Annotated in this window: 98 protein-coding genes, 2 tRNA genes and 1 riboswitch (1 of these 101 only partly in view); of the genes, 46 read left to right on the forward strand and 54 right to left on the reverse strand. The window is 72.0% G+C overall.

Annotated elements, in window-relative coordinates:
* From Q0967_RS15775 to Q0967_RS15785, 3 genes are all read right to left on the reverse strand, one after another.
* Nucleotides 1-1,094 (reverse strand): hypothetical protein (locus Q0967_RS15775; protein ID WP_299450943.1); only part of this gene is annotated, 1,094 nt, incomplete at its 3' end.
* The gene (locus Q0967_RS15780; protein ID WP_075957825.1) at nt 1,091-1,426 is read right to left on the reverse strand and encodes a helix-turn-helix transcriptional regulator; all 336 of its coding nucleotides are present in this window, start codon (nt 1,424-1,426) and stop codon (nt 1,091-1,093) included. The genes Q0967_RS15780 and Q0967_RS15775, both read right to left, overlap by 4 nt.
* Entirely contained in the window at nt 1,423-2,538 is a 1,116-nt protein-coding gene (locus Q0967_RS15785; protein ID WP_299450949.1) for a tyrosine-type recombinase/integrase, read from the reverse strand. The genes Q0967_RS15780 and Q0967_RS15785 overlap by 4 nt, the downstream gene beginning before the upstream one ends.
* Before the next feature lie 457 nt (nt 2,539-2,995).
* Here Q0967_RS15785 and Q0967_RS15790 point away from each other — a divergent pair, with 457 nt between their 5' ends.
* Nucleotides 2,996-3,325 (forward strand): hypothetical protein, encoded by a 330-nt coding sequence (locus Q0967_RS15790; protein WP_299450952.1) that lies wholly within the window; start codon nt 2,996-2,998, stop codon nt 3,323-3,325.
* A 289-nt stretch (nt 3,326-3,614) separates the two neighbouring features.
* Here the strand turns inward: Q0967_RS15790 and Q0967_RS15795 are convergent, their stop codons facing one another.
* The 7 genes from Q0967_RS15795 to Q0967_RS15825 form a co-directional block, all read right to left on the reverse strand.
* Complete coding sequence (locus Q0967_RS15795) at nt 3,615-5,021, reverse strand: IS1380 family transposase (RefSeq protein ID WP_299450955.1); 1,407 nt, start codon at nt 5,019-5,021, stop codon at nt 3,615-3,617.
* Nucleotides 5,022-5,121: 100 nt separating this feature from the next.
* A complete protein-coding gene (locus Q0967_RS15800) occupies nt 5,122-7,278 on the reverse strand; it encodes an SAM-dependent methyltransferase (protein ID WP_299450958.1) in 2,157 nt (718 codons plus the stop codon).
* Complete coding sequence (locus Q0967_RS15805) at nt 7,275-8,036, reverse strand: hypothetical protein (RefSeq protein ID WP_299450960.1); 762 nt, start codon at nt 8,034-8,036, stop codon at nt 7,275-7,277. The genes Q0967_RS15800 and Q0967_RS15805 overlap by 4 nt, the downstream gene beginning before the upstream one ends.
* A 404-nt stretch (nt 8,037-8,440) precedes the next feature.
* Entirely contained in the window at nt 8,441-9,196 is a 756-nt protein-coding gene (locus Q0967_RS15810) for a phospholipase D-like domain-containing protein (RefSeq protein ID WP_299450963.1), read from the reverse strand.
* A 19-nt stretch (nt 9,197-9,215) separates the two neighbouring features.
* The gene (locus tag Q0967_RS15815; RefSeq protein WP_299450965.1) at nt 9,216-11,036 is read right to left on the reverse strand and encodes a hypothetical protein; all 1,821 of its coding nucleotides are present in this window, start codon (nt 11,034-11,036) and stop codon (nt 9,216-9,218) included.
* Nucleotides 11,036-14,779, reverse strand: coding sequence for a helicase-related protein (locus tag Q0967_RS15820; RefSeq protein WP_299450968.1), 3,744 nt, complete (start codon nt 14,777-14,779; stop codon nt 11,036-11,038). Before Q0967_RS15820 ends, Q0967_RS15815 begins: the two co-directional genes overlap by 1 nt.
* A gap of 56 nt (nt 14,780-14,835) precedes the next feature.
* Nucleotides 14,836-17,268, reverse strand: coding sequence for a hypothetical protein (locus Q0967_RS15825; RefSeq protein ID WP_299450970.1), 2,433 nt, complete (start codon nt 17,266-17,268; stop codon nt 14,836-14,838).
* 108 nt (nt 17,269-17,376) lie between these two features.
* Between Q0967_RS15825 and Q0967_RS17455 the strand changes: the two genes are divergently transcribed.
* The 6 genes from Q0967_RS17455 (at nt 17,377) to Q0967_RS15850 (ending at nt 21,141) form a co-directional block, all read left to right on the forward strand.
* A complete protein-coding gene (locus Q0967_RS17455; RefSeq protein ID WP_367181627.1) occupies nt 17,377-18,030 on the forward strand; it encodes a zinc-ribbon domain-containing protein in 654 nt (217 codons plus the stop codon).
* 389 nt (nt 18,031-18,419) lie between these two features.
* Nucleotides 18,420-18,692 carry a hypothetical protein gene (locus Q0967_RS15830; protein ID WP_299450973.1) on the forward strand — a complete coding sequence of 91 codons (273 nt, stop codon included), beginning with the start codon at nt 18,420-18,422 and terminating at the stop codon, nt 18,690-18,692.
* Between the two features lie 215 nt (nt 18,693-18,907).
* Entirely contained in the window at nt 18,908-19,618 is a 711-nt protein-coding gene (locus Q0967_RS15835; RefSeq protein ID WP_299450976.1) for a hypothetical protein, read from the forward strand.
* Nucleotides 19,619-19,704: 86 nt separating this feature from the next.
* Nucleotides 19,705-19,860 (forward strand): hypothetical protein, encoded by a 156-nt coding sequence (locus Q0967_RS15840; RefSeq protein WP_299450979.1) that lies wholly within the window; start codon nt 19,705-19,707, stop codon nt 19,858-19,860.
* A gap of 97 nt (nt 19,861-19,957) precedes the next feature.
* On the forward strand, nt 19,958-20,557 hold the full coding sequence (locus Q0967_RS15845; RefSeq protein WP_299450982.1) for a hypothetical protein: 600 nt from the start codon (nt 19,958-19,960) through the stop codon (nt 20,555-20,557).
* Nucleotides 20,554-21,141, forward strand: coding sequence for a hypothetical protein (locus Q0967_RS15850; protein ID WP_299450985.1), 588 nt, complete (start codon nt 20,554-20,556; stop codon nt 21,139-21,141). The genes Q0967_RS15845 and Q0967_RS15850 overlap by 4 nt, the downstream gene beginning before the upstream one ends.
* Nucleotides 21,142-21,344: 203 nt before the next feature.
* Here the strand turns inward: Q0967_RS15850 and Q0967_RS15855 are convergent, their stop codons facing one another.
* Nucleotides 21,345-22,274, reverse strand: coding sequence for a hypothetical protein (locus Q0967_RS15855; RefSeq protein WP_299450987.1), 930 nt, complete (start codon nt 22,272-22,274; stop codon nt 21,345-21,347).
* Nucleotides 22,275-22,537: 263 nt separating this feature from the next.
* Between Q0967_RS15855 and Q0967_RS15860 the strand changes: the two genes are divergently transcribed.
* The 4 genes from Q0967_RS15860 to Q0967_RS15875 all read left to right on the forward strand — a co-directional run bounded on the left by Q0967_RS15860 (nt 22,538) and on the right by Q0967_RS15875 (nt 25,994).
* Nucleotides 22,538-22,879 (forward strand): hypothetical protein, encoded by a 342-nt coding sequence (locus Q0967_RS15860; RefSeq protein ID WP_299450990.1) that lies wholly within the window; start codon nt 22,538-22,540, stop codon nt 22,877-22,879.
* Nucleotides 22,876-24,345, forward strand: a complete 1,470-nt coding sequence (locus Q0967_RS15865; protein ID WP_299450993.1) for a hypothetical protein — start codon at nt 22,876-22,878, stop codon at nt 24,343-24,345. Before Q0967_RS15860 ends, Q0967_RS15865 begins: the two co-directional genes overlap by 4 nt.
* A gap of 337 nt (nt 24,346-24,682) precedes the next feature.
* Entirely contained in the window at nt 24,683-24,862 is a 180-nt protein-coding gene (locus Q0967_RS15870) for a helix-turn-helix domain-containing protein (RefSeq protein WP_299450996.1), read from the forward strand.
* Complete coding sequence (locus tag Q0967_RS15875) at nt 24,846-25,994, forward strand: site-specific integrase (protein WP_299450999.1); 1,149 nt, start codon at nt 24,846-24,848, stop codon at nt 25,992-25,994. Before Q0967_RS15870 ends, Q0967_RS15875 begins: the two co-directional genes overlap by 17 nt.
* A gap of 40 nt (nt 25,995-26,034) precedes the next feature.
* Here the strand turns inward: Q0967_RS15875 and Q0967_RS15880 are convergent.
* From Q0967_RS15880 to Q0967_RS15890, 3 genes are all read right to left on the reverse strand, one after another.
* A tRNA-Lys gene (locus Q0967_RS15880) sits at nt 26,035-26,107 on the reverse strand.
* Between the two features lie 82 nt (nt 26,108-26,189).
* The gene (locus Q0967_RS15885; RefSeq protein WP_298752432.1) at nt 26,190-26,795 is read right to left on the reverse strand and encodes a LiaF domain-containing protein; all 606 of its coding nucleotides are present in this window, start codon (nt 26,793-26,795) and stop codon (nt 26,190-26,192) included.
* Between the two features lie 22 nt (nt 26,796-26,817).
* The gene (locus tag Q0967_RS15890; protein WP_298752434.1) at nt 26,818-28,041 is read right to left on the reverse strand and encodes an endonuclease/exonuclease/phosphatase family protein; all 1,224 of its coding nucleotides are present in this window, start codon (nt 28,039-28,041) and stop codon (nt 26,818-26,820) included.
* A gap of 63 nt (nt 28,042-28,104) precedes the next feature.
* Here Q0967_RS15890 and Q0967_RS15895 point away from each other — a divergent pair, with 63 nt between their 5' ends.
* Together Q0967_RS15895 and Q0967_RS15900 are read left to right on the forward strand one after the other, a co-directional pair.
* A complete protein-coding gene (locus Q0967_RS15895; RefSeq protein WP_299451003.1) occupies nt 28,105-29,592 on the forward strand; it encodes a cytosine permease in 1,488 nt (495 codons plus the stop codon).
* Nucleotides 29,589-30,116: a cysteine hydrolase family protein gene (locus tag Q0967_RS15900; RefSeq protein WP_298752438.1), complete on the forward strand. Its 528-nt coding sequence runs from the start codon at nt 29,589-29,591 to the stop codon at nt 30,114-30,116. The genes Q0967_RS15895 and Q0967_RS15900 overlap by 4 nt, the downstream gene beginning before the upstream one ends.
* On the opposite strand, the gene Q0967_RS15905 is transcribed toward Q0967_RS15900, so the two are convergent.
* Both Q0967_RS15905 and Q0967_RS15910 read right to left on the reverse strand, forming a co-directional pair.
* Nucleotides 30,100-30,717, reverse strand: coding sequence for a hypothetical protein (locus Q0967_RS15905; RefSeq protein WP_299451005.1), 618 nt, complete (start codon nt 30,715-30,717; stop codon nt 30,100-30,102). The two genes, Q0967_RS15900 and Q0967_RS15905, sit on opposite strands and share 17 nt — an antisense overlap.
* A gap of 40 nt (nt 30,718-30,757) precedes the next feature.
* Complete coding sequence (locus Q0967_RS15910) at nt 30,758-31,195, reverse strand: pilus assembly protein CpaE (protein WP_299451008.1); 438 nt, start codon at nt 31,193-31,195, stop codon at nt 30,758-30,760.
* Between the two features lie 79 nt (nt 31,196-31,274).
* Here Q0967_RS15910 and Q0967_RS15915 point away from each other — a divergent pair, with 79 nt between their 5' ends.
* Nucleotides 31,275-33,899 (forward strand): RNA helicase, encoded by a 2,625-nt coding sequence (locus Q0967_RS15915; RefSeq protein WP_298890725.1) that lies wholly within the window; start codon nt 31,275-31,277, stop codon nt 33,897-33,899.
* Between the two features lie 97 nt (nt 33,900-33,996).
* Here Q0967_RS15915 and Q0967_RS15920 read toward each other — a convergent pair whose 3' ends face one another.
* From Q0967_RS15920 to metH, 8 genes are all read right to left on the reverse strand, one after another.
* Nucleotides 33,997-34,443 (reverse strand): SRPBCC domain-containing protein, encoded by a 447-nt coding sequence (locus Q0967_RS15920; protein WP_298890727.1) that lies wholly within the window; start codon nt 34,441-34,443, stop codon nt 33,997-33,999.
* The gene (locus tag Q0967_RS15925; RefSeq protein ID WP_298890729.1) at nt 34,440-35,924 is read right to left on the reverse strand and encodes a hypothetical protein; all 1,485 of its coding nucleotides are present in this window, start codon (nt 35,922-35,924) and stop codon (nt 34,440-34,442) included. Before Q0967_RS15925 ends, Q0967_RS15920 begins: the two co-directional genes overlap by 4 nt.
* Before the next feature lie 46 nt (nt 35,925-35,970).
* A complete protein-coding gene (locus tag Q0967_RS15930; protein WP_298890730.1) occupies nt 35,971-36,747 on the reverse strand; it encodes a methylenetetrahydrofolate reductase in 777 nt (258 codons plus the stop codon).
* Between the two features lie 76 nt (nt 36,748-36,823).
* A complete protein-coding gene (locus Q0967_RS15935) occupies nt 36,824-37,093 on the reverse strand; it encodes a hypothetical protein (protein ID WP_298890732.1) in 270 nt (89 codons plus the stop codon).
* A gap of 128 nt (nt 37,094-37,221) precedes the next feature.
* Nucleotides 37,222-38,160: a glycine betaine ABC transporter substrate-binding protein gene (locus tag Q0967_RS15940; protein WP_298890859.1), complete on the reverse strand. Its 939-nt coding sequence runs from the start codon at nt 38,158-38,160 to the stop codon at nt 37,222-37,224.
* Between the two features lie 67 nt (nt 38,161-38,227).
* Nucleotides 38,228-39,217, reverse strand: a complete 990-nt coding sequence (locus Q0967_RS15945; protein WP_298890734.1) for a proline/glycine betaine ABC transporter permease — start codon at nt 39,215-39,217, stop codon at nt 38,228-38,230.
* Nucleotides 39,214-40,461 carry a glycine betaine/L-proline ABC transporter ATP-binding protein gene (locus Q0967_RS15950; RefSeq protein WP_298890736.1) on the reverse strand — a complete coding sequence of 416 codons (1,248 nt, stop codon included), beginning with the start codon at nt 40,459-40,461 and terminating at the stop codon, nt 39,214-39,216. Before Q0967_RS15950 ends, Q0967_RS15945 begins: the two co-directional genes overlap by 4 nt.
* 186 nt (nt 40,462-40,647) lie before the next feature.
* Nucleotides 40,648-44,364, reverse strand: coding sequence for a methionine synthase (gene metH / locus Q0967_RS15955; RefSeq protein ID WP_298890738.1), 3,717 nt, complete (start codon nt 44,362-44,364; stop codon nt 40,648-40,650).
* Nucleotides 44,365-44,542: 178 nt separating this feature from the next.
* On the opposite strand from metH, the gene treY reads away from it, so the two are divergent.
* Genes treY through Q0967_RS15970 form a run of 3 tightly spaced genes read left to right on the forward strand, consistent with a single transcriptional unit; the run spans nt 44,543 to nt 49,556 of the window.
* Nucleotides 44,543-47,056, forward strand: coding sequence for a malto-oligosyltrehalose synthase (treY, locus tag Q0967_RS15960; protein WP_298890740.1), 2,514 nt, complete (start codon nt 44,543-44,545; stop codon nt 47,054-47,056).
* A complete protein-coding gene (treZ, locus tag Q0967_RS15965; protein ID WP_298890742.1) occupies nt 47,053-48,930 on the forward strand; it encodes a malto-oligosyltrehalose trehalohydrolase in 1,878 nt (625 codons plus the stop codon). Before treY ends, treZ begins: the two co-directional genes overlap by 4 nt.
* Entirely contained in the window at nt 48,927-49,556 is a 630-nt protein-coding gene (locus tag Q0967_RS15970) for a hypothetical protein (protein ID WP_298890744.1), read from the forward strand. Before treZ ends, Q0967_RS15970 begins: the two co-directional genes overlap by 4 nt.
* 389 nt (nt 49,557-49,945) lie before the next feature.
* Here Q0967_RS15970 and Q0967_RS15975 read toward each other — a convergent pair whose 3' ends face one another.
* The 3 genes from Q0967_RS15975 to Q0967_RS15985 are packed head-to-tail and all read right to left on the reverse strand — an operon-like array spanning nt 49,946 to nt 52,615.
* Complete coding sequence (locus Q0967_RS15975) at nt 49,946-50,896, reverse strand: NUDIX domain-containing protein (protein ID WP_299451016.1); 951 nt, start codon at nt 50,894-50,896, stop codon at nt 49,946-49,948.
* The gene (mshD, locus tag Q0967_RS15980) at nt 50,893-51,864 is read right to left on the reverse strand and encodes a mycothiol synthase (protein WP_299451018.1); all 972 of its coding nucleotides are present in this window, start codon (nt 51,862-51,864) and stop codon (nt 50,893-50,895) included. Before mshD ends, Q0967_RS15975 begins: the two co-directional genes overlap by 4 nt.
* Before the next feature lie 22 nt (nt 51,865-51,886).
* On the reverse strand, nt 51,887-52,615 hold the full coding sequence (locus tag Q0967_RS15985) for a response regulator transcription factor (RefSeq protein WP_298752472.1): 729 nt from the start codon (nt 52,613-52,615) through the stop codon (nt 51,887-51,889).
* A gap of 65 nt (nt 52,616-52,680) precedes the next feature.
* Here Q0967_RS15985 and Q0967_RS15990 point away from each other — a divergent pair, with 65 nt between their 5' ends.
* Entirely contained in the window at nt 52,681-53,484 is an 804-nt protein-coding gene (locus Q0967_RS15990; RefSeq protein WP_298752474.1) for a hypothetical protein, read from the forward strand.
* Between the two features lie 6 nt (nt 53,485-53,490).
* On the opposite strand, the gene Q0967_RS15995 is transcribed toward Q0967_RS15990, so the two are convergent.
* Together Q0967_RS15995 and Q0967_RS16000 are read right to left on the reverse strand one after the other, a co-directional pair.
* Nucleotides 53,491-53,985, reverse strand: a complete 495-nt coding sequence (locus tag Q0967_RS15995; protein ID WP_299451022.1) for an FABP family protein — start codon at nt 53,983-53,985, stop codon at nt 53,491-53,493.
* Between the two features lie 16 nt (nt 53,986-54,001).
* Complete coding sequence (locus Q0967_RS16000; RefSeq protein ID WP_299451024.1) at nt 54,002-55,231, reverse strand: LCP family protein; 1,230 nt, start codon at nt 55,229-55,231, stop codon at nt 54,002-54,004.
* 96 nt (nt 55,232-55,327) lie between these two features.
* On the opposite strand from Q0967_RS16000, the gene Q0967_RS16005 reads away from it, so the two are divergent.
* The 3 genes from Q0967_RS16005 to dtd all read left to right on the forward strand — a co-directional run bounded on the left by Q0967_RS16005 (nt 55,328) and on the right by dtd (nt 57,897).
* Nucleotides 55,328-56,344, forward strand: a complete 1,017-nt coding sequence (locus tag Q0967_RS16005; RefSeq protein ID WP_299451025.1) for a folate-binding protein YgfZ — start codon at nt 55,328-55,330, stop codon at nt 56,342-56,344.
* Between the two features lie 64 nt (nt 56,345-56,408).
* Nucleotides 56,409-57,422 (forward strand): asparaginase, encoded by a 1,014-nt coding sequence (locus tag Q0967_RS16010; RefSeq protein WP_299451028.1) that lies wholly within the window; start codon nt 56,409-56,411, stop codon nt 57,420-57,422.
* A 49-nt stretch (nt 57,423-57,471) separates the two neighbouring features.
* Nucleotides 57,472-57,897: a D-aminoacyl-tRNA deacylase gene (gene dtd / locus Q0967_RS16015; RefSeq protein WP_299451030.1), complete on the forward strand. Its 426-nt coding sequence runs from the start codon at nt 57,472-57,474 to the stop codon at nt 57,895-57,897.
* A gap of 129 nt (nt 57,898-58,026) precedes the next feature.
* Here the strand turns inward: dtd and Q0967_RS16020 are convergent, their stop codons facing one another.
* Complete coding sequence (locus Q0967_RS16020) at nt 58,027-58,356, reverse strand: DUF2516 family protein (RefSeq protein ID WP_298752487.1); 330 nt, start codon at nt 58,354-58,356, stop codon at nt 58,027-58,029.
* Nucleotides 58,357-58,464: 108 nt separating this feature from the next.
* Entirely contained in the window at nt 58,465-59,295 is an 831-nt protein-coding gene (locus Q0967_RS16025) for a class I SAM-dependent methyltransferase (RefSeq protein ID WP_299451150.1), read from the reverse strand.
* Between the two features lie 83 nt (nt 59,296-59,378).
* On the opposite strand from Q0967_RS16025, the gene mshA reads away from it, so the two are divergent.
* The 3 genes from mshA to Q0967_RS16040 are packed head-to-tail and all read left to right on the forward strand — an operon-like array spanning nt 59,379 to nt 61,958.
* Complete coding sequence (gene mshA / locus Q0967_RS16030) at nt 59,379-60,674, forward strand: D-inositol-3-phosphate glycosyltransferase (RefSeq protein WP_298752489.1); 1,296 nt, start codon at nt 59,379-59,381, stop codon at nt 60,672-60,674.
* A complete protein-coding gene (locus tag Q0967_RS16035) occupies nt 60,667-61,185 on the forward strand; it encodes a YbjN domain-containing protein (RefSeq protein WP_299451034.1) in 519 nt (172 codons plus the stop codon). The genes mshA and Q0967_RS16035 overlap by 8 nt, the downstream gene beginning before the upstream one ends.
* Before the next feature lie 17 nt (nt 61,186-61,202).
* Nucleotides 61,203-61,958 (forward strand): phosphoglyceromutase, encoded by a 756-nt coding sequence (locus Q0967_RS16040; protein ID WP_299451037.1) that lies wholly within the window; start codon nt 61,203-61,205, stop codon nt 61,956-61,958.
* Between the two features lie 60 nt (nt 61,959-62,018).
* Here Q0967_RS16040 and Q0967_RS16045 read toward each other — a convergent pair whose 3' ends face one another.
* On the reverse strand, nt 62,019-62,702 hold the full coding sequence (locus Q0967_RS16045) for a response regulator transcription factor (protein ID WP_299451040.1): 684 nt from the start codon (nt 62,700-62,702) through the stop codon (nt 62,019-62,021).
* The gene (locus Q0967_RS16050; RefSeq protein ID WP_299451043.1) at nt 62,699-63,961 is read right to left on the reverse strand and encodes a cell wall metabolism sensor histidine kinase WalK; all 1,263 of its coding nucleotides are present in this window, start codon (nt 63,959-63,961) and stop codon (nt 62,699-62,701) included. Before Q0967_RS16050 ends, Q0967_RS16045 begins: the two co-directional genes overlap by 4 nt.
* 199 nt (nt 63,962-64,160) lie before the next feature.
* On the opposite strand from Q0967_RS16050, the gene phoU reads away from it, so the two are divergent.
* The gene (phoU, locus tag Q0967_RS16055) at nt 64,161-64,859 is read left to right on the forward strand and encodes a phosphate signaling complex protein PhoU (RefSeq protein ID WP_299451045.1); all 699 of its coding nucleotides are present in this window, start codon (nt 64,161-64,163) and stop codon (nt 64,857-64,859) included.
* Between the two features lie 82 nt (nt 64,860-64,941).
* On the opposite strand, the gene Q0967_RS16060 is transcribed toward phoU, so the two are convergent.
* Nucleotides 64,942-65,487 carry a hypothetical protein gene (locus tag Q0967_RS16060; RefSeq protein WP_299451048.1) on the reverse strand — a complete coding sequence of 182 codons (546 nt, stop codon included), beginning with the start codon at nt 65,485-65,487 and terminating at the stop codon, nt 64,942-64,944.
* A gap of 335 nt (nt 65,488-65,822) precedes the next feature.
* On the opposite strand from Q0967_RS16060, the gene Q0967_RS16065 reads away from it, so the two are divergent.
* Genes Q0967_RS16065 through ispF form a run of 3 tightly spaced genes read left to right on the forward strand, consistent with a single transcriptional unit; the run spans nt 65,823 to nt 68,025 of the window.
* Nucleotides 65,823-66,305: a CarD family transcriptional regulator gene (locus Q0967_RS16065; RefSeq protein ID WP_058889990.1), complete on the forward strand. Its 483-nt coding sequence runs from the start codon at nt 65,823-65,825 to the stop codon at nt 66,303-66,305.
* Between the two features lie 2 nt (nt 66,306-66,307).
* Nucleotides 66,308-67,540 (forward strand): 2-C-methyl-D-erythritol 4-phosphate cytidylyltransferase, encoded by a 1,233-nt coding sequence (gene ispD, locus Q0967_RS16070; protein ID WP_299451051.1) that lies wholly within the window; start codon nt 66,308-66,310, stop codon nt 67,538-67,540.
* On the forward strand, nt 67,537-68,025 hold the full coding sequence (gene ispF, locus Q0967_RS16075) for a 2-C-methyl-D-erythritol 2,4-cyclodiphosphate synthase (protein ID WP_299451054.1): 489 nt from the start codon (nt 67,537-67,539) through the stop codon (nt 68,023-68,025). The genes ispD and ispF overlap by 4 nt, the downstream gene beginning before the upstream one ends.
* A 282-nt stretch (nt 68,026-68,307) precedes the next feature.
* Here ispF and Q0967_RS16080 read toward each other — a convergent pair whose 3' ends face one another.
* A complete protein-coding gene (locus tag Q0967_RS16080; RefSeq protein ID WP_299451057.1) occupies nt 68,308-69,273 on the reverse strand; it encodes a hypothetical protein in 966 nt (321 codons plus the stop codon).
* A gap of 285 nt (nt 69,274-69,558) precedes the next feature.
* Here Q0967_RS16080 and Q0967_RS16085 point away from each other — a divergent pair, with 285 nt between their 5' ends.
* Genes Q0967_RS16085 through Q0967_RS16105 form a run of 5 tightly spaced genes read left to right on the forward strand, consistent with a single transcriptional unit; the run spans nt 69,559 to nt 72,996 of the window.
* Nucleotides 69,559-70,695, forward strand: coding sequence for an S-(hydroxymethyl)mycothiol dehydrogenase (locus tag Q0967_RS16085; protein ID WP_299451059.1), 1,137 nt, complete (start codon nt 69,559-69,561; stop codon nt 70,693-70,695).
* Entirely contained in the window at nt 70,692-71,321 is a 630-nt protein-coding gene (locus tag Q0967_RS16090; RefSeq protein ID WP_299451062.1) for an MBL fold metallo-hydrolase, read from the forward strand. The genes Q0967_RS16085 and Q0967_RS16090 overlap by 4 nt, the downstream gene beginning before the upstream one ends.
* Before the next feature lie 25 nt (nt 71,322-71,346).
* Entirely contained in the window at nt 71,347-71,625 is a 279-nt protein-coding gene (locus tag Q0967_RS16095) for a hypothetical protein (protein ID WP_298752516.1), read from the forward strand.
* A 46-nt stretch (nt 71,626-71,671) separates the two neighbouring features.
* Nucleotides 71,672-72,499 (forward strand): YidC/Oxa1 family membrane protein insertase, encoded by an 828-nt coding sequence (locus tag Q0967_RS16100; RefSeq protein WP_299451065.1) that lies wholly within the window; start codon nt 71,672-71,674, stop codon nt 72,497-72,499.
* A gap of 20 nt (nt 72,500-72,519) precedes the next feature.
* Nucleotides 72,520-72,996: a hypothetical protein gene (locus Q0967_RS16105; protein WP_299451068.1), complete on the forward strand. Its 477-nt coding sequence runs from the start codon at nt 72,520-72,522 to the stop codon at nt 72,994-72,996.
* A 42-nt stretch (nt 72,997-73,038) separates the two neighbouring features.
* On the opposite strand, the gene Q0967_RS16110 is transcribed toward Q0967_RS16105, so the two are convergent.
* The gene (locus tag Q0967_RS16110) at nt 73,039-75,336 is read right to left on the reverse strand and encodes a TIM-barrel domain-containing protein (protein ID WP_299451071.1); all 2,298 of its coding nucleotides are present in this window, start codon (nt 75,334-75,336) and stop codon (nt 73,039-73,041) included.
* Nucleotides 75,337-75,440: 104 nt separating this feature from the next.
* A complete protein-coding gene (locus Q0967_RS16115; RefSeq protein WP_299451074.1) occupies nt 75,441-76,103 on the reverse strand; it encodes a GPP34 family phosphoprotein in 663 nt (220 codons plus the stop codon).
* Nucleotides 76,104-76,239: 136 nt separating this feature from the next.
* Here Q0967_RS16115 and cysS point away from each other — a divergent pair, with 136 nt between their 5' ends.
* The 3 genes from cysS (at nt 76,240) to Q0967_RS16130 (ending at nt 79,496) form a co-directional block, all read left to right on the forward strand.
* Nucleotides 76,240-77,709, forward strand: coding sequence for a cysteine--tRNA ligase (gene cysS, locus Q0967_RS16120; RefSeq protein ID WP_299451077.1), 1,470 nt, complete (start codon nt 76,240-76,242; stop codon nt 77,707-77,709).
* Between the two features lie 12 nt (nt 77,710-77,721).
* Nucleotides 77,722-78,699 (forward strand): 23S rRNA (guanosine(2251)-2'-O)-methyltransferase RlmB, encoded by a 978-nt coding sequence (gene rlmB, locus Q0967_RS16125; RefSeq protein WP_298752530.1) that lies wholly within the window; start codon nt 77,722-77,724, stop codon nt 78,697-78,699.
* 68 nt (nt 78,700-78,767) lie between these two features.
* Nucleotides 78,768-79,496: a Pr6Pr family membrane protein gene (locus tag Q0967_RS16130; RefSeq protein ID WP_299451081.1), complete on the forward strand. Its 729-nt coding sequence runs from the start codon at nt 78,768-78,770 to the stop codon at nt 79,494-79,496.
* A 61-nt stretch (nt 79,497-79,557) separates the two neighbouring features.
* Here the strand turns inward: Q0967_RS16130 and Q0967_RS16135 are convergent, their stop codons facing one another.
* From Q0967_RS16135 to Q0967_RS16145, 3 genes are all read right to left on the reverse strand, one after another.
* Nucleotides 79,558-80,805, reverse strand: a complete 1,248-nt coding sequence (locus Q0967_RS16135; RefSeq protein ID WP_299451084.1) for a DUF4032 domain-containing protein — start codon at nt 80,803-80,805, stop codon at nt 79,558-79,560.
* A gap of 211 nt (nt 80,806-81,016) precedes the next feature.
* Complete coding sequence (locus tag Q0967_RS16140; RefSeq protein ID WP_299451087.1) at nt 81,017-82,048, reverse strand: type IV toxin-antitoxin system AbiEi family antitoxin domain-containing protein; 1,032 nt, start codon at nt 82,046-82,048, stop codon at nt 81,017-81,019.
* 316 nt (nt 82,049-82,364) lie between these two features.
* Complete coding sequence (locus Q0967_RS16145; RefSeq protein WP_299451090.1) at nt 82,365-83,447, reverse strand: ABC transporter ATP-binding protein; 1,083 nt, start codon at nt 83,445-83,447, stop codon at nt 82,365-82,367.
* 323 nt (nt 83,448-83,770) lie between these two features.
* Between Q0967_RS16145 and Q0967_RS16150 the strand changes: the two genes are divergently transcribed.
* From Q0967_RS16150 to Q0967_RS16170, 5 genes are all read left to right on the forward strand, one after another.
* Nucleotides 83,771-85,117, forward strand: a complete 1,347-nt coding sequence (locus Q0967_RS16150; RefSeq protein ID WP_299451093.1) for a maltose ABC transporter substrate-binding protein — start codon at nt 83,771-83,773, stop codon at nt 85,115-85,117.
* A gap of 132 nt (nt 85,118-85,249) precedes the next feature.
* Entirely contained in the window at nt 85,250-86,884 is a 1,635-nt protein-coding gene (locus tag Q0967_RS16155) for an ABC transporter permease subunit (protein ID WP_299451096.1), read from the forward strand.
* Between the two features lies 1 nt (nt 86,885).
* Nucleotides 86,886-87,860 (forward strand): sugar ABC transporter permease, encoded by a 975-nt coding sequence (locus Q0967_RS16160; protein WP_299451098.1) that lies wholly within the window; start codon nt 86,886-86,888, stop codon nt 87,858-87,860.
* Nucleotides 87,857-89,830, forward strand: a complete 1,974-nt coding sequence (locus Q0967_RS16165; protein ID WP_299451100.1) for a glycoside hydrolase family 13 protein — start codon at nt 87,857-87,859, stop codon at nt 89,828-89,830. The genes Q0967_RS16160 and Q0967_RS16165 overlap by 4 nt, the downstream gene beginning before the upstream one ends.
* Before the next feature lie 17 nt (nt 89,831-89,847).
* Complete coding sequence (locus Q0967_RS16170; RefSeq protein WP_299451152.1) at nt 89,848-90,897, forward strand: LacI family DNA-binding transcriptional regulator; 1,050 nt, start codon at nt 89,848-89,850, stop codon at nt 90,895-90,897.
* A 94-nt stretch (nt 90,898-90,991) separates the two neighbouring features.
* On the opposite strand, the gene otsB is transcribed toward Q0967_RS16170, so the two are convergent.
* Both otsB and Q0967_RS16180 read right to left on the reverse strand, forming a co-directional pair.
* Complete coding sequence (gene otsB / locus Q0967_RS16175; RefSeq protein WP_299451103.1) at nt 90,992-91,858, reverse strand: trehalose-phosphatase; 867 nt, start codon at nt 91,856-91,858, stop codon at nt 90,992-90,994.
* Nucleotides 91,855-93,321: a trehalose-6-phosphate synthase gene (locus Q0967_RS16180; protein WP_299451106.1), complete on the reverse strand. Its 1,467-nt coding sequence runs from the start codon at nt 93,319-93,321 to the stop codon at nt 91,855-91,857. The genes otsB and Q0967_RS16180 overlap by 4 nt, the downstream gene beginning before the upstream one ends.
* 203 nt (nt 93,322-93,524) lie before the next feature.
* Between Q0967_RS16180 and Q0967_RS16185 the strand changes: the two genes are divergently transcribed.
* The 3 genes from Q0967_RS16185 (at nt 93,525) to Q0967_RS16195 (ending at nt 96,796) form a co-directional block, all read left to right on the forward strand.
* Nucleotides 93,525-95,540 carry a serine/threonine-protein kinase gene (locus Q0967_RS16185; RefSeq protein ID WP_299451109.1) on the forward strand — a complete coding sequence of 672 codons (2,016 nt, stop codon included), beginning with the start codon at nt 93,525-93,527 and terminating at the stop codon, nt 95,538-95,540.
* A 162-nt stretch (nt 95,541-95,702) separates the two neighbouring features.
* Nucleotides 95,703-96,680: a transglycosylase family protein gene (locus Q0967_RS16190; RefSeq protein ID WP_299451112.1), complete on the forward strand. Its 978-nt coding sequence runs from the start codon at nt 95,703-95,705 to the stop codon at nt 96,678-96,680.
* Between the two features lie 43 nt (nt 96,681-96,723).
* Nucleotides 96,724-96,796, forward strand: a tRNA-Thr gene (locus tag Q0967_RS16195).
* Nucleotides 96,797-97,110: 314 nt separating this feature from the next.
* Here the strand turns inward: Q0967_RS16195 and Q0967_RS16200 are convergent.
* Nucleotides 97,111-97,707, reverse strand: coding sequence for a DUF305 domain-containing protein (locus tag Q0967_RS16200; RefSeq protein WP_298752559.1), 597 nt, complete (start codon nt 97,705-97,707; stop codon nt 97,111-97,113).
* Nucleotides 97,708-98,617: 910 nt separating this feature from the next.
* Nucleotides 98,618-98,767: riboswitch (cyclic di-AMP (ydaO/yuaA leader) on the forward strand.
* Between Q0967_RS16200 and Q0967_RS16205 the strand changes: the two genes are divergently transcribed.
* A complete protein-coding gene (locus Q0967_RS16205) occupies nt 98,766-99,617 on the forward strand; it encodes a C40 family peptidase (RefSeq protein WP_299451117.1) in 852 nt (283 codons plus the stop codon). (Overlaps the previous riboswitch by 2 nt.)
* 287 nt (nt 99,618-99,904) lie before the next feature.
* On the opposite strand, the gene Q0967_RS16210 is transcribed toward Q0967_RS16205, so the two are convergent.
* The 9 genes from Q0967_RS16210 to Q0967_RS16250 all read right to left on the reverse strand — a co-directional run bounded on the left by Q0967_RS16210 (nt 99,905) and on the right by Q0967_RS16250 (nt 108,720).
* Nucleotides 99,905-101,305 (reverse strand): NADH-quinone oxidoreductase subunit N, encoded by a 1,401-nt coding sequence (locus Q0967_RS16210; RefSeq protein WP_298752599.1) that lies wholly within the window; start codon nt 101,303-101,305, stop codon nt 99,905-99,907.
* 15 nt (nt 101,306-101,320) lie between these two features.
* Nucleotides 101,321-102,817 (reverse strand): NuoM family protein, encoded by a 1,497-nt coding sequence (locus Q0967_RS16215; protein WP_298752561.1) that lies wholly within the window; start codon nt 102,815-102,817, stop codon nt 101,321-101,323.
* The gene (locus Q0967_RS16220; RefSeq protein ID WP_298752563.1) at nt 102,814-104,751 is read right to left on the reverse strand and encodes a proton-conducting transporter membrane subunit; all 1,938 of its coding nucleotides are present in this window, start codon (nt 104,749-104,751) and stop codon (nt 102,814-102,816) included. Before Q0967_RS16220 ends, Q0967_RS16215 begins: the two co-directional genes overlap by 4 nt.
* A complete protein-coding gene (locus Q0967_RS16225) occupies nt 104,748-105,050 on the reverse strand; it encodes an NADH-quinone oxidoreductase subunit K (protein WP_130012026.1) in 303 nt (100 codons plus the stop codon). The genes Q0967_RS16220 and Q0967_RS16225 overlap by 4 nt, the downstream gene beginning before the upstream one ends.
* On the reverse strand, nt 105,047-105,625 hold the full coding sequence (locus tag Q0967_RS16230; protein ID WP_238148805.1) for an NADH-quinone oxidoreductase subunit J: 579 nt from the start codon (nt 105,623-105,625) through the stop codon (nt 105,047-105,049). The genes Q0967_RS16225 and Q0967_RS16230 overlap by 4 nt, the downstream gene beginning before the upstream one ends.
* Nucleotides 105,613-106,590 (reverse strand): complex I subunit 1 family protein, encoded by a 978-nt coding sequence (locus tag Q0967_RS16235; RefSeq protein WP_298752571.1) that lies wholly within the window; start codon nt 106,588-106,590, stop codon nt 105,613-105,615. The genes Q0967_RS16230 and Q0967_RS16235 overlap by 13 nt, the downstream gene beginning before the upstream one ends.
* Nucleotides 106,583-107,677, reverse strand: coding sequence for a hypothetical protein (locus Q0967_RS16240; RefSeq protein ID WP_298752573.1), 1,095 nt, complete (start codon nt 107,675-107,677; stop codon nt 106,583-106,585). Before Q0967_RS16240 ends, Q0967_RS16235 begins: the two co-directional genes overlap by 8 nt.
* Before the next feature lie 77 nt (nt 107,678-107,754).
* Entirely contained in the window at nt 107,755-108,099 is a 345-nt protein-coding gene (locus Q0967_RS16245; RefSeq protein WP_298752576.1) for an NADH-quinone oxidoreductase subunit A, read from the reverse strand.
* 270 nt (nt 108,100-108,369) lie between these two features.
* Nucleotides 108,370-108,720: a heavy-metal-associated domain-containing protein gene (locus Q0967_RS16250; protein ID WP_298752578.1), complete on the reverse strand. Its 351-nt coding sequence runs from the start codon at nt 108,718-108,720 to the stop codon at nt 108,370-108,372.
* 148 nt (nt 108,721-108,868) lie between these two features.
* On the opposite strand from Q0967_RS16250, the gene Q0967_RS16255 reads away from it, so the two are divergent.
* A complete protein-coding gene (locus Q0967_RS16255; protein ID WP_298752580.1) occupies nt 108,869-109,786 on the forward strand; it encodes a F510_1955 family glycosylhydrolase in 918 nt (305 codons plus the stop codon).
* 599 nt (nt 109,787-110,385) lie between these two features.
* Here the strand turns inward: Q0967_RS16255 and Q0967_RS16260 are convergent.
* Together Q0967_RS16260 and Q0967_RS16265 are read right to left on the reverse strand one after the other, a co-directional pair.
* Nucleotides 110,386-113,148 (reverse strand): multicopper oxidase domain-containing protein, encoded by a 2,763-nt coding sequence (locus Q0967_RS16260; protein ID WP_299451126.1) that lies wholly within the window; start codon nt 113,146-113,148, stop codon nt 110,386-110,388.
* A protein-coding gene (locus tag Q0967_RS16265) for a hypothetical protein (protein ID WP_298752907.1) crosses the window boundary here: on the reverse strand, nt 113,136-113,703 show its 3' end. It continues 602 nt past the right edge of the window; the window shows 568 of its 1,170 coding nt (coding positions 603-1,170); its start codon lies off the right edge, out of view; its stop codon occupies nt 113,136-113,138. Before Q0967_RS16265 ends, Q0967_RS16260 begins: the two co-directional genes overlap by 13 nt.

Here is a 113,703-nt window from a genome sequence, read left to right on the forward strand (position 1 = left end):
CCGACGGCGTCAACGGTGATCTGGTCGGCGCGCATGCGACAAACCCGGGCCAGGGGTTGGGCGTAGAGCAGGACGAACAGGCCGGCGACGCGGGCGTAGAGGCGGATCGTGTCGTCGTGCAGGAGCAGCTGGACGTGCGACCACCTGTCCTCGTCGGAGAGGGTGACGGCGGGCTGCGTGGTGGGGCGGGTGGCCACGGACAGATCCCCTCCGAGGCCGGTGCGGGCACACCAGGCCAGGAACGGTCGCAGCGCGAGGGCGCGGGCGCGGTGCTGCTGCGCGTACCGGTCCAGGTCGTCCTGGTCGATGTCGGTCAGGTCGGTGCCGTCCTTGGTGAGCCAGTCCATGAAGCGGGCGGTGACGACGATGGTGGCCCGCGCGGCGGAGATCGCGCCGTGGGTGAGGGTCCCGTGCTGCTCCTGGCGGCGCAGCCTGCTCAGCACCTGCCAGCGGGCGAACCGGGCCAGGACCTCGGACTGCCCGGCCGGCAGGGTGCCCAGCAGCTCCGCCAGCCACGGGCTGACCCGCTCGAGCTCGGCGTGGAAGGGCGGCAGGACCCCCAGGGCGGTGAGCAGGTCGCGCAGGTAGCTGTTCGTCCTGCTCGCGGGCATGGCCTCGAAGGTCGCGTGGGAGATGTCGAGCTCGCCGCGGGCCATCGCGCCCAGGGTGGCCGGGCCGGTGGAGCGGGTGAACCAGTACAGGGTGGACTGGGGTCGTGGGCCCGAGATCAGGGCTTCGTACACCGGCCGCAGTCGCGGGTTGATGCCGCCATCGGGGCCGGACAGCAGCGCGGTGGCCTTCTCCTTCGGGGCGCAGTGCCCGCACAGCCGGCCCCACGGGGAGTCCTCCCGTCCGCAGGCGGTGCAGGCGTAGACGGCCTCGTTGCCGGTGCAGGCCGCGCACGCCGGCCGGCGCCGGTCGTCGTAGAAGGCCAGCACCCTGATGTTCGCGCAACCGGGGCAGGGCTGGGCTGTCCGGGCGAAGCGCAGGGTGCAGCGCTGGCAGACCGCCTTCTCCAGGACGACCCGGGTGCATCGGTCGTGGCGCCCGCAGTGCGCGCAGTCCTGGCGCGGCAGCTGCGGGCGCGGGCTCACCGGTCCTCGGGCGGGCGGCGGACCCGGGCCCGGATCGGACGCAGGTCACCGATGCCCGGTCCGCCCTCCCCGGTACCGGTCTTGGAGGCTTGCTCCTGCACGACGGTAGGGACCAGCAGGTCGTTCGGTTCGCAGTCCAGGATGTCGCACAGGGCCGCCAGGACCTCCATGTTCAGCCGTTGCGGGGTCCGGGCCACCAGCCGGTAGACGTGCTCACGGGACAGGTGGACCCCGCGCTCGGCCAGCAGCGGGACGAGCTCGGAGGTCTGGTACATGCCGTGGGTGGCCATCACCTGGCGCAGGTTCCACCCCATCACGGTGCGGACGGTCATCCCTGGTCCTCCTCATCGGTGGGTGCGTAGACGCGCTCCAGCGCGGCCTTGAGCGTCTTGTCCTTGAAGTCGTTGCTGACCGAGGCGTAGATCGCGGTGGTCGAGGCGTAGGCGTGCCCGACCTGCTCCTGGACGAACCGTTCGGGATAGCCGAACTCGACCAGGTGAGTCACGTAGGAGTGGCGCAGGCAGTGCAGCGACAGCACCGGGTCCAGGCCCGCCTGGTTGCGGACCGCCGCGAAGCGGGCGTCGAAGTGGCGCAGCGAGACCCGCGAGAGCCGCTCGGTCACCCACAGGGCCGGGTGGCCAGGCACGCCGAACAGCGGCCTTGCCTGCTCGACCCACTGGCGCATCCCCTCGATGGCCCAGTCGAACTCCGGCACCGCCAGGACCGTGCGGCGGCGCGGGGTTCCACCGCGGACAGCCTTGCCGTAGCGGACGTGGACCGAGCCGTAGGTGCCCCACCGGGTCACGTGCGGGTTGGGTCGCAGGTCGGCCACGTCCAGTCGGCACAGCTCGTTGCGGCGCAGGCCGAACGCGTAGGCGGTCTTGAAGACCTGCGCGTCACGCAGCGCGCTCAACGCTCCCTTGCGGCCCGAGGACGCGGCGCGTTCGACCTGGGCGTCCAGGTGGTCGAAGAGATCCTGCAGCTCGGCGTACGTCAACGGTCGCCGTGCCGGACGGCCCTCGTACTCGTTCAGATGTGCCACCGTGTTCCACTCGTGGCACACCTGTGAGGGCACCGAGCCGAACCGGTCGCGACACTGCCGGGGCCACTCGTACCGCGCGTCGGTGAGGTAATCGCAGAACATCCGCAGTCCCAGGTGGTACCCGCGGATCGTCGAGGGTGACCGCCGACCGTCCCCGCTGGCCAGGGAGACGGTGAAGTCCTCCACGTCCCCAGGACCCCAGGACCACGGGTAGGACTCGGCGAACTCGGTGAACCGACGGACCAACCGGACCCGGTCGCTGATGGTCTTCTCGCCCAGCAGCCGGGACCGCTGCTGACGACCCCAGCCGGTCAGCATCGCCTCGAAGACGGCGCTCTCCTCGTTCAGATGAGCCACCCCGGCGACCAGGACCAGCCCCGCCGAGCCCGGTATGCCGACCATCAGGACCGCCGATCCGTCGTTGCCTCAGAAGTCATAGTGTTGCTTCTGACGTTACACCTAGTTAGGCGTCCCTGGTCAACGGGCCCGCGGGGGCCGTCGAAGTCCCTACTAATCCGCAGACCACCCAACGGGTGTGACTTCTGACGCGATAATGCTCGCTTCCCCCGGGAATGCCAGAGGTGTGTGGGACATGAGCGGTGCGGTTATGGCCGGGCTTAGCGTGGTTCTCGGTCATGCTCAGGGTGCGTTCCGCTCGGGCTTGGTGTCGGAGTCGGTGCGGGTGAGGCTCGGAGCTGCTGGTCTGAGGGTGATTGGTCGGGTGTGAGTCCCTGGGTAGTGGTGGTCCGCTTTAGGTGGTGTCCGGAGGATCTTTGGAGATCGAGGAAGGCGCATTGTTATGCAGAAGCAGACGGTGAGGCAACTGGCGCGGGCGCGGGCTCGGGAGGCTCGGTCGAAGGTGGTCCAGGAACAGGCCAAGCGGGAGCGGCGGCTGGCGAAATGGGGTGAGGCGGTGGCCGTGGCCCTGGCTGAGCGGGACGCGGTGGTCAGCGACTGCGAGCAGCGAGCAGGGCGGGCGCTGCGATCGTTGATCGAGGAGGAGGGGCTGAGCACGCAGGAGGCGTTGGTCTGGTGCGGGGGTGGCACGCTGGCGGGACGGGAGGTCTACCGGCTCATTCGGGGCGTCGCCGACCAGGACGAGGGCGGCACCAGCGGCGAGGACCGGGGTGAGGAGTCACGCGAGGGTGCACCGGCCTCGGCGGGGCCGGCTGAGAGCATGTCGAGGTGAGGGTGGCGGTTGTCGGAGACCGTGCCTGCGCTAACTCCTCCCACTCGGCATCGGGCGCGCGCACGCTGGCGATGGCCAGGGTTGCGGGTCGACCTCGTAGAGGTTGCCGGAGTCGATCAGCTCCAGCCGGCGCCGCTAAGCCTCGATCCACCGATGAACTGGTGAGACTGGCTGCGTAGACGGCCCGGAGGACGACGGAGGCTTTGGTGTCGGTGAGGGCAGGTGGGAGCTGCCGGTCTGCTCGGCTTTTCCACTGGGGTTCCTGCTGGTAGGGACTGAGGGCTGGTGCTCAGGTCGGTGCGGGCGCCGGGTTGGGCAGGAGGGCGGCGTAGAGCGCCGTCCACGCGTCCTGCCATGGCCAGTCGCGGGGCAAGTGCAGGTGCAGTCGTCGGGCGGAGGAGGCGATGCGGGCGGGCAGGTTGATCAGCTTGCGCCGGATCGTCGGGGTCGTGGCCCTGGCCAGCTGGGTGCTGCCGGTGAGGGTGGCCGCGGCGCGGGTGAGGTTGAAGGCCATGGTCGCGGCGATGAGCCAGATGGCGTTGGCGGTGAACGTGCCCGAGGGCAGGTGCGCCAGGGCGGAGGCTTTCAGGTCGGCGTGCACGTTCTCGATGATCGCGTGACCCCGGTGGACCTGGTCGGCGGCCACGGTGCCTCGTTCGGTGACCGGGGTGGTGGTGAAGAAGGCGTGGAAGCGGAAGGTGTCGAACAGGGAAGCCTGCCCGTCCTTGGCCTTGTGGTTCAGGTCGGGGATGCGGCGCACCACCAGCCGGCCGGTGACCTGCTGGGCCTTCTTGGCCGAGGTGAACGCGGTGTAGGGCACCTCGGCGACTTCTGCCCGGGAGACCCAGGTCTTGGTGGTCTCGTCGTAGATCGCGTCGGTGTACCTGATCGTGGTCCAGGCGTCGTCGTCGATGCTGGCGATGGCACGTTTGACCGCGGGGTCCAGCCGGACGGTGATCGAGACCTGCGCCCCGGCCTTGATGGCGGCGCCCACCAAGGTGGCGGAGTAGAACGCGGAGTCGGCCCGCAGCAGCACGGGTCGTGCGGCCAGGTGGCTGCGCCGGACCAGCGCCAGGGCGTCGGTCGCGAGCCGGACCGCTCCGCGGGAGGAGCCGACGCAGCCCTTGCGCAGGCGTTGGGCGGCGATGACCGGGGCGGCTTGGTCGGTGGTCACGGTGGCCAGCAGCGCGTTCAGGCCTCGGACCCCGGTGTACCCGAACCCGGCGCCCTGCTTGGCGTAGCCGTGGACCTCCACGATGGTGTCGTCCATATCGAGCAGTACCGTCCCGGTGTCGCCGGCCTTGCCGAGCAACCCGCTCTGTTCGGCCATGGCCAGGGTGAAGCGGGAGGCGACCGCGTCGCCCTGGCGGACGTGTCCGAAGGTGAAGGCGCGCAGGAACGAACCGAGCGTGGAGGGAGCGTAGGGCCGGTCGAAGACCTTGCCCATCGCGCCGTGGCGCAACAGCCCCAAGTCCTCGATACTGTCCGCGCCGGCGGCCATCCCGGCCACCAGGGCGGCCAGTTTCGCCCCGGCGTTGGCGCCCTTGTCGGTCGGCAGACTCAGGTGCTCATCACCCAGGGCGCGCAGACCGGCTTCTTCGGCCAGCGCCATGACCGGGACCAGCCCAGCGGCCGACACCAGGTTGGGGTCATCGAACGTCGCGGAGGCCACGGGCAGGGTATGAGAGAGTTGCATCTACGAGATGCCCTTCCGGGTTGGGTGATATGTGCTCTAGACAAGTCGTATCTTCCCAAGTCAGAGGGGCATTCTCACTTCCCCACGCCGTCTTTAGCCCTCACCCCATCGGTGGATCCAGGCTAAGAAGCCCTGCCTGCCACGCAGCAGGTCCGAGATTCGGGCTCGCGCTTACATACTGGTTGTGCAGCGTGGCGATTGCCTGAGTTGCTACCTCGTCCACGTTCGCGGTGACGACGTCGTCCAGCTGTGCTCCGGTGGACGCCAGGTAGGCCAGCAGAGAGCCGCGCACGACGGACCTGACATCTCCTGCACCGACGTCGACTCCAGCCCCGCGGAGCCCCGACAGCTCCCTCAGGGCTGTCGCGAGCGCCTCTTCAAGGGACCCGTTTGGATTGGTCGCGCCGTCAACGACACGGCGGCAGACAACGACGCTATCCAGGTTCGACGGCTCGCGAGACCCCGCCTTGACGATGCTCGTCGTCATCTCGCCCTTGACGGGCTGGACGGCCGTCACAACGAGGCCCGAGCGGCGCAGCGACTCGACGACCTGCACCCACCCGCTAATCCGAGCTTGGTGAAATGTAAAGGCCAGCAGCCCGCCCGGCTTCAGCACTCTTGCGCACTCCGTCCAGACGGCTTCGATCGCTTTGCCGAACTCGTCAGGATCCGCGTTCTGGACTTCGCCCGCCCGCCGTGTAGTCGTGCTTTGGTCGTACCCGGCGTACGGGTGGATGGCCTGGAGCCAGGCGTGGAAGAAGTCGGCGAGCTCCGCATAGTGGACGTTGTCCATGTATGGCGGGTCGGTGACGATCAGATCGACCGACCCGTCGGGAAGGTCGGTGTCCGCCGAATTCTTGGTCCCGACATACGCGGTCTGTCCCGTGGTAGAGACGAACGCTTCCCAAGAGTCGACGATGGTTGCCGACAGAGGCTTCGACAGCCCGGTGACACGGCTAATTCCCACTCCGTCGACCACCAGGTCGGCGGGCTTCGTCTTATACTCGTGTGCCCGCTCCAGTCTGCTCTTGTAGAGCGTCGAGAACGCTCCGGACGACTGCGACGTCCCCCACGGGTGAGCCTCGAGCGGCGTACGCTCCGGCTTAAGGATGTGGTGGCTGAACATGTGCCGGACTGCCCCGGTGCCCTCGCCCTTGAACGACGTGAAAAGGTTGTTAAACTCGAGGGTTCCTGAAAACAGGGCACTGAGCGCCTCGCGCTCCGCCGGCGGGCCAGGCAGGTCCCGGATCGCAGTGGCGATCAGGGAAAGCGAAACGAGTTGACGCGCATTGAAGAAGTCGCGCCATTGGCGGAAGTTCCACTTCAGCGCCTGGTCGGTGTTGTTGCCGCGTGCGAGCTCGCCGCGCGGCAGCACCGCACTATCAGGAAGATCCTCTAACAGGTCGACGCACTCGGCATACAGCGCGCGGTCCCAGTCGGTGATCGCCTCGTAGACCTTCGAGCCGTCCGGGTTCGCGATCATCTTGGCGTACATCTCGTATTCGGGTCGCGCTTCATCTAGAGCCGACATCGTCTTGAAGCTGTGGCCCCGCGGGCAGTTGGCCACCTGCCCGCGGGCGGCACCGGCTGGAGTGACCGTGTGCCCGTTCGCGCACGTTTCTATGTCGAAGTCGTACCGGCTCTCCTTCACGGCCAGGCACTGCGGGCAAACGATCTGTGCCTTGGGTACCCGCTTCGGGTAGGCGTTCTTTGAGAAGACGGGCGAGTCGAACAGGCGCACGGGCTCGGAGCAGTGGGGGCACGCGACCGTCGCGACCCAGAAGTAGTACAGGACAGTGCGCCCGTCCTCCGTCCGGTGAAGTCGATCCACGTCCTCGCGGCAACTGTTCTCGACGGCTCTATACGCAGCGGTCAGGTCCCGCAGATTCCAGGGCTGCATGGCCTGACGCTGGACCAGCGTCGCCACGGGGTTGATGTCGAAACAGACGGGTCGGCCACCGAGCTTCAGCACCTCGACGCCGGTGACCCCGGAGCCGGAGAAGGGGTCGAGCACCACCACGCCGGTTAGGTCGAGACGCGACATGTACGCCTCCATTGCGTCGGCGTCCTCCGCGGTCACTGCAGAGGTGATGATCCCGCGAAAGACGGTGCCGAGTCGTTTGGCCCACCATTTGTGGGTGCTCGTCGCTGGCCGATGGACCTCCTTGCGCCACGACTCCTTCGTGCCGACCGCGCTGAGCATTGCGGCGGGAAAGGCCGATTCCAGACTGGATGGCGCCGGTACGATAGACGTCATGACCGACGCTCGTTCATGGATACCGTCTTGGAGTCGCCCGTCCCGCGCGACCGGTATGCCCGGAACTTGTGGACCGTCCCGGCATTGGGGTTCGGTTCCTTGTGCGTCAGCATCTCGTTCGTCTGTAGGTTGAACTCGTAGGAGACGAGCACTTCATCGACCTCTACCCGGTTGAGCTCGCCTACTTGGACGAGGCGGTCTGACTGGATCACGTGGTCGGCCGGGACGACAAGCGTGGCGAGCCCAGCAGTACCCGAAGCCAGTGCGAATGGGGTCGGCACGACATACATCTTGCGATCGCGGACCAGGATGTCGCCGTACGAGCCGAAGCCGCGGAACGACTTGTTCTTGTGAACGTACTGAGTGTTGGCGTTGAGGAAGCTCCCGTGGCAGATCACGAGGTCGACGACCGGGTATTCGTAGACGTCGCGCTGAGATTTCGGGTAACGGCCGAAGACGTAGAACACCTCACGTCCGCCGTGGTTGCCTGTGGGTACCTGGGAGTTAGAGTCGTAGTCGGCCTCGCGACCGGGGAACTCGAGGCCCTTGACCTCGTAACCCTCGGGATGGTTGATCAGTCGGAAGTCCGGGTAAGTGTTGCGTCCAGGATCGTCGTAGTTCAGCGCGCAGGCTTCGATGCGGGCCTGGACCCAGTTCTGAAAGTGATACTCCTTGTCGCTAGCCGAGACGCGTTTGATCAGGTCGCCGTCTGCTCGCGCACGCTCACACTCCAGGAACACCTGCTCGATTGCACCCACTGTCCACCCTTTGCTAATACGATCCGTCACAGGCTCGTCAAGGAGCGCCCGCTGGGTGTCAGGGTATCGAGGTCCTGCGACAGGGGAGAGAACCAGGTCGGCGCGGCGGGCCGCGGACTGGTGATCGGCCGGGGGTGCCTTTGAGCACCCTGGCTGCTGGTTGGTCTCAGCGTGTCGAGCCGGACCAGCACCTCCTCGGATCGGTCAACGGCGCGGCGCGGACCGCCTGTGAGCAAATGAGGGTGCACCGCGACCCACCCTGTAGCCCCGCTGGGCCAACGCTCCGGCTGGTCCTACCTCACTTCGCTGATCGGGCTGCGGGGCTCAGCGGCCGCTGGGTCGTTCTCGTGGACGCCGGAGCGGACCGGCGGGTGCCGCCATGGGCGCCCTAATCCCAGTTCCTCCTACACCGGGTCAGCGTCGAACATGCCGGCCTGCTCGAGTTGCCGTAGTAGGTCAAGCAGCGACGCGGCTTGGGTGGGCGCGAGCGCCACCCCCATCTCCAGGTGTTCGCTCAGTCCCAACGAAGTCAGGTTCGCGGTGCCGAAGTAGCCGGTGGCTCCGTCGGCGACGACAAACTTGGCATGCATCAGGCTGGGCAGGCCCGCGCTCCACCAGCGCGCGCTGACCGACCCATGTGCGCGTGCCTCCTTCAGCATCTCTTCGATGACGTCACGGTGTCCTGACTCGCTGCGATGGAGGTAGAAGGTGACTGGCACCTGGCGGATGTGGAGTGCTGGCAGCACCACTGGCTTGAGGAGATCCCACCCCCCTGCGTTCCAGAACGGCCCGCCGATGTGCAGGGTTCGGTCGGCGCGAGCGATGACGTCGTTGACTAGCAGGTCGAGACGTTGGCGGGGTTGCACGAGATGTTCCACGCTTCGGGGAACGGTGAAGACCAACTCGCGGTCGGGTGCGGGTGCTCGCTTTGGATGCGGCGCGGCGTCGAGGACGTCGATCAGGATCACGAGCTTGGCGGCCCGGACCCGGTTTCCCGTGCCGTCGGTGCGGAGGAGTCCCGCGTCGAGCGCCGCGGTGGTGAGGACCAGCGCCGGATCTCCCCGGACCCCAAGAGCAGTCAGGCAGCCCTGTCCCTGCGCGCCAAGGGTCTCAGCCCACGTCATCGCCTCGAGTGGGCTGCCGGCCATCTGCTGGAGCATGACGGCAAGGTCGACAAGCTCACGCACGTGCCGCCCCGGACCTCGATGTCTCCAGCACCCCGCAGTAGCGCAGGTAGTCATAGACGATCGCCCGGCTCAGGTCATCGTTGAAGTGTTCGCACCCGAAGGTGAGGTACACGCACCGTTCGCAGGCCCGCATCTCCTGCTGGTAGCAGATCGGGTCGTTCTCGCACTGGATGCTGCGGTCGACCACGCCGCGGAGCCAGCTGAGTGCCCGATTGTTCAGCAGCGTCCACAGAGAGCCGAGAGTGAAGTCCTTGAGGGTGTTCGCATACACGGCGAAGGTCAGGGTCTCTGGAACCAGCCACTCGGCAAGGCTTGACTCCGAGAACCCGACCTGGCCGTCATCGAGCCCGCGCAGGAGAAGGTGGCTGAGGGTGTGCACAAGCGTCTTAACGGTCTGCGCCGGCACTGGGTGCGCCTCTTCATTCGCGAAGATCTCGAGGAGCATCCGGCGCGCGCGGTCCTCGTCGCCCGGGACGGCGTCGGTCTCACCGCGCCCGTGCAGAAAGGTCAGCACCTCCTGAGCTGAGAGCGTGATCAGCAGCGCTTCGGTGCGGCTGCTGAGCGCGTAAACGGGGTACTTGCCGTCATGCTGCTTGCCGTGTCGGAAGCCGCGGATCGCTGCCTCGTCGGGGCCGTGCTTCTCGCGGGTGTATCCGAAGGCGACCTTGGCCACCGGGAAGTCCCACGTGACAGCGACCTCACAAATGCCCATTGCAGTGGCGAGCGCGTCGGCGGAGCCCAGCGCAGCGGCCCGTACAGCGTCGTGGGCCGAATCCGCCTGGGCCTTTTGGTGGGCGAGAGTCACGCGTGGCACCTCGGTGGTGTCGTACACCGCCGCACGCTCGTAGAAGGGGCGCCGCTCCGCTACGACGTCGAGCACCTGGGGTGACAGGTCTCCGAGGGCGGCCACACCGCTCTCCACCGGGCCGTTCTTAACCCGGAGGGTCTTGATGTCGGACTCCTCCAGCCCCATTGCCCGGTAGGCGCGCTCCTTGATGGCCCATTCCTCGGCGCTCATCCGCTTGCCGTCGAGTCCCGTATCGACCTCACGCATGCCGTCCTGCAGCGTCGGGATCAGGTCGAGGAAGTGTGCGACCGCGACCTGGCTGCGTGCCGGGTGCCGTTGGTAGGTCTGGAACACCGACGAGTCGATGTTTATCAGGTCCACGTAGTGCGCGCGGTAGGGGCGGGAGTCGTCGAGGGTATGTGCTCGCATGCGCACCACACCATCGCGTCCGGCCCAGCTCCCGCAGTTGCACGGGGACATGTTGGTCCGGGAGACGACTCCGCCGTTGCAGCCAGGCCCGTGGCAGCGCCAGGTGGCGGTTAGGAAGCTTCCCGTGTTGTCGAAGAACAGGTCGTCGTATCCGTGGGTGCTGCACTTCGGTACGTGGATAGCGCCGATCTGCCCGCAGTTGTGGGCGTTGTAGAAGCGGAGCTGCTGCATTTGACCGCCGCAGTAACGGCAGCGGGGGGATTTGGCGAGGTCTCCGGCGGTTCTGAAGCTGCGGACGCGGGCGCAGCTGCGCCGGCTGCACTCCAAGACGAGTGGGAACAGCTCCCAGCGGACTTGGTCGGGTCGCACGATGCGGTACTCCCGGGTCACGCCATCGCGGGGGAGTGGCAGCTCGTGCCGGTTCTCCTCCGACCACTGTTCGAGGTAGGTCGCGATGGCGTCGTAGATGACTGCTTCGTTGAGTCCGGTGAGTCTGTCGCCGTCAACGGTGACGACGCGGCCGTAAACGCGGTCCTCGTGTCGGAACACCGAACCGGGCAGGTAGCCCCACAGGATCTGGCTCTTGCTGCGCAGCATCAGCGCGACTCCTTCGTGAGGTCCGGGCGTGGGGCAGCGCTGTTTGTGGAGCCGGGCGGCGAAGGATGCGCACGCTCCTCTTCGTCGACGAGCTGGCCGGTTAGTCGTAGGAATGCCTCGCGGCTGTGAATCCAGGTGGCGAACTCGCCAGGCTCGTCGATGTCGCGGAAGTTCGCCAGCGGCTGGTTGTGGAATAGTGCTGTCGTCAGCTTCTCGCGTGCGGGGATGCTAAGGGCCTTAGATTCGGTGTCGTCCCACCGTGCCAGCGCGCGCGTGGCCAGCTCGGCCTCCATGCCGGCGTCGTTGACTCCCGTGACCGGGGTGGCGTAGCACCGCTGGAGTCGGTCGCGCAGCCGCTGGTCGATCGCGCCTCGGTTGGTGTTCCACCAGCGTTGGAAGTGCTTGGCTTGGCGGACGCCCTCCACCGGAGCGTGGAGGCCGTCCTCGCGGGCGAGGTCGTGCAGCAGTGCCAACGCGATGCCGGGCAGCGTGCGGTCCGCGACGAAGAACGCGTACTTGTTCACCGGCACCGGTGTGACCATCTGGTCGAGGAAGGTGTGGTAGCTCGGGAAGTTGCTGAACAGGGACCGTTCCCGGCGCGAGAACGTGTCGTAGACGGTGACGACCAGCCCCGCGTGGGTGCGTCCCGACCTGGCGGTTACCTGGATGTAGTCCGCGGCTGTGGTGGGCATGCCGGCCATCACCAGCATGTTCAGCCTGTCCAGGTCGACGCCGTGGCTTACCACGGAGGTGCCGACCAGCGCCCGGAGCCTGGACCCACGGTCAGTACTGAGCGTGTCGTCCTGGACGCGGCCGATGGCCGCCGCCAGTTCGGGGATCGGAACCTGGCCAGTGAGCACGACTTGGTCCAACGGTCCGTGCCCCTCGTTGTCAAGGGCGTCGGAAAGCAGCCCCAGCTCCTCGTCGAGTTTAGCTCCGTGCGCCTTGCTGTTCACGTATCCAAGAGCGACTTCGTAGTTGAACAGCAGGTCTGCGACGTCTTCCCTGCTGGGCGGCTGCTCCCAGAGACCCGGGGCGATGCCGAGGTCGCCGAGAGGGTCGGCAGAGTCCTCGAGTTCGGTGATCGCTCGAAGCAGCTCCGCATGGATGATGGCCGCGACGTCGTCCTTCCGCCGGTAGTGGGGCAGGACCCCGACGAACGTGCGCCGCACGTCAGGTGTGGTCTGGATGTAGAAGCTGCGGCTCCGTTCGAAGCCGCGCGAGGGGAACGCTCGGGGGATGCGTCCGTAGACCTGGCGCAGCTGGTCCTCGAACTGTTCGATGGTGGCGCTGGCCGCCAGCACCTTCGACGGGAGGCCCGACGGGCCGCCGCGCTGCAGCTCGGCGATGAGGCCCTCGTAGTGGCCGCTGAAGGCGCCAAGCTCTTCCTTGAGCAGATGCATCTCGTCTTGGACCGTCAGGGCAGGCACCGGATCCTTGACAGGGGGAACCGCCAGGTAGTGGGTTCCCCGCTTCGGGGGTGGGCACTGCTCCGGCCCCACCGCGCAGGTGCCGGCCGTGGGGACGCTGAAGTACCCGTGCTCCGAGCACCGAAAGCGGGGGCCACGGCTGAACGCGGTGAACTCGGGGAACCAGCTGTAGCCGGTCAGCTTGTCCACCGTGGAGATCACGATGCTCGGCAACGCGCGGTAGACCTCCTCGTCGGTGATGTGCAGTGGCAGGTCGCGGCCGCAGCCGCTGGCCCGGCACCGGTGCACCACCCGCACTCCGGGCTCGTCGTAGTCGAGTTCGACCTGCTCCTGGCCGCAGTACGGGCACTTGGTGACGATGCGGTCGTCCTCGTGGGTTGTGGCGAACTCGCCTGCGCGGGCCAGCCGCACCTCTGGTTCACGGCCGCGCCACCACGCCGACGGGTAATCTCCCAGCCGGTTCGGGGTTCCGCCGCTGCCGACCAGGTAGCCCAGCGCGAAGGGGTCAGCGTCCGGGTCCGCGATGTGCTTCTCGCCTCGCAGGTCCTCAGCCACGACGAGCACGCGCAGCATCCGGAACACCTGCTGGACCGAAAGCATCCGCAGAGGGAAGCGAAGCCAAGTGGTGACTCCGGCGTTCTTGCCGCGGAGCCGGTCGTAGAACAAGGCGGTGACAATGAGCCCGAGGTACGCCTCGGTCTTGCCACCGCCTGCCGGGAACCAGAGGACGTCGACATGGTCGAGTTCGCGCCGGTACTCGGGGTCGTCCTTCTCCCTGGCGACGAGCGCGGGGAGGTGGGTGACGATGTAGACCAGCTGGAACAGCCGCCAGGTGGAGAACGGTTTCCCCGCGTTGGCGCGCGCGAAGGTTTCGTTCGCCAGCTGAAATGCCTGGGCGAGTCGGGGGTCCTCGCGTAGCGCTCGTCGACCGAGCTTGAATCGGCGGAACTCGTCGCAGAACTGGGCGAGGTCTCGAGCGGCTTCGGCGTGGTGGGGCTGCCCCACCGCGGCGGCGACGAATCGCTCGAACTCGCCTTCGTAGTCCTCCATCGCCACCTGGATGCTGGACAGGATGGCGCTGGGGTCTGCGGCCAGCTGGTCCCATCGAGGAGCGGCGACATGGTCGTCGCGTGGCTCGATGACGGACTGAATGTGAGTGGGCAGGGTCTCGGTCCGCACGCCGTCGTTCGGCGTAGCGACCGCGACGCAGCCGGTACCGTGCCCGATCACGTCGGCTAGGTCAGCGAGTTGGTAGTCGTCGGGTGCCAGATCGAACCGTTGGGGCAGGATCGGAGTGGCCGCCGTGGGGTGGACCGTGAACTGGCAGTCGTAGGCCGTCAGGTCTTGCTGTTGCCGACCCTCGATGCGTGTCATGTTGCGCAGTGCCACGGTGACGAGGTACTCGTCGGCGCCCAAAGGTTGCGCAAACGCGGTGAGCTCCAGGTCGAGGTAGGAAGTCGGCTTCCAGTCCCTATCGAGGACCTCCTCGATGGCCGCCTGGAAGGCCGCTTCGTCAGCGAGTGCGGTGCGCGGGAGCTCGTTGCGCTTCGTACGAAGCGGCCGCATCGCGAGGGGGCTGGCGTAGTGCGAATCGACGACCTCGCGCACCAACTGGTCCATCTGGCTCTCCAACTCCACGACCGCACCGTCGAGGGGGACCTGGATTCGGGCCGAGGGAACCTTGACGTCCTGGCGGCGCCAGGCACCCAGAAGACGGGTCTTTCGTTCACGCTTCGGACGCTTGGTGGCGGGGGCGGCTCCGTCTTCACCGCCGGTCGGCTCGGTTGATGGTGGGTCGCCGCTCGGCGGGTCTGCGGCTGAGGTCGCTGCCTCCGATGACGTGTTGGAGCCCGAAATTGCGGTGTCGACCCCGGTGTCGGTCGTGGCGTCAGGTCCAGCCGTGAGGTCGGTCTCGGCGGCACCGAGGTAGGTGCGCTGCTCGTCTAGGGTGGCGATTTCCTCGAGGTACAGGGCGAAGGCCAGGTCGATGTCGAGCTCGATGGCCTCTCTTCCCGCCGCGCGCACCCGGAAGTTGAGTCCGAGTGCGGGGACGTCGCCGGTCTGGGCCGCGTCCTGTTCGGCGGTTTCACCGCCGCTCTCGGGGCCAGCCTCTTCCGCCGCGGTGTCTCCATTCTTCGCGACCGGCGGGGGCTGAACCCAGATGGGCTCCAGCACTCCGAGCAGTACGTTCGCGCGCGGCTCCCACGGCGGGCTGTGCCGGATGTCGGTGCGGTCGGCTAGTCGTAGGGCCAGCCGATCGATGAGCCAGTCGACGACACCCGCCTCGCGGCGGTTGCTAATGGACGCGTTCATGGGGGCGGACGGTGCGCGTCGTGCGGCTCCAAGCAACGAAGATCTCCTCAGGTTGTTCAGCACTCGATGGGGAGCAGCTTGCGCAGTTGGCTGGCCGGCACGCTGCGTGGTCCGCCGACGGAACGGATCTGGCGCAGCTCGAACTCCTCGAGCACCTCTGCAGGGTCGATGCCACCACACAGCTGCGACAATTTCCGCAGGTTCTCGCCAGATCGGCCGGTTGCCACCTCCGCGATGGCCCCGGAGAGGACGCGACCGAGGTCACGGTGCAGTCGGCGCAGCTCTGTCGCGATGACGCCGATGCGTTCCCAGGTGCGGTCCAGGGTGAGGTCGTCACGTTTCGTCAGCCACGCGACGCGTCGGATGTCGTAGACGTCGTCCGGTGCGATCACCCGCCCCTCGGCCCAATTCTTGCAGGTCTGTGCGGCTTGGACTTCGCTGCCCCGGGTGCGGAGTGCTCGGGCGACGGCCTCCCACGATCCGCACTGGTCGTAGAGCGCCCAGGTCGCCTTGCGGAACCGCTGCAGCACCATGGTCACGGCGGCCACGTCCGCGTCGCGGTGCGCGGCTTGGAGCAGTCGGCCGTACAGCTCCTCACGTGTCTCCCCGCGTGGGATGAGCAGTGTCGTTCCCGCGGTCAGCCCGGACACGGGGGCCGAGCTGTACCTGCTACCGACCAGGACCTCGGCGGTGCCGTCGGCCGGAAGCCAGTACTGGGTGTCCCCTGGTTCCAAGGTGAGTGGCCTGGCGAGCGCCGAGCGCGCCCCGGCGGGCGTCCGGGCATCGGTGCCAGGGTCCTCCTCGCCCCGGTCGACCTTGTCGAGGGCGGAGGTGAAGGCCGCGAACATGCGCTCCAGGTCGAACGCGGGCAGCGGCGTCACCTCGTCGTCCTCGCCACGGTTATCGACTGTGACGGGCCCGTAGACGGTCCGCGGTCCCGGTACATGGGGGCTGGGTGGGCAGTCGAGATTCAGCTCCGCGGCCGCCTCCTTGAGTGTCGCCTGCCACTCGGTGTCGAGGCCGAGCAGCACCCGGTCGGCCCAGTGCTTTTCGTCTGGGTCGACCACGAGCACGTGCTCTGTACCTTCCCCGCCGAGCAGACAGGCGCGCCGCCACGGTGGGGGAACTCCGAGATGGATCTCGACGGTGGGCTGCACCGCCCATGGCAACCGCTCGCTGTACGAGGCCACCCTCAACGTCGGAGCGTGAGTGTCGCTGCTCAGGAGCGACTCCAGTCCCGGCTCGACCTCGAGAAGGTCATGGGTGAGCGCCCGGGCAGCGGATCTGGTCTGTGTTCTCACGACCAGCAGGCGACCGGGTCGGTGCGCCCGCGCCCAGGCAAGCACCGCGCGGAGCATCTCGAACCGGGGGTTGTACTCCTCCAGCAAGTCAGCGAACCCGAGCACGTCGCGCCGCAGGTCCGGCCACAGTGTCTCTCTGAACCCGCTCCACTCCTTGGGGAGGTCGCCGTCCCGGCGGTCCTGGAGGGTTCGTCGCAGGGTCGTGGTGCTGACCCCGCGAAGCTCTTGGGCGGCATGAAGATCTGCGGTGGCAAGGCTGCTCCAAGTGCCTGTGAGGACATTCACCAGTTGCACCGCTTCGGCGACCCGGGGTGGGAACGGGAGGTGGGTGCGTCGCGCGGCGGCGATGCCGCTCAGGCAGCGGCGCCGCAGCCGGGTGAGCGCCGGTGCCAGGTATTCCGCAAGCGCGACGGGGCGGCGAGGTATGCACAGCAGAGCGTTCGTCGAGAGCGGGCCACCGTCTGGTGGGCGGCCGAGCTCCTGACCAACGTCGTGTCGCAGCCCTGGGGTCCAGCCCCAGCGTAGCCATCGATCGGGATTGTCTAGGGCCGCCGGCCAGGGTTCGCCGATCGTGCTGAGCACCAGGACGCGACGGGCATGGTGCTGAGCGGCCCAGGTGAGTGCGGCGTCGAGGGTGTCGGGATTACGGAAGCTGGTGCGATCTATGATGACCAGCCCGGGGCGGACCTGGGGAAGCGTTGGCCAGCCGAGCGAGGTGTTGAGGTAGAGCAGTCCGTCACCCCAAGCGCGGGCGGGGCTGATCGTGCCGCGAAGATCAGTCACCGTGCCGTCGGCACGGACGCGTTGGGCTCGCAGAGCTGTTGACAGGTTCTCCGCCCCGATCTTCAGGCGTCGAAGCCGGTCGGTGAGGTTCACGTTCAGTCCCACGACCAATAGTGGCCCGTCGAACCCCTGGCCGTGGAACTGGCCGCGTAGCCGCGCTCCCAGGCGGTTGAGCTGCAGCAGCGCACCAAGCGCCACGGCAACGTCGTGACGTCCCTGCGGCAGCGCCAGGACAACGTCTCGCTCGGTCTGCGCCAGGACGTAGCGGATCAGGTTCAGCGTCGCTTCATCGAGGGGACCGAGGTCTACCGATGCGCCACCGTCAGTAAACCGGAGGCGTCGTAGGCGCTCCAACAGGTCCGCGGGGTCAGGGACCGCGGGCACCAGAGCGTCCAGATATGGCACCTGAGCCCCCTGTCGCCGTCGATTCCACGTGTTGGTTCACAATAGTGACGGTCCCCGACACTCCGGCGACATCAGGGTGGTTCCCTCGGCGAAAGCCTTGAGTGCGGCGTGCCACCAGAGGGCTCGAGCTGCGGATGCCCACGGTTGTCCACGGCGGACTGCCAGCAGTCCCCTGCTAGACTCGGCAAGCCCGCTGGTCTTGCGACGTTGAATGGAACCTGCCGCGCGCCGCCGACGCACCTAGTACGCACCCATTCCAAGACCATGGTGGTCTGGCGCTGCCCTGACTGCGGCCATGAGTGGCGGAGTCGGATCGCCACTCGGGTGGCGAAACATACCGGCTGTCCCAGCTGCACCGCCGCCGCGCGCCGGGTCCGCCGTCGCGGTCGACGCAGTAACCCGCGACCAAGTTGGCGCAGCAGCCGGGGCCACAGGATGGCAGGTAGCACAAGCGTTCGATACCTTGAAGTCATGGCGGGTGGCATGTACGGGCGGCGCGGTTCAGGGGTTCCCCTGCGAGACCGCGGATCCGACATACCCCCGTCCCACGCTGCTCTGTCGCTCCCCTCCGTCCCGCCGGCGCGTTCACGGACACGGCATGCGTGGGCACGTCTGCGGCCGGGTGCTGCGGAGGTCGAAGCACTGGTGATCAGCTGGCAGAACACCCATGAGGGGTGGGCGGCCTGGGTGGTGTGTGCGGTCGAGGAGGACCAGGTGGTGACTGTGCGTCTGCCTGCTTCGCAGCTGCGTCCGGCCATCTGAGGGAACGCCTCTGCTTCGAGTGAGTCCCTGAGCCCGCCTGCGCCGCTTGAGGGGGTAGGGAGTCTGGCCCGTTGCCGGACGCCCCTGATCCAGGAGGTGGCCATGATCTGCGAGCCGTGCCGGCCTGTTCATTCGCCGGGCGGACTGCGTCGACTCCAAGGCCGGGCGGGAATACCCCTGGCGGCACTGCGTCTGCCAGCACCGCCGCCGCCTCCAGGTGGGCGTCCGCGACGTGGTCGAGGACGAGCCGGAGGGAGCGTCCGCGGATGAGTGAGGGTCAGAATCTCAGGCTCGGTCAGGATGACCGGGCCGAAGGGTGGGGTCGGTCCTTGCATGCCCTGGCCGAGTCCCGACGCGTCCTGGTAGGGGCGCGTGAAGGGGTCCAGGCGATGCAGGACGAGCTCGCTCGCGCGTCCCGGCTGCTGGAGGACGTCGACTGGGCGCAGCGCGGCGGCCAGTGGCCCCCGGCCCAGGACCGGCGGGCCTTGCTGCGCGCCTTCGCCGACCAGTGCGAGACCGCGGCCGCCCAAGGCGAGGACACACAGAAACGGCTAGCTTCCGCGCAACGGTTTCTCACCGCAGGGCGACAGGGGGCCGAGGCGATCGACCCAAGGACCGAGCAGGAGCAGGAGGACCCTCGGCGCAGCCAGCCTGCCGTGTAGAGTCCCGGCTCGACACGGCCGTCGGGTGTGGAGCCCGGCTCCACCGGGGTGTCCGGGTCCGCGGCGAAGCCGATGGCGGTCACGAGGTCGTCGGCCGGGAGGACCACCTCGCCGTCCGGACCCTCGAAGACGACCGCCTCGAGGCTCTCGGTACCCTGGATGTCGAGGGGGGACAGTCCGAACCACCACTCGATGCGGACACGCTCCTGCCGCGGGTGCACATCGGCGAGGGAGCGGACGGCCTCGACGCGAGCATCCTTGCCGTCCGCAGGGAGCGCTTCGACACCGTGCACGATGTGTCGCACACCCCGCAGGGTCGCCAGCTCCCGCACCATCACGGGGTCGAACCTGGCCGAGGCGGGGTCACTGCGACCTACCAGGTGCAGCGTGCGGACGCTGCCGCACAGTCGCTCCCGGGCCTCGTCGGCCACGTCGCTGTCCTCGAGGTCGTCGGGGTGCCGAGCCAGCATGCGTGCGACATCCATGGCCACGTTGCCGTGGCCCACGACCACCACGGTGGGGCCGAGACGGGGGGCCTCGTCGTCGGCACCTCGCCGTCGCCGTACGTCGAGCAGGCGCGTCTCCGGCATGTCGCGACGGGCCTGCACAGGTCGCTGGAGGAGGCACGGGTTGAGCTGGAACGCACCCAGGCTGCACTACTCCGGTCAGCTGCCGCAGCGCGTGAATCCGCCCCGACCAGCGGGGCGGTCGAGACCGTTCACACCGACCTGCTGAACCGCACGCTGCGCGCGGCGTCCACGGAAGGACACCGAGTTGATGACGTGGTCTCCCGGGTCTCGAGCCAGACCCAGCACCGTCTGGGGGCGATAGATCCCGTGGGACAGGCAGCACGCGAACGGATAAGGGCCCACCGGGACCTGCCGGGTGGTGGAGCCGGCCCACCCGCGCCAGGGGTCGATCGGTGAGAGGTGAGACCCAGGGGCCTCCTCGGCCGCTTTGGTAAGTAGGCGGGTTCACGTAAGAGCCCGGCGCGAGAGAAGGGACAACTGCCATGACACAACCGAGCACCTATGGGCTCGTCACCGCCGCCGAGGAGCTGCGCGAGGCCCAGGCGGCCACCGACAGGGTCGGCGACCTGCTGGACCAGGCCACCGCGCAGCTCGATGACCTCTTGGCCGACCCGGAGGTGACCGGTTCCCATGAGTGAGATCACCACAGACACCAGGAGTGACCTCGCCGACACCCGCTGGATCCTGGCTGAGACCCACTGTGCCCTGCAGGATGCCCGCCAGCAGCATTTGCAGATGGGCAAGAGCATGAATGATGCACGGTCCTGGCTGTCCCTGGTCGAGGGGGTCCAGCAGGACCGGGTCAAGAGCATGGACCGTGAGAGCCAGGGTGAGGCACTTCGCTCGTTCGCGGGCGCCTGCGAGGAGGCCGGCGAGGCCGGCCTGGGTGTGGACCGTCGGATCTCACGCGCGGTGGCCAACCTGAAGGCCGCGGTGGTGATGGTCGACGGTCTGCACCAGGGAAACACCCGCGAGCAGATCGATACTGGCCGGCTGCGTCGCCAGCTCATCTCGCTGCAGGAAGACCTGGAGACGACCCGACCGGTGATCCAGCGCGCCAGCGAACGGCTGGGGGCCGAAGCAGACCGCGCCCGCCAGTCTCTGCCGCGCCCCGGCCGGGACCGGACCGGGCCCGATCCCACCTTGGTCTCCGGTTCTCTCCTGGCCGCCTACTCAGACGGTCGGTACGTCGACCAGGAGCTCGACCGCGCGCAGGGCGTGGCCATCCAGGCGTCGCGGGACGTCGACGTCATTGCGCAGGCAGCCCGGGAACGGATGCGCACCCACCGAGAACTCTCCCGCGAGTCCACCCCCGGGCCATCGATGCAGCGATGACCGGCATGCCCCTCGTAGCCTCCCCGATTGCAGGGTCTCCACCTGACGGCCTGGTTGAACGACTGGAGGAGCGACTGAACGGTCTGCACGTTGCGGTGTCGACCTGCCAGGACGAGCTGGAACGCTGGGGAGCGCATGCCGTGCGGGAGCAGGTGGCCGCCCAGGTGGTCGTCGACCAGGCCGGCCTGTTGCGGCACCAGGTGCGCGACGCAGCCTCGGACGCCGCCTGGCTGCTGGCCCGGGTGCGCAATCTCGAACGGCGTCCCGGGGTCGCGCGGATCGCCATCTCTCCGGTGACGCTGGCCGTGGCAACAGCGGCGTCCTCGCTGCACGCGACGGTTCATGCGATGAGCCCGGCGTCCTCAGGCCTGTGCCGCGGTGAGCAGTTTATGGCGACGGTGGACACCTCCCTGGGCGCGTCACGTCGCTTCCTGCGCGTCGCCTGCAGCGCCCTCCTGGACGCGACACGACTCCTGCGCACCACCCAGCCAGGGGAGGGCGGTCCCGCTTCGACCGGTGACCACCGACCACACCTGCGCCTGGTGCCTGACACCGGCGCAAGCATCGAAGGAGATCCACGATGAAGACTCCCTCGACGGACCACCGCTCGGCTCACGCCGCAAGAGCCGCGCTGGAGGCCCAGCGTGCCGCGCGGATGCAGGACACCGCACGCGCCGAGACCTCGAGAACGCCCGGCGGCTCCAGGAGGCGCAGGCGCGCCAGAAACAGGAAGAGCTGGTCAGGGGGAGCGCCGGCCGAGAACGGCGTGACGCAGGGAACAACACTCTCAGCGGCCCGTCGTACTGAGCACGGCACTCGTCACCGGCGGACCGTCCCCGACGACCGGGGGCCCGGGCTGCAGCTGCGGATGCCGCAGCCGCACCGCGCGGTCCCGGGTGTTGTCGTCGGTGAAGGTCGCCGTCAGCAGGTCGGCGTAGACCCCGGCCAGGTCAGCCTGCAGGAGGTAGTGGTCACCGACCTGGGCGCGGGCGCGGTCCCAGGACCGGATGGACCACCAGGTGGCGAGCACCACAGCCATGACGACGGTCGAGACGTACATGGCAGGGTCCTCGGTGGCTCCCAGCCAGATCCCCACGCCGGCGTTGATGACCAGGCACGCCAGCATCACCCGGTGGCTCAGGAAGGCCGCAGCGACGCCCCACATGATGGCGATCCAGGTGATCCAGACCGTCCACGGGGCCAGCAGGACCATGATGGCTGGGTCGTGACGGGTCAGCCCGGAGCGCATCACCCCGACCTCGTGCGTGATGACCGCCGCCGCCTGTTGTGGTCGCAGCTGCCCTGACCAGAGCGCGTCGATCAAACCCCTGCTCACCACCACGGTGCGCCGACCGAGCGCGGTGACGCCCACCTGCTGGCCCGGACCGACCAGCAGCTCGAGCCGCTGCGGGGGGATGCCGTGTCGCAGCAGGATCTGGGCCACCGGCGCCAACGTGTGCCGCTGGTGGAGCCGGGGTGCGCGTGCGCGCAGGACGAGGCGGGCCAGCCATCTCTCGCCGGGCCCGGTGTCGGCGGCCGCGGCCACCAGGAGCAGGACCACCAGCGTCAGGGCCGCGGGACCGTACCGCCCCAGCTGGCGGACGGAGTCGTACCAGCCCAGCGCCAGCTCACCGACGACCAACCACATCGGGGCACTCATGAGCATCGGCACGACCAGTGCGCGCGCCCGTGCCCGCCGCGCTCTGCCCAGTGTCATCGCGCCACCTCCCAAGTGACCCACTGCCGCTTTACCGCCAGCTGATTTCGAATCGGTGAGTCCCAGGCCTTTGGTCCCCCGCTTTAGGGGGCATGAACAGCAGCCTGCACGTCGACACCGACAAGCCGCAGGACTTGTCCACAGGCCGGCCCTTCCGGCCTCTCCTCCCCAGATGGGGCAGTACTGGGCTCGACCCCGTCCCTGAACGCGTAGCCATGAACCGGACGCCGTCCGGAACGGTACAACCGAAGGAGATCGACCACATGAGCGACACGACACCCGACGCCGCCCGGGTCCTGGTGCACATGCACCAGCTGCTGTGGCAGGCAGGCACCGAGGCCGATCGGCGGGCCCACCAGAGCCGCGACCTGGACACGGTGGCGCTGGCGAACAACCTGACGTATGCCCGGGACCAGGTGTTCCACCTGGTCCCGGAGTCTTACCGAGATGCGCTCCTGGACCGGCCAGGCGCCGCCGGAGCCGATCCCGTCGAACTGGCCCGTCGTGCCGAGGAGCTGAGCCGGACAGCACCGGTCCACCACTTTCCCCCCGGCATCGTGTCGGTCGTCGACCTCCTCATCGAGACGGTGGGGGAGTTCTCATGAACCGGCGACGCCAGCCCACGATCTACCCGCCCAGCGCCGGAGAGCTGATGGACCGCGCCAACGTCCTGGCCCGCGACCTGCTGTACGAGGCACCCCACCGTGACGGTCGCGCGATGCTCCGGGCCTGGGGCGAGGTCGTCGAAGGGGCCAGCGAGCTGTGGCACCAGCTCCCGCAACGCTCGGACCTGCCCGGCAGCGGCAGGCAGGTCATCGACCAGCTCGAGCGATCGGCCAGAACGCTGCACCGCTCGGCCGGTGGTGGGATCGACGTCGACCCCACCCTGCAGGAGATCGGCCAGATGTTCACCGAGGCTGCATGCCTGATCACCTGCAGCGGCGTCACCGAGCGCCGCGAGCCGAACCGGTGGACCGATGCCCAGCTGCGCGACTCCTTCGCCGCGCGCGTCAACATCATGCACACCCTCTACGTCGCTTCCCACGCCGTCTCCGTAGCCCTTGCCAAGACCGCGGCGGAGGAGAAGGGCGACCCCCGTCTGCGGGTGCACCGGGTCACCGCTGAGGAACTACGCCACCAGGTCCTCAGCATCGAACAGATCACCCACTCCTACATCAACGGCCACTACCCGCAGGCGTTTCACGGAAGGCACCGCGAGCCGCCGGACGACACCAGGATCCCCGGCGCCATCGCCAGCTGGGACGTCCAGGCCCAACGTGCGCTGACCCGAGAACCGACGACCCACGCGCTGACGCGGGTGGCTGGGGCAGCGTTCAGCGCATCTGTGCACGTGCACGCGCTGTGGCGGGCAGTCGTCCAGACCGGCCACGTAGCCCCCCGGACGTTCGACAACGAGATCAGTCCCGCGCTGGAAACCATGATCGAGAAGTGGGGCGAGGCACATACGTACTTCCAGCAGCTCACCCACCCGCACGACTCGAGCCCTCTCGCGCTGAGCAAGGCAGGGTGGGAACTGGTGGACGCCATGCGAGAGGTCACCGCGACTAGGCGCATGCCCGCCTCGGTCGAGGACATCCGGGAACGTGTGGACGGTGAATCTCTGGTGAGATCGCTGCACCGGTTCCACGCCACCATGGCCGGTGTGGCAGGGGTTTTTCACGAGGCCGCGCGCAAGGCGCCCCTGCTGGTCGACGCCAGGGCGGCCAACGACATCGCACGAACGGCCTCCGAGGACAACGGTAGAGGGGTCCCACCGCCACAAGAGGCAACCGTTGCCCCGCGCGACGTCCTCCACAAACGAGCCATCCCGATCCCAGAAGGCATTCGGGGCCCTGCCGAGGAAGCCGGCGGCCAGGCAGCCCTGGCGACGCGAGTAGCGCTGCGCTCCACCCTGGCAGCCAGCGACGGCAAGCTGGTTGCCATGAGCATCCCCTCCAGCTGGACGCGCGCGGTCGGGACCGCCGGCCGGCTGTCCAGCAGCCAGAGGCATGAACGCCTCGAGGCGGCCGGAGGCACGGTGCATGCCATCAACAGTCAGGTGACCCGGTGACGGATGAGGGTACATGAAGGCGGTGCCCCGACCTGTGGACAGCCGGCCCAAGCAGTGCCGGGACAGTCGATGATCAGTCAGGTGTATCTGTCCCCCCTTCCCGCGGCAGGACGACGGTGGGTAGCCCAAGCAGAACCGATTTGTCACCACCTGAGTCCCAGGCGCTGGTTCATCCGCTTTAGGGGGTAGGAGGCACAAGACGTGTCTGCCGGAGAGCACGAGGGAAGTGATGACTGTGACTATTCAGCAGAGGTCGTGGTGGAACCCGCGGGGCCTTGCTGGCGCGCAACGGAACGGCGTAGCAGGGGCGGAGGAAGGACTGATCGCACCCGCGGAGATGATGTTTCTCACTGTCCAAGAGGTTGCCGACCTGCTTCGCGTCAGCCCCGGGACGGTCAGGGCGTGGGCAGCCAAGGGCGAGGGGCCGCCCTCGATCCGCTTCGGCAAGCAGATCCGGTACCGGCCTGAGAAGGTCGAGGAGTGGGTGCAGGAGCAGGAGCGTGCCCGTCGTGCTTGACCGGCGAACCTCTCCACGCACTGGTCAGGTCACGTGGAGGGTTCGGTGGTGGGAGTCGACGCCCGGTGGAGGCCGAAAACAGCGGAGCCGATCGTTCAAGAGCCGTGCGGCGGCGCTGGAGTTCCAGCACCAACGTGAACGAAAGCTGCGCCTGGGCGTCGAACACTCAGCCGGTCGCGTGCCGGTGTCCGAGGTCGCTGAGCGCTTTCTCTCTGGGCTTGTGGGCACCGTGGAATCCCGCACCGTGCAGGGGTATGCCCAGCACTGGCGCACTCACCTTGCCCCCGCGTTCGGCGCACGACCTCTCGAGCAGGTCACGTCTCCCATGGTCCAGGACTTCGTGTCGGCGCTGGCGCGCGAGCGGTCGCCAGCTACGACGAGACATGCGCACAGGGTGCTCAGCCTGATCTTGGATCAGGCGGTCGCCGAGCGGCGAATCGCTGTGAACCCTGCGCACGGCGTGCGCCTGCCCAGCCTGCCTCAGTCACGCGGAGACCATGTGCTCACCGTCAACCAGGTCGAAGAGCTGGCCGGTGCTGTGCTGCACCACGGAACCCTCGTCCGCCTCGCCGCGTACTGCGGACTGCGATGGGGTGAGGTCGCTGCGCTCCAGGTCGGTGACGTGGACCTCAGCTCACGTCGGCTTAGGGTCCAACGCGCCCAGGTTGAGGTCTCGGGGCGCGTTGAGGTCAAGCCGCCCAAGTCTCGGTATGGGCGCCGGCGCGTCCCGATCCCATTGCGCCTGCTTGACGACATGCGCGACGTGGTCGCAGGTCGTGCCGCAAGCGAACTGCTGTTCACCTCACCCGATGGTGGCCGGCTGCGGGCGTCCAACTGGAAGCGGTGGGTCGCGTGGTCGCAGGCCGTTGAGTCGGTCGGTGTGGACATCCGGTTTCACGACCTCCGGCACACTTGCGCAAGCCTCCTGATCCAGGCCGGCGCGACACCGGTGGAGGTGCAGCGCATCCTGGGGCACAGCACGCCGGCGACGACGCTCAACCTCTATACCCATCTCCTGCCGGACGCCCTCGACGGCGCGGCCGCACGGCTCGATGATTACCTGGGTGCGGAAGCTGTGGTGGCCAAGCTGGTGGCCAAGCCCCCGACTACGTTGCAAGACGGAGCACCATGAAAACCGGGTTGTGGCGCTGTGACCAGCAGTTATGCGGGAGTGGGCCCCGTGGGACTCGAACCCACAACCTACGGATTAAAAGTCCGCAGCTCTGCCAATTGAGCTAGAGGCCCGCAGCCGGTGAGAGGACCGGCCGCGACGTCCCAGGCTAGCCCCCGCTGCCTGCCTCCGGGGCCGGCCGCCCCGACGGGCGGCTCACCACAGCTTGTGCCACCACTTCGGCTCCTTCTCGCCAGGGTCGAGCGAGATGATCTCCACGCTGCTGAAGGCGCCGCTGTGGGCGATGGTGAGCCGCCAGCGACCGGGGTCCGAGACCCCCTCGTAGTCGCCGCTGAGGCTGCTGAACAGCGCGCTCCCACCCTGCACGTCGACCCCCACCCCCCGCGGGACGATGACCTTGCAGCTGGAGAAGATGTCGTTGAGGCGCAGCTCCACGACGCCCGAGGTGACCACCGCCTCGCGCAGGTCCAGCACCGTCTCCGAGAAGCCGCCGGACACGGTGAGGACCTCGGGGACCTGCCAGCGCCCGATGCGGTGGGTCGAGCTGAAGAAGCTCGTGATGCGAGCCGGGGCGGGGGCCGGCGGGTCGGCAGGACGCCGTGCCAGCCCGGCCTGCTCGGAGGGGACGCCCGGTCGCCAGTCGGGGGAGTCCTCGGCGGCCGGTCCGCCGACGATCGTCACCGGGCGGTCGACGTCGTCCCCGGTGCCCGTGACGGGCGGCCCCGGCAGGGGCGGCACCCGCTCGTCACCCTCGGTGTGGTGCGGGTCCCTGGCCCCTCGCCCGTCTGCTCCGTCCGTCATGCCCCCACCGTAACCGGCCCGCTCAGCGCCGATGCGGCAGCCGGACGTCGGTCCAGACCAGGCGGTGGTCGCTGGTGGGGAACGGGAAGGTGCCGACGAGGTCGTAGAGCGGGTCGTCGCTGGTCGGCCAGAAGACGCCGGCGTCCCGCACCGGGAGGGACCTGCTGGGCAGGACGTAGTCGACGCGCAGGTTGCCCGGCTCGGGGTCGTCGTTGAAGTCGGCGGTGTCGTAGGCAGGGTCGCCGACGTGGGAGTCGTTGGCCCCGCCCTGCACCTCGGCCGCCTCGACCGCGCCCTCGCTGTCGGGCACCACCTGGGCCCCCACGCGAGGGTGGTCGAGCAGCTGGTTGATGGCGCCGTCGCGGGAGTCGCCGTCGACGGGGTCGGCGTTGTAGTCGCCGGCGATGACGAAGCGCGCACCCGGACGCAGGCCGCCGGTGCGACCGCGGTCGTCGTAGATGTAGCGCGAGTGCTGCGGGCCCGCGACGTAGTCGGCCCAGAAGCGGATCTCGTCGTGGTTGCGGCGTCCGTTGCGGTCCTCCGGGCCGTCGAACGTCGGGGGAGTGGGGTGCGCCGCGAGCAGGTGGACCGTCCTGCCACCGACCCGGATCGGCACGTCCCAGTGCGACTTGCTCGACAGCCGCAGCGGCCGACGCTCCTGCGCGTCGTAGAACCCGCTCGGGATGAGGTTGCCCGGCATGTCGGTCCAGCGGAAGCGCTGGAAGGTGCGGACGGCGTGCGTCTCGATCGGGAAGCGGGAGTAGACGACCATGCCGTACTGGCCGGGGAACTCACCGAAGCCGTAGGCGTCGTCCGGCCCACCGAGCTCGCCGTCGTCGTTGAGGTCGAACCCGCTGGGGACCCCGGTGTTGGACGGGGCGACGTAGGCGTAGGGGTAGTCGATCGGGTCCGCGCCGTCCTGGCCGACCGCGAGGTAGTTGTCGCGGAAGAGGTCGACGTTGTCCCGGTCGTAGTCGAACTCGTTGACGAGCACCACGTCCGGGGCGGCGCGCTGGATCGTCTCGGCCACGTTGCGGGCCTGCTGGTCCTCCCCGGTGGAGAGGTCGGCGGTGAGCTGGCCCTCGCTCGCGCGGTTGAGGGAGGCGTTGAAGGTGGCGAAGCGCACGTCGAGCTCGACCGGGCGGTCCGGGCCGCGGGACGGCGCCGCGACCGCGGGGGTCGTCAGGGCGGCACCGACCAGGGCCGCCACCACCAGGGTGGAGAGGGAGCCCGTGCGCGTCGTCATACCTCTTACGGTAGGGGGTGGCACCGACACACCGCCAGCCCGTCGCTGTGGGACAGTAGGCGCATGAGCCAGACCTCCCCGGCCGCGGCGCCGCGGCTCAGCGAGACAGAGCGGCGCCTGGTCGAGACCAACGGCATCGAGATCATCGCCGAGGCCGAGCGGACGGCCAGCCCGCACGACCTCTTCTGGCCCTGGTTCGCCGCCAACATCTCGGTCTTCGGGATCAGCTACGCGAGCTACGTCTTCGGCTTCGGGATCAGCTTCGCCCAGGCCGTCCTCGTCACGGTGCTGGGGGTCGTCGCCTCCTTCCTGGCCTGCGGCATCATCGCCATCGCCGGCAAGCGCGGGTCGGCACCCACCATGGTCCTCTCGCGGGCCGCCTTCGGGGTCAACGGGCAGAAGGTGCCCGGGGTCTTCTCCTGGCTGATCTCGATGGGCTGGGAGACGTTCCTGGCCATCATGGCCGTGCTGGCGACCGCCACCGTGTTCACCCAGCTGGGGTGGGGAGGGGGCGCCCTCACCTCGGTGCTCGCGTGCGCGGTGATCGCCGCGCTCATCGTCGGTGCCTCCGTCGCGGGCTACCACACGATCATGCGGATGCAGTCGGTCCTGACCTGGCTGACCGGCGCCGCCACCATCGCCTACATCCTCATGACGCTGGACCGCATCGACCTCGCCGCCGTCACCTCGCGCGAGGCCGGCCCGGTCGAGGCGGTCATCGGGGCCCTGGTGCTGCTCATGACGGGGTTCGGGCTGGGGTGGATCAACATCGCCGCCGACTGGTCGCGCTACCAGCGTCGGGACGCCAGCGGTGGCGCCATCGTGCTGTGGAACACCCTCGGTGGTGCCCTGGCGCCGACCCTGCTCGTCCTCTACGGCCTGCTGCTCATCGGGTCGCAGCCCGAGCTCGAGGAGGGCATCGTCAACGACCCGATCGGCACCCTCGCGACGATCCTGCCGATCTGGTTCCTCGTGCCGTTCCTGCTGGCCGCCGTCCTCGCCCTCGTCAGCGGGGCGGTCCTCGGCATCTACTCCTCCGGGCTGACGCTGCTCTCCCTGGGCATCGACATCCCCCGTCCCGCCGCCGCACTCATCGACGGCACCATCCTCACGCTGGGCACCATCTGGGTCGTCTTCTTCGCGCAGAGCTTCCTCGCGCCCTTCCAGAGCTTCCTCATCACCCTGGGCGTGCCGATCGCCGCCTGGGCCGGGATCCTCATGGCCGACGTCGCGCTGCGGCGCCGGGACTACGACGAGCAGGCGCTGTTCAATCCCCGCGGTCGCTACGGCGACTGGAACTGGACCGCCGTCGGCATCATGGTCCTCGCCGCCGTCGTGGGCTGGGGGCTGGTCATCAACACCTTCGCCGACGCCGCCGCGTGGAACAACTGGCAGGGCTACCTGCTCGGTCCGCTCGGCCTGGGCGGCAAGGAGGGCACCTGGGCGTGGGCCAACCTCGGCGTGCTCGTGGCGCTCGCCATCGGGTTCGTCGGCTGGCTGGTCCTCGGCCGCGCCATCGTGCGCCGCCAGGAGTCCGAGGAGCGGGTATGACGTCGCAGCCCTGGTTGGTCGTGGTCGACGCCCAGCGGATCTTCGCCGACCCGTCCTCGGAGTGGTGTGCCCCGCGGTTCGCCGAGACGCTCGCGCCGATCCGCTCACTGGTGGACGAGCACGCCGACCGGGTGGTCCAGACCCGCTGGGTGCCTCCGCACGTCCGGCACGGCTCCTGGGTCGCCTACCTCGAGCGCTTCCCCTTCGCCGACCGTGAGCAGCACGACCCCGTCTTCGACCTGGTCGAGGAGATCGCCGAGCTGCGGCTGCCGCACACCGTCACCGAGCCGACCTTCGGCAAGTGGGGCGAGCGGCTGCACGACGTCGTCGGCGCCGACGCGCACCTCGTGCTGGCCGGTGTCGCCACCGACTGCTGCGTGCTCTCGACCGCCCTGGCCGCCGCCGACGCCGGCTGCACCGTCGAGGTGGCGGCGAGCGCCTGTGCCGGGTCCAGCGACGAGGCGCACGAGCGGGCGCTCGCGGCGATGGAGCTCTACGCCCCGCAGGTCACCATCCGCCGCTGACCCGAGGTGCCGGCAGCTGCCGGTGCAGGGCCAGGGCGCGCAGCGCCGAGGCCGCGCCGACCAGCGCGAGCACGACGAGGGCCGGGGTCCGCAGGTCGTCCACCTCCTGGAGGGGTACGCCACGCGCGAGGCGGACCACCTGCCAGGCCGTGACGAGACCGGCCAGGGTCAGCAGCGCCCGCAGCGTCGTCGCCACGGTCAGCCAGATCCACCGGAGCGGGCCGAGCAGCCACCCCCGACGCAGGTGGAGGGCCACCCGCCGACGGACCACGGCGACCGCCCACGCCAGCAGCCAGAGCGGGGTGAGCACCCCGATCCCCAGCAGCCCCGCCGCCCACCACCGCCGCGCCGCGGCATCGACCCAGTCCTGCGGCAGCCGGTCGACGATGCCCTCGGACCAGGCCGGCACGGCCGCGACCACGTCGTCGAGGGCGACGACGGACCCCACGGCCAGGAGGGCCGGCAGCAGCCACAGCAGACCGCAGCCGGAGCGCTCCGCACGCTCCCTGGTGGCGGCGTCCTCCGCGGCCTCCCGCTGCTGCCGCAGGTACTCGTAGTGGGCCCGGTCGGTGTGGAAGAACTCGGTCTCGTCCGGCGGCATGCCTCAGGCTAGTAGCCGCTGGACGACCACGTCCACGGTCTCAGTGCCGCGTGCCCAGCACCGCCAGGGTGGCCAGCCCGTAGGCTTCCTCGGCGTCCCGGTGGGCGAAGGTCGTGGGCGAGCCCTCGACCAGCGCGACCACGGCATACTCGATCCCCCCGTGGTCGTCGTTGCCCTCGTCGTCGCTGCGGCGCAGCCCCAGCCCGACGAAGTCGTGACCCAGCACCGCCCGCAGCTGGTCCTCCCGGGGGAGCCAGGTGGTGTCGTCCAGCGCCACCGAGTCCAGGGCCCACTCGGCGACCCCGTTGAAGCCGATCACCGAGCCGCCCACGAACTCGTGCACCTCCACGGTCATGTCGGCGAGGTAGAAGACGTCGTGCGTCATCCCGGAGCGGTCCACGACGAAGCGGTCCCCGGCGAGGGGCGACCAGATGAGGCCGGCCTCGTGCAGCCGGCGGGCGAGATCGACGCTGAGCATCTGCCCATCGTGCCCCACGCCACCGGGGCGACGCGCGGCGAGGCGGGCCCTCGGGCGCCCATCACCGACAATGGAGGAGATGGCCACCGACCAGACCCTGACCGACCGGCTCCCGTCCACGGGAGAGGGTGGCGGCACCCCCGACGCCGACACGATCTTCGACACCTTCGCCGCCTGGGCGGCCGACCGCGGCACGACGCTCTACCCCCACCAGGAGGAGGCGCTGCTGCACCTGCTCGAGGGCAGCAACGTCGTCCTCGCCACACCGACCGGCAGCGGCAAGTCGCTCGTCGCGACGGCGGCCTGCTTCCTCGCGCTGGCCCGCGACGAGGTCGCCTTCCTCACCGCGCCGATCAAGGCCCTGGTCAGCGAGAAGTTCTTCGACGCCTGCCGGACCTTCGGCGCGGAGAACGTCGGCATGCTCACCGGCGACGCAGCCGTCAACGCCGACGCCCCGATCGTCGTCTGCACCGCCGAGGTGCTGGCCAACATCGCCCTGCGCGAGGGGGAGGGCGCCGACATCGGGGTCGTCGTCATGGACGAGTTCCACTACTACGGCGACGGCCAGCGCGGCTGGGCCTGGCAGGTGCCGCTGCTCACGCTGCCGCAGGCGCAGTTCGTCCTCATGTCGGCCACGTTGGGCGACACGAGCCGGTTCAGCGAGGACCTCACCCGGCGCACCGGACGGCATACCGCCCTCGTCGCCGGCGCCGAGCGGCCGGTCCCGCTGCACTTCGCGGAGTCCCTCGCCATGACCCCGCTGCCGGACACGATCACCGAGCTGCTGGAGGAGCGCCAGGCGCCGATCTACGTCGTCCACTTCACCCAGCGGGAGGCGTTGGAGCGCGCGCAGTCGCTGCTGTCGGTGCCCAAGCTCGTCGACGCGGCCGAGAAGGAGGCGATCCGCACCCGGATCGGCGCGTTCCGGTTCACCGCGGGCTTCGGACGCACCCTGTCCCAGCTCGTCCGGCACGGCATCGGGGTGCACCACGCCGGGATGCTGCCGCGCTACCGCCGGCTCGTGGAGCAGCTCGCCCAGGACGGGCTGCTCAAGGTCATCTGCGGCACCGACACCCTCGGGGTCGGCATCAACGTGCCCATCCGCACCGTCCTCTTCACCGGGCTCGCCAAGTTCGACGGCTCCCGGCAGCGGGTCCTGCGTGTCCGGGAGTTCCACCAGATCGCCGGTCGAGCCGGGCGCCCCGGTTTCGACACCTCGGGGTATGTCGTGGTGCAGGCCCCCGAGCACACGATCGAGAACGCGCGCGCGCTGACCAAGGCCGGGGACGACCCGAAGAAGCAGAGACGCGTGCAGCGCAAGAAGCCGCCCGAGGGCTTCGTCTCCTGGAGCGAGCAGACCTACGCCAAGCTCGTCGGCGCCGAGCCGGAGTCGTTGCAGTCGAAACTGAGGGTCGACCACGCGGTCATCCTCAACACGGTCGCCCGCCGCGGAGACCCGGTCACCCACCTGACCCGGCTCCTGCGGGACAACCACGAGACCCCGGCGGCACAGAACCGGCTGGCCCGGCAGGCGGTGAGCCTGGGACGCTCCCTGCTGGACACGGAGGTGCTGGTGCGCCTGGACCCCCCGGGCGACGGGGGCCGCACCATCGACCTCGGGCCGGGCGTGGCGGAGAACTTCGCCCTCAACCAGCCGCTCGCGCCGTTCGCGCTGGCCGCGCTGGACCTCTTCGACCCGGAGGCCCCCACCTACCCGCTCGACGTGGTCTCGGTCGTCGAGGCGGTGCTCGACGACCCCATGCCCGTCCTGCTCGCCCAGCGCTACCGGGCCCGCGGGGAGGCGGTGGCGCGGATGAAGGCCGACGGGGTGGACTACGACGAGCGGATGGCCCAGCTGGAGGAGGTCAGCTGGCCGCAGCCGCTGGCCGAGCTGCTGCAGGCCACGCTGTCGACCTACCGACAGTCCCACCCCTGGGTGCGCGAGGACGCGCTGTCGCCCAAGGCGGTGGTCCGGGACATGTGGGAGCGGGCGATGAGCTTCACCGAGTTCGTCGGCTACTACCAGCTCGCCCGCTCCGAGGGCGTGGTGCTGCGCTACCTGACCGATGCCTACCGCACGCTGCGCCAGACGGTCCCGGAGTCGGCCTACACCGAGCAGCTGCACGACCTCGTCCACTGGCTCGGTGAGACGATCCGGCAGACCGACTCCTCGCTGCTGGAGGAGTGGGAGGCGCTGACCGACCCGGACCGGGTCGCGGAGGCGGCCCGGCAGGCCGCCGCCGGGGCGCCGCCGCCCCCGGCGCGGCCCATCACCGGCAACGAGCGCGCCTTCCGGGTCATGGTGCGCAACGCCATGTGGCGTCGGGTGGAGCTGGTCGCCGACGACGCCTGGGAGGCGCTGGGCGACCTCGAGGCCCAGGTGGCGGCCCTGCCCGAGCCGGCGATCGAGCCGCTCCTCACGCGGCAGGACTGGGACGAAGGGGTCGGGGCGTTCTACGACGAGCACGACCAGGTGGTCCTCGACGCCGACGCCCGCGGCCCCCAGCACCTGCGGGTCGAGCCGGTGCCACCGGCCCAGGCGCGGATCGGCGACGGCACCGCCCAGCGGGTCTGGCGGGTGACCCAGACCGTCACCGACCCCGACGGCGACCTGGACTGGGTGATCGAGGCCGAGTGCGACCTGGACGCCAGCGATGCCGTCGGCGAGCCGGTCCTGCTGGCGACGAGCTTCCGCCGGCTCTGAGGAGCGCGCCGAACTCGCCGGCGTCGCCCGCGCCGCGGGAGGCGGCTCAACGTGACGGGCGGCTCAACGTGACGGGTCGCGCAACCCGACGGATGGCTCAGTGCGACGGCCGGCCGACCGTCGCCGCCAGGGCGGTGAGCGCACCGATCCAGCCGTCGCGCATGGAGGTGTCCGCGTCGGCCTGGGCGATCTCGTGGGTCAGCACGACGAGGGTGCCGTGCGAGTGCCCGGTGAGCGTGATCGTCACCAGGTCGTCCTCGGCCTGACCCTCCCCGGTCTCCCACCGCCACGCCAGCTGGACCAGCGAGGGCGGCTCCAGCCGGGTGAAGTGCCCCGCGGCACCGAGCGAGGCGACCTGCGAGCTGACCGCGAAGCGACCGCCCTCGGTCGCGTCCACGGTGTGCCGGGTGTCCGGCAGACCGGGCCACCACCAGGTGGCGAGGACCTGCGGGTCCGTCCACGCGGCATACAGGGTCTGCGGGTCGGCGTCGACGTCCTGCGCGACGACGATCCTGGGGCCGGGGTAGCTGCGCGGCTGCGTCATCGGTCGTCTCCTCGGTCACCGGTCAGGTCCTGGTCGGTGCCGGGCTCCGGCTCCAGGCCCAGGACGGCCCGGATCGTCGGCACGCACTCCACCGTAGTGGCCCGGCGCCGGCCGTCACCCGGCAGCGGGTCCCAGTAGCGCAGGTGGTCGTGCAGCGGCAGCAGGCGGTGCCACCAGGGGTGGTGCCGACCCGTGTGGTGCACCGCCACGTCGCGGATGCCGGTGCCCAGGACCCCGCGCAGCGGCCCGCCCACCGGGTCGCCGAACGCGAGCCACCGCGCCGGGAAGTAGAGGTTGGTCCACCGGGTCGGCCCGAAGGGGGCGCCGTGGTTGCCGACGAGGACCGTCCGCTCGAGGTCGCCCCGACGCAGCACCGCGGGGTAGAAGGACGCCGAGCGCTCGTCGGCGTCCGCGGACGGGGCCAGCGAGGGCATCGGCGGGCACATGGGCAGCTCGAGGTCGTCCTGCCGGCGCTGCAGCGAGGAGGCCCGGGTGTCGAGCAGGAGGCGGCCGTGCGCCAGCGGCGACCCCAGGGTGAGGAAGTCGGTGACGAGCCAGGGCACGCCGCGCTCCCGGCACTCCCGCCAGAGCCGGCGCTGCACGTGCTGGAACACCTCGACCTCCCCGGCCTCCAGGCCCAGCGGGTCGCTGTAGTCGTGCACCAGGCGCTCGGCCTCCGGCTGCGGGCCGGCCTTCTCGAAGGTGGGGTGACGTGCCTCGTCCCAGAAGAGCCGCAGGATGTCGTAGCCGATGACCGAGCCGAGGGAGTGGCCCACCACGGCGATCTCGTCGTAGACGCCGGAGGTGTGCAGCCGCCGCATGAGCTCCAGCCCCTCGGTGCGGATGTCGGTGCGGGCGGCGACCCCCGACGGGTCGGGCGTGAGGTAGCGCTCGGCGTCCGCCAGGCGCCGGGTGAGCAACGGACGCACCGCCGCCTGCGCCCCGGCCAGCCCGGCGGCCACCCAGAAGGGCGGCTGGGTGAGCCAGGCCCGCACCCCCTCGCGGGAGACCATGACGACGGCGATGAGCGCCGCCACCGCGACCGTGAGCAGCAGCCCGAGGGTCAGCACGTTGAGAGCGGGGGCGGCGGGGCCGCCGGCCCACCCGGACCGTCGGCGCAGCAGCCGGCCCAGCCAGGCCAGGACCTGAGGCGCGCTCGACGTCGGCGCGTGGTGGGCCCAGTAGAGCTCGTAGAGGTCGGTCGGGGCGCGGCGGGAGGAGCGCCCGTAGAGGGCCATGCGGCGCAGCTCGAGGTTGTCGCTGAGCCGGTCCGGCTTGCTCCAGGCCGCGCGGCCCACGCCCAGACCGTCGAGGAAACCCCGCAGGGTGCCCGTCGGCTCCTGCTCGCCGATCCCGTGGATGAGGACGACCGCGCGGCGGACCCTCCCGTCGCCCTCCCCGGCGACCGGCCGGGTGGGCTCCCCGAGCCGGGCGTCGGCGGCGAGCGGGTCACCGGAGCGTGTCCCCCACCTCGTCGTCATCCGGGCACTCTCGCAGCGGGGTACGACAGACCCGGGCCGCCGCAGGTCAGGCCTCGTCCAGGACACCGCCGAGGTAGTCCAGCAGCGGGGCGCGCACCGGCATGAGGTAGGCGTGGTGGCCGCGGTCGCGGGCGAAGTCGACGACGCGCCGGGCGAAGTCGCGCTGCCAGCCGATCGAGGTGTCGAAGCCACGGGGGAAGACCACCCGGTTGCGGCGGCGCCAGTAGCCCATCGCCCCGTCCGTCGTCACCGACGTCGCGCCCCACCACACGGGCAGGTCGGAGGGAAGGACCGAGGCCCACGCCGCCATGAGGTGCACGTCGAAGAACGGCTGGGTGAAGATGCCGCTGGCGCCGGCCGCGAGCTTGCGGTCGAGGTAGCGCATCTCGGTGGTCATCGCCTGCCGGTAGGGGTCCAGGCCGGCGTAGATCGTCACCCCGGGCAGCTCGCTGCGCAGCCGCCGGATGACGTCGACGGCGTCCACCGGGTAGGTCGCGGAGTGGAAGTAGTCGGCGTCGTCGCCGGACACCACGAGCAGCTCACCGGTGCGCCGCGCCTCCTGCGCCATGGGGAGCTCGGCGTCGGGGTCCACGTCCGCGGCCCGGATGTGCGGGATCGTCCGGTATGCCGTGCCGTCGCCCCGGGTGGTCGACTCCCGGGCGACCTGGGTTGCCGCCCAGCTGCGCAGGTCGAACTTCACCAGGTCGGGGATGTTGACCGTGTCCACGGTCGTGAGGTGCTCACGGACCTGCAGCATCTCGCCGCGGACCGACTCGGCGCTGCGCGGGACGAGCTCGACGGAGATGCGGGACGTGGTGGACATGGTGGCCCAGTCTTCCAAGCGGTCGTGCGGGTCGGGAAATCGCCGCCGACGCCGCACCACCTACGGCGGCCGGGGATCAGCTCCGCAGGATGTCCAGCACCTCGTCGATCTTGGTCTCGACCCCGGTCAGCCGTGTCTCCACGGCATCCATGGTGGTCTCGACCCCGGTCAGGCGTGTCTGCACGGCATCCATCTTGGTACCGAGGTCGGCGATGTCGGTCCCGAGCTCGTCGAGGCGGTGGGTGTGCCGCTTCTGCGTGCCCTGGATGTCGAAGAGCATGGTGTAGATCTCGGAGACGTCGTTGTCGAGCTGGCGCACCTTGCGTTCGATGTTCATCGCCGTCATGACCGCCACCCTACGCCGTGCCGCGAGGCGCGGACAGGCTGAGCATCCATCTGTGGACGACGCCTTCTCGACAGACCGAGGGCCCCGCGGCAGGTGCGCCGCGGGGCCCTCGGATCGTGCGGTGGGGCTCAGCCCTCTTCGGTGACCATGGTGTCGAAGGCGTCGGGGTACTCCTCCAGGAAGGCGTCGATGGCCTCGGTCTCCTGGCCCTCGCCGTACTCGTTGACGACCATGTCCTCGAGCGCGCCGTACTCCTCGTCGTCCAGCTGGATGCCGGCGATGAGCTCGGCGGCCTCCGGGAACTCCTCGGCGAAGCCCTGCGTGCCGAGGAAGTGCAGCGCCTCGGCCTCGCCGAGCGCCCCCTCCGGGTCCTCGAGGGTCTTGATGTCGAAGGCGCTGTTGGCCCAGAAGGGCTGCCACAGCGTGACGACGATGTCCTCCTCGGCGTCGATGGCGCTCTCCAGCTCGGTGAGCATGGCGGAGGTCGAGGAGGTGACCAGCTCGTAGTCGCCCTCCAGCTCGTAGGTCGGCATGACCGAGTCCTGCGTGGCGGCGGTGAGACCCGCGCCCGGCTCGATCCCGATGATCTGCCCGTTGAACATGTCGGCATTGCCGGTGAGCTCGGAGATGGACTCGATCTCGGTGTAGGTCGGCACCGCGAAGGTCAGCTTCGCGTTGTCGTAGTAGGCGCCGAGGTCCTCGATGCGGTCGCCGTACTCCTCCATGTACTGGGCGTGGGTCACCTCGGGCCACGCCGAGGGGTACATGTCGACGTCGCCCTCGGCCAGCCCGGTGTAGAGCAGGGCGGCCTCGGTGAGCTCCTCCATCTCGACCTCGTAGCCGAGCTTGGTGAGCTGGTCCTCCAGGAGGTAGGCGGTGGACAGCCCGTCCGTCCAGGACGGGATGAAGCCCATGGTGATGGTGCCCTCGGCACCACCGGCCGCCGGCTCACCCGAGTCACCGTCACCGGTGTCGCCGCCGGAGTCCCCACCGCCGCAGGCGGCGAGGGTCAGGCTGGTGGCCAGGGCGGCCCCGGCCAGGGTCATCGTGCGGTTGCGTCGAAGCATCATTTCTGGTGGTTTCCCTTCGTATGGTGCGAGCGCCCGTCAGGCGCTCCGTTCGGTTCGGTCGATGTCACGGCCCGACCTGAGCGAGTCCGCGACCCTTGTCGGCGCCGCCCTCGACCCGCTCGTCGGCCTCGTCCTGCGCCGTGTCGCTGTCCGAGGCGTCGCCGCCGCCGTTGGACCGGCGGCGGAGCATGCTCAGCCCCGAGTGCGGGTAGTCGCCGGGTCGGCCCAGCGCGGCGGTCACCCGGTCGAGGTAGATGGCGATGATGACCACGGACAGGCCCGCCTCGATGCCCTGCGGCCCGTTGAGCGTCGAGATGGAGGCCACGACCTCCTTGCCCAGCCCGTCGGCTCCGGCGATGCCGGCGATGACGGCCATGGACAGCGACAGCATGATGACCTGGTTGACGCCGGCCATGATGGTCGGCGTGGCCAGGGGAAGCTGGATCCCGCGCAGGATCTGGCCCGGGGTGGCGCCGAAGGCCTGGCCCGCCTCGACGGTCTCCGAGTCCACCCCGCGGATGCCGAGCTCGGTGAGCCGGACCCCCGGAGGGAGGGCGAAGATGACCGTGGCGAAGATGCCGGGCACCACGCCGATGCCGAAGAACACCACGGCCGGGATGAGGTAGACGAAGGCCGGCATCGTCTGCATGAAGTCCAGCACCGGCCGGACGACGGCGCTGACCTGGTCGTTGCGCGCGGCGAGGATGCCGATCGGGACGGCGATGAGGATCGCCACCAACGTGGCGATGAGGACAAGCGCGAGGGTCTGCATCGCGGTCACCCACTGGTCCATCGCGATGACGAGCAGGAAGGTGATGACCGTGCCGAGGGCCAGCTCCCACGAACGGACCAGCATCCCGAGCAGGGCGAACACCACGACCAGGATCAGGGCCGGCACGGTCACCAGGGCGTCGGTCAGCGTGGTGACCAGGAAGTCCAGGACGGTCGACACGAAGTCGAGCAGCCACTCGAAGTTGTCGTTGATCCACTCGAGCACACTGTCCCCCCACTCGCCGACGGGGATCCGGGGGACGATCGAGTCGTTCTCGTTCATGCGACACCTCCGGTCGGCTGCAGCTGGGCGTCGGGGGTCGTGGCCGGCTGGCCGCCGTCCTCGTCCGCCGCGGGCGGGCTGGAGCGCAGCGCGGCGAGCAGGGTGACGCGAGGGATGACGCCCGCGACCTTGTCCTGCTCGTCCAGCACGATCAGGAGGGCGTGCTCGGTGGCGTGCCCGAAGAGGTCGACCAGGTGGTCCCCGGCACGGACGACGCCGACCTGCTCGGCAGGCACCACCCGCAACTCCCCGCCGTCCCGGACGGCGGTCGCCACGTCGCGTTCGCGGACGAGGCCCGCCAGCGTGCGGTCCCGGCGGACCACGGGAAGGATCGTGGTCTGGTGCTCGCGCATGAGCTTGTGCGCGGTCTGCGGACCCTGCTCGGTCCCGAGGACGGCCACCGGCGGCTCCATGATGTTGGCGGCCGTGAGCACCCGGGTGCGGTCGACGTCCTGGACGAACTCCGCGACGTAGTTGTTCACCGGGTTGTTGAGGATCTCCTCGGCGCTGCCGATCTGCTCGATGCGTCCGTCACGCATCATCGCGATCCGGTCGCCGAGACGCATGGCCTCGTTGAGGTCGTGGGTGATGAACAGGATCGTCTTGCCCAGCTCGTGCTGCAGCTCGATGAGCTGGTCCTGCATGTCCCGCCGGATGAGCGGGTCCAGGGCGCTGAAGGCCTCGTCCATGAGCATGATGTCGGTGCCGGAGGCCAGCGCCCGGGCCAGCCCGACGCGCTGGCGCATCCCGCCGGAGAGCTCGCCGGGCAGCGACCCGCCCCAGCCGCCGAGGCCGACCATGTCCAGCGCCCGGTCGGCCTTCTTCTCGCGCTCGGACCGGCTGACCCCGCTGATCTCCAGGGCGTAGGCGGCGTTCTCCCCGACCGTGCGGTGGGGCAGCAGCGCGAAGTGCTGGAAGACCATGCTGACCTTGTCGCGGCGGACCCGGCGCAGCTTCTCGCCGGTGAGCCGGGTGATGTCGTCGCCGTCGATCGACACCGTGCCAGCGGTCGGCTCGAGCAGCCCGTTGACCATGCGGATGAGGGTGGACTTGCCCGAGCCGGACAGGCCCATGACGACGAAGATCTCCCCCTCCTTGACGTCGAAGGAGGCGTCGATGACGGCAGGGGTCAACCCCTGCTGACGCAGGTCGGCGCGGGTGGCGCCGCTCTCGAGGGCGTCGACGCCGCGTTGCGGGCGGCGGCCGAAGACCTTGTAGAGCTTCTCGGCGGAGATGGAGGCCACGGGACTCCTGTGATCGGGGGCACACGGGTCCCAAGAAAGTAGCAACGTCAGATCCTCCACCGCAGGTCCAGAGGGGGTTCAGCGCCGCTTCGTGACAGGAACGTTACGTAGACAACGGTCAGGTCACGATGCGCGCGGAGCGGGAATGAGGTACAAGGCGCCGCCGTGAACAGCCTGTCCGACCGCTCAGTGGAGCAGCGGTCCCAGCCAGCGCTCCGCGGTGACGACGTCCCAGCCCTTGCGCCGTGCGTAGTCCTCGACCTGGTCGCTGCCGATCCGCCCGACGGAGAAGTAGCGCGACTCCGGGTGGCCCACGATGAGCCCGGAGACCGCGCTGTTCGGGCTCATCGCCCCGTGCTCGGTCAGCGTCATCCCGGCCTGCTCTTGCGCGTCCAGCAGCGACCACAGGGTGAACTTCTCGGTGTGGTCCGGCTGGGCGGGGTAGCCCGGTGCGGGGCGGATGCCGTCGTAGCGCTCCTTGATGAGGTCGTGCGGCGCGAGGTCCTCGTCGGGTGCGTAGCCCCACAGCTCGGTGCGCACCTCCCGGTGCACCCACTCGGCGAACGCCTCGGCGAGCCGGTCGGCCAGGACCTGCACCATGATCGCGCCGTAGTCGTCGTGCTCCTGCTCGCGCAGCCGCGCCGCGAGCGTGTCCGCCCCGTGGATCGACACCGCGAACGCCCCCACGTGGTCGCCCACGGGCGCCACGAAGTCGGCGAGCGCGGCATACCCGCCCTGGCGCCGCTCCTTCTGCTGCCGGAGGGTATGCAGCACCACCGTCGAGCTCCCCGCCGCGCCTGGTCCTGTGTCGAGCACGATGTCGTCGCCGTCGGCGGACCGCCGGGCGGGCCACAGACCGACGACGCCCCGGGGGGTGAACAGGCCCTCGTCGAGGACCCGGTCCAGCCAGCGCTGCCCGTCCTCCCAGGTCGCCCGGGCCTGCGCGCCGACCTTGGGGTCCTCGAGGATGCGGGGGTAGGACCCGCGCAGCTCCCAGGCGGTGAAGAACGGCGTCCAGTCCACGATCTCCACCAGCTCGGCCAGCGTCGGCTCGACCACCCGGGTGCCGAGCAGCCGAGGGGCCACCGGCACCGGGTCGGCCACCGCCCGGGTGCTGGCCCGGGCCTCCTCCAGCGGCACCAGCCGCACGTCCTTGGCGCCGTGCCGCTCGCGCAGCTCGGCGTAGGACCCGGCCACCCGGTCGCGCAGCTTCTCCTCGTGGTGGATGGCGTCCGCGACGACCCCCACCGCCCGGGAGGCGTCGACGACGTGCACGACCGTCCCCTCGTAGGCCGGGTCGATCTTCACCGCGGTGTGGGCGGGGGAGGTCGTGGCCCCCCCGATGAGCAACGGGGTGGTGAGGCCGCGGCGCTGCATCTCGGTGGCCAGCGAGACCATCTCGTCCAGGCTGGGCGTGATGAGCCCGGAGACCCCGATGACCTCGGCGCCGAGCTCGTCGGCGGTGGCCAGGATCTTCTCCGCGGGGACCATGACCCCGAGGTCGGTGACCTCGTAGCCGTTGCACCCCAGCACCACGCCGACGATGTTCTTGCCGATGTCGTGCACGTCGCCCTTGACCGTGGCCATGACGACCCGGCCCTTGCTGTGCCCACCGGTCTCCGCGGCCGCCGCCTCGAGGTAGGGGGTGAGGTGGGCCACCGCCTTCTTCATCACCCGGGCCGACTTCACCACCTGCGGGAGGAACATCTTGCCGGCGCCGAAGAGGTCGCCGACGACGTCCATCCCGGCCATGAGCGGGCCCTCGATGACCGCGAGCGCGCTGCCGAGCTCTTGGTAGGCCTCCTCGGCGTCCTCCACGGCATACGTGTCGACGCCCTGCACGAGCGCGTGCCGCAGTCGCTCGGCGACCGGCGCGTCGCGCCACGCCAGCTTGGCCGCGGCGGCGGCCGAGCGCTCACCCGGCGCGGCCCCCTCGCTCTCGGCCTTGATCCGCTCGGCCAGCTCGATGAGCCGCTCGGTGGCGTCCTCGCGGCGGGCGAGGACGACATCCTCCACCACGTCCCGCAGCTCGGGGTCGAGGTCGGCGTAGACCCCCAGCATCCCGGCGTTGACGATGCCCATGTCGAGCCCGGCCCCGATGGCGTGGAAGAGGAAGACCGAGTGCATGGCCTCGCGGACGACGTTGTTGCCCCGGAAGGAGAACGACACGTTGGAGACGCCCCCGGAGACCAGGGCGCCGGGCAGGTTCTCCTTGATCCACCGGGTCGCCTCGATGAAGTCCAGGGCGTAGCGGTCGTGCTCGCTCATGCCGGTGGCGACGGTGAGGATGTTGGGGTCGAAGATGACGTCGTGCGCCGGGAAGGGGTCGGCCAGCGCCGCGCTGGGTGTCGTCAGCAGGTCGTAGGCGCGGCGGCAGACCTCGATGCGGCGCTGGTAGGTGTCGGCCTGACCGGTCTCGTCGAAGGCCATGACGACGACGGCCGCGCCGTAGCGCCGCACCACGGCCGCCCGGCGCAGGAACTCGGCCTCGCCGTCCTTGAGCGAGAGGCTGTTGACGACGCCCTTGCCCTGGATGCACCGCAGCCCGGCCTCCAGCACCTCCCAGCGCGAGGAGTCGATCATCACCGGCACCCGGGCGACGTCCGGCTCCCCGGCCAGCAGGTTGAGGAAGTGGGTCATCGTCTCCGGCCCGTCGAGCATGCCCTCGTCGACGTTGACGTCGACGATCTGGGCGCCGGCCTCGACCTGCTGCCGGGCGATGGCGACGGCGGCGTCCCAGTCGCCCTCCCGGACGGCCCTCGCGAACTTCGGGCTGCCGGTGAGGTTGGTCCGCTCGCCGACGTTGACGAAGTTCACGTCCGGGGTGAGGGTGAACGCCTCCAGCCCGGAGGTCCGCAGGTATGCCGTGGGCTCGGGCGCGCGGCGCGGCTCGACCCCGTCGACCGCCTCGGCGATGGCCCGGATGTGCTCGGGCGTGGTGCCGCAGCAGCCGCCGACGATGTTGACCAGGCCCTCCCGGGCCATGTCGCCGAGGACCTCGGCCATCTCCTGCGGGGTGTCGTCGTAGCCCCCGAAGGCGTTCGGCAGCCCGGCGTTGGGGTGCACCGAGGTCAGGGCCACGCTCGCGCCCCCGAGCTCGCGCAGGTGCGGGCGCATCTCCTCCGCGCCGAGAGCGCAGTTGAGGCCGACCGAGGCCAGGTCGACGTGCTCGGTGGAGACCGCGAAGGCCTCCGGGGTCTGGCCGGACAGGGTGCGCCCGGAGGCGTCGGTGATGGTGCCGGACAGCATGACCGGGACCCGGGCGTGACCCACCGACTCCCGGGCGTCGAGCACGTCACCCACCGCGTGCAGGGCCGCCTTGGCGTTGAGGGTGTCGAAGACCGTCTCGACCATGAGCACGTCCGCGCCGCCCTCGAGCAACCCGTCGACCTGCTCGGCGTAGGCCTCGCGCAGCTGGTCGTACGTGATCGCCCGGAACTCGGGGCGTTCCACGTCGGGGGACAGGGAGGCGGTCCGGTTGGTCGGGCCGAGCGTCCCGACCACCCACCGGGGCTGGCCGGTCTCGGCCTCCACCTCGTCGGCGACCGCGCGGGCGACCCGGGCGGAGGCGACGTTCATCGCGTGCGCGAGGTGGCCCGCGTCGTAGTCGGCCTGCGCGATGGTGGTCGAGGTGAAGGTGTTGGTCGTCAGCAGGTCGGCACCCGCCTCGAGGTAGGACCGGTGCACCTGGGCGAGGACGTCGGGCCGGGTCAGCGCCAGCAGGTCGAAGTTGCCCCGGAGGGTGACCTCGCGCAGCGGCTCCCACGCGGGGTCCTGCGCCGGCCCGTGGAAGTCCTCCTCCTCCAGGCCCTGCTGCTGCAGCAGCGTGCCGTAGCCACCGTCCAGCACGAGGATGCGCTCGCGCGCGAGGGCGCGCAGGTCGGGGCGGGGGAGGGCAGACACCCTGAAGATTCTACGGTCGGGCCCTCCGGCTCACCCATTCCCGGCGTACGGACCCCCGCTCGCCGACGGCGACCACCCGGCGCCGCAGGACGTGCGGGCCGACCGACGACGCACCGCATACCGTGCGGTGCCCGCACGAGCGGTCACCCGCGCGGCCGGGTGAGACACTGAGGACGTCATGACAGCTTCCACGTCGCGTCCCCTGACCGCCACCTACCGCCTCCAGCTGCACGCCGGCTTCACCTGCGCCGACGCCCGGCAGGTGCTGCCCTACCTGCACGCGCTGGGGGTCAGCCACGTCTACCTCTCCCCGGTGCTCACGGCCGTCCCGGGCTCCGAGCACGGGTATGACGTGCTGGACCACACCGAGGTCAACCCCGAGATCGGTGGTCGGCCCGGTCTCGAGGCGCTCGCCGACGCCGCGCACGACCTGGGCCTGGGGGTGGTCGTGGACGTCGTCCCCAACCACATGGCGCTCGTCGCCCCGCTGTGGCGCAACCTTCCGGTCTGGGAGGTGCTGCGCGACGGGCCGACCGCCGCGCGGGCCGCCTGGTTCGACGTCGACTGGGACCACCTCGGTGGCCGGTTCGGCCTTCCCGTCCTCGGCGAGGACCTCGACGCGGTGCTCGCCCGCGGCGAGATCACCCTGGACACCGGTCGTGACGACGAGGGCCCGGCCGCCGGCCAGCCGGTCGCCCGCTACTTCGAGCACGTGCTGCCGCTCGCGCCGGGCACCGAGCAGCTGGCGCACGAGCACCCCGAGGGCCCGGGCTCCGCAGCCGCGGTGCGCTCCGTGCTGGACGCCCAGCGCTGGCTGCTCTCGTCCTGGCTCGACGCCGCCGACGTGCTGAACTACCGCCGCTTCTTCGAGGTCGACGGGCTCATCGGCGTCCGGGTCGAGCAGCCCGACGTCTTCGCCGACACCCACGAGCTGCTCCTCGACCTGCACCGCCGCGGCGTCGTCGACGGCTTCCGCATCGACCACCCGGACGGGCTGGCCGACCCCACGTCATACCTGCGGATGCTCAACGACGCCGTCCAGGAGGGCACGCCGATCTGGGTCGAGAAGATCCTCGAGGGGGACGAGCGGCTGCCGGAGGTGTGGGCCTGCGCGGGCACGACCGGCTACGACGCCAACGCGGCGCTGTCCGCCGCCCTCGTCGACCCCACGACCACCGACGTCGTCAGCGCCACGTGGGCGCAGACCGGGGGTGAGCCCGACCTGCACGTGGAGGTCGAGCGCTGCAAGCGGCTCGCTGCCACCGAGCTGCTGCGCCCCGAGGTCGCCCGGCTCATGCGGCGGGCGGTGCAGGCACTGCCGCGGCACGACGAGGACCGGCTGCGCGACGCGCTGGTCGAGCTGCTGGTCTCGGTGCACGTCTACCGCGCCTACGTCCGGCCCGGGGCCGCCCCGACCGAGGCCGACGAGGCGCTGGTCCAGCCCCTGCTGGACGGTCAGGAGCGCGCCCGCGCGGCCCGGCCCGAGCTAAGCGCGGAGATCGACGCGCTCACCGACGTCCTCGCCGACCCGCAGGGGTGCGCCACCGACCCCGCGGCCGCGGCCGACCTGTGCGTGCGCTTCCAGCAGACCACCGGCCCGGTCATGGCCAAGGGCATCGAGGACACCGCGTTCTACCGCTGGCACCGCCTCGTCGCGCTCAACGAGGTGGGCGCCGACCCGGCCGTCGGTCTCGACCCCGCGCACGGCGTGGCCACCCTGCACGCCTGGGCCCGCCACCAGGCCGGGCACTGGCCCGCCGGCATGACCACCCTGTCCACCCACGACACCAAGCGCAGCGAGGACGTCCGCGCCCGGATCCTGGCCGTCTCCGGCGACGGCGAGTCGTGGCAGGCCGTCTCCCGGCTCGCGCTCGAGGCCGCGGCCCGCCACGGGGTGGACGGGGAGACCGCACACCTGATCTGGCAGACCCTGGTGGGGGCCGGCCGGGTCGACACCGAGCGGCTGGACGCCTACCTCACCAAGGCGGTGCGCGAGGCCAAGGTGCGCTCGACGTGGACCGAGCCGGACGAGGACTACGAGGGCCGGGTGCTCGCGCTCGCCCACGAGATGCTCGGCGAGGGGGAGGGCGAGGGCAAGGGCGAGGTCTCCGAGGCGATCGCGGCCGCCGTCCGCGACAACGCGCCGACGATCCGCACCCTGACGCTGGCGCAGAAGATCCTGCAGCTCACCCTCCCCGGGATCCCGGACACCTACCAGGGCTCCGGCGTGGTGGACCTGTCCCTCGTCGACCCCGACAACCGACGGCCGGTCGACTACGACGAGCGCATCGACCGGCTGCAGCGCCTGGACGCCACGGGGTGGACGGGCGACCTGTCCGACGAGGTGCTCTGGGTGACCTCGCGGGTGCTGCGCCTGCGGTCCTGGCTCCCGCAGGCCTACGGCCCCGGGGCCGACTACGCCCCCGTCGACGCGGGCGAGCACGTGCTCGGCTTCCTGCGTGGCGGGGTGGCGGCGACCCTCACCATCCGGGCGCCCCGCGCGCTGGGTGCGGCCGGCGGTCTCGGGGGACAGCGCATACCCCTGCCGCCAGACCTCTGGGTCGACGCGCTCACCGGCGCGGAGCACCCGGTCGGCGAGGACGCGGACGGCCCGCTCGCGGCCGACGTCTTCGCCCAGGGCCCGGTCGCGCTGCTGGTGCGGGCCGCCGACCTGCGGGAGGGTGGCCGATGAGCGCGGAGCAGGTGCGCCTGTGGGCGCCCGACGCCGAGCAGGTCGAGCTGGTGCTCGGTGCCGACGGGGGCACGCGGGTGCCCATGGCGGCGTCCGGGTCGAGTGGTGGTGCCGGCACCGCGTCGGGAGACGGCTGGTGGTCGGTCACCGCCGACGTCGCCGCGCACGGTGGGCGCTACGCCTTCGCCGTCGACGACGGCGACCCGGTGCCCGACCCCCGCTCCCGGCACCAGCCGGACGGGGTCCACGCCGCCAGCGCGCTCGTCGACACCGGCGCCTTCCCCTGGACCGACCAGGGCTGGGGCGGGGTGCCCATGGAGCGCGCGGCCGTCTACGAGCTGCACGTGGGGACCTTCACCGAGGCGGGCACCTTCGACGCCGCCGCCGAGCGGCTCGGCCACCTCGTCGAGCTGGGGGTGAGCGTCGTGGAGCTCATGCCCGTGGCCGCCTTCCCCGGTCGGCACGGGTGGGGCTACGACGGCGTCGCGCTGTATGCCGTGCACGACGCCTACGGCGGGCCGCAGGGGCTGGCCCGTTTCGTCGACGCCGCCCACGCCGCCGGGCTCGCCGTGTGGCTGGACGTCGTCTACAACCACCTGGGCCCCAGCGGCAACTACCTGCGGCAGACCGGGCCCTACTTCACCGACCGGCACCACACCCCCTGGGGCGAGGCGGTCAACCTCGACGGGCCGGGCAGCGACGGGGTCAGGGCCTACCTGCTGGACAACGCCCGGATGTGGCTGGAGGACTACCACCTCGACGGGCTCCGGCTCGACGCCGTGCACGCGCTGCACGACGAGCGGGCCGTGCACCTCCTGGAGGAGCTCGCCGAGCTGGCCGACGCCCTCACCGCGCGCACCGGGGTGCCGCGCTCGCTGGTCGCCGAGTCCGACCGCAACGACCCCGCGACCGTCTCGCGACGCGGGCCGGGTGGTGCCGGAGGTCTCGGGCTGCACGGGCAGTGGGCCGACGACGTGCACCACGCGCTGCACGTCCTCCTCTCGGGGGAGTCCCAGGGCTACTACGGCGACTTCGCCGACCCGGGGGCCGTCCCCCAGGTGCTGGGTCGCACGCCCTTCTTCCACGACGGCACCCTCTCGACCTTCCGGGGGCGGGTGCACGGGCGCCCGGTCGACCTCGAGGTCACCGAACCCTGGCGCTTCGTCGCCTCGCTGCAGACCCACGACCAGGTCGGCAACCGGGCGGTCGGGGACCGGCTGCACCACGGCATACCGGCCGGTCGGCACGCGGTCGGGGCGGCACTGCTGCTCACCGCGCCCTGGACGCCGATGCTCTTCATGGGCGAGGAGTGGGGCGCCTCGACGCCGTGGCAGTACTTCACCGACCACGAGGAGGAGTGGCTCGCGCAGTCGATCCGGGAGGGCCGGCAGGCGGAGTTCGCCGAGCACGGCTGGGCCGGGGAGGTGCCCGACCCGCAGGACACCGGGACGGTGGCGGCCTCGACCCTGCGCTGGTCCGAGGTGGGTGAGGGGGAGCACGCCGAGGTGCTGGCGTTCTACCGCGCCCTGCTGCACTGGCGGCGGGACACCGCGCCGCAGGTGCGCGGGACCGTCGGCGAGGTGGCCCGGCAGCCGGACGGCACCGGTGGGGAGGTCCTCACGGTCGTGCGTCCCGGGGTCGCGGTCGTGGCCCGGCTGGGCGGTGAGGGCGAGATCCCCGTGCCGCTGCCGGCCGGTGACGACGGCGCACCGGTGAGGGCCGACCTCGTCGCGGCCTTCCCGGCCGAGGTCGGCGAACGGCTGCGGGGGGTCGTGGGCGGCCCGGACGGTGGTCGGGGCGGCACGCAGGACGACGAGGAGGCTGCCGGAGAGCTCCGGCTCGGCCCGGACAGCGTGGTGGTGGTGCGGCGATGAGCGAGGACGCGCCGCGTCGCCGGTTCCACCGGCCCACGCTGCGGCCGCCGGACCGGCTCGAGGACGCCTCCGAGCAGGTCGACCCGCTCGAGGTCGCCGAGGCGGCCCACCGCAGCGCCGAGCTGGTGGTCGGCCGGGGCCGCGCCGAGTCGGCCCGGGACAGCGAGCTGACCTCCCGACTGGTGGGGCTGGTCGGTGAGGTGGGGCTGGCCACGGTCGCCCAGCTGTGGTCGGACCGGCCGGCCCGCAGCCTGCCCGGGGCCCTGTGGCGGATCTACCTGCTGCACGAGTGGGTGCTGCGCCAGCCCGAGGAGGTCGGGCGCCGGTTCGTCGCCGGGTCCGGGCACACGGAGGTCTACCACGCGATCGCCGGGGTCGCCGAGCCCCCCGACCCGGACGCGCTGCGCCGCCTCACCGAGCAGATCCTCGGGGGCGTCTTCACCGGCGACCTCGCGATCGCCCTCGAGCGCGCCAGCGCCTTCTGCCACGTCATGGCGGTGGGGCTCGCCGACCCGGGGGACGACGGCATACCGTCCGAGCAGGTGACCCGGGCCGCGCGCCTGCGCGACACCGCCGACGACCTCGCCGCCTGCGCCGGCCTCTGGCGCCTGGGCGACCTGCACTGACCGCGAGGATTCCGCGCGCAGTCCCCGGCCCGCAAGGGCGCGACTGCACCGGGTATGTCGTGGAATCGCCCCGGGCGGCGACCTATCCGCTGCAGTCGCGCACCACCGGACGCGGGATCGGGCACGAGACGTCGTGACGAACCCGAGGGGCGTCCTCCGCACCTCCCGGTGCAGGTTTGGGGGAACCTCGGGCAGAGGCGTACCGTGGTCTGCGCGTGCCGGGCCGCGGCAGCCCCGGGCTCCAACACACGCCGCTTCGAGCGGCCACGCGCCGAGAGGCGCTCCCGGCCCGGCACGCACACTCTCCCCCTCCGGCCCCCCGGTCAGCTCCGCCGTCTGCCGCGAGCCCGGCGTCCCGCTACCGCGAGGGCCGGCGGGTCGGGGGCGGCTCAGCGGGGCCGGTACCTCGTCGCCGCGAGGACCTGGGCCGCCGTCCCGGAGCCGGTCATGGTGCAGGCCAGGACCTCGCCCTTGTCCATCGTCACTTCCGTGAGGCGCCGCAGGGCGCGCACCTCGGACCGCTCCATGCCCGCGGCGGTCCGCTCGAGCAGCGCGCGCACGAGGTCGGGAAGCAGCGGACCGTGGGTGCACAGCGCGGTCGAGACGCCCCCCTCGAACACCCTCCCCAGGTGCTTGCCCAGCTTGCGGGGGTCGCTCTCGAAGCCCTCCTCCGACAGCCCCTTCCTCGTCGTGACGCCCAGCCCGGCCGACCGCGCGAACGGCGCGAGGGTGTCGGTGCAGCGCACCGAGGGGCTGCTGAGCAGCCGCTCCGGACCGTATGCCGTCAGCAGGTCCGCGAGCCGGTGCGCCGAGCGGCGCCGCCCGGGTCCGGTGAGGGGCCGCAGCGGGTCCGGGCCGGACCAGTCGCCCCGGGCGACGGCCATGGCGTGGCGCACCACGAGGAAGGTCCACGTCGGGAGCCGCTGCGACTCGTGCAGGTCGACCACGGCCGCCAGCTGCTCCCGGTCCCGGTCGTAGCTCAGGCGGCGACCGGCCAGCGCCGGCGAGAGCCAGCGCACCTCGTCGACCTCGTGCTCCAGGGCCCCCTTCCCGCCGACGACCTCGCCCACCCAGTAGTGCACGAGCTTGTCGGAGCCACCGGACAACCGGTAGCGCGAGACCGGCAGCGGGGCCCCCAGCCGCACCCGCAGCCCGGTCTCCTCCCACGTCTCGCGCACGGCCGCGACCGGGTAGTCCTCCCCGCGCTCCAGCTTGCCCTTGGGCCAGGACCAGTCGTCGTAGCGCGGCCGGTGCACGAGGGCGACCTGCAGCCCTCCCTTGCGGACACGCACCGGCAGCACCCCGCCGGCGCGCACGACCGGCGGACCGGCGCCGCTCATGCCTCCGCGTCCCCCGCGGCATACATGACGTCGACCGCGGAGCGCTCGAAGCCGAGGCGCTGGTAGGTCGCGATCGCCGGTGCGTTGTCCCCGTCGACGTAGAGCGTGGCCTCCTGCACGCCGCAGGCGCGCAGGTGCTGCAGCCCCAGCAGCGTCACCGCGGTCCCGAGCCCCCGGCCCTGGTAGTCGGGGTCCACCCCGACGACGTAGACCTCGCCCGTCTCGGGGTGGTCGGTCTCGACCTTGGTCCAGTGGAAGGCCGCCATCCGGGCGCGGCCGTCGGGGTCGACCTCGGTGGTGTCCTCCACGACGAGGAAGCCCGAGGGGTCGAACCACGGCTCGTGCTGGCGGTCCTGCAGGTCCGCCAGGGTCGTGCGGCCCTGCTCGGCGTGGTCGGCGAAGGCTCGCGCGTTGATCGCGAGCCAGGCCTCGTCGTCGGCGCCGACCCGGTAGGCCCGCACGGCGAAGCCCTCGGGCAGCTCCACGTGATCGGGCAGGTCGGCCCACTCGCCGGCCAGCGGCCGGGCCATCTGCCAGAGCTCGCGGACGACCCGCAGCCCGCGGGAGGCGTAGAGCGTGCGCGCGTCCTGCAGGTCCCCGTGGCTCCACAGCCGCACCTGCGGCCAGCGCCGCAGCACGTGGTCTAGGAGGGCCCCGCCGACGCCGCGGCGTCGGTGCTCGGGGTCGACGACGAGCTCGGCGGACGGTGCCTCCGGGTCGCTGGTGTCGACGTGGCCGTAGCCGACGACCGGCCCCTGCGCGCCGTCCCGCACCACGAGGTGCACCCCCGTCTCGTGGCTGGCGCTGCTCTCCGGCAGCCGGCGTGCCTGCAGCACGGTCTGCTCGGACAGCGGTCTGACGCCGTCGTGGCCCGAGGCCCGCACGGCCAGGGCCAGCACGTCGCCCGACACGCGGCCGGGCAGTGCGGGGAGCTCGTCGATGTCGGGCTGGGGGCGATCTCCAGGCATGGGGGTCAGTCTGGCACGCAGATCAGCGCTCGGTGGTGCGCGCCCCGGTGAAGCGGTAGCCGACGCCGCGGATGGTCCCGATGAGCGACTCCCGCTCCGGCCCGAGCTTGGCCCGCAGGCGGCGGATGTGGACGTCCACGGTCCGCGTGCCGCCGTAGTAGTCCCCGCCCCAGACCTGCTGGAGCAGGATGTCGCGGGTGACCACCCGGCCCGGGTGCTGCACGAGGTAGCGCAGCAGCTCGAACTCCTTGAACGTCAGGTCCAGCGCCCGGCCCCCGGCCCGCACCGTCCAGCTCGCCTCGTCCACGACGACGTCCGCGACCCGGATGGTCTCCGGCTCCTCCGCGCCCCCCGCCCCGTTGACCGGGTCGGGCGCCGGACCGGCGTCGCGCGGCCCGCGGCCCAGGGCCAGCCGCAGCCGCGCGGACAGCTCGGCCGGGCTCGCGGTGGCGATGACCAGGTCGTCCATCGGCCACTGGTCGTCGAGGACCGCGAGGGCGCCCTCGCCGACGACGGCGAGCACCGGCACCCCCAGACCCAGGGCGGACAGCGAGCGCAGCACCCCGCGGGCCTGCACCAGGTCGGCGGTCGCGTCCACGAGCACGAGGTCCGGGTCGCCCCGGCTGACGAGGGTGCCGACGTCCATCCCCAGGACCGAGACCCGGTGCGGCAGCAGGGCCAGACCGGGCAGCACGAGCGCCGCCGAGGTGTCCTCGGCGGGGCGCGGGGTGAGCAGGACCAGGTCGGCCACGGACCCAGGATAAGGAGTCACCCCGCCTGCGGGCTCCACCAGGACGGGTGCGGCAAGATGGAGGTATGCCGTACCCCACCTCGAGCGCGCGGGTCGCCGATGCCCCCACGCCAGCACTGGTGGGGGCGCTGGCGGTGGTGGTGTGCGCCGTGGCGGGCCTGCTGGCCGTGTCGGCGGTCGCCGCGCCCTGGCTGCTGTCGGTGACCCTCGCGGCGTGCGCCGTGGTGGTCGCCTGGGGCTGGTCGGGCACCCTCGGGCTGCCCTCGCCGCGGGGCACCGCCGCGGTGCTCCTCATCGGAGGGCTCGCGCTGGTGGTCTCGGTGGGGGTCCGCCAGGAGGAGCCCTGGCTGGAATGGGTCCCGGCGGCCCTGGCGCTGGCGATGATCACCGCCTTCCTGCACCAGATCCTGCGTCGGGACGGCCGGCCCCGGGTGGTGCAGTCGGTCAGCGCCGTGGTGCTCGGGCTGGCCCTGGTGGCATGCGGGATCCTCATGGTCCCCGCGAGCCACACGGCGGGGGGCATCGGGCTCCTGCTGGGGGCCCTGGCCGCGTCCGCGGCCTCGTCGGTGACGGACCTGGCGGTCCGCTGGCGGGCGCTGGCCGGGTGGCTGCTGGCGCTGGCCATGGCCGGGGGTGCTGCCGCCTCGCTCGGCGTCGCGCTCTCGCTCGGGGCGCCGTGGGAGACCTGGGTGCTGCTCGGGGTGGCGGCCGGGGCGGTGAGCCACGCCCTGCGGGCCGTGCTGGTGGGGCTGCCCACGCTGGTGCACTCACGCCCCCGCCTGGTGACGGGCGTCCTGTCGGTGCTCGTCGTGGGCGTCACGCCCTACCTCGTGGGCCTGGCGTTCCTGCCCTCGTCCTTCCCCGGCTGAGCGTCCTCAGACCCGCCGGAGCTCGGCGGACATGTAGGACTGCATCTCGTGCCCGTGCGCGGCCATGTCCATGACCCACATGAGGTTGCTGTTGACGTAGCCGTAGAGCCGCTGCGCCGCGGCATACTCCGGGGAGCTGGGGCTGCGCACGATGCTGTCGGTGGCGACCTCGACCTTGGCCTGGCCGGTCTTGCCGTAGTACATCTCGACGACGCCGGTCGGGTGGGCGAGGAGCAGCTCGACGTCGCCGTCCGGCTGCGGTCGCCAGTAGCCGCTCTCGACGGCGAAGATCTCCTCCTTCTCGCCCTGCTCGTCGAGCAGCCAGGTCCGGGAGGTCCAGTGCAGGAACGGGCGACCGTCGTGGGTCACCTCGACCTCCTGGCCGAAGTTGCGGGACGTCATCGTCGGGTAGCCGACGACCCCCGCCCCGGCCCAGGTGCCGAGCAGCCAGGCGAGGGGGGCGTTGTCCGGGTGCATGGTCGGGTCGAGTTCGATGGGCACCCCACCATGGTAGGGACTAGCCGCCGAAGCCCGAGCGCGGGGACACCGGGTCGGTGTAGTCCTCCATGGTGTCGTTCTTCAGGTGCTCGGAGAGGACCTGCATCTGCTCGTCGGCCATGACGACGATGGAGCCGGCCACCGGGTGGTCGGCGATGCCGCTCCACGGCGCGGTCTCGAAGTGGATGTCGTCGCCGCGCACGCCGCGCATGGCGAACCCCAGGTCGCGCATGTCGCCCACCTGCAGGTCCGCGTCCACCGTGAGGTTCGTCGTCGCCGCGTCGACGAACCGGGAGAGCCGGGCCGGGTTGGTCAGCGTCTCCCGGGAGAGCGCCTCGGTCATGATCCCCTGGATGAAGGCCTGCTGACGCTGCCCGCGGGAGATGTCGCCCTGGGACAGGGCATACCGCTCCCGGACGAACTCCAGCCCGGTCGCGCCGTCCATGTGCATGACGCCCTCGGGGAAGCCGGGGGAGGCCTCGGCGACGTTGACGTCGACCCCGCCGATGGCGTCGGTCATCGCGCGGAAGCTCTCGAAGTTGACGATGACGACGTGGTCGATCGGCACGTCGATGAGCGGCTGCAGGGTCTGGACGAGCAGCGGGGCCCCGCCGTAGGAGTAGGCCGCGTTGATCTTGGAGGAGCCACCGGTGCCGGCGATCGGCACGAAGAGGTCGCGCGGGAAGTGGATGAGGTCGACCCGGTCGCGCTCGTCGTTGACGTGCATGAGCACGATGACGTCCGAGCGGCCGCGCTCCACGGACAGGTCGCGGCTGTCCGAGCCGATGATGAGGAAGTTCATGGCCTCCCCGGCCTCCGCGGGCCGCTCGGGGCTGGTGGCGACGAACTCGCTGGTCGGCACCTCGATCTCCTCGCCGTCCTCGCCCACGATGGGGGCGGCGGCGTCCTCCTCGGACTGCTCCTCGCCGGTCCCGCCGTCCGGTCCGACCGTCCCGTCCAGGTCGACCGACCCGTCGTCCTCGGCCTCGGCCTCGTCCTCACCGGGCCGGGTGGAGCCGAACCGGTCCGGGGAGATGGTCACGACCGAGTTGTCGTCGGCGTTGAGGTCCTCCCGCTCGATGTTGCCCTCGACGGTCCGCTGGAGGAAGAACGCGTAGCCGCCCAGGGCGAGGACCCCCACGAGCGCCAGCAGGCCCACCCCGACGACGAGGGCACGCACCGGGTGGCGTGATCCGCGGTCGCGGGTGGGCTGGTCCTCGCGGTGGCGGGAGGTGTCGTGAGCCGGCATGGGCCGGATTGTATGCCTGCAGCCTGCATGTTCTCCGTGACGACGGGCGCGTACCGTGGTGGTGGTGACCGGCCCGGACGTCAGGAGGAGGAGACGATGAGCGTGCTGCTGGAGCGGCAGGGGGCCGTGGACGGCACCGGGGTCGACGCGGGGGTGGCCGCGCACTACGGCAACCCGCACCGTGAGCAACGGCTGCTCGCCGAGGGGCTGGCCGTCGTCGACCTCTCCCACCGCGGCGTGGTCACGGTCACCGGTGCGGACCGGTTGAGCTGGCTGCACTCGCTGACGACCCAGCAGCTGGTCGACCTGCCCGCCCGGCGCTCGGCCGAGACGCTCGTCCTCTCGCCCAAGGGGCACGTCGAGCACGCGCTGCACGTCGTCGACGACGGCACGACCACGTGGATCACCACCGAGCCGGGCGCGGCCGCGGCGGTGGCGGGCTGGCTGGACTCGATGCGGTTCATGCTGCGGGTGGAGGTCGCCGACGTCAGCGCGGCGTACGCCGTGCTCGGCGAGCCGGTCGCCCGCGAGTCGGTCGACGGCGAGCCGGTCGCCTGGGTGGACCCGTGGCCGGGGCCGGTCGGCGACACGTTCTGCTACGGCCCCGAGGGGGAGGAGCACCCGGGCCACGGCCGCGCCTGGCGCGAGCTCCTCGTGCCCCGCTCCGAGCTCGCGGCGGCGGTGGGCGACCGGCCGCTCGCCGGCACCTGGGCGGCGGAGGCGCTGCGGGTCGCCGCCTGGCGGCCCCGGGCCGGCGTGGACACCGACCACCGCACCATCCCGCACGAGCTGGACTGGCTGCGCACGGCCGTCCACCTGCACAAGGGCTGCTACCGGGGCCAGGAGACGGTCGCCCGGGTGAAGAACCTCGGACGCCCGCCCCGGCGGGTCGTCTTCCTGCACCTCGACGGCTCGGGGCACGTCATCCCCGAGGCGGGGACCGAGCTGACGCCGCTGGAGGGGGGTCGTGCGGTCGGCCGGCTCACCACGGTGGCGCGGCACGCCGAGGACGGACCGATCGCGCTGGCGCTGGTCAAGCGCAACCTCGACCCCGGTATGACGCTGCTCGCCGACGGCGCGTCCGCCGCGCAGACGGTGGTCGTCGCCGGCTGAGCGAGGGCATACCCGGGCCTCCCGGGGTGCCGGGGCTCCGGGGACGGCTGGCAGGATCGGGCGCATGGCAGCCCACCCCCCGCAGACCTCCGACTCACCCCTGGCGTCCGCGCCGGTCGTCGCCGAGGTGGTGCGCAACGGCTTCGTCGAGTCCGTGCACCACGGCGTCGTCGCGCTGACCGGCCCGGACGGCTCGCCGGAGCTCGCCCTCGGGCCCGTCGACGCGCCGATCCTGCCGCGGTCCTCGCTCAAGCCCCTGCAGGCGGTCGCCATGCTGCGCGCGGGCGCCGTGCTGGAGGGGGAGCTGCTCGCGCTCGCCTGCGCCAGCCACTCGGGGGAGGAGCGACACCTCGAGGGGGCCCGGCGGATCCTCGCCTCCGTGGGTCTGGACGAGTCGGCGCTGCGCAACACGCCCGAGCTGCCGTTCGACGAGGACGAGCGGCGGCGCTGGGTGCGGGAGGGGAGTCCCGCGACCTCGCTGGCGCAGAACTGCTCGGGCAAGCACAGCGGCATGCTGGCGGCCTGCGTGGCGGCGGGCTGGGACACCGGCAGCTACCTCGACCCCGAGCACCCGCTGCAGCGGCTCGTCGTCGAGGTGGTGGAGGAGCTCACCGGCGAGCCCGTCGCGGTCTCGACGGTGGACGGGTGCGGGGCGCCCGCGCTCGGCGTGTCCTCCACCGGGCTGGCCCGGGCCTTCGGGCGGATCGCCGCGGCGGACGCCTCGACCGAGGAGGGGCGGGTCGCGGAGGCGATCCGGCGCCACCCGGAGTTCCTCGGCGGCACCGGTCGCGACGTGACCGAGCTCATCGCGGCGGTGCCCGGCCTCATCGCCAAGGACGGCGCGGAGTCGGTCTACGCCGTGGGGCTGGCGGACGGTCGCGGCCTGTCCGTCAAGATCACCGACGGCGGGGAGCGGGCTCGGGTGGTCGTCGCGACCGCCGCCCTGCGCCGGGCGGGGGCGCACGAGCTGGGTCCTGAGGCGGCGGACGTGATGGACGCCCTCGACGCGCGGGCGGTGGTGCGCGGGCACGGAGAGCGGGTCGGCGCGGTGCGCGCCGTGCTGCCCGAGGCGCGCTGATGCGGGCACGGGCGGTGTCCCCCGGGCACGGCCGGCCGGGGGCGGGCTAGTGCGGGCGGTGCTGCAGCGGGTCACCCGGGCTGCGGTGAGGGTCGAGGGCGAGGTGGTCGGGGAGATCACCCGTCCGGGTCTCGTGGCGCTGGTGGCCGCCACCCACGACGACGGCCCGGCCGACGTGGCGACGATGGCGCGCAAGATCGCCGAGCTGCGGATCCTGCGCGAGGAGCGGTCGGTGCTCGAGACCGGGGCGCCGGTGCTGGTGGTCAGCCAGTTCACCCTCTACGGCAGCACCCGCAAGGGCCGACGTCCCTCCTGGGGCGACGCGGCGCCGGGGGCGGTGGCCGAGCCCCTGGTCGAGGCCGTCGTGGCGGCGCTGCGGGAACGGGGCGTCGAGGTCGCCACCGGCCGCTTCGGCGCGATGATGGAGGTCGAGCTCGTCAACGACGGCCCGTTCACCCTGCTCGTCGACACCTGACCGCTCGAGCCAGGGCCCGTCACCGTCACCACCGCACAGGACGCGTGCTCAGGCCGCACCGGACGCGTGCTCAGACCGCACCGGACGCGTGCTCAGACCGCACCGGGCATACCCCCGACCCGGGGGGGGTCACCAGGGGCCGTAGGGACCCATGTGGCTGGACGCCCCGCCGTGCCCCTGGACCGACTTCACGGCCGGGCGGACGTCCGCGAGGTAGACCGCGGCGGCGACCACGGCGATGACGTTGAAGATCGAGAACGGGCTGAACATGAAGATGAAGCCGATGAGCGCCGCGCCGCCGGTGAGGAGCAGCCAGAACTGCTTGGTCCGCTTGCCCGCGGCGGCGAACGCGTCGGCCCGGGTGCGGGCGCAGTCGATGAGCGCCCACAGCATCATCCCGAAGACCGCGACGCCCACGACGACCTGCAGCAGGTTCTGTGCCTCGTAGATGGCTGGCATGCAACCACCCTACGCCGCCTGGCTGGACGCAGCCTGTCGGCGGCGGGCGACGTCCGGTGTATGCCTGGCACGCGTCCGGTGTATGCCTGGCACGCGTCCGGTGTATGCCTACCGCGCGTCCGGTGCGGGGGTGGAGGTCGTCGAGGTGGGGGCGACGGCGGGCCAGGCGACGGTGAGCTCACCGAGGCGCCACCGGGCGACGCCGCCGCTCACCGGCCAGCCGTCCCCGCGCAGGGCGCGGGCGGTGGCCACGAACCGCTGGCGGGCGCCGTAGCTCGCCATCGGCGCCGACCTCGCCCATGCGGACTCCAGCGCCCCGAGGAAGGCGTGCACGGGCTCGCCCGGGACGTTGCGGTGGATGAGCACCTTGGGCAGCCGCTCGGCGACGACCGAGGGCGACTCCAGCCCCGCCAGACGCAGCGACAGGGTGAGGGACAGCGGCTCCGGCCCCCCGTCCGGACCACGACGGACGTCCACCCAGCTCGCCAGCCGGCCCAGCTCGTCGCAGGTGCCCTCCACGAGCGCGCCACCCGGGGCCAGCCTCTGCGTCACCCGGGTCCAGGCCGGCGCCACCTCGTCCTCGGCATACTGGCGCAGCACGTTGAACGCCCGCACCACCGTCGGTCGCGCGTCCGCCCCCAGCGCCCCCGGCAGCGGCACCTCGAAGCCGCCGAGCGCGAAGTCCACCCCAGGCGGGTCCGCCAGCGGGCGACCCCGCTCGACCCGTACGGGGTCGATCTCCACCCCGACCAGCCGGACGTCCTGGCGCACCCGGCGCAGCCGGTCGGCCAGCTCCAGCACGGTGACCGGCGAGGCGCCGAAGCCCAGGTCGACCACCACGGGCGGCTCCGGCGCCGCCCGCAGGAGGCCGCCCAGCGCGTACCCCATCCAGCGGTCCACCTTGCGCAGCCGGTTGGGGTTGGTGGTGCCGCGGGTGATAGCGCCGACGGGTCGGCGGACGGGGCGGGCGGGCACCGACCCAGACTAGGTCGACCCCCGGCGCCGCGTGCCACACTGCTGGCGTGACGACGACCGCCGCCGACCCGCCGGTCCGCCGGGTCGCGATGGTCTCGCTGCACACCTCACCGCTGCAGCGGCCGGGCACCGGGGACGCGGGCGGTCTCAACGTCTACGTCGTGGAGACGGCGACCCGGCTCGCGCGTCGTGGCGTCGAGGTCGACATCTTCACCCGCGCGGGCTCCGACGGGTCCGGGAGCGTCGAGCTCGAGCCGGGCCTCGACGTGACGGTGCACCACGTCCCGGCCGGGCCGCGCGAGGGGGTGCCCAAGGACGAGCTCCCGGGTCACCTCTGCGCCTTCGCCGACGACCTGTCGCGGCACGTCGCCGGCCTCGCCGAGGGGCACTACGACGTCATCCACGCCCACTACTGGCTGTCCGGCCAGGCCGGCGGCCTCACCGCCCGACGCTTCGACGTGCCGCTGGTGCAGACCATGCACACCATGGCCCGGGTCAAGAACGCCGCGCTCGCGGCGGGCGACACCCCCGAGCCGCAGACGCGGGTCGCGGGCGAGCAGGAGCTCGTCGACCGGGCTGACGCGCTGGTCGCCAACACCCCGTCCGAGGCCCGCGACCTCGTGCAGCTCTACTCCGCCGACCCCGCACGCGTGCACGTCGTCCCGCCCGGGGTCGCCCTGGAGACCTTCCGGCCCGGGGACCGCGCCGCCGACCGCCGCGCCCTCGGGCTGGCGCCGCAGGACCGGGTGCTGCTCTTCGTCGGCCGCATCCAGCCGCTCAAGGCCCCCGACGTGCTGGTGCGCGCGGCCGCCGAGCTGGTCCGGCGTGACCCCGCGCTGCGCGACCGGCTGGTCGTCTCGGTGCTGGGCGGGCTCTCGGGCTCCGGCACGGCCACCCCGGGGGCGCTGCAGCAGCTGGCCGCCGCCGAGGGCGTCGAGGGGTTGGTGCACGTCGCCCCGCCGGTGACCCGTGCGGAGCTGGCGCGCCGCATGCGGGCCGCCGACCTCGTGGTCGTGCCGTCCCACAACGAGTCCTTCGGGCTGGTCGCCATCGAGGCCCTGGCCTGCGGCACCCCGGTCCTGGCCGCGCGCGTCGGCGGGCTGCCGCTCGCGGTGGGGGAGGCCGGCGTCCTGGTCGACGGGCACGACCCGGGCACGTGGGCGGACGCCCTGCAGCACGCGCTGCGGCGTCTCGAGGACGCGCAGGAGCGGGCGGCGTGGTCGGCGCAGGGCGTGGCGCACGCGCAGGGCTACTCGTGGGAGCGCACGGTGGACGCCCTGCTGTCGGCCTATGCTGCCGCGAAGGACCAGCACGCACGTCGGCGAGGAGGCCCGCATGGATGAGTCCGCGCAGACCCGGCTCCGCGAGCAGCTCGACGCCCTCGGGGTCGCCTGGGAGGTCGGCACCCGTCCGGGGGAGACCGCGGTCGCCCTGCCGGGGGAGCGCAAGCTGCGGACCGTCCTGTCCCTCGTCGTGGGGGAGCGCGCGCTGGAGCTGCGCGCCTTCGTCATCCGCAACCCGGACGAGAACCACGAGGCGTTCTACCGCTACCTCCTGCGACGGGCGCTGCGGCTGCCCGGCGTGGGGTATGCCGTGGACGCCAGTGGCGACGTCTACCTCACCGGACGCGTCCCGCTGGCCGGGCTCGTGGACGAGTCGGTGCTCGACGAGATGCTCGGCGCGGTGCTGGCGGCCTGCGACGAGCCCTTCAACGAGCTGCTGCGACTGGGTTTCTGGACCTCGATCCGGCGCGAGTGGGCCTGGCGGGTGGACCGCGGCGAGTCCACCGCCAACCTCGAGGCCTTCCGGGCCGAGCTCGAGTCCTCGACCGAGGGCCCGGTCGGTCGGCCCTGATCGGTAGGGTGGGCCGCATGAGCGAGGCCGCATACACCCTGATCCTGCTGCGCCACGGCGAGAGCCGGTGGAACGAGAAGAACCTCTTCACCGGGTGGGTCGACGTCGACCTCACGCCGACCGGCCACGAGGAGGCGCGCCGGGCCGGCGAGCTGCTGCTGGAGGAGGACCTGCTGCCGGACGTCCTGCACACCTCCCTGCTGCGTCGCGCGATCACCACCGCCAACACCGCGCTGGACGTCGCCGACCGCCACTGGATCCCCGTGCACCGGCACTGGCGGCTCAACGAGCGCCACTACGGGGCGCTGCAGGGCCTGGACAAGGCGCAGACGCGGGAGAAGTACGGCGAGGAGCAGTTCATGGCCTGGCGTCGTGGCTTCGACACCCCGCCCCCGCCCATCGAGGACGACGCCGAGTTCTCCCAGGCCGGCGACCCCCGCTACGCCGACCTCGGCGAGGACCTGCCGCGCACCGAGTGCCTCAAGGACGTCGTCGCCCGGATGCTGCCCTACTGGGACGACGCGATCGTCCCCGACCTGCGCGAGGGGCAAACGGTGCTGGTCGCCGCCCACGGCAACAGCCTGCGGGCCCTGGTCAAGCACCTCGACGGCATCAGCGACGAGGACATCGCGGGGCTCAACATCCCCACCGGCATCCCGCTGCTCTACGAGCTCGACGCCGACCTCGCGCCGACCACCCCGGGCGGGCGCTACCTCGACCCGGCGGCCGCCGCCGACGCGATCCAGGCCGTCGCCGACCAGGGCAAGAAGTAGACCTCCGGGGGGCTGCGCCCCCCGGACTCCCCCCGCCCGCGCCCGGCTGGAGCGGTCGAGTCAGCTGGTCTCGAACTTGTAGCCCAGCCCGCGGACCGTGACGATGTGCTGCGGGTGCGACGGGTCGGGCTCGATCTTGGCGCGCAGCCGCTTGACGTGCACATCCAGGGTCTTGGTGTCGCCGACGTAGTCGCTGCCCCAGACCCGGTCGATGAGCTGGCCCCGGGTGAGCACCCGCCCGGCGTTGCGCAGCAGCATCTCGAGCAGCTCGAACTCCTTGAGCGGCAGCGACACGGACTTCCCGTCCACGGACACCGTGTGCCGCTCCACGTCCATGCGGACCGGCCCGGACTCGACGGTGGACGGCATGAGCTCCTCGGGCTCGCTCTGCCGGCGCAGCACCGCCTTGATCCGGGCGAGCAGCTCGCGGCCGGAGTAGGGCTTGGTGACGTAGTCGTCGGCGCCCAGCTCCAGGCCGACCACCTTGTCGACCTCGGAGTCCTTGGCGGTGAGCATGATGACCGGCACGCTCGAGCGCTGGCGGAGGGCCCGGATGACGTCGACGCCGGACATGCCCGGCAGCATGAGGTCCAGGAGGACGAGGTCGGCGCCGTTGCGCTCGAACTCGGACAGCCCGTCCGTCCCCGTCTCGGTGACGGTGACGTCATACCCCTCCTTCTGGAGCAGGTAGGCCAACGGGTCGGAGAAGGACTCCTCGTCCTCCACCACCAGGATCTGGGTCATCGGGTCACCTTTCCTCGGTCAGGTCGGTCCGCCTTCGAGGCGGGTGTCGGGGCGTCGCCGTGGGCGGGGTCGAACACCTGGACGGGGCGCCCCTGCTGGTACGGCGCGGGGGTGCCGACGGCGCGCGTCTCACCGACGGCGGCGGGGAAGCGCAGGGTGAAGGTCGAGCCCTGCCCCTCCTCGCTCCAGACCGAGACGCTGCCGCCGTGCCCGGCCATGATGTGCTTGACGATGGACAGGCCCAGCCCGGTGCCGCCGGTGCGGCGCGACCGCGCCGGGTCGACGCGGTAGAAGCGCTCGAAGATGCGCTCCTGGTCCTGCGCGGAGATGCCGCGGCCCTGGTCGGACACCGAGACCTCGACCAGGTCGTCGATTCGCCGGGTGACCACCCCGACGCGGGTCTTGTCGTCGGAGTAGGCGATCGCGTTGGTGACGAGGTTGCGGATGGCGGTCGTCACGAGGTCGTGGTCGCCATAGATGCGCAGGTTCTCCGGTCGGCCCGCGGGGGCCGCCACCACCGTGCGCGCCCCGGCCACGACCCGGGCCTGGTCCACCGCCTCCTCGGCGCAGGCCGCGACGTCCACGACGACCATGTCGGCCAGCAGGTCACCGGCCTGGAGCCGGGACAGGTCGACGATCTCGGCCACCAGGCGGGTGAGCCGCTCGCTCTCGACCTTCATCCGGCCCGCGAAGCGGCTCACGGCGTCCGGGTCGTCCGCGGCCCCGGCGATCGCCTCGGCGAGCAGGGCCAGCCCCCCGACCGGCGTCTTGAGCTCGTGGCTGACGTTGACCACGAAGTCGCGGCGCACCTCCTCCACCCGCCGGGCCTGCGTGCGGTCGTCGACGAGGATGAGCGCCAGGCCGTCGCCGAACGGGGCCACCCGCACGGCCAGCAGCACCCTGCCGGAGGACAGCGGGCCCCGGACGTACTCCAGCTCGTCCTCGGTGACCTGGCCGTGCGTGAGCACCTCGGCGACGAGCTCGCGCAGCCGGGTGTTGACGAGGTCGTTCCCCCGGACCAGCCCGAAGGCCAGGGCGGCCCCCGTGGCGACGTGCACCTGCGCCGAGCGGTCGGCGACGATGGCGCCCGAGCGCAGCACCGACAGCACCTGCGTGGCGCCCTCGGGCACGACCCCGACCGGCGGGGCGCCCTCGGGGTCGCCGGCGGGGCGCCCGGCGGATCGCACGAGCGACCACACCAGCGCTGCCAGCAGCAGCCCCACGAGGAGCCCCAGGAGCCCGGCGGTAAGGGGGTTCACGATGACCAGCCTAGGGTCTGCTGCTGACCACCTCGTGCACGTCGGGTGCCCGGGGGGTGCCCTGTCCGGCGAGAGTTCACCCGGGGGTCGTGCGGCGTTCACGTGGGTCTGTCACGGTTCCACGCTGGTGGCACCTGTCCGGGTGTCCGACAATGGGGCAAGAGCCCCGTCCCCCCACCCCGACCCCGAGGAGGCAGGCATGCGCAGCGCGTTCACCGAGGAGCTCGACCTCATCAGCGGACAGCTGGTGCAGATGAGCCGGTTGTCGGCGACGGCGCTCCGGCGAGCCACGGCGTCCCTCATGGAGACCGACCTCGCCCTGGCCCAGGAGGTCATCTCCGACGACCAGCTCATCGACGCCCTGCGCCGCGAGCTGGACAACCGCGCCATCGACGTGCTCGCCCGGCAGCAGCCGGTGGCGACCGACCTGCGGCAGATGGTCACCGCCCTGCGGATGAGCTCGGACCTCGAGCGCAGCGGGGACCTGGCGCGGCACGTCGCCAAGCTGACCCGGCTGCGCTACCCCGCGCCCGCCCTCCCCGACGAGCTGCGCCCGACCTTCGCGGAGATGGCCACGACCGCCGAGGCCATGATCCTGCGGGCCGGCGACATCATCGACAGCAAGGACGCCGACGGGGCGGGCGAGCTCATCCGGGCCGACGACACCATGGACCGCCTGCACCGCGAGGTCTTCCGCCTCCTGCTCGAGCCCTCGTCGGCCCAGCCGACGCAGGTGACGGTGGACGCGACGCTGCTCTCCCGCTACTACGAGCGGTATGCCGACCACGCGGTCTCGGTCGCGCTGCGCGTGGTCTACCTCGTGACCGGGGTGTGGCACGACGAGCAGCTGCCCGGGGACGACGACCGCTACCCGGGGAGCGTGCCGCGCGAGAGCTGAGAGCCCGCCGGCGACGCACGAGGCCCCGGACCTGGTCGGTCCGGGGCCTCGTCGCTGGCGCTGCTGCTGCCCGGGGATCGGCTCAGTGGTCGCCCTCGTCGTGCTCCTCGGGAGGCTCGACCGGGCCGCCGGCGTCGTCGGCGAAGATGGCGTAGGGGCCCTGCGGGAGGAGCACGGGGGCGGTGGAGGAGAGCGTCTCTCCCTCACCGCTGACGCGGACCTCGACGTTCTGGCCGGAGGGTCCCTCCAGGGCGGGCACGACGACCCGCTCGCCCTCGGTGCCGTCGTTGGACAGGCCGCCGTCCAGGCGGGCCGAGGCGTGCGGGTCGACGGTCACCTCGGGGCTCAGGCTCTCCCCGGCCACGCTCACGGTCACCGTGAGGGGCTCGGCGGTCTGGTTGATGACGGCACCGGAGACCACGGCGGGTGCTCCGTCGCCCTGAGACACCAGGAGCAGGTCGCGCACGTCGAACGCCTCGCCGTTCACCTGCACGCCGTCCGCGGGGGCGTAGACGAACGTGGTCGCCTGGGGGGAGTTGACCGAGCATCCGGTGAGGGCCAGCGCGGCGAGCGCGCCGGTCACCAGGGCAGCCGGGAGGCGGGTGCGGGAGGTGCGTGCAGTCGTCACGAGGACAGCCTAGCGTCCGGGCCGCACGCCCCGCCCGTCGTCCCCTCGGCACCTGGCCGAGGCCCGGGCGGGGGCGGTCCCCGTCCTGCGTCGACCTGCCCCGCCACCTGCACCGACGCGGCTCCCCGACCGTCCGCCGGAGCCGCGGGCGGGCCCGGCGGAGGGTGCTGCGGAGGGGGGCGTCCCGGCATACCCCGGGGGCTATGGGGACCCCGCCCGGAGCACATCACCTGATGCTTGTCAACCCTTTGACCTGCGGAAACATCGTTCTCAGGATTACGTGACCTGCGCCACGCGTGGTATCCTGGGAGTCCGCCGAAAGGGGCTTTACCACGATGACGTTCAAGGTCGGAGAGACGGTTGTCTACCCCCATCATGGGGCCGCTCTCATTGAAGAGATGAAGACGCGAACCATCAAGGGCGAGGAGAAACTCTATCTCAAGCTCAAGGTCGCCCAGGGAGACCTGACGATCGAGGTGCCGGCAGACAACTGCGACCTGGTCGGCGTCCGTGACGTCGTCGGCAAGGACGGCCTGGACAAGGTCTTCGCCGTGCTGCGCGCCGAGCACACCGAGGAGCCGACCAACTGGTCGCGCCGCTACAAGGCCAACCTCGAGAAGCTCGCCTCGGGCGATGTCATCAAGGTCGCCGAGGTCGTGCGCGACCTGTGGCGCCGGGACAAGGACCGCGGTCTGTCCACGGGTGAGAAGCGACTGCTCTCCAAGGCTCGCCAGATCCTGGTCAGCGAGCTCGCGCTCGCCGAGAAGACCAACGAGGACACCGCTGAGGCCACCCTCGACGAGGTCCTCGCCTCCTGACGATGGGGCCGGACGTCGCCGCGGGTGGCGTCGGCATCATCCTCGTCGCCGCCGGGCGCGGCACCCGCCTCGGTGCGGGTCGGCCCAAGGCCCTCGTGCCTGTCGGCACCGCCGCCCGCGCGCGGCCCCTGGTCCTCCATGCGCTGGAGCGCGCGCTGGGCACCCAGGGGCTGCGGCACGTGGTCGTCGTGGCTCCGCCGGACCCGACCGGGTGGCAGCAGATGGTCGACCAGGTCACCGGTCCGGCCGTGAGCGTCGTGCCCGGCGGGGCCGAGCGCGCCGACTCCGTCGCGGGAGGCCTGGCCGCGCTGCCGGCCGACCTCGACGTCGTGCTGGTGCACGACGCCGCCCGCGCCTTCACGCCCACCGCGGTGTTCGACCGCGTCGCCGCCGCCGTGCGGGCCGGGCACGACGCCGTGGTGCCGGCGCTGCCGGTCACCGACACCGTCAAGCAGGTCCTTGCCGAGGGGTCCGTCGAGATCGTCGCCGCCACCCCCGACCGCGCGGGTCTGCGCGCGGTGCAGACCCCGCAGGGCTTCCGTCGCGCCACCCTGGAGCGGGCGCACGGGCAGGCGCGGGGCGAGGCACGGCATACTGACGACGCGGGGATGGTCGAGGCCACCGGCGGTCGCGTCGCGGTCGTCCCCGGCGACCCCCGGGCGCTCAAGGTCACCACCCCCGGCGACCTCGAGATCGCCGCGCGCTGGGTCGACGGGGAGCGCGCAGCGGCCGAGCCCCTCCTGGTCGTCCTCGCCGGGCTGCCGGGGGTCGGCAAGACGAGGCTCGCGCGGGCCCTGTGCCGGCGGCTCGCCGCGACCCACGTGCGGGTCGACACCGTCGAGCAGGCGCTGGTGCGGGCGGGGATGCCCGGCTCCGAGGTCGGGGCGCGGGGGTATGCCGTCGCGCTCGCCGTCGCCGCCGACCAGGCCACCGCACGGCGACCGGTCGTGGCCGACCTGGTCAACGCGGTGCCCGAGGCGCGGGCGGCGTGGGAGGGCCTCGCGGCGGACGTCGGTGCCCGGCTCGTCCGCGTGGAGCTGGTGTGCTCGGACGACGACCTGCACCGCAGCCGGGTCGAGGGTCGGGTCGCCGACATCGACGGGCACCGGGTCCCCACCTGGGAGGAGGTCCGAGCGCAGGACTGGACCGCCTGGGCGGGCGCCGAGCTGAGGATCGACACCGCGACCACCGGCGTCGAGGACGCCGCCACCCTCGTCGAGGAAGCCTGCCGATGACGACCGTCGTGCCGCGCACCGGGATCGGGGTGGACGTCCACGGGTATGCCGACGACGCCCGCGCCCTCTGGCTCGCCTGCCTGGAGTGGCCGGGGGAGCGGGGCATCGAGGGGCACTCCGACGGCGACGTCGCTGCGCACGCGGCGTGCGACGCGCTGCTGTCCGCCGCGGGGCTGGGGGACCTCGGCTCGGTCTTCGGCACCGGACGACCGGAGATGGCCGGGGCCAGCGGCCGGCAGATGCTCGCCCACGTGCACGAGATGCTGACGGCGGCCGGGTGGCAGGTCGGCAATGTCGCCGTGCAGGTCGTCGGCAACCGACCCAAGGTGGGGCCGCGCCGCGCGGAGGCAGCCGCAGCCATGTCGGCGGCCCTGGGCGGGGCCGCGGTGTCGGTGAGCGCCACCACGACCGACGGGCTCGGGCTCACCGGCCGCGGCGAGGGCGTCGCCTGCATCGCCACGGCGCTCGTCGTCCCTCGCGCCTGAGCCGCCCTCGGCGTGGCCGGCTGGCTGATGGGCACGAACAGCCACGCGCTGGCGGGCTGACGCGCAGCGTCACGCTGGCGGGCACGGGCAGCCAACAGGCTGGCGAAATGCCGAGGCTGATGGGGCTGATGGGGCTGACGGGTGGACCGGGCACGCTTGTGCGTCTGGTCGTGCGTCTCCTTGTGTCACAAGCGTGCTCAGAGGCACGTCCGTGACACAAGGAGATGCACAAGCGTGCGCCTGGGGGAGGTGACCGGCGCCGCGGACCCAGGGGCGGCGGTCTCAGCGGGGCGGCACAACGCGCACCTCGGGCTTCGGCGCCGGCGGTCCCAGGCGCACCAGGTCTTCGACCCGACCCATGAAGCTGCCCGGCCGCCGGTAGAGCGTCCATGGCGTCACCCCCAGCACGCGCAGCCCCACCCCGACCATGGCGCCGTCCTTCTCGACGGTGGTGGCCCAGCGGTCGCCTCCGCGGTCGTCGATGCCCTGGTGGAACTGCCGCGAGTGCACCTGCAGCACCAGCCCCAGCGCCTCGACGAAGCCGTCCGGGCAGCCCAGGAAGTGTCCGGTCGGCACGTGCACGAGCCCGACGTTGGTCTGCAGCGCGGGCAGATCAGGACGACTGTCCCACACCTGTCGCAGGGCAGCCTCCGGGCGCGACCACGCCCCGTCCCGGAAGGCGTCGAGCCCGCGCCGGGCCGCCGCCACCTCCGCCTGCGGCCGGTGCCAGAGCTCGAGATCGAGCTCGTGAGGTGTGGCGAGCCCGCGCTGGAGCACGGCGATCGAGAGCCTCTCCAGGTCCTCCCCCGAGACTCGCTCCCGGGCGGCCGCCTCCGCGACGGACCGGCAGGGGCTCGTGAGGGCGACCACCCCCAGCCGCTTGGCGGCGGGCACCGGGCGCGAGGTGCGGACGACCTCCAGGTCGCCGTGACGCCGCGCCCGCGCGGACTCCGGCACCAGGAAGAAGGCCCGCTCGATGCCCGGGACCCGGAGCCCCCACTGCCGCAGCGCCATCCGTCCGGTCAGCACCGCACGCTCGCCCGCCCAGAGCGCCGCGGCGGCCAGCAGGGTGTCCTCGTCCAGGGGTCCTCGGTGCGGTGCGACGACCCGGGGGTATGCCGTCTGCCACGTCGTCGAGCGTCGGTGCCGGATCTGCGCCGTGCTCCACCCGGCCTCCTGCAGCTGGGCGTGGGTCGCCAACCCGCGTTGTCCGGGGAGGGAGGGAAAGGGGGGCTCGGGCGACGGCATACACCCAGGGTGGCGCGAAACGCGCCTGCCCCGCTGCAGCCCTGTGGACAACGACGCCTGTGCGTCAGGTCGTGCGGTTCCTTGTGACACGAGCGTGCCTGGCGCAACGCCTGTGTCACCAGGTCGTGCACCACGAAACGCACGAGAGTGCGACGCGTGCCCGTCTCCGAGGGAAGGGGCCCGAGGGAGGCGCCACCGGTGGGACGTCCCCCGGCTGCGCGTGGGGGAGGGGACGGCATACCGTGGGCGCAGCATCGTGACCAGCCGTGAGAGAGGGACCGCAGCATGCCGCAGACCGTGAAGGGTGTCATCGCCCGCAGCAAGGGGGCCGACGTCGAGGTGGTGGACGTGGTCGTCCCCGACCCCGGGCCGGGCGAGGCCGTGGTGAAGGTCGACGCGTGCGGCGTGTGCCACACCGACCTGCACTACCGCGAGGGCGGGGTCAACGACGAGTTCCCGTTCCTGCTCGGGCACGAGGCTGCGGGGACGGTCGAGGCGGTCGGCGAGGGGGTCACCGAGGTGGAGCCGGGTGACTTCGTCATCCTCAACTGGCGCGCGGTCTGCGGTCAGTGCCGGGCGTGCGCCAAGGGCAAGCCGTGGTACTGCTTCGCCACCCACAACGCCAGCCAGAAGATGACCCTCGCCGAGGGTGACGAGATGGCCGGCACCGAGCTCTCCCCGGCCCTGGGCATCGGGGCCTTCATCGAGAAGACGCTGGTGCACGCCGGTCAGTGCACCAAGGTCGACCGGGAGGCCTCCGCCGTGGCGGCCGGGCTCCTGGGCTGCGGCGTCATGGCCGGCTTCGGTGCTGCCGTCAACACCGGCGCCGTGACCCGGGGCGACTCGGTCGCGGTCATCGGCTGCGGCGGGGTCGGGGACGCGGCGATCGCCGGCGCCTCGCTCGCCGGGGCCACGACGGTGATCGCCGTCGACGTCGACGACCGCAAGCTGGAGACGGTCAAGACGTTCGGCGCGACGCACACCGTCAACAGCACGGAGACCGACCCGGTCGAGGCGATCCAGGCCCTCACCGACGGCAACGGCGCCGACGTCGTGGTCGAGGCGGTCGGCCGGCCCGAGACCTACAAGCAGGCGTTCTACGCCCGCGACCTGGCCGGCACCGTGGTGCTCGTCGGCGTCCCCACCCCGGAGATGGAGGTCACGCTGCCGCTCATCGACGTGTTCGGCCGCGGTGGTGCGCTGAAGTCGAGCTGGTACGGCGACTGCCTGCCCAGCCGCGACTTCCCCATGCTCATCGACCTCTACCGCCAGGGGCGCTTCGACCTCGACGCGTTCGTCACCGAGACCATCGGCATCGGCGACGTCGAGTCTGCCTTCACCAAGATGCACGGCGGCGACGTGCTCCGCTCGGTCGTGGTCCTCGACGAGGGCGCCGCCGCGGGCGCGGAGGTGGGCGCATGAGCGCGCGCATCGACCACGCGACCACCAGCGGCACGTTCGAGCTCGACGGCGGCTCCTGGGACGTCGACAACAACGTCTGGGTGCTCGGCGACGACACCGAGTGCGTCGTCATCGACGCACCGCACGACGCAGACGCGATCGCCGAGGTCGTCGGGGACCGGCAGGTGCGCGCCATCCTGCTCACCCACGCGCACAGCGACCACGTCGACGCCGCGCTGGACCTCAAGGAGCGCACCGGCGCGCCGCTGCTCCTGCACCCGGGCGAGGCCCCGGTGTGGGAGCTCACCCACCCCGAGGCGCGCTGGGACCAGGACCTGGCCGACGGCCAGCGCATCGAGGTCGCGGGCGTGACGATCGAGGTGCTGCACACGCCTGGGCACGCGCCCGGAGCCTGCTGCTTCTACCTCGCCGACCTCGGCGTCGTCTTCTCCGGCGACACCCTCTTCCAGGGTGGTCCGGGCGCCACCGGCCGGTCGTTCAGCGACTTCGACGTCATCGTCGAGTCGATCACCGACCGGCTGCTGACCCTGCCCGAGGACACCGTGGTCCACACCGGCCACGGCGACACCACGACGATCGGCGAGGAGAAGCCGCACCGCCAGGAGTGGATCGACCGGGGGGAGTGAGCAGCACCGGAGTAGGCTGCGCCCCATGACCTCCCGCGGCGACCGGCTGCCCCTCATCGGGGTGCTGCTGCCGCTGCTGGCGGTCGTCGTGCTGCTCTCGGCCGCCACGACGCCCGACCACCTGCTGGTCGCGCTCGCCGCGGCCGCGGTGGTCGCGCTGGCGGCCGACCGGGGAGCACTCCCGCTGCGGGCCCAGGTCGTCTCCGTGCAGCACCACAACGAGGTATGCCGCGGCGCCGGCGTGCGCTCCAGCGACCCGGACCGCTCCGGCTGGGTCCGGCCGCGGGCACCCGGGCGGGGCTGACCCGGCTCCGCGACCCGGTCAGGACTGACCGTCGGCAGGAGCCGGGATGACCACCAGCCCCTGCCCACGGCATACCTCAGCGGTGTGCCCGCGCCCTCCGGAGACCCGCGTGTTCGCCTTCCTCGACCCCCTGCTCATCCACGTCCACGACCTGCTCGCCTCGCTCGACGCCTGGGTGCCGCCCGCCATCGTCATCATCGCGCTCACCCTCGCGGTGCGGCTCGCGCTGCACCCCATGAACCGTGGCCTCGCCCACGGCACCGTCCGCCGCCGCGACCTGCAGCCGCGCATCGCGGAGCTGCGGTCCGAGCACGGGGAGGACCCCCGCGCCCTGCAGCAGGCGATCCTCGACCTGCACCGCGAGGAGGGGGTCTCACCGCTCCCGGGCTGCCTGCCGATCCTCATCCAGATCCCCATCTTCTCGATGGTGTACCGACTGTTCACCGCCCCCGAGATCCACGGCCAGCACAACGAGCTGCTCGACCACACCTTCCTCGGGGTGGGCCTGTCCGAGCACCTCCTGACCGCCGGCGCGGGGGACCGCTGGGTCTTCCTGGTGCTCATCGGTCTCACCCTCGTCGTCGCGGCCTTCGCGGCCCGGCAGATGCGGCGGCACATGGCGCAGGACCGCGAGCGCTCGGCCGCGCTCGACCCCGGCGCCCGCGAGCGGCTCACCGACGCGCAGCGGGCGATGCAGGACTCGATGGAGCAGATGACCAAGGTGCTGCCGCTGATGTCGTTCCTCACCGTGCTGGCGGTGGTGTCGCTGCCGCTCGCGGCGGGCCTCTACCTCGTGACCAGCGCGGTATGGGGTCTCCTCGAGCGGGCGAGCCTGCGCCGCATCAGCGCGGTGCCACCCGCCCCCGCGGGCTAGGACTGCCCTAGGCTGGCGCGATGGACCAGCCGCGACAGCGCCGGTGGCGGCACGCGCCGAGGAGCGTCACCGTGATGCTGACCCTGGGCCTGGTGGTCTGCGCGGTGGCCCTGGCCGTCGTGGCGGGTGGTGGGTTGCTCTCGGGATGGGAGTTCTGGTCCGTCCTCCTCACCGTCGCCATGACGTTCAACGTCGTGATGATGGCGTTGCTGCTCTGGAGCTTCCACGCCCGCTACACCGAGGCCGACGGGCACCGGCTCCGCCACCACGAGCCGGTGGCGCGCTCGAAGTCGTTCGACCTGCCGTGGAGTCGGGTCGCGGACCTCCGGATGCGGGGAGGCGTGCTGAACCAGATGGCCTGGGTCGTCGCCGACGACGGCACGGAGTACCCCCAGGCCAGCCTCCCACCTCGCGAGTTCGCCGAGCTCCAGGAGTGGTGGCTCACCCACCGGGGCGACGGGCGGCCCGCCGACACGCTGCCGCCTTCCGCGACGTAGCCCACCGCCCGGCCACCTCGGAGGCCTACGCGTCTGGCTGGTTCAGCCAGCCGTGACGATCTCGGTGAGCGCGCCGACGAGGGCGTCGTCGAGCCGGGCCGAGCGCAGCTCGTCGGCGACCCGTGCGGGGCCGCCGCCGCCCTCGGCCAGGCCGCGCTGCAGCACCACCCAGGCGCGTTCCTTGGCCGCGTGCTCGACCTGCGCCGCGTCGAGCAGCGCGAAGCACTCGCCGAGCACGTCGGGCGCGCCCGGGTCGGGCAGCTCCACCGAGACCTGCTCGCCCACGGGCACGTCGCGCAGGGTGTGCACCTCGTCCGACCCGGCGAGGCGCACGCTCCAGGTGCGGGTGGCCGGCAGCACGCCGAGGTCGCCCTCGCCCGGGCCGACGACGAGCCGGCGACCGGCGTCGTCCCAGCGCAGGGGTGTGCGCGCGAGCAGGCGCGTGGCCTCGGGGCCGTCGTCGTCCTCGACGAGCAGGTGCCTGCCGTCGGCGCCGGGGAACACCACGAGCTCCAGGTGCTCGGGCAGGTCGACCCCGTTGACCGGCTCGCCCCCGGTGAGCGGCAGCACCGTGCCGACCCGCGCGAAGACCGCGGTGCTGCCCAGGTCGCGGTATGCCGTGAGCTCGCGACCGTGCTCGCCCGCGTCGTAGCGACGGCCCGTCTCGAGGTCGGACCACTGGCCCGGCGGTAGCCAGACCGGGGTCGCCGACAGCTCGACGCCGGGCAGGCGCGGGGTCACCGCGGGCGCGCAGAGCAGGTCCTCGCCGAAGAAGAAGGTGGCGCGGTGGGCATACGCCTCCGGGCGCCCGGGGTGGCGGTGGTAGACCGGCTCGACCAGCGAGATGCCCTCGACGGCGGCCCGCTCGGCCATCGTCGCGAGGTAGGGCAGCAGCCGGTGCCGAAGCCGTAGGGCCTCGCCCATGAGCCGCTCGCCCTCGGGCCCGAAGCGCCACGGCTCCTTGCCCTGGAAGGGGCTGGCGCTCGCGTGCAGCCGGTTGACCGGCGACCAGACCCCGAGCTGCACCCAGCGCACCGCCAGCTCGACGTCCTTGGCGCCGGCCCAGTGCCCGCCGATGTCGTGGCTCCACCAGCCGTAGCCGATGTTGGCCGCGCTCGCGGTGAACTCGGGCTGGAAGGCCAGCGACTCCCAGCTGATGAGCGAGTCGCCGGAGAAGCCGATGGGCGTGCGGTGCGAGCCGGGCCCGGCATACCGCGAGAAGACCAGCGGCCGCAGCCCGTCCGCCGCCTGCTGGGCGAAGTGGCGCTCGTTGAGCAGCCACAGCGGGTCGAGCCCGGGGAGCGCGGTGTGCGTGCCCTGCTGCCAGTCGATCCACCAGAAGTCGACGCCCTGCTCCGCGAGCGGGCCTGCGACGTGGGTGAAGAAGGCCTGCCAGAACCGCTCGGAGGTGGGGTCGAACTCGACCGGCTCGCCGCTCGCGGGGTCGATGCCCATGGCCCGGGCCATCGCCGGGTAGGCATCCTCGTGCCGCCGGACCCCGTCGGCCGGGTGGTCGTTGAGGGTGACCTTGAGCCCGCGCCGGTGCAGGTCGTCGAGGAAGGCCTGCGGGTCGGGGAAGAGCTCGCGGTTCCAGGTGTAGCCCGTCCAGCCGCTGCCGATCTGCGGGTCGACGTCCACGAGGTGCCAGTCCATGTCGATGACCGCGACCGAGAAGGGCAGCCGGTCGGCGGCGAACCGGTCCAGCAGCGCGGCGTACTCGTCGGCGGAGTAGGGGTGGTAGCGGCTCCACCAGTTGCCGAGGACGAAGCGCGGCACCCGCGGGACCGGCCCGGTCAGCGCGTGGAAGTCGCGCAGCGCGCCGCGGAAGTCCAGCCCGTGGGTGAAGACGTAGAGGTCGACGGCGCCCGGCTCGCGCGGGGTCAGGTCGGTGAGCTCAGGACCGGTGCGCACCAGGGAGCGCGAGTCGTCGAGCACGCCCAGCCCGCTGCGGGACAGGATCGAGGGCTCCAGCGGGACCGGCCCGTCGGCGTCGTCGAGGGTGCGCGTCGTGCCCGGCAGCGGTGCGTCCACGGGCTCCCCGAAGCGCCAGGTGGAGTGGTATGACGTGAGCCCGCCGCGCGCCTGCACGCTCAGCCCCGCGGCGGAGGGGTCGGCGCCGTCGTAGCGGACCTCGAAGCCGTCGCTGACCGCCCGGACCCCGCCGCGCCACGGCTCGACCTGCAGGGGCAGCTCCCCGCGGTCGGCGCCCCACAGGTCGCGGTCGACCACCACCTGGGTGGGGTCGTCGGTGAAGGTGCCGCTCGGGGACCACTCGATCCGCAGCAGGTGCGGGGTGAGGGCGGTGAGACGGCAGCGGTCGTTCTGGTGCACGATCGGCATGCCGCAACCCTAGGGGGCACGACCGGCAGGCCTCCGCAGAGCCTGCGCCGCTCCTCGTCCGGGCCCCTCGTCCGGGACAGGCCCGTCCCTCGGTCCCCGCCCGGTCAGCTGCTCGCGGCCGCGCCTCCGGCGGCGACGGCCGCCGCTGCCGCCGCTGCCGCCGCGGTCGCCGCCTGGATCGCCTCGGACACCGCGCTCGCGGCCCACCGCCCGCGGGCGACCTCCTTGGCCCGCCGCCGCAGCTCGCGAAGGGGGATGCCGTCGCGCGCCTCCGCGGGCAGGGCGTGCTGGAGGGCGTTGGTGGCGTGCAGCAGGGCCACGAGCGAGCCGGTGCGCCCGTCCGGCTCCTGCCGCCCGGTGAGGACCGCGAGCAGCTCGGCCCGCAGCCGGTCGCGCCGCAGCGGGTCGACGACCCGCCAGCGCGACCACCACCGCACCCCGAGGGCCCGGGCCTGCTCCTCCTGCATGACCTCGGCCCGGCTCAGCCGCTCCAGCGCCCGGCCCGGCAGCCCGCGGCCGATCCGCGCGAGGACGTCCTTGGGCTTCTTCCCGGCCCGCTCGGCGAACCGGCCGAGGGCCTCGTCGAGCAGCTCGTCGCCGGTGGGGGAGGCGTCGACGACGGTGATGCGGCCGCCGTCCAGACTGATCCGCTCCGCCAGGGCCAGCTCGCACAGCAGCGCCCCGGCCACGGCGAGCTCGGCGCGGCCGACCTTGTCGAAGCCGTCGTCGGCGCGGGTGACGAGCAGGAACTCCTCGGCGATGAGCATGGCTCGACGCTACCCATGCCCGCCGCCGCGCGCGTCGTCTCCAGGACGGAGATCGGACTCCGACCACGGGCGGAGGGGGACGGCGCCGCGGCGGGGAGGCACGGCATACCCGGTCCGACCCGTAACCTTGACTGTTGTGACCCTGCACCTGTTCGACACCGCCACCCGCGAGCTGCGGCCGTTCGTGCCGCTGGACCCGGACGGCCGGAGCGTCGGCATCTACATCTGCGGGCTCACCACCCAGGGCAGCCCCCACATCGGGCACGTGCGCTTCGCCGTCGCCTTCGACGTCCTGCGGCGGTGGCTGGAGCGCGGGCACGGCTACGACGTCACCCTCGTGCGCAACGTCACCGACATCGACGACAAGATCCTCACCAAGGCCGCGGACGCGGGCCGGCCGTGGTGGGCCTGGTCCTACCGGCACGAGCAGGAGACCAGCCGGGCGCTCGACCTGCTCGGGGTCCTGCCGGCGACCTACGAGCCGCGGGCGACGGGGCACGTCACCGAGCAGGTCGAGCTCGTCGAGACCCTCGTCGAGAAGGGCCACGCGTATGCCGCGCACGACGGCTCGGGCGACGTCTACTTCGACGTGCGGTCCTGGCCGGACTACGGCTCGCTCACCCGGCAGCGGCTCGAGGACATGGAGCCGGCCGGCGACGCCGACCCGCGCGGCAAGCGCGACCCCCGGGACTTCGCGCTGTGGAAGGGGCACAAGGAGGGCGAGCCGGAGACGGCGAGCTGGCCGACGCCGTGGGGCCGTGGCCGCCCGGGGTGGCACCTGGAGTGCTCGGCGATGGCGCGCAAGTACCTCGGTGACGCCTTCGACATCCACGGCGGCGGCGTCGACCTGCGCTTCCCGCACCACGAGAACGAGCAGGCCCAGTCGCACGCCGCCGGGCTCGACTTCACCAACTTCTGGCTGCACAACGCCTGGGTCACGGTCAAGGGCGCCAAGATGGGCAAGTCGCTCGGCAACGCGCTCGCGGTCACCGAGCTGACGAGGACCGTGCGGCCGCTGGTGCTGCGCTTCTACCTCGGGGCGGTGCACTACCGCTCCGTCATCGAGTATGCCGAGGGCTCGCTCACCGAGGCCGCCGCCTCGGTGGAGCGCATCGAGGGCTTCCTGGGGCGGGCGCTCGAGGAGCTCGGCGTCGCGGCCGCGGAGGTGGTGGCGCAGTCGCGGGCGCTCCCCGTGGACGAGGCCTTCCCCGAGGCGTTCCGGGCCGCGCTGGACGACGACGTCAACGTCTCCGAGGGCCTGGCCGTCGTCTTCGGGGCGATCCGGGAGGGCAACCGGTCGCTGGAGAGCGGCACCGGTGGTGACGCCGTCTCCGGCGGTGCGCTGCGGCATACCGTCCTGCAGGTGGTGGCCATGCTCGACGTGCTCGGCGCCAACCCCCTGGACGAGCGCTGGGGCGGCGGCCCGGGCGAGGACGACCAGGCCGGCGAGGTGCTCGCCGCGCTGGTGCAGGACCGGCTCGACGCGCGGGCACGAGCCCGGGCGGACAAGGACTTCGCGACCGCGGACGCCATCCGCGACCAGCTGACCGCGCTCGGCGTGGTCATCGAGGACACACCGGCCGGGGCCCGCTGGGCCCTGCGCTGAGGAGGAACAGACATGGCAGGCAACCAGCGACGCCGCGCGGCGCGCACGACCAACAAGAAGGGCGCCGTCGTCGGCTCCGGCGGGCAGCGGCGCAAGCAGCTCAAGGGCAAGGGCCCCACGCCCCGCGCGGCGGACCGCGTGGGGCACCCGGCGGCGCGCCGGGCCGGCCGCTCCGACGCCGCGGGCGAGAAGGCCGGCGGGCGTCCGGGGGGTTCGCGCGGTGGCCAGGGCGGCCGGCGCGGCGGGGCCAAGGGCTCGACCGAGCTCGTCGCCGGGCGCAACAGCGTCCTCGAGGCTTTGCGGACCGGGGTGCCGGGGACGGCCCTGCACGTCGGGTCCCGGATGGAGTCCGACGACCGGGTCCGGGAGAGCATCACGCTGGCCACCGAGGCGGGCATCGCGGTCATGGAGTCGCCGCGGGGCGAGCTCGACCGGATGACCGACGGGGCCGTGCACCAGGGCCTGGTCCTCGCGGTGCCGCCGTACGACTACGCGCACCCCGAGGACCTCATGAGCCAGCAGCTGCCGGGCGTCCCGCTCGTCGTGGCGCTGGACGGGATCACCGACCCGCGCAACCTCGGCGCGATCGTCCGCTCGGCGGGAGCCTTCGGCGCGCACGGCGTCGTCGTCCCGGCCCGGCGCTCGGCCGGTCTGACCGCCGCCGCGTGGAAGACCTCGGCCGGGGCCGCCGCCCGCGTCCCCGTCGCGCAGGCGACGAACCTCACCCGGGCGCTGGAGGCCTACCGCAAGGCGGGGTTCTTCGTCATCGGTCTCGACGCCGACGGCGACGTGCAGCTGCCGGGTCTGGAGCTCGCCGACCAGCCGCTCGTCGTGGTCGTCGGGTCCGAGGGCAAGGGGCTCTCGCGGCTGGTCCGGGAGACGTGCGACCAGATCGTCTCGATCCCCATGGCGGCGGTCACCGAGTCGCTCAACGCCGGCATCGCGACGGCGGTCACGCTCTACGAGATCGCCCGCGCCCGCACCCGCTGAGCCGCCGGGGCCAGGCCGGTCCTCGTCGCGCTCGGCCGGGTGGCCTCCGGAGCCGCTATCGTCCTGCTGTGACGAGATCGCCCGTCGGGGCCACCACCTGGGCGGTCGTCCGCCTCGCCTCGGCGGCCCTCATCCTGGCCGCCGTCCTCGCCCAGGCGCGGGTGACCATCGGGGGCGCGGCGGACGCGGGCCGCGACCTCGAGCTCACGACCATCAACTTCTTCAGCTTCTTCACCATCCTGTCCAACGTCGGGTCGGTCGTCGTCCTGACCTGGGCGGGGGTGTGGCTGCTGCGGGCGGGTGACCGCGGGTCGCGCCGGGAGCCGCCCGCCCTCGCGGTCGCGCTCGCGTGCGTGACGTCATACATGCTGGTCACCGGGGTGGTCTACAACACCCTGCTGCGCGGTATCGAGCTGCCGCAGGGCACGACGGTCGCCTGGTCGAACGAGGTCCTGCACGTCGTGGGCCCGGTGCTGCTCGCGCTGGACGTGGTCCTCGCGCCGGGGCGCCGTGGGCTGCCCTGGCGGGCGGTCGGGAGCGTCCTGGTCGTGCCGGTCGTCTGGGTCGCCTACACCCTCGTCCGCGGTCCGCTCGTGCCCAACCCGGTGACCGGAGCCGACCACTGGTACCCCTACCCGTTCCTCGACCCGGAGAACCCTGCGCTCACGCCCCCGGGGTATGCCGGGGTGTCGCTCTACGTCGTCGGGATCGCCCTGGTCATCGGTGCGGTGGCGACCGGCGTGGTCGCGGTGGGGCGGGCGCGCGGCCGGTCAGCGCGAGCGGGGCGGCATACCTGAGCGGGTCGTGACCTGCGCGCCGCCGACCTGAGGTCACGGACCCGGGTCCGCACGCGTGCGCTCACTCCGCGAGCTGTGCCCGGATCGGGATCTCCTCGGTGTCGACACCGAGGATCGAGATCTCGTCGGGCTTCTGCGGCAGCACCGTCGCGACGTAGTCCTGGACGGCCTCCACGAGGTCGACGTCGTGCTGGACGCGCTCGGAGAGGTACCACCGGTGCTCGAGGATCTCGTGGAAGAGCTCGGCGGGCTCCAGCTTGCTGCGCAGCTCGCGCGGCACCGTCCGGGTGACGGGCTCGTAGACCCGGGACAGCCAGTCGTGCGCGACGAGCTCCTCGTCGTCCTCCAGCCGGTCGGTCGCCGCGCGGTAGGAGTCCAGGTCGTTGAGCAACCGGCGTGACTGGTTCTCCTCGACGTCCAGGCCGGTGAGCCGCATGAGCCGCCGGGAGGCGTGGCCGGCGTCGACGACCTTGGGCTGGATGCGGATGTAGGCGCCGTCGATGTCGGTGGTCATCTCCAGCTCGTCGACGTCGAAGCCCAGGTTGTTGAGGCGACGCATGCGCTCGTCCACCCGCCACCGGTCGCCGCGCTCGAAGCGCTCCTCGCCGGTCAGCTCGTTCCACAGCAGGTCGTAGCGGTGCATGATGCGGTTGGCGATCTCGATGGGGTCCTCGCCCTCGTCCAGGGCGCCGGCCGCCTCGAGGTCCATGAGCTCGCCGGCGATGTTGCCGTGGGCGACGAAGAGGTCGTGCTCGCGCTGACCGGGGGAGAGCTGGGGGTGCAGCTCCGCGGTCTCGGCGTCGACGAGGTAGGCCGCGAAGTCTCCCGCGTCGCGGCGGAAGAGCGTGTTGGACAGCGAGACGTCACCCCAGAAGCAGCCGGCCAGGTGCAGCCGCACGAGCAGGACGGCGAGGGCGTCGAGGGTGCGCCGGGCCGTGTCGGGGCGCATCCGCTGGCTGAAGACTGCGCGGTAGGGGAGGGAGAACTTCAGGTGCCGGGTGACCAGGCAGGCGTCCAGCGGCTCGCCGTCGGCGTCGGTGCGCCCGGACACCACGGCCAGCGGCTCGACGGTCGGCAGGTCGAGGCGACGCAGGTTGCGCAGGGTCTGGAACTCCCGTCGGGCCAGCGGCTCGGAGATCTCCTTGACGGCGATGACCGCCCCCTGGAACCTCACGAAGCGCACCACGTGGCGGGAGATGCCCCGGGGGAGCGCGGCCAGGTGCTTCTCCGGCCACTCCTCCAGCGGCACCCCCCACGGGAGGTCGAGCATCGCCGGGTCCAGCTTGATGGCGCTGATGTCGAGCGGCATACCGCCCAGCGTAGGCCCGTCCTGGCTCCCCCGCACCGGGCGTCGCGAGTGGTTGCTCTGGTTCCCACCGGGCGTCGTGAATGGTTGCTCTGGTTCCCACCGGGCGTCGTGAGTGGTTGCTCTGGTTCCCACCGGGCGTCGTGAGTGGTTGCTCTGGTCCGCACCGGGCGTCGTGAGTGGTTGCTGACGTCGCTCCAGGCCGCGCACACCGTCACTCGGCGCGTGGCAGGAGCGGGAGCCTGCGGAACTCTCCCTCCCACCTGACCCAGCCGGTGAAGGGCCGCGACAGCGCTCTGGACCGGGCGGCGTTGATGCGCTGGGCCACGACCTCCGGGGTGTGCATGGCCTCCTCGGTCATCCAGCGCGCGACCTCCAGCCCCAGCCGCTCGATGCGTCCTTGGCGAACCGCCTCGGCCGCCAGGACGGACCGGGCCACCTGCTCACCGGTCTCCGCCGTCGCTCCCAGTCGGTACTTGCCCTGACCGTCGCACTCCGTGGCCACCTGCTCGTGGTCCAGGAGGCCGTCGAGGCGGGCGACGAAACGGAACTGCTCGTCATACAGCTCGACCTGGGGGATGGGCTGCGCAAGCTCGGCGAGGTGGATGACGCCGGCGGAGTATGCCTCGCCCCAGCTCTCGCGACGCCTGTCCAGCAGGTCGATGACCTGGAGCGCCCTGGGTCGGCCGACCCAGCGCCGCTGGGTGTCGAGGACGGCCCGGACCTCCCGGGCCGTGACCGTCGACGCGCGCACCGCCTCGTCGAGCATGGCCAGAGCGTGCGGGAGGCGTCGTGTGCGCAGGATGTCGGCGCAGGTCTGGGCGATCGTGGTCGTGCGCATCCCGTCCACGGTCGTGACGGGGACGTCGATCGTGTCCGTGTGGTGGATCGTCACACCTGGGAGCCGCCGCGAGCTCGGTGCGTCCTCGACGCGCACGAGCTCCACGTCGGCGTGCGGGGAGACGACCAGCGGCAGGTCGTGCACCACCCCTCCGCTCGCATGGCTGGCGACGCACCCGGGGTGATCGAGCAGGGCCTCCCCTAGCCGTTGCAGGTGGTGCCGCCGCGTGAGCTCCCAGCGCTCCCCGTCGGGCAGGGCGACTCCGGCCGCGGCATACCAGCCGCGGCGCAGGCGCACGACCCGACCGCTGCCGACGAGGCGACGCAGCTGCTGACGCGAGAGGCCGAGACCCAGCGCATCGGCATACCGGAACGGGGTCAGGGGGAGGTCGGTGAGCGTCGCCATCCGGTCACGTTGAGGGCGTCGGCACTCCGTTCGCCAGGGACGCGCGACGATCTGTGGACGGGCGCGGGCAGCCACGGACGATGTGGACAGCGTGGCCAACCATTGGCGACGCTCGGTGGGGTCCTGGGCAACCATGCGCGGCGCTCGGTGGGGTGGTGGGTAACCATTGGCGGCGCTCGGTGGGAAAGGGCGGGGCGCTCCCGGACGCGGCGAGGCCGCCTGCCCCGGAGGGGACAGGCGGCCTCGGTATGCCGTGCGCTCAGCCCGGCGACGCTCGCGGGGGCCTCAACCCAGCGGCGACTCGGCGCGGGCGGCGTCAGCCGCTGATGCGCTCGCCGGACTCGGCGTTGAAGAGGTGCACGTGGTCGCCCTTGGGGGTGAAGTGCACGATCTCGCCCTTCTTCGGCGGGGTGCGGCCGTCGACGCGGGCGATGAACGGCTTGTCCGTCGCCCCGGCGCCGGGCAGCTCGCCGTAGATGTAGGCGTCCGCGCCGAGCTCCTCGACGACGTCGATCTCGATCGGCAGGCCGCGGCCGGAGTCGGACAGGTCGACGTCCTCCGGGCGAACCCCGAGGACCAGCTCGGAGCCGGCCTTGGCGAGCACGTCGCGCTCCACCGGGTGGACGTAGTCACCGAGCTTGATGCCGCCGTCGGCGACCGGCACGGTCATGAGGTTCATGGCCGGGGAGCCGATGAAGCCGGCGACGAAGACGTTGTTCGGGTGGTCGTACATGTGCCGCGGGCTGTCGCACTGCTGCAGGATGCCGTCCTTGAGGACCGCCACGCGGTCACCCATCGTCATGGCCTCGACCTGGTCGTGGGTGACGTAGACGGTGGTGACGCCGAGGCGGCGCTGCAGCGAGGCGATCTGCGTGCGCGTCTGCACCCGCAGCTTGGCGTCGAGGTTCGACAGCGGCTCGTCCATGAGGAAGACCTGCGGCTGGCGCACGATGGCGCGGCCCATGGCGACACGCTGACGCTGGCCACCGGAGAGCGCCTTCGGCTTGCGCTCGAGGTAGGCCTCCAGGTCGAGGATCTTGGCGGCCTCCTCGACACGCTCACGGATCTCGCTCTTGGACTTGCCGGCGATCTTGAGCGCGAAGCCCATGTTGTCGGCCACCGTCATGTGCGGGTAGAGCGCGTAGTTCTGGAAGACCATCGCGACGTCGCGGTCCTTGGGCGGCATGTGGGTGACGTCCCGGTCGCCGATGAGGATGCGGCCGCCGTTGACCTCCTCCAGACCCGCGAGCATGCGCAGGGAGGTCGACTTGCCGCAGCCCGAGGGGCCGACGAGGACGAGGAACTCGCCGTCGGCGATCTCGATCTCGAGCTCGTCGACGGAGGGGTTGTCCGCCCCCGGGTAGATGCGTGTGGCCTTGTCGTAGGTCACCGTTGCCATGATGCAGCTCCTTCACCGGCAGGTACGTGCCGGACGATCCGTTGTAAAGGACGGACCCGGCGCCGGTCGACGCTGGGTCATCGCCGGGCGGCGAGGGTGGCGGTGGTATGCCGTCAGAGGCGCCGTTGCCGGTGACGCGCGTCACGTTAGCAGATCGTGACCAAGGCATCTCGTGCAAGTTCTTGCAAAGTCGGGGTGGGTACTTGCATACTTGCGGCATCGGTCGACGACCACCCACCTCGGGCGGACGCCGAACCGCGGCATCGTCGCCGCTCCTCGAGCAGCGCCGGGCCGGTGACCTCACCACTGTTCGAAGGAGAACCATGAAGCGCACCACCGGTGCTGTAGCCATCACGAGCGCGGCGGCGCTGCTGCTGTCCGCCTGCGGCGGCGACTCCGGCGAGGAGACCGCCGACCAGGGCTCCTCCGCCGAGGAGACCGCCGCCGAGGACGACGCGGCCGCCGAGGACGAGGAGGCCGCCGACGAGGAGGCCGCGGGTGACGAGGCCGCCTCCACCGAGGCCCCCGTCCGCGACGAGAACGCCGAGCTCGTCATCTGGTCCGACGACGTCCGCGCCCCCATCCTCACCGAGTGGGCCGAGCAGTTCGGCGAGGAGTACGGCATCACCACCCAGGTCCAGGTCGCGACCGACGTGCGCCAGCAGTTCAAGGACGCCGCCAACGTCGACCAGGGCCCGGACATCGTCGTCGGCGCCCACGACTGGCTGGGCGAGTTCGTCCAGAACGGCATCGTCGAGCCCGTCCAGATGTCGTCCGACACCCAGGCCCTCTTCACCGAGGACTCGCTCGAGGCGACGAAGTACGACGGCCAGATCTACGGCGTGCCCTACGCCACCGAGTCGCTCGGCCTCATCCGCAACACCGCCCTCGCCCCCGACGCACCGGCCTCCATGGAGGACCTGGCCGCGACCGGTCAGGAGCTCGTGGACGCCGGAGACGCCGACCAGGCCTTCGTCACCCCGGTGAGCAACGTCGGCGACGCCTACCACGCCTACCCCTACCTTTCCGCCTACGGCGGGGGCATCTTCGGCACCAACTCCGACGGTGGCTGGGACCCGGACAACGTCATCGTCGGCTCGCCGGAGTCCATCGAGGGTGGCGAGAAGATCGCCTGGATGGCCGAGGAGGGTCTGCTCAACGTCAACGTCGACTTCCCGACCATGGAGTCGCTCTTCGCCGAGGGTCGCACCCCCTACATGGTGGCCGGCCCGTGGGCGATCCCCAACGTCGAGGGCGCCGAGATCGACTACGCGATCGACCCGATCCCGGACTTCGAGGACGGCGGCGTGACCGTGCCGTTCCTGGGCGTCCAGATGTTCTACGTCGCCTCCGGCGCGAAGAACCCGACCCTGGCGCAGGAGTTCGTCAACACCTACGTCACCACCGAGGACATGCAGCTGGCGCTCTTCGAGGCCGGTCAGCGTCCCCCGGCCCTGCAGTCGGCGCTGGACACCGTCTCGGCGGACGACGCGGACATCAAGGCCTGGTCGGCTGCCGGTGAGGGTGCCTCGCCGATGCCGAACATCCCCGCGATGAACGCCGTCTGGGCCCCGCTGGGCCAGGCCACCTCCGACATCGTCGGTGGCTCCGACCCCGCCGAGCGCCTCGAGGCCGCTCAGGAGGAGATCGTCTCCAACATCGGCCGCTGAGCCGATCCTCATCCCTCGACCCGGCGGCGCGGACGCTGTCCCGCCGCCGGGCCGAGGCCCCCAGCACGACCCCCAACGCCACGCCCCAGAGCACCCCAGACGGCCGACGGCCTGAGTCAGAGAGGGACGACGATGTCCGAGACACGGAGCAGCGAGGTGGATGCCGCGCTGCACAACCTCGAACCGACCGGTGAGCGCCTCGAGTTCAGCTCGCGCACCCCGCTCTGGGTGCAGGTCGTCAAGTGGGGGCTGATCCTCCTCACGCTCGCCGTCCTGGGCTGGATGGCCCAGCAGGTCATCGAGGCCGGCTACTGGCTCATGGTCTCGCTCATCGGCTTCATCGCGCTGTGCGTCATCGCGGTCTACGCCACCAAGCGCGCCATCCCGGCGAAGTACCTCTTCCCCGGCGTCCTGCTCATGCTGCTGCTGCAGATCTGGCCGCTCCTCTACACGGTGCAGATCTCCTTCACCAACTTCGGCGACGGCCACATCAGCAGCAAGGAGGAGGCCGTCGCCTCGATCGTGTCGAACTCGGTGCGCGAGGTCGAGGGCAGCACCCGGTATGCCCTGAACATCGCCGTCCCGGAGGGCACCGACGTCGCCACCGGTGACCTGGCCTACCTGCTGACCGACGCCGACGGGGCGTACTACGTCGGCACCATCGACGGCCTGGAGGAGCTGCCGGCCGACGGGGTCGAGGCCGGCCCGACGGGGCGTATCATCTCGGCGCCCGGCTGGACCACGCTGACCCCGCAGGAGGTCAACGACCGATCCGACGACCTCGCCGACTTCGGGGTGCCGGTCTTCGACGACGCGGGGGAGCAGACCGCCGGCATCCGGCAGGTCGGCCTGTCCGAGGCCTTCATCGGGACCCCGACGCGGGTCTACGACGAGGAGGCCGACACCATCACCGACACCGTGACCGGCACGGTCTACGTCGCCGAGGACGCCAACTTCGTCCCGGAGAACGGCGAGGGCGCGGCCCTGCCCCAGGGGTGGCGCGAGTTCGTCGGGTTCGAGAACTACACCAACGCCTTCACCAACGCCACGCTGCGCGAGGGCCTGACCAAGGTCTTCGTCTGGAACGTCTTCTTCGCGGCGTTCACCGTCGTGGCGACCTTCCTGCTCGGCATGGCGATCGCGCTGCTCATGAATGACGAGCGGCTCAGGGGCAAGGGGATCTACCGCTCGATCCTCATCCTCCCCTACGCCCTCCCGATCTACGTCACAGCACTGGTGTGGGCGTCGATGTTCAACCAAGACTTCGGCCTCATCAACAACCTCTTCGGGCTGGACATCAACTGGCTCGGCAGCGCCTGGTGGGCGCGCGTCGCGGTGCTCATCACGAACCTGTGGCTGGGCTTCCCCTACTGGTTCATCGTCTGCACCGGCGCGCTGCAGGCCATCCCCAGCGACGTCAAGGAAGCGGCGGCCATCGACGGTGCCGGGGCCTTCGCGACCGTCCGGCGGGTCATCATGCCGCTGCTGCTGGTGGCGGTCGGGCCGCTGATGATCGCGTCCTTCGCCTTCAACTTCAACAACTTCGGGCTCATCTGGCTGCTCACCGAGGGCGGGCCGTTCGTCGGCGGGCAGAGCTCGATCGGCTCCACCGACCTGCTCATCACCCTGGCCTACCGGCTGGCCCTCGGCGGGGCCGCTCCCAACTTCGGCTTCGCCTCGGCCATCTCGGTCATCATCTTCTTCATGGTGGCCGTCATCAGCTACTTCGGCTTCACCCGTACCGCGGCGCTCGAGGACGTGAACTGACATGACTTCTCCCCAGGACCCCACCAGCAGCACCCTCGGGTCGGTCGACGCGCACGGCAGCGACCGGGGCCGCGGCGGTCGGCTCGGCACCGCCTCCGCCGACGTCTACACCGTCACCCGGAAGTCCCGCCGCACGTCCTTCCGCGCCGTGTGGTGGCGGCACGCGCTGGCCCTGCTCGCCCTCGCCTTCGCCCTCTTCCCGATCGTCTTCATCGTGTCCTCCGCGTTCAACAACGCGGGCACCCTGTCCACGTCCGGTCTGCTCCCGACCCGGTTCGGGCTGCGCAACTTCGACGCCCTCTTCAACGACGCCGCCCGGCCGTACTGGACGTGGTACAAGAACTCGCTCATCATCTGCGGTGTCGCGACCGTGGCCACCCTCGTCCTGGGGGCGGCGGCGGCCTACGCCTTCTCCCGGCTGCGGTGGACGGGGCGTCGCTTCGGCCTCCTGTTCATCCTGCTGGTGCAGATGTTCCCCGCGCTGCTGGCCTTCGTCGCGCTCTACATCACCTTCGCCACCGTCGGCGAGGTCATCCCGCAGATCGGTCTCAACACCCTGTGGGGCCTGCTGCTGGTCTACCTGGGCGGCGCGATGGGCGCCAACATCTGGCTGTTCAAGGGCTACTTCGACACCATCCCCAAGGAGCTGGACGAGGCGGCCAAGATCGACGGCGCCAGCCACGCCCGGGTGTTCTTCACCATCATCCTGCCGCTGGTGACGCCCATCCTGGCGACCGTCGGCATCCTCGCCTTCGTCGGCCTGTGGGGCGAGTTCCTGCTGGCCAGCATCTTCCTCACCGACGCGGACAACCAGACCCTGGCGGTCGGCCTCTACGCGACGCGCAACGCGGACCAGAACAGGTACTTCGGCCAGTTCGTCGCCGGTGCCCTCCTGGCCTCGCTGCCCGTCGTGCTGGTGTACCTCAGCCTCCAGCGCCTGCTCATCGGCGGCATGACCGCAGGCTCGGTCAAGTGAGCCGGGCGGTCGATCCTCACCACGACGGGTCACCGCTCTACGTCAGCGACCAGCACCCCGCGCCCGGCGCGGTGGTGTCGGTGCGGCTGCGGGTGCCGCGCTCCGCGGCGGTCCGCGCCGTGCACGTGCGCACGACCCCGGACGGCGAGCAGTTCTTCACCGATGCGCGGGTCGTGCACCGGACCGAGGACGAGGAGTGGTGGCAGGGCGAGGTCACGTGCCACAACCCGGTGACGACCTACCGCTTCCTGCTCGAGGGAGAGGAGGACGAGGAGGCTTCTGGGGGGAGGACGGGGGGCGGAGCCCCCCGTCGGTCGGCATATCGCTGGCTCAACGGCACCGGCGTGCACCTGCGCGACGTGCCCGACACCAGCGACTACCGTCTCGTCACCCACGCGCCACCGCCGGACTGGGCGCAGCGCGCGGTCGTCTACCAGGTCTTCCCCGACCGCTTCGCGCGGGACGAGGCGGTGGAACCGGTCGGCGACCCCGGCGGCCCGCGTGCCGACCTACCCGACTGGGCCGTGCCCGCCCGCTGGGACGACCCCGTGGCCCTCGACCGGGGCGACAACCCGGCCCAGGTCTTCGGCGGCACCCTCGACGGCGCCCGCGAGCGGCTGGAGCACCTCGTCGACCTCGGCGCCGACGTGCTCTACCTCACGCCCGTCTTCCCGGCCCGCTCCAACCACCGCTACGACGCCTCCACCTTCGAGGCGGTCGACCCCGTCCTCGGCGGTGACGCGGCGCTGCTGCGGCTGCAGGAGGCGGCGCACGAGCGCGGCATACGCGTCATGGGGGACATCACCACCAACCACACCGGCGACGCCCACGAGTGGTATGCCGCCGCGCGCCGGGACCCGGACGGCGAGTTCGCGTCGTGGTACGTCCGAGACGACGGCCGGCCGGGGGAGTGGGTGACGTGGCTGGGCGTGGAGAGCCTGCCCAAGCTGGACCACGCGAACCCGGCCCTGCGGGCGCGGCTCACCGAGGGGCCGGAGTCGGTCATCGAGCGGTGGCTGGGCGAGGGGCGCGGCTTCGACTCCTGGCGGGTCGACGTGGCCAACATGACCGGGCGCTACAAGGGCAGCGACCTCACCCACCAGGTGGCGCGGGAGACGCGGGCCGCGGTGGACCGTGCGACCGGCGGGCAGGGCCTGCTCATCGCGGAGCACACCCACGACCACAGCCGCGACGTCGACGGCGACGGGTGGCACGGGGTGATGAACTACTCCGGCTTCACCCGCCCGGTGTGGACCTGGCTGCGGGCGGCGGACTTCGCGCCGAAGTTCCTCGGCAGCCCCTTGCAGGTGCCCCGGCTCGGGGCCGAGCTCGTCGCCGAGACGATGCGGGACTTCTGCTCGATCGTGTCCTGGCGGGCGTGGACCCACTCGATGACCCTCGTCGGCTCGCACGACACCACACGCGTGCGCACCCTCGTCGGCGACGACGTGGAGCAGGTCAAGGTGGCGGCGGGGCTGCTGCTCACGCTGCCGGGGATCCCGATGATCACCTACGGCGACGAGATCGGTATGCCCGGCGACTTCGGGGAGGACGGGCGACGCCCGATGCCCTGGGCGTCGCGGGACACCGACGACGGGCTGTGGGACGCCGAGCTGGTCGAGCACTACCGCGCCCTCATCGCGCTGCGGCACGACAGCCCGGCTCTCTGGGGCGGTGGCCTGCGCTGGCTCTATGCTGAGGGTGACGTCATGGTGTTCCTGCGGGAGCACCCGGAGCAGACCGCCCTCGTGCACGTCGCGCGGGCGGCCCACGACGACGTCGAGATCCCGACCGCCCAGGTGGCCGGGGCAGGGGCCGCGCGAGGCCGGACGCCGCAGACCGCGGGGCTCGACGTGACCGCGGGCGGGGTGCGGCTGGCCGCGCCCGGCCCGACCGTGCAGGTGTGGACCTGGGCGACCGACGCACCGGCCTGGGAGCCGGTGCCCGAGACCTACCGAGGTGGTTGGTGAGCAGCACATCCGTCCCCGTGCGCCCCGGTGCGGGTGAGGGCGCCGGCGGCTCGCGCGGTCGGCTCGCCGACCTCGCGGCCTACGCCGGGGTGAGCGAGGCGACCGTCAGCCGGGTGCTCAACGACAAGCCCGGCGTGGCGGTGGCGACCCGTCAGGCCGTGCTCACCGCCGTGGACGTCCTCGGCTACGAGCGGCCCAGCAAGCTCTCCCGCAACAGCGCCGGCCTGGTCGGGCTCATCACCCCCGAGCTCACCAACCCGGTCTTCCCCATGTTCGCCCAGTCGATCGAGACGCAGATGGCGGCGGCCGGCTTCACCCCGGTGCTGTGCACGCAGACGCCCGGTGGGGTGCACGAGGACGAGTACGTCCAGATGCTGCTGGACCGCGGCGTCTCGGCCATCGTCTTCGTCAGCGGCTACCACGCGGACTCCCGGGCCGCCATCGACCGCTACACCGCGCTGCGGGAGCGGGGGCTGCCGATCGCCCTGGTCAACGGCTACCGCGAGGGCATCGACGCGACCTTCATCAGCCACGACGACCACGCCTCCATGCGGCTGGCGGTGCGGCACCTGCGCGACCTGGGGCATACCCGGATCGGCTTCGCGACCGGCCCGGCGCGCTACGTGCCCGTGCAGCGGCGCATCGAGGGCTTCCGTGCGGCGATGGCCGACCTCGACGGCAGCGACGGGGTCGACCTCGACGAGCTCATCTGCACGACCCTCTTCTCGGTCGAAGGCGGCGCGGCCGCCGGGCGCCAGCTCATCGAGGCCGGGGCGACCGGGATCGTCTGCGGCTCGGACGTCATGGCGCTGGGCGTGATGCGCGCGGCGCAGCAGCTGGGGCTGAGCGTGCCGGAGGACCTTTCAGTCGTCGGGGGTGACGACGTGCCGTTCATGACCTTCGTCGACCCGCCGCTCACGACGGTGCGCATGGACGTCATGGGGATGGCCGAGGCGGCGGTCACGGCGGTGCTCGAGGAGATCGCGGGGGAGCCGGTGGACCGGCGCGAGTACCTCTTCGACCCCGAGCTCATCCTGCGGGAGTCGACGGGGCCCGTCCGGCGCTGAGAGCGCTCCCACCGCTGGGTGAGCAACCATGCGCGGTGCCCGGTGGGGGTGAGGGGGACCATGGGCGGCACTCTGTGGGGGTGGGGGCAACCATTCACGGCGCTCGGTCGGTGATGGGGGCGGGTCTGGGGGAGGGGGTCAGGGCCGTGCGTGGCCGGCGCTCGCGCCGGGCGGCGAGCAGGGCCTGGAGCAGCGCGACCATCGCCTCCTCGTCGGCGACCCGGAAGCGGGCCTGCGTGTCGCCGTCGCCGACGTGCACCGTCAGCCGCCGCTGCGCACGCGCGGCGTCCGTGTCATCGGCCAGGGCCTGGAAGCCGTGCTCGTCGGTGAGGTCGTCGCCGGCGTAGAACACCGCCTGCGCCCCCACCTCGTCGGCCAGCGCCAGGAGGGCGACGCCCTTGCCGACGTGGGCGGCGGCCAGCTCGACGACACCCTTGCCGGGCGTCACCTCCAGGGAGGTATGCCGTGCCCCCAGCTCCCGGGCGGCGTCCAGGGCGGAGCGCGCCTCCTCGTCGGGCAGGCCCCGGGTGTGCACGACCCGGCCGGCGGGCTTGTCCTCGACCCGCAGGCCGGGGTGCTCCTCGCGCATCGCCGCGAGCTCCTCGTCGAGGGTCCCCAGCAGCGCCTGCTGGTCGTCGTCCAGGGCCAGGCCGCCCTCCGCGCGGGAGTCCTCGGCGCCGTGGCTGCCGATGAGCACGAGCGGGCCGTCGTGGGCCGCGCCGGAGAGCTCGCGCAGCGGGTCGAGGGCCCGCCCGCTGACCAGGGCGACCGTCGTGTCGGGGAGGTCGGCGAGGGAGGTGAGCGCCGGCATACCTCCCTCGACCGGGCGGGAGTCCATGGGGTCGACCACGAGCGGCGCCAGGACCCCGTCGAAGTCCGTGGCGACGAGCACGCGGTCGTGGGCGGCGAAGTCGGCGAGCGCCTCCACGAGGGCGGCGTCCAGCTCGGGCGAGCCGCTCACGCGTCACCCCTGGTGGTGCTGCGGGGCCGCTCCGGCGCCGACTCCAGGCCGCTGAGGAAGTCCTGCGCCCACGTCTGCACGTCGTGCTTGCGCACCCGGCGGCGCAGCGCCTTCATCCGGCGCTCCTTCTCGGCGGGCTCGTCGCTGATCGCACGCAGGATGGTCTCCTTGAGCCCAGTGATGTCGTGCGGGTTGCAGAGGTAGGCCTGGGGCATCTCCTGCGCGGCCCCGGTGAACTCGGAGAGGACCAGGGCGCCCTTGCCGTCGTGGCGGGCGGTGACGTACTCCTTGGCGACGAGGTTCATCCCGTCGCGCAGCGGCGTGATGAGCATGACGTCGGCGACCTGGTAGAGCGCGGCCATCTCCTCCCGGCCGTAGGACTGGTGCAGGTAGTGGATGGCGGTCGCGCCGAGGTGCGAGACGTCCCCGTTGATCCTCCCCACGGTGCCCTCGATCTGCTCGCGCAGGGTCCGGTATGCCTCGACCCGCTCCCGGCTCGGGGTCGCCACCTGGATGAAGGTCACCTCGTCGGGGGAGATGGACCCGTCGTCGTAGAGCTCGCCGATGGCCCGCAGACGGTGCCGGATCCCCTTGGTGTAGTCGAGCCGGTCCACGCCGAGGAGCACGACCTTGGGGTTGCCGAGCGAGGCGCGGATCTCCTCGGCGCGCTCCTGGACGGCCTCGGAGTCCGCCAGCTCGCGCAGGCCGACGGCATCGATGGAGATGGGGACGGCGGCCGCGCGCACCGTGCGGGGGGCGCCCCCGAGGCGGTCGTCGTCGGCCCCGCCCCACTCGATCTTCTCGCCCTTGGTGGTGGCGCCGAGCACGGCCCGGCAGGAGCGGCCGAAGTTGCGGGCGTCGTCGGGCCGCTGGAAGCCGAGGAAGTCGGCGCCGAGCAGGCCGCGCAGGATGCTGGAGCGCCAGGGCAGCTGGGCGAAGAGCTCGACCGGGGGGAAGGGGATGTGGTTGAACCAGCCGATCCGCACGTCGGGGCGCCGGTCGCGGACCAGGGCCGGGACGAGCTGCAGCTGGTAGTCGTGGATCCACACGGTCGCGCCCTCGGCGGCGACCTCGCACACCGCCTCGGCGAAGCGCTGGTTGATCTCGCGGTAGCAGGTCCACCAGGAGCGGTGGAACGTCGGCGGGACGATGACGTCGTGGTAGAGCGGCCACAGGGTGTCGTTGGAGAAGCCCTCGTAGTAGTCGGAGAGCTCCTTGGTCGACAGCGGCACCGGGTGCAGCCGCAGCTTGCCCTCGTCGAAGGGCTCGGGCGCCTCGCCGGGGAAGCCGGCCCACCCGACCCACGCGGAGCTGCCCTCCCAGTTGCGCATCACCGAGTCCATGGCCGTGACCAGGCCGCCGGGCGCGGTGCGCCACTCGGTGCTGCCGTCGGGGTTGGTGTGCTGGTCCACCGGCAACCGGTTGGCCGCGATGACGAAGTCGTACCTGGCGCTCGAGCCCATCGACATACCTCCAGGTGCGTGGTCGGATCGGTCCGGGGGTCAGCCTACGAGGTGCGCGGCCGGGCCGCCGGGGGAACCGGACCCCACCCTCGCGCGTTCATCCCCGGAACCGGCCCTGGCGCCGGCGGCCCCGCGCGCGTGCGCCACACCGGGGTCGCCCGCCAGACATCTGAGATCCAGGAAGACCCCCTACCGTGGAGTACGTGACCACCGAGATGCCGCGCTCGAGCCACCCGGACGTGACCCGCCCGGTGCCCTCCGGCGGCGGCTCCGCGGACACCCAGCAGATCGTCGTCCCCCGGCGGCTCGGCCCGTGGACGCTCCAGGAGCGCATCGGCGAGGGGGGTATGGGGGTCGTCTGGCGGGCGAGCGACGACCGGGGTCGCGAGGTCGCCATCAAGGTCCTGCGCAGCCACATCGCCCACGACGACGGCGCCCGTGAGCGGCTGCGGCGCGAGGTGCACACCCTGGCGCGGGTCAACCACCCGCGGGTGGCGGCCGTCATCGACGCCGACGTCGACGGCCCGGCGCCCTACATCGTCACCGAGTACGTGCCCGGGCGACCGCTGGACGTCGTCATCGAGGAGCGGGGTGGTCTCGGGCGGGAGCCGCTGCTGCGGCTGGCCCGGGGGCTGGCGGACGCGCTGCAGGCCATCCACGGCGTGGGCATCGTGCACCGGGACCTCAAGCCGGGCAACGTGCTGCTCGTGGGGGACGGCGAGCAGCTGGACCCGGTCGTCATCGACTTCGGCATCGCCCAGGTGGCCGACGACGTGCGGCTGACCTCGACCGGTCTGGTCATGGGCACGCCGGGCTACCTCTCGCCCGAGCTCGTCGACGGCGGCGACATCACCGAGGCCACCGACTGGTGGGGCTGGGCGGCCTGCCTGGCCTTCGCCGCGTCCGGGCACCCGCCGTTCGGGCGCGGGCCGATGACGGTGGTCCTGGACCGGGTCGTGCGGGGGAGGGTGCAGCTGGACGGGGTGGACCCCCAGCTGGCGCCGCTGCTCGCGCTGGCGCTGTCGCCGAAGCCCTCGTGGCGGCCGGACGCGGGCGAGGTGCTCGAGGCGGTCGAGCTGTATGCCCGGGACGAGGACGTCACCGGCGCGCTGCCCCGGGTGCCGCACGAGCCGGCTGACGGGGGGCCGGACCGGGGCGCGGACGCGACGCAGGTGCATCGTGCCGCCGGGGCGCCCGGATGGGCGGTGAGCTCGGCCGGCGTGCCCTCCGAGGACCGGACCCGGGCGACGCCGCAGGGCCCGCAGACCCGGCAGGCGCCGGTGCGCCGTCCCGACCCGACCCGGGCCGCGCCGAGCGGGCCGCAGACGAGGCAGTGGGACGGGCAGGCCGCCGGGGCCTACGCCGGCTTCGCCGGTGCGGGGCAGGCGCGCGAGCCGCAGCAGTGGCCGGCCGACCCGGGCGAGGCGCAGCGGTGGGCGCAGGACGGCCGGCGGGGCGAGGCTCCCCGGGCGTCCTATCCCGACCCCTCGCCGAACCAGCCGGTCGCCCACCCTGACCGCGTCGGCGGGGGTGGGGTTACGGCATACCCCGACGGCGCGCAGCGGCCCAGCCCGCTGGACCCGCACGAGCGACAGCCGGATCCGCGGATCGGGCGCAGCGCGCGCCGCGGGACCCTGGCGGCGATGCTCGTCGGCTTCACCGCGGTCGCGGCCGCGGCGCCGCTGCTGGCATGGGGAATGTATGCCGCGTGGGGCGTCCTCGCCCGCACCGTCGACCGCTCGCTCACCGGGCTGGTCCTGCGGCGGCACCAGAGCGGCCCGCGCCCCGGCGACGTGCCGATGGCGGTCATGGCCTCGCCGTGGCACCTGCTGACCGCGACCCTCGCGACGGTGCTCTCGCTGCTGCTGCCGCTGGGGATCGCCGGGGTGGTGGCCATGGTGGTGTCGGGGCTGCTCACGACGACCGAGCTGGCCCCGGGGGTGGGGTTCGCCCACCCGGTGGCCGTGGGCACCGGATCGCTCATCGGTGGGTGGCTCGGATGGTGGGGCCTCGGGAGCACCTCGCTGCGCCGCGGCTCGCGGACCGTGGTGCGTGGCGTCGTGCCGTCGGGGGTGCCGACGATGGTGCTCGTGACCCTGTGCCTGGCGGGCGGGGCCGGTCTGGCGTACTGGTCGCTGATGGACGGTGACATGGTCTCGTGGTGGCCGTTGACGGGCGGGACGAGCCCGCTGGACTTCCTACCGTTCGGGGTGCGCTGAGCCGTCGCGGCGCGCCGGGTATACCGCCACATCCGTCACACGCGATGCATTGCGTCACGTGAGACTCGTCACATTGGGCTTCCCAGGCGTGTCGCCTTGACCTAACGTGGGCCGGGCGTCTTGTCCCAGGCGTCACCCTTGCCCCAGACGGAAGGACCTTCCATGGCCCGCCACGCCCGCCACCGCGCCGCCCGCACGGGTGCCGCCCTGCGTCGAGCCGGGCAGGCCACGCTCGCCGGCACCGCCTCCCTCGCCTCGGTCGGGCTCACCGCCCAGGGCGCCGCCGCCGACGACAACGTGTGGGACCGCGTGGCGGCCTGCGAGTCCACCGGCAACTGGAGCATCAACAGCGGCAACGGGTTCTACGGCGGCCTGCAGTTCTGGCACCCGACGTGGAAGGGTTACGGCGGCCAGGAGTTCGCCGGCTACGCCCACCAGGCGAGCAAGGTCGAGCAGATCACCGTGGCCCAGCGCGTGCTGCGGGTGCAGGGCCCGGGCGCTTGGCCGGTGTGCTCGGTCCGCGCGGGACTGACCATGCAGAACGGGCTCGAGCCCTACCCGGGTGGTGGCTCCCCGGCTCCCTCGCCCGCACCGGACCCGGAGCCCGAGCCGCAGCCCGACCCCACCCCGCCCCCGGGCGAGGCCACGACGTGGACGGTGACCGCCGGCGCCGGCGCGAACATCCGCTCCGGGCCGGGGACGAGCTACGGGGTCATCGGCGGAGCGTCCAAGGGCACCCGCTTCCAGGGCGTGGCGAGCAACGGCTGGGTCAAGCTCGATGGCCGCTCGGGGTGGATCAGCGCCGGCATCATGAGTTCCGGCGGCAACCAGGGCGGGGGTGGCGGCGGCGGTGGCAGCGTCTCCGACATGTCGCCGCTCGTCGCCGACGGCATCCGCGGCCCGCTGACGACCAAGGCGGTCCAGCGCTGGGTCGGCGTCGCCGAGACCGGCGCGTGGGACACCAAGACCATCAAGGCCGTCCAGGCGAAGGTCGGCACAGGCGTCGACGGCGTGTGGGGCCCGAAGTCGCAGGCGGCCCTGCAGAGCTACATCGGCGTCTCCCGCGACGGCTCGACCTACATGAACCACCGCACGGTCGTCGGCCTGCAGAAGTGGCTCAACGCCAACGTCATCGGCTGAGACGGGTAGCATCGACGCGCTGTCCGGCCCTCGGGCTGGACGCGCTGGCGTGGCGCAATTGGTAGCGCACCTGTCTTGTAAATAGGTGGTTGAGGGTTCGAGTCCCTTCGCCAGCTCTGAATTCGCTTGTGGCACAAGCGACTTGGGCTCTGCATTCTCTCCCTGCAGTCTGCTGTTCGAAGAACAGGTGGGCGGACCACCACGTAGCCCCTGGCCTGCACCTTCTGTCGCAGCGCCGAGTGTCTCTCTTCGCGAAGCGTTGATCGTTAGTGCACGTATGCTGCACGCCCGACGGGGTGGGATCGGGGGGCGAGCGGGGGAGCGCGCGCTGGTCAGGCTGCGCAGCGTTAGGGCCAGGGCGTCCGGTGACGCGGGAGATGTGGTTCTGCCGCTGCCCGCCTTGGCGGGCAGCGGCAGAACTGCGCCCGGTTCAGCCTGTGGTTCCCTGGAGGAGGGCCTTCATCTCGTCGATCTCTACTTCCTGGCTCTCCGCAATGTTCTCGGCCAGTGCGACGGCCTCGGGGTGCAGGCCGTCCGCTACCTGAGTCTGAGCCATGCTGATGGCCCCATCGTGGTGCTCGACCATCATCTCCAGCCACATGGAGTCGAACTGGGAGCCCCGGGCACTGCCCAGGTCCTCCATGTCCTCGGGCGACATCATGCCCTCCATCTGCGAATGGTCCATGCCTTCCATGCCTCCGTGGCCGTCGGTCTCGGGCACGTCTTCGCCCCAGGCCTGCAGCCACCCGGTCATGGTCTCGATCTCGGGTGCCTGGGCCGCCTGGATCCGTTCGGCGAGCTCCCTGACCTCGGTACCGCCCTGCTCCAGGGCCATGTCGGACATCTCGACCGCCTGTTGGTGATGAGGGATCATCTCGGTGGCGAACCGGACGTCGGCGTCGTTGTGCTCCTCGGACGCGGCCGAGGAGGACGGGTTCGCCGTGGTCCCATCACTGCAGGCGGAGATGGTCAAGACGGCCGCAAGGGCCATGGCGGGCATGCTCAACAATCGGGTGGTGCGGTTCACTACTGCTCTGCTTTCGTCGAAGGTGGTTCAGGAGGTGGGATCGGTGCCGGGGAGCGTCCCGGCCCGTGGCCTCTTAGACCCTCATGACGCAGAGCTGGTGGATCGATACCTCCCCGTGGGGCGGGAGAAGACGTGGCACCTCTGGCGAGCGCGCCTGCGGTGCGCGCCCCCGCGTCCAGCGCGGACCTCCCCGGCGGGCCAGGAAGGGGGCGACAGCCACGGCCGCCGCGCAGAGGACCGCGAGGCAGGTCGTGGCCCAGTTCGTGCCCTCCGTGCCGTGACCCTGCTGATGGTGGGCTCGTGATGGCCCGCCATCGCTGTCGTCCTGACCGTGGGCGTCGAGGGCGTGCGTCTGGCCGGTCGTGCTGAGTGGTCGGTCTGCGACGTGCGGCAGGGCCGGCGATCGGTCGCTGACGTCGACACCGTGCATGAAGGCAAGCGTCACTAGGAGCCCGACCAGGGCCAGCACGCGCACGACGAGTGTTTGTGACCAGGAGCGGATCGGTGCAGATCGCCGTAGCGCCGGGGCGGAGGCGGGGCGAGGCTGCACCCTCCCAGAGTACGAGATGCCGTGGGCGGGTTTGGTGGGGCGGTCACCGGTTCCCGTCGCTGGAGAAACCGAGGTCTGCCTGCCCGGTGTAGGGCAGGGCGACCGAGTGTCCGAATCGGCCCCTCGAGGTAGTTGGCGGTCTGAGGTCTCTGATTCGTTCACTGAGCGAGCGAGACCCGAGTGCAGCAAATGCCCAGGTCAGAACGCAGCAGCGACGCTCGTGGCAGGCAAGCCTTGACGTGGTCGTTACCTGAGCGTGACATTTGGTGGCACCCCTGTGTAACCTCGAAGAGTCCTCCTCCCTGGGGGGACCCCCGAGCGCGACTGCCTAGTCCTGTCCGCGCGCCGATCGGGGCCGTGGCACGTACGACACCGCTTTGACAGGAGCGGGGGAACCACCTCTGGAGCCGCCCCTGCGGCTCCTTGGGGCGAAGGACCGGCCAACCCGGTCCAGGGGCACTCCAGCCCGAAGCCCGACAGCTCACCCCGCAGGCACTGGAGGAACTACATGACCCAGCGCACCACCGGCCGCCACCGTCGGCCCGGTCGTCTCCGCACGACCAGCATCACCCTGACCCGCACGGCGGCCGTGGCCGCGACGTCGACCGGCCTGCTGGCCGGCGCGGCGCTGAGCGCCAACGCAGCACCCGAGGTGCCCCAGGACCGTGACGGCCTGCTCCGTCTCGGTGTGGGCGTCAGCGCCGACCGCACGGTCACCGTGGACCGGCCGGCCGAGGCCGTCGCCGCCCCGTCCGACATCGAGCTCGACTCCTTCGGGATCGGCGGGTTCTCCGCCTACACCCCCCAGGTCGAGGTCGAGGAGCCGGTCCAGGCCGCGCCCGCCCAGCAGGAGCAGGAGCAGGCCGCCCCCGCGCAGCCGCAGCAGGAGCAGGTCACCGAGCAGGTCTCCGCCCGTGAGGAGACCAGCGCGAGCCGCACCAACGAGCGCGCCGCCACGCCGGAGCCCGCCGCCCCGGCCGAGCCGGCCGCCCAGTCCCAGCCGGAGCCCGCCGCGGCCCCCGCCCCGACCGGTGGCGTGCTCGGTATCGCCGCCGGCCTGGTCGGCACGCCCTACCAGTGGGGTGGCAGCACCCCGGCCGGTTTCGACTGCTCCGGCTTCACCAGCTACGTCTTCGCGGCGGTGGGCATCTCCCTGCCGCGCACCGCCGCCGCCCAGCAGGCGTACGCCACCCCGGTCAGCGACCCGCAACCCGGCGACCTGATCTTCTACGGGTACCCCGCCTACCACATCGGCATCTACGCCGGCAACGGCATGATGTACGACTCGCCCCGCCCGGGCAAGGTCCTCGATCTGCGCCCGGTATTCGACGGTGTCTCCGGCTACGGCCGGGTCGGCTGACCCCAGCCCGCCACGGCGAGCACGCTCCCGCCCCGACGACAGCCCCGGCCGCACCCCGTGTGCGGACCGGGGCTTCGTCATACCCGGAGGGTCAGAACGGCGAGATCGCACCACCGCTGGCTGTCGACCCCCCCCCGGCCGCCCTCGTGACAAAGACGGTCCTGGCTCAGACGCGGCCCCGGCCACGAGGTCGAGCCAGGGAAGTGGTGGACCCGATCTATGCCAGATCTGCAGGCGCGGGAAGGTCCGGACCGCCATGCACAGGCTGGGCGCGGCGTGGCCGCACATCAGGCGGTGGCAACGGCCCACAGGACCCCGGACCCGACACCGACCAGCGCGCTCAGGCCGGCGGTCACGACGGCGGTCCACCGTGACCAGGGAGCGGGCGGATCGCCGTCCTCCGGGTGCTCGGTCGTTGGGCGGGCGTAGAGCGCGGCGATCCACCGCAGGTAGTAGAAGAGGCTGACCAGGGTGTTCAGCAGGACCAGGACCGCCAGCCAGGCGTAGCCGGCGTCCCAGGCGGCGGCCGTGGTGGTGAGCTTGCCGACGAAGACCGCGGTGGGCGGGGTCCCGACCAGCCCGAGCAGCGCCACGACCAGCGCCGCGGCGAGCCACGGGTAGCGCCTGCCCACCCCACGGTAGGCGGACAGCTCGCGGCGCCGCGGGAACGCGGTGGTGACGGCGAAGGCCGCCAGGTTGGTGACCGTGTAGCCGGCGAGGTAGAGCAGCAGGGACGGCAGCGCCAGGTCGCTGCGGCCCGCCACCGTGACGGGCACGAGCAGGTAGCCCACCTGGCTGACGGTGGACCAGCCGAGCAGGCGCCGCGGGTCGGTCTGGGCGTAGGCGGCGAGGTTGCCCACCGTCATGCTGGCGACGGCCAGCACGCCGACGAGCAGCGGCCACGCCAGGGTGTCGGGCAGGGCGCCCACGAGTCGGTATGCGGCCACGACCGCCCCGATCTTCGGCACCGTCGTGAGGAACGCCGCGACGGCACCGCCGGCGCCCTGCGCGGCGTCGGGGACCCAGAAGTGCGCGGGGACGCCACCGGCCTTGAACAGCAACCCGCCCAGGACCCCCACGACACCGGCGGCGACCACCGCCCGAGGCGCGGCGGCCAGCGGGTCGGCCAGCCCGGCGTACGACGTCGTGCCGGACACGCCGTAGAGCAGCGTGACCCCGGACAACAGCAGGATGCCAAAGAGGGCACCGAGCAGGTAAGTCTTCATCGCCGCCTCGGCCGCCACGGCGGTCCCGGTGATCCCGATGAGGCCGTAGAGGGGGACGCTGGTCAGCAGGAAGCCGACGGCGACGACGAGCAGGTCATCGGCGCCGGCGAGGACCAGCGTGCCGGTCGTGGACAGGAGCAGCAGCGCGTAGGTCTCGCTCTCCCGCGGGCTGCCGTCGATCTCGTCCGCCGCCAGCGCCAGCACCACCAGGGCGCCCAGGGTCGCGACGAGGCGGGCCACCCCGGTGGACGGGTCCACGGTGAAGCTGCCCTCCATGGCCACCGCAGTCGGGCCGGCCAGGGCGACGGCGGCCATCGCAGCGGCGAGCACCAGGGCGGCCGAGGCGACGACCCGGGTGACCCACTGCCGCGTGCGGGGCAGGAACGACCCACCGAGCAGGGCGGCGAGGGCGCCGAGGAAGAGCACGATCTCCGGCAGGAGCAGGGCCGGTCGCATCGCCATGGAGTCCACCGCCGCCTACCTCCCGACGAGCTGCACGACGACCTCCGCGGCGGGCTCGACCACTCCGAGCAGCGGGCGGGGCAGCACCCCGATGAGCAGCGAGAGGGCGAGCAGCGGCGCGACCGCCCAGAGCTCGGGGGCACGCAGGTCGCCGAAGCCCCGCGAGGCGCCACGGGTCGGTCCGGTGAAGAGGCGTTGCAGCGCCCGCAGGAACAGCGCCGCGGTGATGAGGATGCCGACCAGCGCGACCGCCGTCACCGGGGCGACCGCGATGCTGCCGGCGAAGATCTGGAACTCGGCGATGAAGCCGGACAGGCCGGGCAGCCCGAGCGAGGCGAACGTGCCCACGGCGAAGAGCGTGGCCAGGCGTGGTGCGGTGCCGGCCAGCCCGCCGAAGGAGCCCAGGTCGTAGGTACCTGCGCGGTCCCAGACCACCCCCGCCATGAGGAACAGGGCGGCGGTGACGATGCCGTGGCTCACCATCTGGGTCACGGCGCCGGTGACCGCCACCGACCGCGCCTGCTCGCTGCCCTCGGCGACGATCCCGGCGGCACCGACGGCCAGGACGACATACCCCATGTGGTTGACCGAGGTGTAGGCGATCATCCGCTTGAGGTCGGTCTGGGCGAGCGCGACGAGCGCGCCGTAGACGACCGAGACGACCCCGACCACGACGACCACCCAGGCCCAGGCGCGCCAGGCCTCGGGGAGCATCGGCATCGCGATCCGGACGAAGCCGTAGGTGCCCATCTTGAGCAGCACACCGGCCAGGACGGCCGACCCGACCGCGGGGGCGTCGGTGTGCGCAGGGGGCAACCAGGTGTGGAACGGCACCGTCGGCGTCTTCACCGCCAGCCCCAGCAGGATGGCCGCGAGCACCAGGCCACCGGCCGTGGGCGACCCGTCGAGCGGGGTCTGCCGGGCCAGCTCGACCATGTCGAAGGTGTGCGGCTCGGCCGCGACGTAGAGACCGATGAAGCCGGCGAGCAGGGCCAGCGAGCCCAGGAAGGTGTAGAGGAAGAACTTCATCGCCGAGCGCCCTCGGTCCCCGTGGCCCCACCCGGCGATGACGAAGTACATCCCGACGATGGACAGGTCGAAGAAGAGGAAGAACAGGATGAGGTCGGCCGCGGCGAACAGCCCCAGGCTGACGCTCTGGAGGAAGAGGAAGAGCGCGGCCCGGGTCCGGGGGCGGTCGTCGTCGCGGAGCGCGAAGACCGCGCAGGCCAGGAACACCACCGCCGTCATCGCCATGAGCGGCAGCGACAGCCCGTCCACCCCCACGTGGTAGCTGCTGTCGACCCCCGGGATCCACGGCACCCGCTCCTCGAAGGCCAGCCGCCCCGGCCCCGGTGGCTCGTAGGCCAGCCACACCGCGGCGACGAGGGCCAGGTCGACGGCCGCGACCGCGACCCAGACCCACCGCGCGGCACCATCGCCGAGCCGAGGGAGGGCGACCAGGCCCACCGCGGCGAGCAGGGGCAGGAAGACGATCAGACTGAGCACAGTCACCTCACCATGAGCAGGAGCAGGACGCCGACCGCGAGGACCGCGACGGCCTGGACGTAGTAGTGGTGCAGCTGCCCGCTCTGGGGCCGTCGCGCCACCTGACCGAGCCGGCGGACGCGGGCGGCGAGTCCCTCGACCGCGCCGTCGACCCCTCGCTCGTCGGCCCGGGCGGCGACCCGGGCGAGCCGCGTGGTCCCGCGGGAGCCGGACTCGACGGCGCCGTCGAGCACCCGGTCGTCGAGCGCGGCCGCCCGGCGTGCCACGCCGACGGCACCGGCCGCGGCCGCCCCCACGGCACGGTCCAGCACCCGGTCGTCGAAGGACGCCAGGGCCCGGGCCAACGCCAGCGTGGGGCCGACGACCACGGCCCGGACGGCCAGCTCCAGACCGAGCCAGTGCCGCGCCCACCCGGGGCGGGGAGCGGGACGCCACCGGACGAGCGCGAGCACCGCGAGGGCGAGGGCCGCCGACACCCCCATCTCCACCAGACCGGGGTGCACGGGTTGCTCCCCGAGGGACCGGGCGAGGACGTCACCCACCGGGGGCAGCGCGAGCAGGCCCAGGGTCAGCGCCCCGAGAGCGAGCGCCAGCAGCGGCAGGGTCTCCAGCCGGCCGACGTGCCGGGTGCCCTCCTGCTCCTCGTCCAGATGCTGGACCACCCGTGCACGGTCCGCCGCGGGCACCCGTGCCCAGACGGTGAGCAGGATCCGGCCCGAGTAGGCGGCGGACAGGGCTGCCGCGGCCAGGCCCACGGCATACAGCCACGGCGACCGGGCCAGCGCCACGGCCAGCACCGCGTCCTTGGTCGCCCACAGGGCCAGGGGAGCCACGCCGGCGAGCGAGAGGGCCCCCACGGCGCTCGCCACGCCCACCAGCGGCCAGCGCCGGGCGGCCCCGCGCAGCCCGGTCAGCTGCTTGGTGCCCAGGGCGCTCAGCCAGGCCCCCGCGGCGAGGAAGAGCAACGCCTTGGTCGAGGCGTGCGCCACGAGGTGCGCCGCCCCACCGCCGACGGCGCCCAGCCCCGCGCCCATGACGACGAAGCCCAGCTGGGCCGCGGTGGAGGCCGCCAGGAGCTGCTTGAGGTCCTGCTGGGCCAGCGCCACGGCGCCCAGCAGCAGCGCGGTCGTGGCTCCGACCCAGGCGGCGGTCGGCCCGGCCCACCCCGTGGCGGCGAGCAGCGGCTCGGTGCGCAGCAGCAGGTAGCCGCCCATGGCCACCATGGCGGCCGAGTGCAGCAGCGCGCTGACCGGGCTGGGGCCCTCCATCGCCCGGGACAGCCAGAACGAGAACGGCAGCTGGGCGGCCTTGCCGAGGGCGGCGACGAGCACCCCGGCCGCGAGCACGTGCCGCCATCCCTCGCTCGCGGCGGGCAGGTCGGCGAGCGCCAGTCCACCGCCCCCGGCGAGGGCCGCCCCGGCGGCCAGGTAGAGGCCGACGTCCGCGGCCCGGGTCACGAGGAACGCCGTCGTGCCGGCGGAGACCCGGTGCTGCTCGTGCCACCAGAAGCCGATGAGCGCGAACGACGTGGCGCCCATGACCTCCCAGGCCAGGAGGAGCCCCGGCAGGGTCTGCGCGGTGGCGGTCAGCAGGGCGCCCGCGGCGAAGAGCAGCATGAGCCCGTGGAAGCGCGCCCGCGACCGCCCGATCTCGCCGGCCGAGAAGACCAGCACGAGCAGGGTGACGACCGCGACGGTCGGGACGACCAGCGCCGACAGGGCGTCGACGCCGAGGGCGAGGTCGGTGCCGACCATGAACGGCACCGACACCTGCGGCCCGCTGAGCGCCACGAGGAGAGCCAGGACGGCGGTCAGCGCCGCGGTGAGCAGGGAGACGGGCACGGCGACCCGCTCCGGGCGCATGACCACCAGGACCGCTCCGACGAGCGCGGGGAGCAGGACGAGGAGCCACAGGGCGGTCTGGGCGCTGCCGTGGCTCATCGGGACAGGTCCGTCGCCATGTCGGTCATGTCGGTCTGCCGGGCCCGGTGCAGCAGCACGGCGACGGCGAACCCCATGGCCATCTCCAGGGTCATGGCGGCGATGACGACCATGAGCAGGACCTGCCCGGTGGGGCCGGGGGCCAGGAACCACCAGCACGCGGCCGCCGCCAGGATCACGGCGTTGATCATCAGCTCCAGGCCCATCATGACCATGACCACCACCTGCTGGGAGATCGCGCCGTAGAGCCCGACGGAGAAGATCGCCGCGCTGATGAGCAGCGCCGCCTCCAGGGTCATCGGCCCACTCCTCCGGGCTGCGGGTCGTCCGGGGGGCGCTGCCGCAGGTCGTCGCCGAACCGGTCGTAGCGCGTGCGCGGCGCGGCCAGCACCACCCCGGCCACGATGGTGGCCACCATGACCGGGCTGATGACGGCCATGACGAGCATCTGCGGGCCCATGAGGGCCTCGCCGAGGGCCTCCGTGACCTCGGGTGGGGGGCTGCCCCGGCGGGCGGGCCAGTCCACGACGAGGATGCCGGCCGCCAGGAGGAGGAAGGTGAGGACCGCGGTCGCCACGGCGGTCCGGTTGCTGTGGACCATGCTCATCGGCATGAGGGCCGGGTTCATCCCCATGAACATCACCATGTAGACGGCCATGACCGCCATCTCCATGACCATCATGAGGATGACGACCACCCCGACGTAGCTCTGCTGCAGGAAGAGCACCTGCACACCGACCGCGACGAAGGACACGGCGAGGGCGTAGGTGGCGCGGGCCATCGAGTCCACGACGAAGACGGCGGCGCCGCTGAGGACCGCCACGACCCCGAGCGCCACGAAGGCGATGTCGACGAGCACCGTCAGGACCTCCATACCGTGACGACGGCGACGAGCAGGTCCTGCACCAGCGCCGCGGGGAGCAGCACGATCCAGCCGATCTCCATGAACAGGTCGGGGCGCAGGGCGGGGAGCCGCCGACGCACCCAGACCAGCAGCGCCAGCACGGCCAGCGTCTTGACCAGCGTCCAGGCCCAGTCGGGCAGCAGCGGCCCGGCCCCGCCCCCGAGGAACATCGGCACGGCGAAGGCCGCGCCGGCCGCGAGCAGGGCATACCGCCCCGTCTCGAGCACCAGGCGGTCCACCCCCGACAGCTCGGCCCGCACGCCGCCGGCGACGTCGGTGCCCAGCGCCGGCGCGAACGGGCCCCACACCGAGAAGCCCGCCACGCCCAGCAGGTAGACGAGGAACGCGACCGGCATCCAGGCCGCGAACCACAGCCCGTCCTGGGCGGCGGCGACGGCACCCACGTTCAGGCTGCCCGCGGCGATCGCCGGGGCGACGAGGGCGAACATCAGCGGCAGCTCGTAACCCAGGCCGTGGGCCAGGAACCGGTAGCCCCCGACCAGCGCGTGCGCCGAGTTGGCGCCCCAGCCGACCAGCCACACCAGGGCCCAAACCATAACGTCCATCGCGTTGAACCACACGACGCCCACCGCCAGGTCGGCGACCGTCCACCGCCCCAGCGGCACCACGGCGAGCATGAGGGCCGCCGCGACGAACAGCCCCGCCCCGCCGGTCCGCCAGAGCAGGGTGTCGGCCTGCACGGTGGTGCGGCGACGCTGCCGCAGCAACCGGGACGCCTCACCCAGGGGTCGGCCGGCTGCGCCCAGGGCACCACCCGCTGACGCGGAGCGCGCAGACAGCACCCCGTCGAAGGCGGCTGCGGCCAGGGCCAGGGCTCCGAGCACCGCGACCACGGCGACAGCCCAGGCGGGCGCCACCGTGACGACCGCCGGGCCTGCGGCCGCGGGGAGCGAGGTCAGGAGCGGCTCACCCACGGGTCGCCTCCGGACGCGGTGCCGGTGCGGCGCTCAGCCCGCCGAGGCCGAGACCGGCCAGCACCAGCCGCGCGGCCGCGAGGTCGAGACCGACGACCGGGTCCGCCAGGGCGTCGACCGGCACGGCCTGGCGGCCTCCGGGCGGCGCCGGCTCGTCGACGTCGTCCAGCAGGTGCAGCAGCCGGTCGTAGGCGTCGCCCCCGGCATCCTCCGGGAGCCCGAGACGGCGGACGTCGTCGGCGGTCAGCGGCCCCAGCCCTCGCAACGACCAGCGCAGCATCCGGGAGCGCCGCACCCGTCGCCGCAGCCGCGCCAGCCCGGGAGAGGCCGTCGGGCGGTCGGTGGTGGTCGGGCGGGCGTCGCCGGTCGCCGGCGCGTCGCGCACGCGTCGTGCGCACTCCGCGGCGTCCTCCCAGCCGGCGAGCGCCAGCACGGACACCACCCGGTCCAGCGCCCGGGTCCGCCGGTCGGCCGCGTCCCCGTCCTCGTGCTCTGCACCGAGGAGCTCCGCGCGGGCACCGGTGAGGACGTCACCCTGGAGGGAGCAGCGCAGCACCAGACCTGCCGGCCAGTGCGGCAGTACGGGGCCGAGCCGGACCGCCAGGACGTCCATCTCCAGCTCGTCCCGATCCTCGTCGCCCTCCGCCAGGGGGATGCCACCGGGGGACATCTCCATGTCGTGGCCGCCGTGGTCCGCGTGGTTTCCGTGGCCCTCGTGCCCGCTGGGTTCGTCCGAACCCTCGTCCCCGCCGTGGTCGGCGTGGTCGGAGTGGCTTTCGTGACCGCTGGGCTCGTCCTCCGCCTCCCGGCCGGCCAGCAGGTCCGGCGCCCCGGGCCGGTCGCGGGCGTCGCGCCGGTGGTGGTCGTCGTCGAGTAGCCCCGCGTGCGCGCCGGGGAGGGCGTCTGTCAGCTCGGAGCGGTTAAGCACGTCGATCCGTACCCGGGGGCCCGGCAGCTGCTCCCACACGAGGTCCACCGCCTCGGCCAGCCGGGGCCCCGGGGTCCCGCACACCACGAGCACGTCCGCGTCCGCCGGCGAGCACGCGAGCCGCCACCCCCGCTCGAGCACAGCCCGCTCGGTCGCCATGCGGAGCCCGTCCCACCCGGGCACCTCGACAACGAGAACGTGCGCGTGCCGGGCCGCTGACCGGGCCAGGACCTCCCTCAGACCCACCGGAACGCCCCCTCGCGCCAGGCCCAGACGACCGCGACGAGCAGGGCCCCGAGGAAGAGGAACATCTCGACCACGGCGGACCACCCGACCTGGGCCACGACGACGGCCCAGGGGTACATGAACAGCATCTCGACGTCGAAGGCGAGGAAGACGAGCGACGCGAGGTACCACCGCACGTGGTAGCGGGACAAGGCGTGCTGCTGGGGGACCCAGCCGGACTCGAACGGCAGCGTGCGCAGCGGGTCGGCGGTCACCGCGGTGGCCCGGTGCAGCGCGAACATCCCCGCCAACGCCACCAGGCAACTGATGGCCACGCCTATGAGAGCCAGATACATGAACTTCCCTAGAAGCCGTTCGATGGTGTTCTTGTGTCGTCCGTCTGCCGCGGCCCTGCCGCATCGACACTGCCCGACAGGTGGACACCACCAGACCTGAGTGGGTCACGTGCGGCTGTCGCAGACCGAAGAGGGGGCGTCCACCCTTCGGTCGGACGGCGACGGTCATAGCGCCGGGCGCGCCTCATGGCTTCTGCCCCGGCGGATGAGGCCGAGACCAGCCTCTGACCGCAGACCCGGGCAAGGTCTCGGCCTCCTTGGGAGAACGGCTCAGCGCCTGCCACTGACGGCGTAGTCGCCGGCATCGGACAGGGCGGTACGGACGCGCTCGGTGCCAAGTGCCTCTGTGCTCGCGACCCGGACCGAAGACTCGCCTCCCGGGACAACGTCCACCTGGACTGCTGAGACCTCATCCAGTGCCTCCAACTCCTCGGTGACCGAGGTAGCGCAGTGATGACAGGTCAGTCCGGTCACGAGGTAGGTGGTCTGCACCAGCGCTAGTGATCTCTCGGCCGACCCGGTCGCGCTCCCTGCCTCGGTGGCGCAGCAGGCGCACGACGTCGCTTCAGCGGTGGTGGGCCGCTCGCCGACCTGTGTCGACTGTGTCCGAGATGTACACATGAGGTCATCCTCCGTCGGGGTGAGGGGTGATGGTTCTGCTCGTGGCGTGCTGCAAAGTCGTGTGGCGCCGATGATACCCTACCGGGGTATGGGTTCAGACAGAACTGGCTGCACACGTGGTCCGCGGACGCCCGCTCTTCAGTCTCACGTGGAGATCGCCATCAGAACACTCTCGAGAACGACAAAGAAGCACCTCGGGACCGCGAAGTCGGCCACGATCGCTTTAGCTGCATCGTTGGTGCTGTCGGCCTGCTCCTCTGACATCACGCCCGCCTCTGAGCAGTCAGGTGCCTTTGGCGGAACGGCGGGCCAGAACGCCGGGGTCCTGGATCAACCCATCACCCACATCCACGGAGTCGCGCGCGACCCCATCACGCAGAGTGTCGTCATGGCCACCCACGAGGGCGCGTTCGAGCGCCGCGACGGCGGCTGGTACGGGCGGGGGGACGTCGTCGACCTCATGGGTTTCGCCATCGCTCCGGACGGCACGTGGTTCGCCTCCGGTCACCCAGGATTCGACACCGACCTGCCCCAGCCCGTCGGTCTCATCGCCTCGACAGACCGGGGCCAGACATGGCAGACGTTGTCGCGAGGGGGCGAGAGCGACTTCCACGTGCTGGCGGTAGGACCTGCGGGCGTTCTGGGCTTCGACGGAACGCTACGCGCCAGCGCAGACGGCACCCGTTGGGACGAAGCGTCGATCCCGGCGCCACCCGTGGATCTTGCCGTGAACAGAGCCACCGGTGCCGTGCTCGCCACCACCGAGCAAGGTCTGCTGCAATCCACCGATGACCTCGCGACCTGGGCCCCGCTAGATCCTCCGGAGAGCGTCGTGCTCGTCGACTGGGTGGACGAGGAGACCATCGTCGCAACGACGGCGGCGAACAGGGTGCTCCTCAGCCATGACGCGGGGCAGTCTTGGGAGGCTGGTTCGCCGCTCTCGGTGGAAGTGCAGGCCCTCGGTGCGCACCTCCTCCCCAGCGGCAAGACGGAGATCCTTGTCGCGACCCAGAACGGTGTGCTGAAGAGCCTCGACTTCGGATCCACATTCGTGCAAGTGCCGTAATTGGGGTAGCGCGTCCCGTTGAGCCTACCTCCGGACGTCAGCGTTCCTGGTCGGGGTCGGTGGTGTCCCCGCCGCTGCGGCGCAGCGCACGGACCTTGTCCCGGTCCTCCAGCTCCTTCTCCTCGTTCGTGCGGATCTTGGCGTCGTCCTCCTCGTTCGTGCGGATCTTGGCGTCGTCGCGCGGGGGCAGCTGGATATCCTCCTCGGCCTCGATGCCGGCGAAACGCCTATGTTTGGAGGATGTGCCCTGGTCAGCGCGCTATGGCTGGGAGTCTTGTAAATAGGTGGTTGAGGGTTCGAGTCCCTTCGCCAGCTCTGAGATCGCTTGTGCCGCAAGCGATCTGGGCTCTACAGTCTGCACTTCAGTCTGCTGTTCGCAAAACAGTAGCGTGGCCTGCCGTATGCCTGTGACCTGCGGCTTCGTGACTTCGCCATGACCGGGGGTGCCCCGGCCCCTTCGAGTCGCTGATGCACGTATGCTGCACGTCCGTCAGGACGCCCAGGTCCTCTAGGCCCAGGTGTCTCAGCTGCCCTCAGCCACGAACGGACACCGGGGCGGGCTCGGCTTGCGCAGCGATCACCCCGGCGACGGTGGGTGTTCACTCGTCGGTCCGCGCAGTGACCCGTATGACCCCGTGGGCGCCGCGCTCGGCGTCGGCCATGGCGTGGGAGACGAACGGGTAGGACCCCGCCTCGGGGAAGGTCAGCTCGACGAAGCCGCCCTGGGCGGCCATGAGGCCCAGGGTCTGTGCCCCTGCGTCCTCGGTCGGACCTTCGGGGCTCCCGAGACGCCAGGCCCCTTCGGCGTAGACGGTGTCGAACTGGCCGCCGACGACGTGGAAGGACGTCGAACGGTTCGGGCCAGCGTCCAGCACCCAGAGCCGCACGCGGTCTCCGACCACGGTGTCGAGAACGTGCTCGTCGTACTGGTTGGCGATGCCGTTGAAGGTGACGAAGCTTGGCCGGTCCGACGCGGCTGCCACGGCGTCGACCTCCGCCGCGGGCGCGCCGTCCTGGACAGTGGCGGGGGAGAGGTGCACCTCGGACTGGACGAGCAGGTACTCCCGGTCCACCGGTGGCAGGCCCTCGGGTGGGTCGATGATGACGGCGCCGTGCATGCCGGCCGAGATGTGGCTGGTCATGGGCATGGTCGAGCAGTGGTACATCCAGATCCCGGCCCGCTGTGCGGTGAAGTTATAGACCAGCGACTCCCCGGGTGGGATGGTGCGCATCGGCTCGTCAGGGGCCAAGGCCCCGGCGTGGAAGTCGATCGAGTGGCCCATCGTCCCGTCGTTGACCAGGGTAACCTCGAAGACGTCCCCCACCTTGCCGCGCAGCGTCGGACCCGGGACCCGACCGTTGAAGGTCCAGCGGAGCTGGGTGATGCCGGGGGCGACCTCGAGCTCCTCCTCGGTCGCCCTGAGGGTGAGCTGGTGCGTGGTGCCCGCCTTCGTCGTCACCGGCGGCAGAGCTGGGTCGACCGGGTCCGTCACCGGGGTCTGCGGGTCGAGGTGCATCGAGGCTGGGCCGTCGGTGTCGTTTCCCTCGGTGTCGTGGCCGGTGTGGTCCTCAGCGGCGACGGACACCTGGTCGTCCCCGGTCACCACGACGTCCAGGACCATCCCCATCTGCCGGTGGCCCACGATCGTGCACCAGCCCTGCGCCGGCTCACCGACGACACCCAGGTCGAGCGTGGCGGACTCGCCGGGGGACAGGCGGGGCGTGCGCTGGCCGAGGACCTGCAGGTCGTGCACGGTGGTCGGGTCGGTGTTGGTCAGCTCGACGACCAGACGATCACCGCGGGTCACCTCGATACGGGCGGGCTGGAAGCGCATGTCGACGGCGGCCACCTGGACGGTGGTGGTGGCGCCGGTGGGGGCGACCGCGACCGCCCGACCGGTCGACGTGCCCCCCGCCAGACCGGCTGCGGCAGGGTCGAGCGCGACGCCGACAGACACGGCGAGCACGAGCGCGGACACCGCAGCCACCAGCTGCCCGCCGGACCAGACTGACGGCATGCGGTCGGGCTCGCCGGCGGGGGCCCTCGGCGTGGGGGCCGCCCCGGCCGGGCGTTCTCCCCGGGCGCGGGCCGTCTCCACTTCTTTCTTCGCGCGCACCGCGGCGCGGATCCCGGCGAGCATCAGCGGGATGAAGGCGGCAAGGGCGAGTAGGACGAGCACGGACAGGATCACGCGCACGATGCTCGGGACGGGCAGCAGGCACAGGAGCAGGCCGGCGTTGACGACGACGAGCCGCGCGGTGCCCCATCGGTCGAACCACGCCTGCCCGGCGCGCACGACGGTCTTGCCGCCGCCGAGCACCGACGGGACCAGGTAGGACAGCGCTCCCGGCAGCAGCTGGGCGGCGAACCCGACGACGAGGATCGCGGTGGTGGGGCCGAAGCCGTCGGTGAACTCGGCCCATGTCTGCGTGGTCGAGAGCCGCACGAGGACGACCACGATGCCGGCCAGCCACCAGCCCAGCGACAGACCGACCGAGGCCGGGGCGAACTCGCGCGGGCGGGCGGTCCGAGCCGGCGCGAGGACCGCGGAGGCCCACCACGCCAGCGCCAGGGCGTACAGGCTCAGCGCGGCGACGGTGACCCACCGCAGGTCAGCCAGGGCACCGGCCACGAGCAGCGCGATCGCGCCGGCGAGTCCGGGCAGGGCCTGGTGCGCGCGCCGTTCCGCCTCGGGTCCGATGGGGGTGCGCAGCATCGTGGGCCACAGGGTGAGCAGGGTGCCGGTGACGGTGAGCCCGACCCAGCCGAGGACGTTGACGGTGATGTGCGCCAGCAGGAGGCGGCCGTGCGTCGTGTCGTCGAGACCCAGCGCGAGGGTGGCGCCCAGGGCGACGCCGACCGGCAGGCAGACGGCCGCGGCCAGGTAGTACCGCACGGTCACCCGGAACCGGCCCGGTAGCGCCGAGCGCAGTCGGCGGGAGAGCTGAACGCCGTGCCAGACGACGGCGGCGGTGACCATCGCGGCGCCCGTCGCGGTGACCCACCACTGGACCGTGGGCACGCCGACCAGGGTGGTCGTGGTGCCGACCAGGAGCAGGACCAGGCGGTGGTTCTGTCGGCGACGGTCGTCCAGGCCGGGTGCGGTCTTCAGCAGCGCCTGGCTGAAGTGGGTGCTCCACACCATGATCGAGTGCGTCAGGGCGCCGAGCAGCACCAGGTGCACCATGAGCCACCGGGAGCCGGGCACGAAGGGGTGCACCAGGGTCGTGATCACCGCGAGCACCATCCAGAGCACGCCGGGGTAGTCGCGCAGCGGCCACCTGCCCCGTGCGCCGCCCGGACGGGCGGGACCGGTCGGTCGCGGGGCGTCGGGGACGGCAGGGCTGGTCAGGGCAGGCATGCGGGCTCGTGTTCCTCGGTCGTTGGGGTGGGGGAGCGGTGGCGGGTATGGCGGGTGCGTGCGGCTCGGTGGCGCCGTGCGCCGGCCGAGGTGATGGCCGACACCGTGACGAAGAGCAGGACGGCTGCGACGTTGCCGATGAGCGCGGCGTGCCAGCCGGTCGTCGTGCCGACGGCCACCGTCAGGACCCGACCGAGCAGGGTGGTGTGCAGCAGGACCAGGGGGCCCCACATGAGCGTGGTGTAGGGCAGGCGCACCCGCAGCACGGCGGGCAGAATCACCGGGGCGTGGGCCAGGATCATCGACATCGCGAAGCCGAGGAAGGTGGCGTGGACCACGATGTCGTAGCCGGCGGCGGAGGACGCCGGCGACCCCGTGAGGACCAGGCCCAGTCCGGTGACGGCCAGCCACCCGTACCCCATGAGCAGCGCGGCCGCGGCGAAGCGTGGCAGGCCGGTCGAGCGGACCAGCCGGCGCGCCACGTCGTGACGCCCGAGCCAGGCGGTCAGGAGCAGCAGGGAGACCCCCAGCAGGCGCCCTCCGGTCGTGGGCCAC

This window comes from uncultured Serinicoccus sp., from assembly GCF_947500995.1.
Taxonomy (GTDB): Bacteria; Actinomycetota; Actinomycetes; order Actinomycetales; family Dermatophilaceae; genus Ornithinicoccus.

Bases quoted from the DNA above. Each gene is read 5' to 3' on its own strand.
- phoU (WP_299451045.1), top strand. From the start codon at position 64,161: ATGCGCAGCGCGTTCACCGAGGAGCTCGACCTCATCAGCGGACAGCTG.
- Q0967_RS16080 (WP_299451057.1), bottom strand. From the start codon at position 69,273: ATGCCGTCGCCCGAGCCCCCCTTTCCCTCCCTCCCCGGACAACGCGGG.
- Q0967_RS16250 (WP_298752578.1), bottom strand. From the start codon at position 108,720: ATGTGTACATCTCGGACACAGTCGACACAGGTCGGCGAGCGGCCCACC.
- mshD (WP_299451018.1), bottom strand. From the start codon at position 51,864: ATGCCTGGAGATCGCCCCCAGCCCGACATCGACGAGCTCCCCGCACTG.
- Q0967_RS15940 (WP_298890859.1), bottom strand. From the start codon at position 38,160: ATGCTTCGACGCAACCGCACGATGACCCTGGCCGGGGCCGCCCTGGCC.
- Q0967_RS15895 (WP_299451003.1), top strand. From the start codon at position 28,105: ATGAGCCAGACCTCCCCGGCCGCGGCGCCGCGGCTCAGCGAGACAGAG.
- Q0967_RS16140 (WP_299451087.1), bottom strand. From the start codon at position 82,048: ATGGCGACGCTCACCGACCTCCCCCTGACCCCGTTCCGGTATGCCGAT.
- Q0967_RS15785 (WP_299450949.1), bottom strand. From the start codon at position 2,538: ATGGTCGGCATACCGGGCTCGGCGGGGCTGGTCCTGGTCGCCGGGGTG.
- ispD (WP_299451051.1), top strand. From the start codon at position 66,308: ATGGGGCCGGACGTCGCCGCGGGTGGCGTCGGCATCATCCTCGTCGCC.
- Q0967_RS15830 (WP_299450973.1), top strand. From the start codon at position 18,420: ATGCAGGACGAGCTCGCTCGCGCGTCCCGGCTGCTGGAGGACGTCGAC.
- Q0967_RS15810 (WP_299450963.1), bottom strand. From the start codon at position 9,196: ATGCTCCAGCAGATGGCCGGCAGCCCACTCGAGGCGATGACGTGGGCT.
- Q0967_RS16225 (WP_130012026.1), bottom strand. From the start codon at position 105,050: ATGACCCTGGAGGCGGCGCTGCTCATCAGCGCGGCGATCTTCTCCGTC.
- Q0967_RS16095 (WP_298752516.1), top strand. From the start codon at position 71,347: ATGACCTCCCGCGGCGACCGGCTGCCCCTCATCGGGGTGCTGCTGCCG.
- Q0967_RS15870 (WP_299450996.1), top strand. From the start codon at position 24,683: ATGATGTTTCTCACTGTCCAAGAGGTTGCCGACCTGCTTCGCGTCAGC.
- Q0967_RS16150 (WP_299451093.1), top strand. From the start codon at position 83,771: ATGAAGCGCACCACCGGTGCTGTAGCCATCACGAGCGCGGCGGCGCTG.
- Q0967_RS15795 (WP_299450955.1), bottom strand. From the start codon at position 5,021: ATGCAACTCTCTCATACCCTGCCCGTGGCCTCCGCGACGTTCGATGAC.
- Q0967_RS16035 (WP_299451034.1), top strand. From the start codon at position 60,667: ATGGATGAGTCCGCGCAGACCCGGCTCCGCGAGCAGCTCGACGCCCTC.
- Q0967_RS16180 (WP_299451106.1), bottom strand. From the start codon at position 93,321: ATGGGCTCGAGCGCCAGGTACGACTTCGTCATCGCGGCCAACCGGTTG.
- Q0967_RS16040 (WP_299451037.1), top strand. From the start codon at position 61,203: ATGAGCGAGGCCGCATACACCCTGATCCTGCTGCGCCACGGCGAGAGC.
- Q0967_RS15900 (WP_298752438.1), top strand. From the start codon at position 29,589: ATGACGTCGCAGCCCTGGTTGGTCGTGGTCGACGCCCAGCGGATCTTC.
- Q0967_RS15990 (WP_298752474.1), top strand. From the start codon at position 52,681: ATGCCGTACCCCACCTCGAGCGCGCGGGTCGCCGATGCCCCCACGCCA.
- Q0967_RS15855 (WP_299450987.1), bottom strand. From the start codon at position 22,274: ATGACACTGGGCAGAGCGCGGCGGGCACGGGCGCGCGCACTGGTCGTG.
- Q0967_RS16115 (WP_299451074.1), bottom strand. From the start codon at position 76,103: ATGCTCATCGCCGAGGAGTTCCTGCTCGTCACCCGCGCCGACGACGGC.
- Q0967_RS16240 (WP_298752573.1), bottom strand. From the start codon at position 107,677: ATGGCGACCGAGCGGGCTGTGCTCGAGCGGGGGTGGCGGCTCGCGTGC.
- Q0967_RS15865 (WP_299450993.1), top strand. From the start codon at position 22,876: ATGAACCGGCGACGCCAGCCCACGATCTACCCGCCCAGCGCCGGAGAG.
- Q0967_RS16210 (WP_298752599.1), bottom strand. From the start codon at position 101,305: ATGGCGATGCGACCGGCCCTGCTCCTGCCGGAGATCGTGCTCTTCCTC.
- Q0967_RS16110 (WP_299451071.1), bottom strand. From the start codon at position 75,336: ATGCCGATCGTGCACCAGAACGACCGCTGCCGTCTCACCGCCCTCACC.
- Q0967_RS15925 (WP_298890729.1), bottom strand. From the start codon at position 35,924: ATGACGACGAGGTGGGGGACACGCTCCGGTGACCCGCTCGCCGCCGAC.
- Q0967_RS15945 (WP_298890734.1), bottom strand. From the start codon at position 39,217: ATGAACGAGAACGACTCGATCGTCCCCCGGATCCCCGTCGGCGAGTGG.
- Q0967_RS16065 (WP_058889990.1), top strand. From the start codon at position 65,823: ATGACGTTCAAGGTCGGAGAGACGGTTGTCTACCCCCATCATGGGGCC.
- Q0967_RS16010 (WP_299451028.1), top strand. From the start codon at position 56,409: ATGGCAGCCCACCCCCCGCAGACCTCCGACTCACCCCTGGCGTCCGCG.
- Q0967_RS16245 (WP_298752576.1), bottom strand. From the start codon at position 108,099: ATGTATCTGGCTCTCATAGGCGTGGCCATCAGTTGCCTGGTGGCGTTG.
- Q0967_RS15910 (WP_299451008.1), bottom strand. From the start codon at position 31,195: ATGCTCAGCGTCGATCTCGCCCGCCGGCTGCACGAGGCCGGCCTCATC.
- Q0967_RS15860 (WP_299450990.1), top strand. From the start codon at position 22,538: ATGAGCGACACGACACCCGACGCCGCCCGGGTCCTGGTGCACATGCAC.
- Q0967_RS15905 (WP_299451005.1), bottom strand. From the start codon at position 30,717: ATGCCGCCGGACGAGACCGAGTTCTTCCACACCGACCGGGCCCACTAC.
- rlmB (WP_298752530.1), top strand. From the start codon at position 77,722: ATGGCAGGCAACCAGCGACGCCGCGCGGCGCGCACGACCAACAAGAAG.
- Q0967_RS15820 (WP_299450968.1), bottom strand. From the start codon at position 14,779: ATGAACGCGTCCATTAGCAACCGCCGCGAGGCGGGTGTCGTCGACTGG.
- Q0967_RS15920 (WP_298890727.1), bottom strand. From the start codon at position 34,443: ATGACGCAGCCGCGCAGCTACCCCGGCCCCAGGATCGTCGTCGCGCAG.
- Q0967_RS15930 (WP_298890730.1), bottom strand. From the start codon at position 36,747: ATGTCCACCACGTCCCGCATCTCCGTCGAGCTCGTCCCGCGCAGCGCC.
- treY (WP_298890740.1), top strand. From the start codon at position 44,543: ATGACAGCTTCCACGTCGCGTCCCCTGACCGCCACCTACCGCCTCCAG.
- Q0967_RS16205 (WP_299451117.1), top strand. From the start codon at position 98,766: ATGACCCAGCGCACCACCGGCCGCCACCGTCGGCCCGGTCGTCTCCGC.
- Q0967_RS16020 (WP_298752487.1), bottom strand. From the start codon at position 58,356: ATGCCAGCCATCTACGAGGCACAGAACCTGCTGCAGGTCGTCGTGGGC.
- Q0967_RS15850 (WP_299450985.1), top strand. From the start codon at position 20,554: ATGACCGGCATGCCCCTCGTAGCCTCCCCGATTGCAGGGTCTCCACCT.
- Q0967_RS16000 (WP_299451024.1), bottom strand. From the start codon at position 55,231: ATGCCGGCTCACGACACCTCCCGCCACCGCGAGGACCAGCCCACCCGC.
- Q0967_RS16005 (WP_299451025.1), top strand. From the start codon at position 55,328: ATGAGCGTGCTGCTGGAGCGGCAGGGGGCCGTGGACGGCACCGGGGTC.
- Q0967_RS15815 (WP_299450965.1), bottom strand. From the start codon at position 11,036: ATGCTGCGCAGCAAGAGCCAGATCCTGTGGGGCTACCTGCCCGGTTCG.
- treZ (WP_298890742.1), top strand. From the start codon at position 47,053: ATGAGCGCGGAGCAGGTGCGCCTGTGGGCGCCCGACGCCGAGCAGGTC.
- Q0967_RS16230 (WP_238148805.1), bottom strand. From the start codon at position 105,625: ATGGAGGTCCTGACGGTGCTCGTCGACATCGCCTTCGTGGCGCTCGGG.
- Q0967_RS15890 (WP_298752434.1), bottom strand. From the start codon at position 28,041: ATGACGACGCGCACGGGCTCCCTCTCCACCCTGGTGGTGGCGGCCCTG.
- Q0967_RS16045 (WP_299451040.1), bottom strand. From the start codon at position 62,702: ATGACCCAGATCCTGGTGGTGGAGGACGAGGAGTCCTTCTCCGACCCG.
- Q0967_RS16105 (WP_299451068.1), top strand. From the start codon at position 72,520: ATGGACCAGCCGCGACAGCGCCGGTGGCGGCACGCGCCGAGGAGCGTC.
- Q0967_RS16145 (WP_299451090.1), bottom strand. From the start codon at position 83,447: ATGGCAACGGTGACCTACGACAAGGCCACACGCATCTACCCGGGGGCG.
- Q0967_RS16090 (WP_299451062.1), top strand. From the start codon at position 70,692: ATGAGCGCGCGCATCGACCACGCGACCACCAGCGGCACGTTCGAGCTC.
- Q0967_RS16135 (WP_299451084.1), bottom strand. From the start codon at position 80,805: ATGCCGCTCGACATCAGCGCCATCAAGCTGGACCCGGCGATGCTCGAC.
- Q0967_RS15915 (WP_298890725.1), top strand. From the start codon at position 31,275: ATGGCCACCGACCAGACCCTGACCGACCGGCTCCCGTCCACGGGAGAG.
- Q0967_RS15800 (WP_299450958.1), bottom strand. From the start codon at position 7,278: ATGACGTCTATCGTACCGGCGCCATCCAGTCTGGAATCGGCCTTTCCC.
- Q0967_RS16085 (WP_299451059.1), top strand. From the start codon at position 69,559: ATGCCGCAGACCGTGAAGGGTGTCATCGCCCGCAGCAAGGGGGCCGAC.
- Q0967_RS16220 (WP_298752563.1), bottom strand. From the start codon at position 104,751: ATGAGCCACGGCAGCGCCCAGACCGCCCTGTGGCTCCTCGTCCTGCTC.
- Q0967_RS15970 (WP_298890744.1), top strand. From the start codon at position 48,927: ATGAGCGAGGACGCGCCGCGTCGCCGGTTCCACCGGCCCACGCTGCGG.
- ispF (WP_299451054.1), top strand. From the start codon at position 67,537: ATGACGACCGTCGTGCCGCGCACCGGGATCGGGGTGGACGTCCACGGG.
- Q0967_RS16155 (WP_299451096.1), top strand. From the start codon at position 85,250: ATGTCCGAGACACGGAGCAGCGAGGTGGATGCCGCGCTGCACAACCTC.
- Q0967_RS15840 (WP_299450979.1), top strand. From the start codon at position 19,705: ATGACACAACCGAGCACCTATGGGCTCGTCACCGCCGCCGAGGAGCTG.
- Q0967_RS15885 (WP_298752432.1), bottom strand. From the start codon at position 26,795: ATGACGGACGGAGCAGACGGGCGAGGGGCCAGGGACCCGCACCACACC.
- Q0967_RS15975 (WP_299451016.1), bottom strand. From the start codon at position 50,896: ATGAGCGGCGCCGGTCCGCCGGTCGTGCGCGCCGGCGGGGTGCTGCCG.
- Q0967_RS15845 (WP_299450982.1), top strand. From the start codon at position 19,958: ATGGGCAAGAGCATGAATGATGCACGGTCCTGGCTGTCCCTGGTCGAG.
- Q0967_RS16260 (WP_299451126.1), bottom strand. From the start codon at position 113,148: ATGCCTGCCCTGACCAGCCCTGCCGTCCCCGACGCCCCGCGACCGACC.
- Q0967_RS15935 (WP_298890732.1), bottom strand. From the start codon at position 37,093: ATGACGGCGATGAACATCGAACGCAAGGTGCGCCAGCTCGACAACGAC.
- Q0967_RS15780 (WP_075957825.1), bottom strand. From the start codon at position 1,426: ATGACCGTCCGCACCGTGATGGGGTGGAACCTGCGCCAGGTGATGGCC.
- Q0967_RS16100 (WP_299451065.1), top strand. From the start codon at position 71,672: ATGACCACCAGCCCCTGCCCACGGCATACCTCAGCGGTGTGCCCGCGC.
- Q0967_RS16160 (WP_299451098.1), top strand. From the start codon at position 86,886: ATGACTTCTCCCCAGGACCCCACCAGCAGCACCCTCGGGTCGGTCGAC.
- Q0967_RS16190 (WP_299451112.1), top strand. From the start codon at position 95,703: ATGGCCCGCCACGCCCGCCACCGCGCCGCCCGCACGGGTGCCGCCCTG.